The organism is Streptomyces krungchingensis, assembly GCF_054729265.1.
Genome location: NZ_JBPUKY010000001.1, coordinates 5,765,764 through 5,880,613, shown reverse-complemented (window position 1 = coordinate 5,880,613; position 114,850 = coordinate 5,765,764). Strand labels below are relative to the sequence as shown.

General features: G+C 71.6%; 95 protein-coding genes, 2 tRNA genes and 1 pseudogene (2 of these 98 running past the window's edge). 39 read left to right on the top strand and 59 right to left on the bottom strand.

The features are described 5' to 3' along the window. The 3 genes from tilS to dacB form a co-directional block, all read right to left on the bottom strand. Positions 1–599, bottom strand: partial view of a tRNA lysidine(34) synthetase TilS gene (tilS, locus tag ACSYGO_RS25890; RefSeq protein ID WP_095935715.1) — the 5' portion only. 523 nt of this gene lie to the left of the window's left edge; 599 of the gene's 1,122 nt are visible here — the first part of the coding sequence; the start codon lies at positions 597–599; the stop codon falls past the left edge of the window. Between the two features lie 192 nt (positions 600–791). Continuing rightward, positions 792–1,925 carry a zinc-dependent metalloprotease gene (locus ACSYGO_RS25885; RefSeq protein WP_095935714.1) on the bottom strand — a complete coding sequence of 378 codons (1,134 nt, stop codon included), beginning with the start codon at positions 1,923–1,925 and terminating at the stop codon, positions 792–794. A 107-nt stretch (positions 1,926–2,032) separates the two neighbouring features. Beyond that, the gene (gene dacB / locus ACSYGO_RS25880; protein WP_426679896.1) at positions 2,033–3,589 is read right to left on the bottom strand and encodes a D-alanyl-D-alanine carboxypeptidase/D-alanyl-D-alanine endopeptidase; all 1,557 of its coding nucleotides are present in this window, start codon (positions 3,587–3,589) and stop codon (positions 2,033–2,035) included. Positions 3,590–3,668: 79 nt separating this feature from the next. Between dacB and ACSYGO_RS25875 the strand changes: the two genes are divergently transcribed. Continuing rightward, positions 3,669–4,160, top strand: coding sequence for an inorganic diphosphatase (locus ACSYGO_RS25875; protein WP_030599677.1), 492 nt, complete (start codon positions 3,669–3,671; stop codon positions 4,158–4,160). 133 nt (positions 4,161–4,293) lie between these two features. Next, entirely contained in the window at positions 4,294–5,973 is a 1,680-nt protein-coding gene (locus ACSYGO_RS25870; protein WP_460387787.1) for a threonine/serine exporter family protein, read from the top strand. A 175-nt stretch (positions 5,974–6,148) separates the two neighbouring features. Here ACSYGO_RS25870 and ACSYGO_RS25865 read toward each other — a convergent pair whose 3' ends face one another. Further along, a complete protein-coding gene (locus tag ACSYGO_RS25865; RefSeq protein WP_460387785.1) occupies positions 6,149–7,189 on the bottom strand; it encodes a DedA family protein in 1,041 nt (346 codons plus the stop codon). A 140-nt stretch (positions 7,190–7,329) separates the two neighbouring features. On the opposite strand from ACSYGO_RS25865, the gene ACSYGO_RS25860 reads away from it, so the two are divergent. After that, entirely contained in the window at positions 7,330–7,695 is a 366-nt protein-coding gene (locus tag ACSYGO_RS25860) for a YbjQ family protein (protein ID WP_095935710.1), read from the top strand. Positions 7,696–7,738: 43 nt separating this feature from the next. Here ACSYGO_RS25860 and ACSYGO_RS25855 read toward each other — a convergent pair whose 3' ends face one another. Beyond that, a complete protein-coding gene (locus tag ACSYGO_RS25855; RefSeq protein ID WP_426679893.1) occupies positions 7,739–8,506 on the bottom strand; it encodes a MerR family transcriptional regulator in 768 nt (255 codons plus the stop codon). Positions 8,507–8,660: 154 nt separating this feature from the next. Between ACSYGO_RS25855 and ACSYGO_RS25850 the strand changes: the two genes are divergently transcribed. Together ACSYGO_RS25850 and ACSYGO_RS25845 are read left to right on the top strand one after the other, a co-directional pair. After that, the gene (locus tag ACSYGO_RS25850) at positions 8,661–9,947 is read left to right on the top strand and encodes an ion channel protein (RefSeq protein ID WP_426679892.1); all 1,287 of its coding nucleotides are present in this window, start codon (positions 8,661–8,663) and stop codon (positions 9,945–9,947) included. A gap of 8 nt (positions 9,948–9,955) precedes the next feature. Further along, a complete protein-coding gene (locus tag ACSYGO_RS25845; protein ID WP_426679891.1) occupies positions 9,956–11,368 on the top strand; it encodes a glutamate decarboxylase in 1,413 nt (470 codons plus the stop codon). Between the two features lie 128 nt (positions 11,369–11,496). Here ACSYGO_RS25845 and ACSYGO_RS25840 read toward each other — a convergent pair whose 3' ends face one another. The 6 genes from ACSYGO_RS25840 to ACSYGO_RS25815 form a co-directional block, all read right to left on the bottom strand. Next, a complete protein-coding gene (locus ACSYGO_RS25840; RefSeq protein ID WP_432175052.1) occupies positions 11,497–12,258 on the bottom strand; it encodes an ABC transporter permease in 762 nt (253 codons plus the stop codon). Continuing rightward, entirely contained in the window at positions 12,255–13,220 is a 966-nt protein-coding gene (locus ACSYGO_RS25835; RefSeq protein WP_460387782.1) for an ATP-binding cassette domain-containing protein, read from the bottom strand. The genes ACSYGO_RS25840 and ACSYGO_RS25835 overlap by 4 nt, the downstream gene beginning before the upstream one ends. Before the next feature lie 82 nt (positions 13,221–13,302). Further along, entirely contained in the window at positions 13,303–13,944 is a 642-nt protein-coding gene (locus ACSYGO_RS25830) for a PadR family transcriptional regulator (RefSeq protein WP_460387780.1), read from the bottom strand. A gap of 31 nt (positions 13,945–13,975) precedes the next feature. Next, on the bottom strand, positions 13,976–14,527 hold the full coding sequence (locus tag ACSYGO_RS25825) for a DinB family protein (protein WP_460387779.1): 552 nt from the start codon (positions 14,525–14,527) through the stop codon (positions 13,976–13,978). A 182-nt stretch (positions 14,528–14,709) separates the two neighbouring features. Then, positions 14,710–16,170: an aldehyde dehydrogenase family protein gene (locus ACSYGO_RS25820; RefSeq protein WP_426679886.1), complete on the bottom strand. Its 1,461-nt coding sequence runs from the start codon at positions 16,168–16,170 to the stop codon at positions 14,710–14,712. Between the two features lie 162 nt (positions 16,171–16,332). Further along, positions 16,333–17,157 carry a helix-turn-helix domain-containing protein gene (locus tag ACSYGO_RS25815; RefSeq protein ID WP_426679945.1) on the bottom strand — a complete coding sequence of 275 codons (825 nt, stop codon included), beginning with the start codon at positions 17,155–17,157 and terminating at the stop codon, positions 16,333–16,335. Positions 17,158–17,494: 337 nt separating this feature from the next. Between ACSYGO_RS25815 and ACSYGO_RS25810 the strand changes: the two genes are divergently transcribed. Beyond that, positions 17,495–18,013, top strand: a complete 519-nt coding sequence (locus ACSYGO_RS25810) for an ATP-binding protein (RefSeq protein WP_432175051.1) — start codon at positions 17,495–17,497, stop codon at positions 18,011–18,013. 92 nt (positions 18,014–18,105) lie between these two features. Here ACSYGO_RS25810 and ACSYGO_RS25805 read toward each other — a convergent pair whose 3' ends face one another. The 4 genes from ACSYGO_RS25805 to ACSYGO_RS25790 all read right to left on the bottom strand — a co-directional run bounded on the left by ACSYGO_RS25805 (position 18,106) and on the right by ACSYGO_RS25790 (position 19,765). Further along, positions 18,106–18,366, bottom strand: a complete 261-nt coding sequence (locus tag ACSYGO_RS25805) for a DUF397 domain-containing protein (protein ID WP_095935699.1) — start codon at positions 18,364–18,366, stop codon at positions 18,106–18,108. A gap of 193 nt (positions 18,367–18,559) precedes the next feature. Further along, positions 18,560–19,021, bottom strand: coding sequence for an SRPBCC family protein (locus ACSYGO_RS25800; RefSeq protein WP_426679884.1), 462 nt, complete (start codon positions 19,019–19,021; stop codon positions 18,560–18,562). After that, positions 19,018–19,371, bottom strand: a complete 354-nt coding sequence (locus tag ACSYGO_RS25795; protein ID WP_426679883.1) for a metalloregulator ArsR/SmtB family transcription factor — start codon at positions 19,369–19,371, stop codon at positions 19,018–19,020. The genes ACSYGO_RS25800 and ACSYGO_RS25795 overlap by 4 nt, the downstream gene beginning before the upstream one ends. A 7-nt stretch (positions 19,372–19,378) precedes the next feature. Then, the gene (locus ACSYGO_RS25790; protein ID WP_426679882.1) at positions 19,379–19,765 is read right to left on the bottom strand and encodes a VOC family protein; all 387 of its coding nucleotides are present in this window, start codon (positions 19,763–19,765) and stop codon (positions 19,379–19,381) included. A gap of 179 nt (positions 19,766–19,944) precedes the next feature. Here ACSYGO_RS25790 and ACSYGO_RS25785 point away from each other — a divergent pair, with 179 nt between their 5' ends. Continuing rightward, positions 19,945–20,463 (top strand): hypothetical protein, encoded by a 519-nt coding sequence (locus ACSYGO_RS25785; RefSeq protein WP_426679881.1) that lies wholly within the window; start codon positions 19,945–19,947, stop codon positions 20,461–20,463. Positions 20,464–20,806: 343 nt separating this feature from the next. After that, the gene (locus ACSYGO_RS25780; RefSeq protein ID WP_426679880.1) at positions 20,807–21,343 is read left to right on the top strand and encodes a DUF4232 domain-containing protein; all 537 of its coding nucleotides are present in this window, start codon (positions 20,807–20,809) and stop codon (positions 21,341–21,343) included. A 36-nt stretch (positions 21,344–21,379) separates the two neighbouring features. On the opposite strand, the gene ACSYGO_RS25775 is transcribed toward ACSYGO_RS25780, so the two are convergent. Further along, positions 21,380–22,510, bottom strand: a complete 1,131-nt coding sequence (locus tag ACSYGO_RS25775) for a DUF2786 domain-containing protein (RefSeq protein ID WP_460387775.1) — start codon at positions 22,508–22,510, stop codon at positions 21,380–21,382. Between the two features lie 747 nt (positions 22,511–23,257). Here ACSYGO_RS25775 and ACSYGO_RS25770 point away from each other — a divergent pair. The 5 genes from ACSYGO_RS25770 (at position 23,258) to ACSYGO_RS25750 (ending at position 29,640) form a co-directional block, all read left to right on the top strand. After that, a complete protein-coding gene (locus tag ACSYGO_RS25770; RefSeq protein ID WP_432190148.1) occupies positions 23,258–24,010 on the top strand; it encodes an ABC transporter ATP-binding protein in 753 nt (250 codons plus the stop codon). Continuing rightward, complete coding sequence (locus tag ACSYGO_RS25765; RefSeq protein WP_460387774.1) at positions 24,004–26,193, top strand: FtsX-like permease family protein; 2,190 nt, start codon at positions 24,004–24,006, stop codon at positions 26,191–26,193. The genes ACSYGO_RS25770 and ACSYGO_RS25765 overlap by 7 nt, the downstream gene beginning before the upstream one ends. Positions 26,194–26,237: 44 nt before the next feature. Next, on the top strand, positions 26,238–26,864 hold the full coding sequence (locus ACSYGO_RS25760) for a LysE family translocator (RefSeq protein WP_432190150.1): 627 nt from the start codon (positions 26,238–26,240) through the stop codon (positions 26,862–26,864). Positions 26,865–27,082: 218 nt separating this feature from the next. Further along, positions 27,083–27,820 carry a Clp protease N-terminal domain-containing protein gene (locus ACSYGO_RS25755; RefSeq protein ID WP_460387773.1) on the top strand — a complete coding sequence of 246 codons (738 nt, stop codon included), beginning with the start codon at positions 27,083–27,085 and terminating at the stop codon, positions 27,818–27,820. Between the two features lie 119 nt (positions 27,821–27,939). Continuing rightward, positions 27,940–29,640, top strand: coding sequence for a bifunctional 3'-5' exonuclease/DNA polymerase (locus tag ACSYGO_RS25750; RefSeq protein WP_426681878.1), 1,701 nt, complete (start codon positions 27,940–27,942; stop codon positions 29,638–29,640). 28 nt (positions 29,641–29,668) lie between these two features. On the opposite strand, the gene ACSYGO_RS25745 is transcribed toward ACSYGO_RS25750, so the two are convergent. The 3 genes from ACSYGO_RS25745 to ACSYGO_RS25735 form a co-directional block, all read right to left on the bottom strand. Continuing rightward, the gene (locus ACSYGO_RS25745) at positions 29,669–32,707 is read right to left on the bottom strand and encodes an AfsR/SARP family transcriptional regulator (protein WP_432190154.1); all 3,039 of its coding nucleotides are present in this window, start codon (positions 32,705–32,707) and stop codon (positions 29,669–29,671) included. A gap of 522 nt (positions 32,708–33,229) precedes the next feature. Continuing rightward, positions 33,230–34,135 (bottom strand): glycosyltransferase family 2 protein, encoded by a 906-nt coding sequence (locus ACSYGO_RS25740; protein ID WP_426681877.1) that lies wholly within the window; start codon positions 34,133–34,135, stop codon positions 33,230–33,232. 138 nt (positions 34,136–34,273) lie between these two features. Further along, positions 34,274–34,570 carry a hypothetical protein gene (locus tag ACSYGO_RS25735; RefSeq protein ID WP_143658478.1) on the bottom strand — a complete coding sequence of 99 codons (297 nt, stop codon included), beginning with the start codon at positions 34,568–34,570 and terminating at the stop codon, positions 34,274–34,276. 292 nt (positions 34,571–34,862) lie between these two features. Here ACSYGO_RS25735 and ACSYGO_RS25730 point away from each other — a divergent pair, with 292 nt between their 5' ends. Next, positions 34,863–36,425, top strand: a complete 1,563-nt coding sequence (locus ACSYGO_RS25730) for an APC family permease (RefSeq protein ID WP_460387770.1) — start codon at positions 34,863–34,865, stop codon at positions 36,423–36,425. Positions 36,426–36,543: 118 nt separating this feature from the next. Then, a complete protein-coding gene (locus tag ACSYGO_RS25725) occupies positions 36,544–37,242 on the top strand; it encodes an SDR family oxidoreductase (protein ID WP_426681875.1) in 699 nt (232 codons plus the stop codon). Positions 37,243–37,313: 71 nt separating this feature from the next. Here ACSYGO_RS25725 and ACSYGO_RS25720 read toward each other — a convergent pair. From ACSYGO_RS25720 to bldG, 12 genes are all read right to left on the bottom strand, one after another. Beyond that, a tRNA-Thr gene (locus ACSYGO_RS25720) sits at positions 37,314–37,390 on the bottom strand. Between the two features lie 107 nt (positions 37,391–37,497). Beyond that, positions 37,498–39,081: an alpha/beta hydrolase gene (locus ACSYGO_RS25715; RefSeq protein WP_432175036.1), complete on the bottom strand. Its 1,584-nt coding sequence runs from the start codon at positions 39,079–39,081 to the stop codon at positions 37,498–37,500. Between the two features lie 120 nt (positions 39,082–39,201). Beyond that, a complete protein-coding gene (locus ACSYGO_RS25710; protein WP_460387768.1) occupies positions 39,202–40,407 on the bottom strand; it encodes a DNA polymerase III subunit delta' in 1,206 nt (401 codons plus the stop codon). A gap of 441 nt (positions 40,408–40,848) precedes the next feature. Beyond that, positions 40,849–44,166 (bottom strand): dTMP kinase, encoded by a 3,318-nt coding sequence (tmk, locus tag ACSYGO_RS25705; protein WP_460387766.1) that lies wholly within the window; start codon positions 44,164–44,166, stop codon positions 40,849–40,851. A gap of 114 nt (positions 44,167–44,280) precedes the next feature. Further along, complete coding sequence (gene topA, locus ACSYGO_RS25700; RefSeq protein ID WP_432175033.1) at positions 44,281–47,094, bottom strand: type I DNA topoisomerase; 2,814 nt, start codon at positions 47,092–47,094, stop codon at positions 44,281–44,283. A 238-nt stretch (positions 47,095–47,332) separates the two neighbouring features. After that, positions 47,333–47,530 (bottom strand): hypothetical protein, encoded by a 198-nt coding sequence (locus ACSYGO_RS25695; RefSeq protein ID WP_426681870.1) that lies wholly within the window; start codon positions 47,528–47,530, stop codon positions 47,333–47,335. 109 nt (positions 47,531–47,639) lie between these two features. Continuing rightward, positions 47,640–49,970 (bottom strand): serine/threonine-protein kinase, encoded by a 2,331-nt coding sequence (locus ACSYGO_RS25690; protein WP_432175032.1) that lies wholly within the window; start codon positions 49,968–49,970, stop codon positions 47,640–47,642. A gap of 216 nt (positions 49,971–50,186) precedes the next feature. Beyond that, positions 50,187–51,704: a DUF7059 domain-containing protein gene (locus ACSYGO_RS25685; protein WP_435228493.1), complete on the bottom strand. Its 1,518-nt coding sequence runs from the start codon at positions 51,702–51,704 to the stop codon at positions 50,187–50,189. 366 nt (positions 51,705–52,070) lie between these two features. After that, the gene (locus tag ACSYGO_RS25680) at positions 52,071–52,667 is read right to left on the bottom strand and encodes a small secreted protein (protein ID WP_426681867.1); all 597 of its coding nucleotides are present in this window, start codon (positions 52,665–52,667) and stop codon (positions 52,071–52,073) included. Between the two features lie 226 nt (positions 52,668–52,893). After that, positions 52,894–55,299 (bottom strand): sodium-translocating pyrophosphatase, encoded by a 2,406-nt coding sequence (locus ACSYGO_RS25675; RefSeq protein ID WP_460387763.1) that lies wholly within the window; start codon positions 55,297–55,299, stop codon positions 52,894–52,896. Between the two features lie 304 nt (positions 55,300–55,603). Continuing rightward, positions 55,604–56,041 (bottom strand): ATP-binding protein, encoded by a 438-nt coding sequence (locus ACSYGO_RS25670; protein WP_432176081.1) that lies wholly within the window; start codon positions 56,039–56,041, stop codon positions 55,604–55,606. Positions 56,042–56,142: 101 nt separating this feature from the next. Continuing rightward, positions 56,143–56,496: an anti-sigma factor antagonist BldG gene (gene bldG, locus ACSYGO_RS25665; protein WP_028799135.1), complete on the bottom strand. Its 354-nt coding sequence runs from the start codon at positions 56,494–56,496 to the stop codon at positions 56,143–56,145. An 80-nt stretch (positions 56,497–56,576) separates the two neighbouring features. On the opposite strand from bldG, the gene ACSYGO_RS25660 reads away from it, so the two are divergent. Further along, complete coding sequence (locus ACSYGO_RS25660) at positions 56,577–59,030, top strand: DEAD/DEAH box helicase (protein ID WP_432176082.1); 2,454 nt, start codon at positions 56,577–56,579, stop codon at positions 59,028–59,030. Positions 59,031–59,442: 412 nt separating this feature from the next. On the opposite strand, the gene ACSYGO_RS25655 is transcribed toward ACSYGO_RS25660, so the two are convergent. From ACSYGO_RS25655 to ssd, 7 genes are all read right to left on the bottom strand, one after another. Continuing rightward, the gene (locus ACSYGO_RS25655) at positions 59,443–59,805 is read right to left on the bottom strand and encodes an Rv3654c family TadE-like protein (RefSeq protein ID WP_460389764.1); all 363 of its coding nucleotides are present in this window, start codon (positions 59,803–59,805) and stop codon (positions 59,443–59,445) included. Between the two features lie 206 nt (positions 59,806–60,011). Next, positions 60,012–60,350, bottom strand: coding sequence for a TadE family type IV pilus minor pilin (locus tag ACSYGO_RS25650; protein ID WP_426681862.1), 339 nt, complete (start codon positions 60,348–60,350; stop codon positions 60,012–60,014). Positions 60,351–60,627: 277 nt separating this feature from the next. Further along, the gene (locus ACSYGO_RS25645; RefSeq protein WP_028799138.1) at positions 60,628–60,807 is read right to left on the bottom strand and encodes a DUF4244 domain-containing protein; all 180 of its coding nucleotides are present in this window, start codon (positions 60,805–60,807) and stop codon (positions 60,628–60,630) included. Between the two features lie 140 nt (positions 60,808–60,947). Further along, the gene (locus ACSYGO_RS25640; RefSeq protein ID WP_460387760.1) at positions 60,948–61,730 is read right to left on the bottom strand and encodes a type II secretion system F family protein; all 783 of its coding nucleotides are present in this window, start codon (positions 61,728–61,730) and stop codon (positions 60,948–60,950) included. Continuing rightward, a complete protein-coding gene (locus ACSYGO_RS25635) occupies positions 61,727–62,599 on the bottom strand; it encodes a type II secretion system F family protein (RefSeq protein ID WP_460387759.1) in 873 nt (290 codons plus the stop codon). The genes ACSYGO_RS25640 and ACSYGO_RS25635 overlap by 4 nt, the downstream gene beginning before the upstream one ends. Next, positions 62,593–63,789, bottom strand: a complete 1,197-nt coding sequence (locus ACSYGO_RS25630; protein WP_460387757.1) for a TadA family conjugal transfer-associated ATPase — start codon at positions 63,787–63,789, stop codon at positions 62,593–62,595. Before ACSYGO_RS25630 ends, ACSYGO_RS25635 begins: the two co-directional genes overlap by 7 nt. Continuing rightward, positions 63,786–64,880, bottom strand: coding sequence for a septum site-determining protein Ssd (gene ssd, locus ACSYGO_RS25625; RefSeq protein WP_432176086.1), 1,095 nt, complete (start codon positions 64,878–64,880; stop codon positions 63,786–63,788). Before ssd ends, ACSYGO_RS25630 begins: the two co-directional genes overlap by 4 nt. Positions 64,881–65,453: 573 nt before the next feature. Here ssd and ACSYGO_RS25620 point away from each other — a divergent pair. Beyond that, positions 65,454–66,287, top strand: coding sequence for an HAD family hydrolase (locus ACSYGO_RS25620; RefSeq protein WP_426681856.1), 834 nt, complete (start codon positions 65,454–65,456; stop codon positions 66,285–66,287). Between the two features lie 369 nt (positions 66,288–66,656). Here the strand turns inward: ACSYGO_RS25620 and ACSYGO_RS25615 are convergent, their stop codons facing one another. Further along, positions 66,657–67,520 (bottom strand): Fic family protein, encoded by an 864-nt coding sequence (locus tag ACSYGO_RS25615; RefSeq protein WP_426681855.1) that lies wholly within the window; start codon positions 67,518–67,520, stop codon positions 66,657–66,659. Positions 67,521–67,621: 101 nt separating this feature from the next. Between ACSYGO_RS25615 and ACSYGO_RS25610 the strand changes: the two genes are divergently transcribed. Further along, positions 67,622–68,602 (top strand): ATP-binding protein, encoded by a 981-nt coding sequence (locus tag ACSYGO_RS25610; protein ID WP_426681854.1) that lies wholly within the window; start codon positions 67,622–67,624, stop codon positions 68,600–68,602. A 21-nt stretch (positions 68,603–68,623) separates the two neighbouring features. Here ACSYGO_RS25610 and ACSYGO_RS25605 read toward each other — a convergent pair whose 3' ends face one another. Then, positions 68,624–69,895: a polysaccharide deacetylase family protein gene (locus ACSYGO_RS25605; protein ID WP_426681853.1), complete on the bottom strand. Its 1,272-nt coding sequence runs from the start codon at positions 69,893–69,895 to the stop codon at positions 68,624–68,626. A gap of 339 nt (positions 69,896–70,234) precedes the next feature. Here ACSYGO_RS25605 and ACSYGO_RS25600 point away from each other — a divergent pair, with 339 nt between their 5' ends. From ACSYGO_RS25600 to ACSYGO_RS25575, 6 genes are all read left to right on the top strand, one after another. Next, complete coding sequence (locus ACSYGO_RS25600) at positions 70,235–72,604, top strand: bifunctional SulP family inorganic anion transporter/carbonic anhydrase (protein WP_460387755.1); 2,370 nt, start codon at positions 70,235–70,237, stop codon at positions 72,602–72,604. 334 nt (positions 72,605–72,938) lie between these two features. Next, complete coding sequence (gene acs / locus ACSYGO_RS25595; protein WP_426681851.1) at positions 72,939–74,939, top strand: acetate--CoA ligase; 2,001 nt, start codon at positions 72,939–72,941, stop codon at positions 74,937–74,939. Between the two features lie 278 nt (positions 74,940–75,217). After that, positions 75,218–76,615: a Na+/H+ antiporter NhaA gene (gene nhaA, locus ACSYGO_RS25590; RefSeq protein ID WP_426681850.1), complete on the top strand. Its 1,398-nt coding sequence runs from the start codon at positions 75,218–75,220 to the stop codon at positions 76,613–76,615. Between the two features lie 68 nt (positions 76,616–76,683). Next, positions 76,684–77,160, top strand: coding sequence for a phage holin family protein (locus tag ACSYGO_RS25585; protein ID WP_345639668.1), 477 nt, complete (start codon positions 76,684–76,686; stop codon positions 77,158–77,160). Then, positions 77,157–78,107 carry an alpha/beta fold hydrolase gene (locus ACSYGO_RS25580; RefSeq protein WP_345639670.1) on the top strand — a complete coding sequence of 317 codons (951 nt, stop codon included), beginning with the start codon at positions 77,157–77,159 and terminating at the stop codon, positions 78,105–78,107. Before ACSYGO_RS25585 ends, ACSYGO_RS25580 begins: the two co-directional genes overlap by 4 nt. A 287-nt stretch (positions 78,108–78,394) precedes the next feature. Then, positions 78,395–78,574 carry a hypothetical protein gene (locus ACSYGO_RS25575; protein WP_095935660.1) on the top strand — a complete coding sequence of 60 codons (180 nt, stop codon included), beginning with the start codon at positions 78,395–78,397 and terminating at the stop codon, positions 78,572–78,574. 27 nt (positions 78,575–78,601) lie between these two features. On the opposite strand, the gene ACSYGO_RS25570 is transcribed toward ACSYGO_RS25575, so the two are convergent. The 3 genes from ACSYGO_RS25570 to nth all read right to left on the bottom strand — a co-directional run bounded on the left by ACSYGO_RS25570 (position 78,602) and on the right by nth (position 81,713). Further along, positions 78,602–79,801, bottom strand: a complete 1,200-nt coding sequence (locus ACSYGO_RS25570) for a MarP family serine protease (RefSeq protein WP_426681849.1) — start codon at positions 79,799–79,801, stop codon at positions 78,602–78,604. A gap of 96 nt (positions 79,802–79,897) precedes the next feature. Next, complete coding sequence (locus ACSYGO_RS25565) at positions 79,898–80,593, bottom strand: NUDIX hydrolase (protein WP_345639676.1); 696 nt, start codon at positions 80,591–80,593, stop codon at positions 79,898–79,900. A gap of 52 nt (positions 80,594–80,645) precedes the next feature. Beyond that, positions 80,646–81,713, bottom strand: coding sequence for an endonuclease III (gene nth / locus ACSYGO_RS25560; protein WP_460389763.1), 1,068 nt, complete (start codon positions 81,711–81,713; stop codon positions 80,646–80,648). A 533-nt stretch (positions 81,714–82,246) separates the two neighbouring features. On the opposite strand from nth, the gene ACSYGO_RS25555 reads away from it, so the two are divergent. Next, complete coding sequence (locus ACSYGO_RS25555) at positions 82,247–82,921, top strand: Crp/Fnr family transcriptional regulator (RefSeq protein WP_006382668.1); 675 nt, start codon at positions 82,247–82,249, stop codon at positions 82,919–82,921. Positions 82,922–83,057: 136 nt separating this feature from the next. Here ACSYGO_RS25555 and ACSYGO_RS25550 read toward each other — a convergent pair whose 3' ends face one another. The 4 genes from ACSYGO_RS25550 to ACSYGO_RS25535 form a co-directional block, all read right to left on the bottom strand. Next, entirely contained in the window at positions 83,058–83,888 is an 831-nt protein-coding gene (locus tag ACSYGO_RS25550; protein ID WP_426681847.1) for an MBL fold metallo-hydrolase, read from the bottom strand. Continuing rightward, positions 83,885–84,754: an NUDIX hydrolase gene (locus ACSYGO_RS25545; protein WP_095935656.1), complete on the bottom strand. Its 870-nt coding sequence runs from the start codon at positions 84,752–84,754 to the stop codon at positions 83,885–83,887. The genes ACSYGO_RS25550 and ACSYGO_RS25545 overlap by 4 nt, the downstream gene beginning before the upstream one ends. A 710-nt stretch (positions 84,755–85,464) precedes the next feature. Then, on the bottom strand, positions 85,465–85,935 hold the full coding sequence (locus ACSYGO_RS25540; protein WP_095935655.1) for a RidA family protein: 471 nt from the start codon (positions 85,933–85,935) through the stop codon (positions 85,465–85,467). Further along, positions 85,932–86,093 (bottom strand): DUF4177 domain-containing protein, encoded by a 162-nt coding sequence (locus ACSYGO_RS25535; RefSeq protein ID WP_075033571.1) that lies wholly within the window; start codon positions 86,091–86,093, stop codon positions 85,932–85,934. Before ACSYGO_RS25535 ends, ACSYGO_RS25540 begins: the two co-directional genes overlap by 4 nt. Positions 86,094–86,188: 95 nt before the next feature. Between ACSYGO_RS25535 and ACSYGO_RS25530 the strand changes: the two genes are divergently transcribed. Together ACSYGO_RS25530 and ACSYGO_RS25525 are read left to right on the top strand one after the other, a co-directional pair. Then, on the top strand, positions 86,189–87,166 hold the full coding sequence (locus ACSYGO_RS25530; RefSeq protein WP_432176091.1) for an ArsA family ATPase: 978 nt from the start codon (positions 86,189–86,191) through the stop codon (positions 87,164–87,166). Further along, the gene (locus tag ACSYGO_RS25525) at positions 87,163–88,695 is read left to right on the top strand and encodes an ArsA family ATPase (protein ID WP_460387750.1); all 1,533 of its coding nucleotides are present in this window, start codon (positions 87,163–87,165) and stop codon (positions 88,693–88,695) included. Before ACSYGO_RS25530 ends, ACSYGO_RS25525 begins: the two co-directional genes overlap by 4 nt. 30 nt (positions 88,696–88,725) lie before the next feature. On the opposite strand, the gene wblA is transcribed toward ACSYGO_RS25525, so the two are convergent. After that, the gene (gene wblA, locus ACSYGO_RS25520) at positions 88,726–89,064 is read right to left on the bottom strand and encodes a transcriptional regulator WblA (protein ID WP_028799159.1); all 339 of its coding nucleotides are present in this window, start codon (positions 89,062–89,064) and stop codon (positions 88,726–88,728) included. Positions 89,065–89,470: 406 nt separating this feature from the next. Here wblA and ACSYGO_RS25515 point away from each other — a divergent pair, with 406 nt between their 5' ends. The 3 genes from ACSYGO_RS25515 (at position 89,471) to ACSYGO_RS25505 (ending at position 92,912) form a co-directional block, all read left to right on the top strand. Beyond that, complete coding sequence (locus ACSYGO_RS25515; RefSeq protein WP_432176092.1) at positions 89,471–91,744, top strand: transglycosylase domain-containing protein; 2,274 nt, start codon at positions 89,471–89,473, stop codon at positions 91,742–91,744. Positions 91,745–91,920: 176 nt separating this feature from the next. Beyond that, positions 91,921–92,421, top strand: a complete 501-nt coding sequence (locus ACSYGO_RS25510) for a hypothetical protein (RefSeq protein WP_426681842.1) — start codon at positions 91,921–91,923, stop codon at positions 92,419–92,421. 185 nt (positions 92,422–92,606) lie between these two features. After that, positions 92,607–92,912, top strand: coding sequence for a helix-turn-helix domain-containing protein (locus ACSYGO_RS25505; RefSeq protein ID WP_426681841.1), 306 nt, complete (start codon positions 92,607–92,609; stop codon positions 92,910–92,912). A 485-nt stretch (positions 92,913–93,397) separates the two neighbouring features. Here the strand turns inward: ACSYGO_RS25505 and ACSYGO_RS25500 are convergent, their stop codons facing one another. Further along, entirely contained in the window at positions 93,398–93,862 is a 465-nt protein-coding gene (locus ACSYGO_RS25500; RefSeq protein ID WP_095935651.1) for a GatB/YqeY domain-containing protein, read from the bottom strand. Positions 93,863–94,088: 226 nt separating this feature from the next. Between ACSYGO_RS25500 and ACSYGO_RS25495 the strand changes: the two genes are divergently transcribed. From ACSYGO_RS25495 to ACSYGO_RS25485, 3 genes are all read left to right on the top strand, one after another. Continuing rightward, positions 94,089–95,015, top strand: a complete 927-nt coding sequence (locus ACSYGO_RS25495; RefSeq protein ID WP_460387746.1) for a metallophosphoesterase — start codon at positions 94,089–94,091, stop codon at positions 95,013–95,015. 178 nt (positions 95,016–95,193) lie between these two features. Further along, positions 95,194–95,958: a Pr6Pr family membrane protein gene (locus tag ACSYGO_RS25490; protein WP_435225469.1), complete on the top strand. Its 765-nt coding sequence runs from the start codon at positions 95,194–95,196 to the stop codon at positions 95,956–95,958. A gap of 67 nt (positions 95,959–96,025) precedes the next feature. Next, positions 96,026–96,099: transfer RNA gene (locus tag ACSYGO_RS25485), tRNA-Pro, on the top strand. Positions 96,100–96,189: 90 nt separating this feature from the next. Here the strand turns inward: ACSYGO_RS25485 and ACSYGO_RS25480 are convergent. Continuing rightward, positions 96,190–96,373 (bottom strand): annotated as a pseudogene (locus ACSYGO_RS25480) (site-specific integrase); the annotation flags it as partial. 223 nt (positions 96,374–96,596) lie between these two features. Between ACSYGO_RS25480 and ACSYGO_RS25475 the strand changes: the two are divergent. Beyond that, complete coding sequence (locus ACSYGO_RS25475; protein WP_460387744.1) at positions 96,597–98,618, top strand: cell wall-binding repeat-containing protein; 2,022 nt, start codon at positions 96,597–96,599, stop codon at positions 98,616–98,618. 188 nt (positions 98,619–98,806) lie between these two features. Further along, entirely contained in the window at positions 98,807–99,328 is a 522-nt protein-coding gene (locus ACSYGO_RS25470; protein WP_432176094.1) for an allene oxide cyclase barrel-like domain-containing protein, read from the top strand. Positions 99,329–99,737: 409 nt separating this feature from the next. Here ACSYGO_RS25470 and ACSYGO_RS25465 read toward each other — a convergent pair whose 3' ends face one another. Further along, a complete protein-coding gene (locus ACSYGO_RS25465; protein ID WP_426681836.1) occupies positions 99,738–100,703 on the bottom strand; it encodes a CU044_5270 family protein in 966 nt (321 codons plus the stop codon). 2 nt (positions 100,704–100,705) lie between these two features. Further along, a complete protein-coding gene (locus tag ACSYGO_RS25460; protein ID WP_432176096.1) occupies positions 100,706–101,311 on the bottom strand; it encodes an RNA polymerase sigma factor in 606 nt (201 codons plus the stop codon). A 585-nt stretch (positions 101,312–101,896) separates the two neighbouring features. Here ACSYGO_RS25460 and ACSYGO_RS25455 point away from each other — a divergent pair. Together ACSYGO_RS25455 and ACSYGO_RS25450 are read left to right on the top strand one after the other, a co-directional pair. After that, entirely contained in the window at positions 101,897–102,202 is a 306-nt protein-coding gene (locus tag ACSYGO_RS25455; protein WP_426681834.1) for a hypothetical protein, read from the top strand. A gap of 130 nt (positions 102,203–102,332) precedes the next feature. Next, positions 102,333–104,486, top strand: coding sequence for an NAD-binding protein (locus ACSYGO_RS25450; RefSeq protein ID WP_460389762.1), 2,154 nt, complete (start codon positions 102,333–102,335; stop codon positions 104,484–104,486). A gap of 366 nt (positions 104,487–104,852) precedes the next feature. Here ACSYGO_RS25450 and ACSYGO_RS25445 read toward each other — a convergent pair whose 3' ends face one another. Further along, positions 104,853–106,700: a S9 family peptidase gene (locus ACSYGO_RS25445; protein WP_460387743.1), complete on the bottom strand. Its 1,848-nt coding sequence runs from the start codon at positions 106,698–106,700 to the stop codon at positions 104,853–104,855. A 143-nt stretch (positions 106,701–106,843) separates the two neighbouring features. On the opposite strand from ACSYGO_RS25445, the gene ACSYGO_RS25440 reads away from it, so the two are divergent. After that, positions 106,844–107,713: an SURF1 family protein gene (locus tag ACSYGO_RS25440; protein ID WP_426681832.1), complete on the top strand. Its 870-nt coding sequence runs from the start codon at positions 106,844–106,846 to the stop codon at positions 107,711–107,713. 152 nt (positions 107,714–107,865) lie between these two features. On the opposite strand, the gene ACSYGO_RS25435 is transcribed toward ACSYGO_RS25440, so the two are convergent. The 4 genes from ACSYGO_RS25435 to ACSYGO_RS25420 form a co-directional block, all read right to left on the bottom strand. Then, on the bottom strand, positions 107,866–108,900 hold the full coding sequence (locus tag ACSYGO_RS25435) for a hypothetical protein (protein WP_426681831.1): 1,035 nt from the start codon (positions 108,898–108,900) through the stop codon (positions 107,866–107,868). An 83-nt stretch (positions 108,901–108,983) separates the two neighbouring features. After that, a complete protein-coding gene (locus tag ACSYGO_RS25430) occupies positions 108,984–109,652 on the bottom strand; it encodes a SigE family RNA polymerase sigma factor (protein WP_345639749.1) in 669 nt (222 codons plus the stop codon). Between the two features lie 450 nt (positions 109,653–110,102). After that, a complete protein-coding gene (locus ACSYGO_RS25425; protein ID WP_426681830.1) occupies positions 110,103–111,185 on the bottom strand; it encodes an aspartate-semialdehyde dehydrogenase in 1,083 nt (360 codons plus the stop codon). Beyond that, positions 111,185–112,462: an aspartate kinase gene (locus tag ACSYGO_RS25420; RefSeq protein ID WP_095935641.1), complete on the bottom strand. Its 1,278-nt coding sequence runs from the start codon at positions 112,460–112,462 to the stop codon at positions 111,185–111,187. The genes ACSYGO_RS25425 and ACSYGO_RS25420 overlap by 1 nt, the downstream gene beginning before the upstream one ends. Positions 112,463–112,912: 450 nt before the next feature. On the opposite strand from ACSYGO_RS25420, the gene ACSYGO_RS25415 reads away from it, so the two are divergent. Further along, positions 112,913–113,569, top strand: a complete 657-nt coding sequence (locus ACSYGO_RS25415; RefSeq protein WP_426681889.1) for a TSUP family transporter — start codon at positions 112,913–112,915, stop codon at positions 113,567–113,569. A gap of 67 nt (positions 113,570–113,636) precedes the next feature. Here the strand turns inward: ACSYGO_RS25415 and ACSYGO_RS25410 are convergent, their stop codons facing one another. Together ACSYGO_RS25410 and recR are read right to left on the bottom strand one after the other, a co-directional pair. Next, the gene (locus ACSYGO_RS25410; RefSeq protein ID WP_426681829.1) at positions 113,637–114,296 is read right to left on the bottom strand and encodes a DUF5063 domain-containing protein; all 660 of its coding nucleotides are present in this window, start codon (positions 114,294–114,296) and stop codon (positions 113,637–113,639) included. After that, on the bottom strand, positions 114,289–114,850 hold the 3' portion of the coding sequence (gene recR / locus ACSYGO_RS25405; RefSeq protein WP_359492121.1) for a recombination mediator RecR. The gene runs 38 nt beyond the window's last position; only the last 562 of its 600 coding nucleotides appear in the window; the start codon falls outside the window, past its right edge; the stop codon is at positions 114,289–114,291. The genes ACSYGO_RS25410 and recR overlap by 8 nt, the downstream gene beginning before the upstream one ends.

Below are 114,850 nucleotides of genomic sequence, written 5' to 3'. Positions count from 1 at the left end.
ATCCCGGACAGGGAGCGGATGCCGGAGCCGCGGGCCAGACCGAGCAGAACCGTCTCCGCCTGGTCGTCGCGGGTGTGGCCGAGCAGGATCGCGGTGGCGCCGTGGCGCTCGGCGGCGGAGTCCAGGGCGGCGTACCGGGCGTCGCGGGCGGCGGCCTCGGGCCCGCCGTCGCGGCCGACGGTGACGGCGATGCACTCGGCCGGGGCGAGTCCCATCTCCGTGAGGCGCAGCACGACTTCCTCGGCGCGCAGGTCGGAGCCGGTCTGCAGACCGTGGTCGACGGTGATGCCACCGGCGCGGATGCCGAGTTTGGGGGCCTCGAAGGCGAGGGCGGAGGCGAGCGCCATGGAGTCGGCACCGCCGGAGCACGCGACGAGGACGAGCGGCGTCGAGGGCTGCTCGTGGCGGGGTCGCGCGGGCGGGAGGGTGCGCCGTGTACCGGGGGCGGGCACGCGCTCGGCGTCGGGGGGCGAGGGGCGCGTGACACCGTGAGCGGGCGCGCGCCCGGTGTCGGAGGCGGGCGTGTGCTCGGTGATGATGTCGTGGAGTACGCGGCGTACCGCCAGGCGTATCGCCGCGACCGCAGGATGGGGACCCATGTCCGGTTCCCTTCATGAAGTTTTCGGGGGGTGAGCCCGGGGTCGGTCACTCAGAGTGTGTAGATGGTGACAGAACCGGGCCGTTCCCCGAGCATTGCACGCCTACCCATGGCTCACGGTCCCTCGGACGGGTGATTGGAGGGGCGTTTGCCTGCCGTCGGCCGGATTCGTTTCACGACCCACCCGTAGGGTTCACGACTCGGCCTTGCGGTGCACCCGCGCGACCCAGTCCGCCGGTTTGGCGATCTCCGCCTTCGTCGGGAGCGTGTTCGGGGAGGTCCACACGCGGTTGAACCCGTCCATGCCGACCTGGTCGACCACGGCCCGTACGAACCGCTCGCCGTCCCGGTACTGCCTCAGTTTGGCGTCCAGACCGAGCAGCTTGCGCAGGGCGGTGTCCAGGCGGGAGGCGCCCTTCGCACGGCGCTGCTGGAACTTCTCGCGGATCTCGCCCACGGACGGGACGACGGCGGGTCCCACGCCGTCCATCACGAAGTCCGCGTGGCCCTCCAGGAGGGACATCACCGCGGTGAGCCGGCCGAGGATCTCGCGCTGGGCGGGCGTCTGGACGATTTCCACGAGGGAGCGGCCGCCGTCGTCCTCCTCGCCCTCGGGGCGCCCGCCGGCGAGCGACTGGGCGGCCTCCCGGATGCGTTCCAGGACGGTCATGGGGTCGACATCGGTCTCCCCCAAGAAAGACTGGATTTCGCCCTCCAGGTGGTCACGCAGCCAGGGCACGGCCGTGAACTGGGTGCGGTGGGTCTCCTCGTGCAGGCACACCCACAGGCGGAAGTCGTGGGGCTGGACGTCGAGTTCGCGCTCGACGTGCACGATGTTCGGCGCGACCAGCAGCAGCCTGCCGCCGCCGTGTTCGCCGGCGGGGAGCTCGCGCGTGGCCGGGGCGAAGGTCTCGTACTGCCCGAGGACCCGGGAGGACAGGAACGACAGGAGCATGCCCAGTTCGACGCCGGTGACCTTGCCGCCGACGGCTCCGAGGACGGCTCCGCCCGGTGTGTTGCCGCGCCGCTCCTGCATCTTGTCCAGCAGGGGCTTGAGGATCTCGCGGAATCCGGCGACGTTCGCCCGGACCCAGCCGGGGCGGTCGACGACGAGGACGGGGGTGTCGTGCACGCCGTCCTCACCCAGACGGGTAAAGCCCCGGACGTGCTCCTCCGAGGCCTTCGCGTGCCGGCGCAGTTCCGCGACGACGGCACGGGCCTCGTCACGGCTCACCTCGGGGCCCGGCCGCACGAGCCGGGTCGCGGTCGCCACCGCGAGATTCCAGTCGACCATCCCAGTAGATGCGGCACCACCGATGCTCGTCATGCGTCAACCGTACGTGAGCACGTCGCGCTGCGGTGAGGGGTACGTGCTCCGGGCGGGCCCCGAGGCGGGGCCCGCGTTGACCCTGGTGCGCGAGGGGTCCATGGGGATCAGCGGCAGCCGCAGGCCGCCAGTGCCGTCGCCGTGTGGTCCAGGGCCGCGCGGGCCGCGTCCATGTTCGGCGGGTGGGCCTCGTCGGAGGTGAGGAAGGCGAAGGCCAGCAGGCGTCCGTCCGCGTCGACGACGGTGCCGGCGAGCGTGTTCACACCGGTGAGCGTGCCGGTCTTGGCGCGTACGACGCCCGTGGCGCCGGGGTCGTCGGCGTAGCGGGTGCTGAGGGTGCCGGTGAAGCCCGCGACGGGCAGGCCGGTCAGGACCGTGCGCAGTTCGGGGTGGTCGGGATCGCCGGCCTCGGCGAGCAGCGCGGTGAGCAGGCGGGCCGAGATCCGGTCGGCGCGGTCGAGTCCGCTGCCGTCGGCGAACTCCGCGCCGGAGACCGGCAGTCCGAGCTTGTCCAGCCGGCTGTGGATCGCCTTGGCGGCGCCCGCGAAGCTGGCCGGCTCCCCCGAGGCGAGGGCGACCTGGCGGGCGAGAGCCTCCGCGATGTCGTTGTCGCTGTTGGTCAGCATTCGCTCCACCAGGGCGGACAGGGGCGGCGAGGAGACCGAGGCGAGGGCCTGGGAGCGGGCCGTCGCCTTCGACGGGCCGGGGGGCCCGGTCTCGATGCCGCGGTCGTGCAGCAGGCCGGCGAACTTGTCGGCCGCGTCGCGGGCCGGGTCGAGGGCACGGTCGACCGGGCCGGCGACCGAGACGCCGGGGCGGGCCTCGTCGACCATCAGGGCGGTGACCTGGGCGAGGTTGCCGTTCCTGCCGATGGGGTGCTGGGCGGGACCGGTGTAGAGCGACGTGTCGTACGAGAGCGTGACGCGGTCCAGGTGACGGGACTTGAGGGCGTCGGCCGTCCGGTCGGCGAGGGTGCGCAGGTCGGCCCATCCGTCCGCCTTCTTGCGGGCGGTCAGCGTGGGGTCGCCGCCGCCGACCAGGACGACCTCCTTGGTGTCGGGCTCCAGGACCGTGCGCGTCTCGATGCGGTGGTCGGGACCGGGCGCCGTGAGGGCGGCGACGGCGGTGGCGATCTTGGTGGTGGAGGCCGGGGTCTGGGTCTCGTCGGCGCCCTTGGCGTACAGCCGCCTGCCGGTCGCCACGTCGACGACGACGGCGGTGCGCCGGGCGCCCAGGGCGGCGTTGTCGAGCAGCGGGTCGAGGACGTCGGCGAGCGCCTTCTTCGTGGGCACGGGCACGCCGCCCGCGGAGCCGCCGACTCCGGCGAGGACGGAGGCGGCGCTGGGGGCGGGCCGGGGCGAGGTGCGGGACGAAGCGGACGTACGGCCGTGATCTGTGCCACCCTCGCCGTCCCGCGATGCGGCCCAGTCGCGCTCGGCCGTACGCTGACCGGAGGAGTCCCAGGGACCGGCCGCGGCCACCGCCCCGGCCGCGAGCGCCAGGCCCACGGTGGCGGCGACGGCCGTGAACTGTGGGGTCGTGATCCGCACGGAACGTGGCCGCACGGCTCGAGTGACCCGCGCCACATGCGGTTTCACCGTCCGCGCGAACCGCACCACATGCGGTCTCGCGGCCCGCCAAGGCCTCAGCTCTGGCACGACCACCAGCCCCTTTCGCGATCACACACCAGCGTGAGGGACACTTAACCACCAGAACTATGTGTTGATCATGGAGGAGCCACCGGTGGAGTTCGACGTCACGATCGAGATTCCGAAGGGTTCGCGGAACAAGTACGAGGTGGACCACGAGACCGGTCGGATCCGCCTGGACCGTCGACTCTTCACCTCGACCAGCTACCCGGCCGACTACGGCTTCGTCGAGAACACCCTCGGCGAGGACGGCGACCCGCTGGACGCGCTGGTCATCCTGGACGAGCCGACCTTCCCCGGCTGCCTCATCCAGTGCCGCGCGATCGGTATGTTCCGCATGACCGACGAGGCCGGCGGCGACGACAAGCTGCTGTGCGTCCCGGCGCACGACCCGCGGGTGGAGCACCTGCGCGACATCCACCACGTGTCGGAGTTCGACCGCCTGGAGATCCAGCACTTCTTCGAGGTCTACAAGGACCTGGAGCCCGGCAAGTCCGTCGAGGGCGCCGACTGGGTCGGCCGCACCGAGGCCGAGGCCGAGATCGAGCGTTCCTACAAGCGCTTCAAGGACCAGGGCGGTCACTGAGCCCTTGCGCCCGGCGGGCCGTGTGACCTCCAGGGGGTCGCGCGGCCCGTTCGTGTATCCGTACGCATACTGAGGCATACGGAGGTACGTACGAGGCAACGCGAGGTACGTACGAGGCACAGGGGCGCGAAAGGTGAGGCAGAAACTGGTGGCGGAGCCGGAGGCGGAAGACCGCAAGCCGCAGTCGGACGAGGCGAGAAGTGCGTTCATCCCGCCCGCCGGTGTCGCCCCGCCGGACACCGGACCGGTGGACGAGGAGTCGTCGACGACCTCGGAGTTCGCGCTCCCCAAGGGGCTCGACGCGCCGCAGGCGCCCGTGTCCGAGCCGGAGGGCTCGGCGTTCAGCACACCGCGCACCTACAGCTCGCGCGAGGCCCCGCCCGCCTTCACGCCCGCGACGGGCATCCCGGTGGTCAGTCTGACCAAGGACGCACCCTGGCAGGACCGGATGCGCACGATGCTGCGCATGCCGGTGACCGAGCGGCCCGCGCCGGAACCGGTGCACAAGGAGGACGAGTCGGGGCCCGCCGTCCCGCGCGTGCTCGACCTGACGCTGCGTATCGGCGAGTTGCTGCTGGCGGGCGGTGAGGGCGCCGAGGACGTGGAGGCGGCCATGTTCGCCGTCTGCCGCTCCTACGGCCTGGACCGCTGCGAACCGAACGTCACCTTCACCCTGTTGTCCATCTCGCACCAGCCGTCCCTGGTGGACGACCCTGTGACGGCGTCCCGGACCGTCCGCCGCCGGGGCACCGACTACACGCGGCTCGCGGCCGTCTACCACCTCGTCGACGACCTCAGCGACCCGGAGGCGGAGACCGCGATCTCCCTGGAGGACGCCTACCGGCGCCTCGCGGAGATCCGCCGGAACCGCCACCCGTACCCCGGCTGGGCGCTCACCGCCTCCGCCGGACTGCTCGCGGGTGCCGCCGCCGTGCTCGTCGGCGGTGGCGCGCTCGTGTTCGTCGCCGCGGCGCTCGGCGCGATGCTGGGCGACCGGCTGGCGTGGCTGTGCGCGGGGCGCGGGCTGCCCGAGTTCTACCAGTTCACGGTGGCCGCGATGCCGCCCGCCGCGATCGGCGTCGCGCTCACGGTGGCGCACGTCGACGTGAACGGCTCCGCGGTGATCACCGGTGGACTCTTCGCGCTGCTGCCCGGACGGGCCCTGGTCGCGGGCGTGCAGGACGGCCTGACCGGCTTCTACATCACCGCCTCCGCCCGCCTGCTCGAAGTCATGTACTTCTTCGTGGGCATCGTCGTCGGCGTCCTGGTGGTGCTCTACTTCGGCGTGAAGCTCGGCGCTGAGCTCAATCCGGACGCCGCCCTGACCGGCAGCGAGCGGCCGCTGCTCCAGATCGCCGCGTCCATGCTGCTGTCGCTGACGTTCGCGGTGCTGCTCCAGCAGGAACGCTCCACCGTCCTCGCCGTCACCCTGAACGGGGGCGTCGCCTGGTCGGTGTACGGGGCGATGCACTACGCGGGCGGCATCTCCCCGGTCGCCTCCACGGCCGTCGCGGCGGGCCTGGTGGGCCTGTTCGGACAGTTGCTGTCGCGCTACCGGTTCGCGTCCGCGCTGCCGTACACGACGGCGGCGATCGGTCCGCTGCTCCCCGGTTCCGCCACGTACTTCGGCCTGCTGTCGATCGCGCAGAACGACGTCGACAAGGGGCTCGTCTCCCTGTCCAAGGCCGCGGCGCTCGCCATGGCCATCGCGATCGGCGTGAACCTGGGGTCGGAGATCTCCCGGCTGTTCCTGCGGGTGCCGGGCGCCTCCGCCGCGGGCCGCAGGGCCGCCAAGCGGACCCGCGGCTTCTAGGGGGTTTCGTCTGGGTCAGGTCGGATCAGGCCGCGGCGCCTGGTGCGGTGCATCGCAAGGCGGAGCCTCACCCGCGTACTGGGCGTACTCGGGTGAGGCGACAACGCGGCGAGGTGCAGTGCCGGGCGTCGCGGACCCGAGCTGATCCAAACGACACCCCCTATGTCCGCGCGCCCTACGGGGCCCGGTGGCCCTGGTCGTACGGGTACTGCGGCGCCTGCCGGTAGTCCTGCTGCGGGTCGTACGGCTGCTGCTGCGGGTAGGCCCCACCCTGGCCGTAGGGCTGCTGGCCGGGCTGCTGGCCGTAGGGCTGCTGGCCGTAAGGGTGCTGACCGTGTCCCTGGGAGTAGCCCTGGTCCGATCCGTAGGGCGGCTGGTGCTGCTGCGGGTAGGCCTGCGTCTGGTCGCCGTACCCCTGCTGGTCGCCGTACGCGCCGTGGTCGCCGTACCCCTGGTGGCCGCCGTACGCCTGGTCCTGGTGGGCCGGCGGGACGGGGCGCAGCCGGGTCGTGGCGTCGTCCATGACGGGCGGCGCGGACCGGGCGTGCTGCTGGGCGGGCGGGACCGGGCGCTCGGGCTCCTGGGCCGGGTTCTTCCTGGCCTTGGAGCGGGCCCGCAGGAACTCGATGGCGATCGGGACGACCGACACGAGGACGATCAGGATCAGGATCGCCTCGATGTTCTTGTGGACGAAGTCGATGTTGCCCAGCCAGGAGCCGAGCAGGGTGACACCCGCGCCCCACAGGACGCCGCCGATGATGTTGAAGGTGATGAAGGAGCGGTACTTCATGCCGCTGACGCCGGCGATGATCGGCGTGAACGTGCGCACGATGGGCACGAAGCGGGCCAGGACAAGGGACTTGGGCCCGTACTTCTCGAAGAACTCGTGGGCCTTGACCACGTTCTCCTGCTTGAAGAGGCGGGAGTCGGGCCGGTTGAACAGCGAGGGCCCCACCTTCTTGCCGAACACGTAACCCGCCTGGTCGCCGAGGATCGCGGCGAGGCAGATCAGCGCGATCGCGGCCCACAGCGGGAAGTCCAGCGTGCCCGAGGTGATCAGCAGGCCGCAGGTGAACAGCAGCGAGTCGCCCGGCAGGAAGAAGCCGATGAGCAGGCCGGACTCGGCGAAGACGATGAGCAGCAGACCCCAGATGCCGAAGTTGTCCAGGAGCGTGTTCGGATCCAGCCAGCTTGGACCGAGGGCAAGCGTCGTCACGGTTCCGGGCTCCTGAGGGGTGAAGGTGGGTGCGGCGGTCCTGTTCGGCCGACCAAAGCTATCAACGCAATGTGTCCGCGCCAGGTTCCACCAGTGACTCCAGGATGCACTGTGCGTCGACTGGGACAAAGCTGTGAGCCATGGGCATCGATGAATACGGCGGCGGCCAGGGACCCCAGTCCGACGTCCTGGTCGTGACGACGAACGACGTACCCGGTTACCGCGTCGAGCAGGTCATCGGCGAGGTCTTCGGTCTCACCGTGCGCTCCCGTCACCTGGGCAGCCAGATCGGCGCGGGTCTGAAGTCGATGATCGGCGGCGAGCTCAAGGGACTCACCAAGACCCTCGTGGAGACCCGCAACCAGGCCATGGAGCGGCTCGTCGCGCAGGCACGCATGCGGGGCGCCAACGGTGTGCTGATGTTCCGCTTCGACGTCACCGAGGCGGCGGACGCGGGCACGGAGGTGTGCGCCTACGGGACGGCGGTGGTCCTGGCCAAGCGGTAGCGCACACCGGTGGGGGCGTCCGCCCGGGCGGACGCCCCCACCGTCAGGACTCCTCGGGACGGCGTGCGGCGTTCGCCGTGATCGCGTCCCTCAGGTGCTCGGCGAGGCCCGGCCGCATGGCGTCGTAGAACGCCTTGAAGCGCTCGTCGGAGACGTACATCTCGCCGAGGCACCCGTGCATCTCGTACGAGCACGGGTAGAACCAGCGGCAGATGTGCTGCCGGTGCTCCTCGGCCAGGTCCATGGCCGCCTCGCCGGCCGGCGGTTCACCGGCGGCCATCAGGGCGTCGTAGCGCTCGCCCCAGGACGCCACCTCGTCCTGCATGCGCCGCCAGTCGTCCTTGGTGTAGCGGGCGGCCCTGCGCTGCGACTCGGCGTACTGCTCGGTGCCGCCCCAGCGCTGCTCCGCCTCCTCCGCGTACTGCTCCGGATCCTTGTCCCCGAAGACCTCGAACCTCTCCTCGGGCGTGAGGTTGATCCCCATACTGCGTGCCTCCATGGCGTGCTCCACGGCCGCCGCCATCTTCTGCAGCTTCTCGATCCGGGCGGTCAGCAGTTCGTGCTGCCGGCGCAGGTGTGCGCGCGGGTCCGCGTCCGGGTCGTCGAGCAGGGCGGCGACCTCGTCGAGCGGGAAGCCGAGCTCCCGGTAGAACAGGATCTGCTGGAGCCGGTCGAGGTCCTCGTCGCCGTAGCGGCGGTGCCCCGCGTGACTGCGCTCACCGGCCACCAGCAGCCCGATCTCGTCGTAGTGGTGCAGTGTGCGCACGGTGACCCCGGTGAAACCGGCGACCTGGCCCACTGAGTAGCTCACTTCCGCTCCTTTCTCGGTACGCACTTCACGATGAGCCCTCACGTGACGTGAGGTGCAAGTCCGTGGGAGCGCGGGGCCACGGGCCCGGGATTCCGGGGCGACGGCGGCAAACTTTCGGGATGTTATGTCCGTTTGGCCCGCTTAGGGTGATCGCGTGACCCACGAAGCGGCCCCGACGGCACCGGCCACCACCCCGGCGACGCCCGCGCGGACGCTGCTGCCGATGGTCGTCCCGGCCGTGCTCGTCGGCGTGGGCGCGAGCCTCCTCCTGCTGGGCGTGAGCAGCGTCGCCGAACAGCTCCAGGACGTGCTGTGGCAGGACCTTCCGGACGCGCTGGGCATCGGCGGCTACTCCTCGCTCTGGATGATCGTCATGCTCACCGTGACGGGTGTGCTGGTCGGTCTGGTCGTGTGGAAGGCCCCGGGACACGCGGGTCCCGACCCGGCCACCCTGGGACTCACCGCGGTCCCGATGCAGCCGTTCATCCTGCCGGGTCTGCTGGTGGCGACGGCCCTGATGCTGGCGGGCGGCCCGAGCCTGGGCCCGGAGAACCCGATCATCGCCGCCAACGTGGCGCTCGCGGTCTGGCTCGGCCACCGATTCCGGCCCGCGCTGCCCGGGGTCCTGTGGCCGGCGCTGGCGGAGTCGGCGACGCTCGGCGCCCTGTTCGGCACGCCCGTGGCGGCGGCGCTGGTCATCTCCGAGGCGCTGGCCGGACGGCCGATGAGGGGGCGGCTGTGGGACAACCTGTTCGCTCCGCTGGCCGCCGCGGCGGTCGGCGCGGCGACCATCGACCTGATCCACCATCCGGCGTTCGACCTGCAACTGCCCCCGATCGGCTCACCGCACGGGGGCGATCTGCTGGCCGCGCTGGTGATCGCCCCCGCCGCCGCCGTGCTCGGCATGACCGTCGTGTACGCCTTCCCGTACGTCCACCGCGCCTTCGCCCGGCTGCGGCACCCGATGGTGTGCCTCCCGGCCGGCGGACTCGTCCTCGGCCTGCTCGGCGCGCTGGGCGGCCATCTGACGCTGTTCAAGGGCCTGGACGAGGTCGGCGAGCTGGCCCGGGACCCGGACGGCTGGTCGGCGGGTCAGTTCGCCCTGATGACGGTGGTGAAACTGGCCGCGCTGCTCGTCGCGGCGTCCTGCGGGTTCCGCGGCGGACGGATCTTCCCGGCTGTCTTCATCGGTACGGCCTTCGGTCTGTGTGCCCACGCGCTCGTGCCCTCCGTCCACCCCGCGGTGGGCGTGTCGGCGGGAGTGCTGGGCATCCTCCTGGCCATCACCCGGCAGGGCTGGGTGAGCCTGTTCACGGCCGCCGTCCTGGTGGCCTCGCCCACGATCATCACCCTGCTGTGCATCGCCTCCCTTCCCGCCTGGCTGCTGGTGACCGGCCGGCCGCAGATGCAGCTGCACGACGACGGGACCTCGATCCGTTAGGAGATCTCATGCCGCTCCACAAAGGCAGCCGGAAGACCGCCGGGCACCCGAGGTCCGTCAACCCGTTCTACGGAGAGACGAATCCCGTCAGCGGGATGACCGAGGCGCCGCCCACCCACCGGCTCCCGGACAGCCCGCTGCCGCCGACGACGGCGTATCAGCTGGTGCACGACGAACTCATGCTGGACGGGAACTCGCGGCTGAACCTCGCCACCTTCGTGACCACCTGGATGGAACCGCAGGCCGGCATCCTGATGGGCGAGTGCCGGGACAAGAACATGATCGACAAGGACGAGTACCCGCGCACCGCCGAACTGGAGCGGCGCTGCGTGGCGATGCTCGCCGACCTGTGGAACGCCCCGGACCCCTCCGCCGCGGTGGGCTGTTCGACCACCGGGTCCAGCGAGGCGTGCATGCTCGCCGGGATGGCGCTGAAGAGGCGCTGGGCGATGCGCAACGCGGACCGCTACCCCGCGAAGGACGTGCGCCCGAACCTGGTGATGGGCGTCAACGTCCAGGTCTGCTGGGAGAAGTTCTGCAACTTCTGGGAGGTCGAGGCGCGTCAGGTGCCCATGGAGGGCGACCGGTTCCATCTCGACCCGAAGGCGGCGGCCGAGCTGTGCGACGAGAACACCATCGGCGTCGTGGGCATCCTCGGATCGACCTTCGACGGGTCGTACGAGCCGATCGCCGAGCTGTGCGCCGCGCTCGACGAGCTCCAGGAGCGCACGGGCGTGGACGTCCCCGTCCATGTGGACGGCGCGTCCGGGGCGATGATCGCGCCCTTCGTGGACGAGGACCTGGTCTGGGACTTCCGGCTGCCGCGGGTCTCCTCGATCAACACCTCGGGGCACAAGTACGGCCTGGTCTACCCGGGTGTCGGCTGGGCGCTGTGGCGGTCGGCGGCCGAGCTCCCCGAGGAGCTCGTCTTCCGGGTCAACTACCTGGGCGGCGACATGCCGACCTTCGCACTCAACTTCTCCCGCCCCGGGGCCCAGGTCGTGGCCCAGTACTACACGTTCCTGCGCCTGGGCCGGGAGGGATACCGGGCCGTGCAGCAGACGACCCGGGACGTGGCCATGGGCCTCGCCCGGCGCGTCGAGGCACTGGGCGACTTCACCCTCCTCACCCGGGGCGACCAGCTGCCGGTCTTCGCCTTCACGACGGCACCCTCGGTGACCGCGTACGACGTCTTCGACGTGTCCCGGCGCATGCGCGAACACGGCTGGCTGCTGCCCGCGTACACCTTCCCGGAGAACCGCGAGGACCTGTCCGTGCTGCGCGTGGTCTGCCGCAACGGCTTCTCGACCGACCTCGCCGACCTCTTCGTCGAGGACCTGAAGCGTCTGCTGCCCGACCTGCGCCGCCAGCCGTACCCGCTGACCCACGACAAGGACGCGGCGACGAGCTTCCACCACTGACGGCTCCGCGCGACCGGCCGCCGCGACGACGGCGGCCGACCGCGCGGGGCCGTACGGCACCGCTGCCACACCGCACTCGGCGGCCACCCAACGATCAGCCGCGTGAACAACGCTGCGGGCCAATACGCCTAGCGGCTCAGCCGGGCGAACCTCCGTACCGCGAGCGGGAAGAACACCGCCACCAGCGCCAGTGGCCACAGGACCGCGGCCGCGACGTGCCCCGGTTCCCCGCCGGGACCGCCGAACAGATCACGGACCGCCGTCGCCGTCTGGGACATCGGGTTCCACTCGACGGCCGTGCCCAGCCAGGACGGCATCGAGCCGGGCGTGGCGAAGGCGTTGGAGAGGAAGCCGACGGGCCAGACCAGGATCTGCACCGCCTGCACCATCTCCGGCTTCCCGGCCACCATCGCGAGGTGGATGCCGATCCACAGCATGGCGAAGCGGAAGAGCAGCAGCAGGCCGACGGCACCGAGGAAGGCGCCGGGCGTGCCGTGGGCGCGCCAGCCGATGGCGTGACCGACGCCGATCAGCACGGCCAGACCGACCGCCGACTGGAGCATGTCGGCGGTGCAACGGCCCACCAGGACCGCGCCGTTGGCCATCGGCATCGCGCGGAAACGGTCGATGACGCCCTTGTTGAGGTCCTGGGTGACGGCCAGCATCGTGCCCTCCAGGCCGAAGGCCATGGTCAGCGCGAGCATGCCGGGCACCAGGAAGTCGACGTAGCTGCCCTCGACGCCCCGGCCGCCGCCGATCAGGTAGCCGAACATCAGCAGCAGCATGACGGGAAAGACCAGGAGGACGAGGACCTGGACGGGTTGCCGTGCCCAGTGGGCGAGTTCACGGCGGGTCATGGTCCAGCAGTCGCTCAGCACGTACGTGCTCACACGGTCTCCTTCGTCCGGTCGGTGCGGTCGTCGCGTGCCGTGAGGTGCAGGAACACCTCGTCCAGCGTCGGACGGCGCAGGGCGACGTCCGCGGCCTCGATGCCGGAGGCCTCCAGGGCCCGTACGACCCCGGCCAGCGCCGCCATGCGGTCGGCGACCGGGGCGCTCAGGAGACGGCGGTCTGCGTCCACGGTGATGTCCGCGGCCGGCAGCGGCAACAGGGCGACGGCGGCGCCCAGTTGGCCGGCGTCTCGCAGCACGACGTCGATGCGGTCGCCGCCGGTCAGCGTCTTCAGCTCGTCGGCCGTGCCGTCGGCGACGACCCGGCCCTGATCGACGACCGAGATGCGGTCGGCGAGCTGGTCCGCCTCCTCCAGGTACTGCGTGGTGAGCAGGACCGTCGTGCCGCCGCCGACCAGGGAGCGGACGGACGCCCACACCTCGGCGCGGCCGCGCGGGTCGAGGCCGGTGGTCGGCTCGTCGAGGAACAGCACCTCCGGTTCGGTGATCAGGGAGGCGGCGAGGTCGAGGCGGCGCCGCATGCCTCCGCTGTAGGCCCGGACGGAGGTGCGGCCGGTGTCGGTGAGGCCGAAGCGCTCCAGGAGCTCATCGGCGCGCACGCGGGCACGCTTGGCGCCCAGATGGTGAAGGCGGCCGAACATCTCCAGGTTCTGGCGGCCGCTCAGCTCTTCGTCCAGGGCCGCGTGCTGGCCGAGCAGGCCGATGCGGCGGCGGACCTCGCGGGCGTCGGTCACCACGTCGTGCCCGGCGACCTCGATCCGGCCGCCGTCGGGCCGCAGCAGGGTGGACAGGATGCGGACCAGGGTCGTCTTGCCCGCACCGTTGGGACCGAGCACGCCGTGCACCGTGCCGCGGGCGACGCGCAGGTCGAGCCCGTCCAGGGCGGTCCTCTCGCCGTACTTCTTGTGTGCTCCTTCGACGCCGATCGCCGTGTCGGCCACGGGCACTCCCCCATCTCTTCGATTAGTCAAACTTGACTACTTGCTCGAAGGTAACGCGCGCCTCCGCATTGGTCAAACTTGATTAGCGGCCGTCGTCCGGGTGCCGCTCATCCGTCGCGTACGGGTTCTCCTCCCCCTCGGCGAGGACGCCGACGAACGGCTCGCCCTCGCGGGAGAAGGTGTAGGCACCGCGCTCGATGCGCTCGATGAGACCCCGGGTCCACGCCTCGTCCGAGTCGGCCGTGTGGACCCACAGGTTCATGATCTCGCCGATGTGGCCGAGCTGCTCGGGACCGTCCTCGGGGATGTAGTGCTCGGTGACGGCCGCCCGCCACACCTCGATCCGCCGGATCCGCTCCTTCAGCAGGGCCACCGCCTCGTCGCGGGGCAGGTCGACGAGGAACCCGATGGCCGCCGACTGGATGTCCATCTTCTGGTCGTAGGACACCAAGGAGTCCCGCAGCAGCCGGAGGAACTCCTCGGTGCCCGCGTCGGTGATCTCGTACTCCGTGCGCGGCGGCCCGCCGGCGGTGGACGGGGCGATCTCGTGCGCGTGCAGCAGTCCCTGCTTCGCCATCTGCTTGAGCGCGTGGTAGATCGAGCCGGGCTTGGCGTTGGACCACTCGTGCGCGCCCCAGTACTCGAGGTCGTTGCGCACCTGGTAGCCGTGGGCCCGCCCGTGCTGGCGGACCGCGCCGAGCACGAGGAGACGGATCGCTGACATGCGGTCCAGCGTAGGACCCTTGTCACCGGCCTCAGGATGTGCCCTGCCCACCCCGTTCAAGGGCCACCAGCTCGAAGGCGGTCCTGCCGTCCAGGGACTCGCGGATGATGTCGGCGTGGCCGGCGTGCCGGGCCGTCTCCCGGATCAGGTGGAGTGCCAGCCAGCGCATCGAGACCCGGCCCTCCGGCGGGAACCAGGGCTCGTCCGGGAGTGCGAAGGTGTCGTCGAGACTGGGCACCGAACGGAGGCACTCCTCCGTCTGCGCGGCGACCTTCTCCCAGTACGCGAGCTGGGACGCCACGGTCTCGCCGTCGCCGAGCGCGAAACACTCGTGCCAGTTGGACGCGTCGCGCCGGACGGCCGGCTCCTCGCCCCGGGCACGGGCGATCCAGCTCTGCTCGACCTCGGCGACGTGCTTCAGCAGACCGGACAGGGAGAGCTCGCTGGCGCTGGGGCGGGAGGCCGCCTGCTCCTCGGACAGCCCCAGCAGCGCCCGCCGGATACCGCCGCGCTGCTCCTCCAGGAAGGACAGCAGGGCCCCCCGCTCGTCCCCGCGCGTCTCCGCTCCCACGTGAGTCACCATGACCGGCCGCCTTCCATCGGGTCCTCTTGCCTGACACCGATGACGCTACGGACCCTTGCGGACAGTTACGGTCCGCAAGGGCGCGGCGTGCGTGGAAATCCCTCGACGTCGCGAGCGGGAGTCCGGAAGATCCCGCGGGCCACCGGAGGATCCCGGAAGGCCCCGCGGGCTGCCGGAGGGGCTCAGAAGGGGAAGAAGCTCCGTCCGTGCTGCACCGAGATCCACTTCTGCGTGGTGAACGCGTCGACGGTCGTCTCGCCGTTCAGCCGGCCGATGCCGGAGTGCTTCTCGCCGCCGAAGGGGACCAGCGGCTCGTCGTGCACGGTGCCGTCGTTGACGTGGAACATGCCGGTCTCGATCTGCTTGGCGAAGTTCACGCCGCGCTCGACGTCACCGGTGTGGACGGCGCCGCTCAGCCCGTACGGGGTGTCGTTGACGACGCGGATCGCGTCGTCCTCGCCGTCGAAGGGCACGAGGAAGACGACCGGGCCGAAGATCTCCTGCCGCAGCAGGGAGGAGCCGGCGGGGACGTCGGTGAGGACGGACGGCTCGACCAGGTTGTCGGTCGTCGTGCCGTGCACGAGGGCGGTGGCACCCTCCGCTATCGCCTGCTCGACGGCGCCCGATATCGCGTCCGCCTGCGAGGAGTTGATCACCGGGCCGATGATCGTCTGCGGGTCGCTCGGGTCGCCCGTCTTCAGCGACCTGACCTTGGCGACGAACTTCTCGGTGAACTCGGCCTCGATGGAGCGGTCCACGAGGACACGGTTGGCGGCCATGCAGACCTGGCCCTGGTGGACGTACCGGCTGAAGACCGCCGCGTCGACCGCGTAGTCGATGTCGGCGTCGTCGAGCACCACCAGGGCGCTGTTGCCGCCGAGTTCGAGGACGGAGCGCTTGAAGTGCGAGGCGCACACGGTGGCGACGTGCCGGCCGACCTTGTCGGAACCGGTGAAGGAGATGACCTTCGGGACCGGGTGCTCGATGAAGGCGTCGCCGATCTCGGCGATGTCGGTGATGACCACGTTCAGCAGGCCGCCGGGCAGGCCGGCGTCCTCGAAGATCTTGGCGACCAGGGAACCGCCGACGATCGGGGTGTTCTGGTGGGGCTTCAGCACCACGCCGTTGCCCAGCGCCAGCGCCGGGGCGACCGACTTCAGCGAGAGCAGGAAGGGGAAGTTGAAGGGGCTGATGACGCCGACGACGCCGACCGGGACGCGGTAGAGACGATTCTCCTTGCCGTCGATCGGCGAGGGGATGATCTTGCCCTCGGGGCGCAGCGACAGCTGGATCGACTCGCGCAGGAACTCCTTGGCGAGGTGGATCTCGAAGCCGGCCTTGAGGTGGGTGCCGCCGAGCTCCGCGATGATCACCTCGGTGATCTCCGCCTCACGCTCCTCGATGATGCGCAGGGCCTTCTCGAAGACCGCGCGGCGGGCGTAGGCGTTGGTCGTGCCCCATTCCTTCTGGGCGCGCTCGGCCGCGCGGTACGCCTGATCGACCTCGTCCGTGGTGGCTATGGTGATCGACGCCAGCTTCTCGCCGTCGTACGGGTTGAAGTCGATGATGTCCCAGGAGCCGGTGCCCGGCCGCCAGGCGCCGTCGATGTACTGCTGGGCCAGGTCGGTGAAGTAGGACGACATGAGCTCCCTCAATCCCTGCGCTGCCGAGGCAGACATCCGATCAACGCCTGATCGCACGTCATCGTACTTGTGTTTCAAGGGAGTTGGAGAAGACCTGGACAGAGTCCGTGCGGACCCGCCGGACGAGGGCGCGCGGGCGCACCGGCCGCGTCGGCCGGTGCGTCAGGACAGCTGGAGCAGCCCCCGCAGCAGGTCGCGGCTCTCCGCCGGGCCCGGGCTGTCCGTCTGCAGCTGCTTGAGCGCGCCCTCGTACTGGCCGACGTCCTCGCGTTTGTCCAGGTAGAGCGCGCTGGTGAGCTGTTCCAGGTACACGACGTCGGACAGGTCCGACTCCGGGAAGCTGAGGACGGTGAAGGAGCCGCTCTCGCCGGAGTGGCCGCCGAAGCTGAACGGCATGACCTGGAGCCGCACGTTGGGGCGCTCCGAGACGTCGATCAGATGCTGGAGCTGTCCGCGCATCACCTCGCGGTCGCCGTAGGGGCGGCGCAGTGCGGCCTCGTCGAGGACGATGTGGAACTCGGGGGCGTTCTCGGAGACGAGATACTTCTGGCGTTCCAGACGCAGGGCCACGCGCCGGTCGATGTCGGCGGCGGAGGCGCCCTTCATGCCCCGCGCGACGACCGCGTGCGCGTACGCCTCGGTCTGCAACAGGCCGTGCACGAACTGCACTTCGTACGAGCGGATGAGGTGCGCCGCGCCTTCGAGGCCGACGTAGGTCGGGAACCAGCTGGGCAGGACGTCGGAGTAGCTGTGCCACCAGCCGGCGACATTGGCCTCCTTGGCGAGCGACACGAGGGAGGTGCGCTCCATCTCGTCCGTGATGCCGTAGAGCGTCAGCAGGTCCTCGACGTCACGCGTCTTGAAGCTCACCCGTCCCAACTCCATGCGGCTGATCTTCGATTCGGAGGCACGGATCGAATAACCGGCCGCTTCCCTGGTGATTCCACGCGCCTCACGCAGGCGCCGAAGATGTGACCCCAGCAGCATGCGCCGCACCACCGAGCCGCTCGACTCACCAGCGCTCACGTTCGTCCGCCTCCCCAACCGTCTCCAAGGGCCGAAGTCTGCCACTAAAACACTTCAAGCAGTACTCGTTCGGTTACGGAAACGGAAAGTAGCCAAAGGAGCCGCGCAGAAAGGGATCAGCAGAGCGCCAACAAGAGGGAAGAAGGTGGCAGAAGAAATGAGCAACAACTGGTTAATGGAGGTCTAATTCGGGCGCGTGCACGTGCATCTGCCCTTGCATCTGCTGTACGCATTCGGAACCATGGTCCCCGCGCCACCGCTGCATCGCAACGACCGCGAACACCCGGGAGTGCCTCGCATGGGGACGAATGGATCGACCATGCTCGAACCCTTACGGCAGGGACTTCCGCCACTCGACCCCGCGGCCGTGTCCAGCGCCGCCTCCTGCGCCCTGCCCGCCCGCTTCGAAGCGGTGCGCGAGGCACGGCAGTTCACCCGCAGAACGCTCGACCAGTGGGACATAGGCGACCGCTTCGACGACGTCTGCCTGGTGGTCTCCGAGCTCGTCACCAACGCGCTGCGGCATGCGCTGCCCGCGGACACACCGCGCAACGACGAGCAGGGGCCGCCCGTGCGGCTGCACTTGATGCGGTGGACCGCCCGCCTGGTGTGCGCGGTGCGCGACCCCAGTCACGACAGCCCGGTCGCGGGCGACTCGGACGACTTCTCGGCGGAGTCGGGCCGTGGCCTCTTCCTGGTCGACTCCTTCGCCGACAGCTGGGGCTGGCACCCGCTCGCGGGCACCCTCAGCGGCAAGGTCGTGTGGGCACTGTTCCGGCTGCCGCAGCCGGGCGCGGCCGCACCCCCCGCGGAATGACGAACCGCGGCGCTCTTCGGCGCCGCGGTTCTACGCGCGTTACGCACCGTTGAACGGAGCTCGCGCTCGGTGCTCCTGTCGGGCGTCCGGCATCAGCCGGCGATCAGGTGGTCGAACTCGCCGTCCTTGATGCCCAGCAGCATCGCCTCGATCTCGGCGCGGGTGTAGACGAGCGCGGGCCCCTCCGGGAACCGCGAGTTCCGCACGGCCACGTCGCCTCCGGGCAGCCTCGCGAACTCCACGCAGGAGCCCTGCGAGTTGCTGTGCCGGCTCTTCTGCCAGGCCACCCCGTTCAGCTCCGTCGCCGCCATGCCGTTGTACACGTCATCCACGTCGTACACGTCGTGGTCCACAGGTCGCTCCCCGGTCGTGCAGTGGCTGAGGTGGCCATTGATGCAGTCGTCAACTGACCCGGATCATAGCTCTGTTCATGTGCAGATGCATGGGCAGATGCACGTGCACGCGGGGTACTCCTGCGGTTACAGCTTTTACCGGCGCTTGACTACCGGCTGTCGCCCACTTGACTACGGCCTGCGCATTCTCGGGTCACTCCCGGTCCAGCGCCTGCCCCAGAGATCGCAGGACATGCGACCTCCAGCCCCCGTCCATGATCTTCCGCGCCATCATCTGTGCGGGATCGTCCGGATCGAATCCCTCGTGCACTAGGAACAGACGCGTACCGCGGCCTTCCTGTTCCAGTGTCCAAGTAATGGTCCACTCCGCGGAATTGGCCGGATCCCGATCAGCCCACCGGACGCTCAGCATCCGCTCCGACTCGAAGGCGAGAACGCGCACGTCAACCGTGCCGGAGAAGTTCGTGCTGGGGCGCGGCACCGACGTCAGCGCGTACTGGTGACCGACCTCCAGCCGGAAGAACTCCGACCCCTGCATCTGCCACTGCACGAGCAGTTCGGGGTCGGTGAGGGCGCGCCAGACCTTGGCGGGCGGGTGCGGGAAGAACTGGTCGACGCGAATGGTCGTCAGGTCGTCATCGGGAACGGGGTTCATGACTCCGCATCGTCGGGCATGCGGTCCAGCAGAGCGCCGAGGCCCTTGAGCCTGTCGCGCCAGAACCGCTCGTACGGATGGAGCCAGTCCTGCACCTCGGCGAGCGGGGTCGCCTCCAGGCGGTAGATGCGCTGCCGGCCCGCGCGCTCCTCGGACACCAGTCCGGCCTCCCGGAGCACCTTGAGGTGCTCCGAGAGGCTCGGCCGTCGCATGTCGAAATGGTCGGCCAGGGCCTGGACGGGCTGGGGCCCGCCGTCCCGCAGCAGGCGCAGCACCTCACGGCGGGTGGCGTTGGCGAGCGCGGCGAACACGCGGTCCTCGCTCGCCTCGCGAGCCCCGGTCACCGTCATGGCGCGATCAGCTGCCTTCCTTCTCCATGGCCTTCTCCGTGAGAAGCATCAGACCGTTGCCGTCCGGGTCACGGAACGAGGCCATGCGGCCCCAAGGAAGGTCGTCGGGACCCTCCACCGCGACGCCCGCGGCTGCGAGCCGCGCACAGTCGGCGTCGACGTCGGTCGTGACCAACATGATCCCCCGGGCCTCACCGGGGACGAAACCGCCCATGCCCGGGCCCGAGAGCGTGAAGACGGTCTGCGCCCCCTCGGGCGCGACCTGGAGCCAGCGGCCGGGGGGCATCTGCAGGTCGGCGGTGACCTTGAAGCCGAGTACGTCCGTGTAGAAGCGCAGGGCGCGGTCCTGGTCGGCGACGGGGAGGGTGACGAAGGAGGCGTGCGTGATGTTCATGCGGCCACCATAGGTAGGGAATTCCCTACGCGTCAACCGTAGGGAATTCCCTACCCGTCCCTGTGGTCCTCGGCGGAACAAGTCCGTGAGCAAGCCCACGGCGGACGCCTCCCTGAAGCGCACACGTCCGCCTGGTAGCTTGCTGCGGTCTTTCAGGCGACCCGGCATCATCACCACCCTTGGGGGCTCCAGTGATCACGGCGACCTTCCCGCACCGCCCGGCCCGTACCGCGGTCGCGGCCGTCGGAGTGGCGGCCGCGCTCCTGCTCACCGGCTGCAGCAGTGACGGCGACGACTCCGGGGACAAGTCCACCGGCCCGAGCGCGTCCCCGACCGATTCGGCCGCCGCCGGCGGCGGCACCGGCGGCACCTCGGGCTCCAAGACCGACCTCGACGGCAGCTGGCTGACGACCACGAACGGCAAGGCCGTCGTGCTGATGATCAACGGCAAGCAGGCCGGCCTGTTCGCGACCGGCGGCACCGTGTGCAGCGGCACCGCGGCCGACGAGGCGGACATGCAGATGATCCGGCTCAAGTGCACCGACGGCAGCAAGGACCGCGCCGTCGGCATGGTCGACTCCGTCAGCGGCAAGTCGCTCCGGATCACCTGGCAGGGCGGCCTCGGCAAGGAGACGTACACCAAGAGCCAGGGCGGGGAACTGCCGACGGGACTGCCCACCGCGAGCCTCGGGTCCTGAACCCGTGACCGCCGGCCGGACCCGGCCCCGGCCGGCCGGCGAGTCGCCCCGGCACATGCCCCGTCGCGCCCGCACAGCGACCAGCGGTTCGAGCCGCTTCCGCTCTACCGTCAGGCCCGGGCGCGCGGTGCCCTCCGGCGCCCGGAGCCGGCTCATTCCGCTAGCGTAAGAGGCAGATCACGGACATTCCCGGCGCCAGGTCGGATCGGGCGACGGGGGCGCGCGACGCGAGGACGCACGCCTGAGTGATGATCCATGGACAGCGTCACGCACCCCGGGCCCGGCCCTTGCCACCGCCCCGGGCCCCGGGCCCGTCACCGGGCCACGACCCCAGAGGACCCTCATGCGCGCCATCCCCCTCGCCGCCGCCCTCACCGGCATCACCGCAGCACTCGCCCTGACCGCCTGCGGCGGTGGCGACGGTGGTGGCGACACGAACGCCAAGAGCGACGAGAGCGGCAAGAGCTCCGCGTGCTCGCTCCAGCAGGTGGGCGTCGACGTCGGCCCGGCCAACGCGGCCCCGGCCGCGGGCGACACCGGCAACATCCCGGTCACCGTCACCAACACCGGCTCCGGCGCGTGCACGCTGGACGGCTTCCCGGGCGTCGACCTGCGGGCCGGCGGGACCTCCTGGACCCTCGCCCCGGAGGAGGGTGCGAAGACGCAGAAGGTGACCCTCCACCAGGACGAGGCGGCGAGCTTCACCCTCACCTACGTGCGCGGCGAGGCCGGTTCGGGCGCCGCCGTGCGGACCCTGCGGATCAGCCTCCCCGGCCACACCGGGGACAAGGAGTGGAAGTGGACGTACGGCGACGTCGCCGAGAAGTCCGCGGACAAGCTGGACGCCACGGTGAGCACCTTCAGGACGGCGGGCGACTGAGAACGCCGTCGACCACCCGTTGACGGGGCCCGCGGCTCAGGGCAGCCGCCGGCGGTCCTGGACCTGGGCCCGGTCCGCCGCCGCGGCTCCCTCGTGCCAGCCGGCGGCGTCGTCGACCCCGCGCAGCCGGGTGGTCACCGTCCGGGGGAACATCCGGTCCGCGTGGTCCGCGACCGCCACGTCGCGGGCCGCCAGCACCGGCAGCAAGTCCCCTTCCGCGGCCGTCACCTGGCCTTCGGCGGCGGATGCGAGGCGGTCGCCGATCCGGTGCGCGTAGGCGGCGAGGAAGGACTGCCGGAAGGTCTTCGTACGCTTGCGGCCCCCGGCCCGCTGCGCGGCCTCGGCCTTCGTCATCGCCGCCGTCGCCTGCACCAGCAGCGAGGTGTACAGCAGCTCGACCGCCTCCAGGTCGGGTTCGAAGCCGACGACCGTCGAGAAGCAGAAGGCCTCGTTCCACACGGCGCGGCAGCGGTTCGCCCCGGCCACCGCGTCCAGCAGGACCGCCTTGGCCGTCTCGTACGGCGGCTCGACGCCGATACGGCAGGCGCCGGGCGCGTCCTTTGCGTGCGTGCGGGCCGCGAGCAGCGCCTCGTCGATGCTGTGCCGCGCCATCAGCTCCTGCGCCTTGGCGCTCAGCGCCTCGGCCTCCTCCGGGAACCCGGTCGCCTCGGCCTTCGCGAGCAGGGCACGGATGCGGGTGAGCATCCGGGAGTCCCCGGTGCCGGCAGCGGCCGGGCTCTGCCGGGGCACCTCCAGGGGCTCGATGGCGGGCAGACGCAGCAGCAGCCGGTACAGCTCCAGTACGGCGGTGGCGTACGAGAAGCGGTCGGCGCGGGGAGGCCGGGGCTCGGCCTTGAGCTCTTCGAGCTGTACCGTCCAGCGCGCGCCCCGGGGCTCATGGCTCTCGCCGAGGATCAGCGCCGCGGTCAGCTGCACGTGCACGGGAGCCAGCTCGCGGCGTACGACGCGTACGACGTCGGCGGGCTGCCAGCCGCGCCGCCAGGCCGCGGCGACGAACTCCTCGCCGCGGCGGGTGAGTTCGGGGTCGGCCGCCGGGTCCGCCGCGAGCAGCGAGGCGCCGGTGTCGAGGACCGCGTCGGTGTCGGCGTAGAGCGCGGCCTCGAAGGCGCGCTCCACGGTGCCGGGGCGGGGTCCGCTGCTGCTCATGCCCCGATCGTGTCACGCCCTGTCCTCGCCCCCTCCGCCCCTACCCGACCCAAACCCCCAGGGGCTCCGCCCCCGGACCCCCGTTCGGCCTGGACGGCCTCGTCCTCAAACGCCGGACGGGCTGGAAGGTGGCTCTCTGCCCTCAAGGCGGGACGGGGCGGGACGAGACCGGACGGGGGCAGGACGGGGGCGGGACGAGGCCGGACGGGGGCCGGACGAGGCCGGGACGAGGCCGGGACGGGGGCGGGACGGGGGCGGGACGAGGCCGGGACGGGGGCGGGACGAGGCCGGGACGGGGGCGGGACGGGGGCGGGACGGGGGCGGGTGTGAGTGGGTGGGCGGGAGCTACCGGAGGGCGGACCCCAGCCCCACTCACACCCACACTCGCCCCCTCACCGCAGGGGCCGTACCCCGGACGCACCCGCAGTCGCCCTGTCACAGAAGGGGCCGTGCCGGTGCATCACATGCCCGTTGCGGACGGCAACACGACCCCACCGCACTGAACCACCGGACCACACGACGGCTGCAACGGGCGGATCACCGGCACGGACCCGACCCACCCACCGAACCGAAGGCTCACCCCACCCACCGGACCGGCACCGACCCACCGGACCGGAGGCGACCCACCCACCGGACCACAGGCGGCGAAACGGCCCGACAGCCAGCCCCGGAGGTATGCCTGGCACTACCCCCACCACACCCCCTGGTGGTCGTGTCCGCGCGCCTCACGGACGGTTCGCTGGAGGCATGGACACCACAGCCAGGCACACCACCACGGCGGCACCCGTCGTGCGCATCCGTTCGCTGCGCCGCCACTACGGCACCGTCGCCGCCCTCGACGGTGTCGACCTCGACTTCGCCGCCGGGACCTTCACCGCCGTGATGGGGCCCTCCGGCTCCGGCAAGTCGACCCTGTTGCAGTGCGCCGCCGGACTCGACCGTCCGACGTCGGGGACGGTGGCCGTCGACGGGGTCGGGCTCGCCGGACTGAGCGAGCGGCGGCTGACCCTGCTCAGGCGGGAGCGGATCGGGTTCGTGTTCCAGTCCTTCAACCTGCTGCCGTCCCTGACGGCAGCACAGAACGTCGCCCTCCCGCTGCGGCTGGCGGGCCGACGCCCCCCACGCACGGCGGTGCGCGAGGCGCTCGCCCGCGTCGGCCTCGCCGATCGCGCCGGGCACCGGCCGTCCGAGCTGTCCGGCGGCCAGCAGCAGCGGGTCGCCCTCGCGCGGGCGCTGGTCACCCGCCCCGCGGTGCTGTTCGGCGACGAGCCGACCGGCGCCCTGGACACCGTCACCAGCCGCGAGGTGCTGGCGCTGCTACGGGAACTGGTGGACCGGGAGGGCCGGACCACGGTCATGGTCACGCACGACCCGGTGGCCGCCTCGTACGCGGACCGTGTGGTGTTCCTCGTCGACGGGCGGGTGAGCGGGGAGCTGAGGTCGCCCTCGGCCGAGGAGGTGGCCGCGCGGATGGCGGGGCTGGAGAAGGCGCCGTGCTGAACCTCGCCTCGCTGCGTACGCGCTGGTCCTCGGTGCTCGGAGCCTTCGTCGCCGTCGCACTGGGGGTCGCCGTGACGACCGCGACGATGCTGGGTCTGGCCGCCGCGTCGGACCCGCCCGCGCGCCCGCCCGCCCGGTTCGCGTCCGCACCGGTCGTGGTGCTGGGCCAGGACACCCTGACCGTGCCGGTGCGGCGGGGCCCGGCCACCGCTTCCGTGTCGGCGAGGCTCGCGCATCCACACCCTGTGGACAACGAACTGGTGCGCGAGCTGCGGCGGCTCGGCCGGGTGCGTACGGACGGCGCGCCGCGGAGCGCCGCCGGCGTCGGCGCGGTCGGCGTGGACGCACCCGCCGCCGCCGTGCGACGACTCGTCGGCGACCGCGCCACCGTCCTGACCGGTGACGGCCGGCGCCGCGCCGACCCCGCCACCGCCCGCGACGCCGAGGCGCTGGTCGCGGTCGACTCCCTGCTGGGCACAGCGGCGGGGGTGGCGGCCTTCGTCTCGGTCTTCGTGACGGCGTCCACGTTCGCGTTCGTCGTGGCGCTGCGGCGGCGGGAGTTCGGACTGCTGCGGATGGCCGGGGCGACGTCCGGCCACGTGCGCCGGACCGTGCTGGCGGAGGCGGTCGTCGTGGGGCTGGCGGCCTCGGCACTGGGCTGCGCCGTGGGGGGCCGAGGGGCACCGGCACTCGTCCGGGCGCTGGTGGACGGCGGGATGGCACCGCCGTGGTTCACGCTGCGCGGCGGGGCGGCCTGGCCGTACGAAGCCGCCTTCTGCACCGGGGTCCTGGTGGCCGTCGCGGGCGCGTGGGCGGCCGCGCGCCGGGCGGGGCGGACCGGCCCGGCGGAGGCCCTGCGCGAGGCCTCGGTGGACACGGCGGTGATGCCGTTGTCGCGGCGGATCGCCGGAGGCGTCCTCCTCGCGGCGGGCATCGGCCTGTCGGTCTGGACGCTGTACACGGACCCCGCCGCCCTGCTGAAGCGCAAGACCTACGTCACGCAGCCGATGCTGCTCGTCACGGCCGTGGCGGCGCTGGCGCCGGTGCTGGTCCGTCCGGTCGTACGACTGCTCCCGCCGGGGCTGCTGCCCGGCGCGGCGGGCCTCCTCGTCCGCGAGAACGCGTCCGCGTCGGTGCGGCGCACGGCCGCCGTGGCGGCACCCGTACTGGTGACGGTCGCGCTGGCGGGCTCCCTGCTCGGGTCGGCGGCGACGGTGACCGGGGCGAAGGCGACGGAGGCGCGGGAACGGACCCGGGCCCAGTTCGTCGTCACCGGCGAGGACCTGGGCCACCGCCCGACCGCGGTGGAGGCGGCGGCGAAGACCGCCGGGGCGACCGTGTCCGGTTCCGCGCCCACGGCCGTGTACGTGCGGGAGGAGGGCACCGCCCTCGTACGGTCCGAGGCGCGGGCGGTGAGCGACGTGGCCGCGTTCGCCGCGGTGACGCGACCGCCGGTGGTGGCGGGCGACCTGCGCGACCTCGACGACCGCTCCGTCGTGGTGAACGAGGAGTGGGAACGGCACGAGGTGGGCTCCTGGGTGAGCCTCTGGCTCGGCGACGGACGGCCCGCACGCCTGCGGATCGCGGCCGTGCTGGCGCGCGGCACCGGGGACAACGGGGCGTACGTGACGACGGCGAACGCCCCCGGTGCCACCGTCGACCGCCTCGACGTGCGGGTGGCGTCCGGCGTGGACGGGGCGCGCGCCGCGGCGGCGGTGCGGGACGCGGCCGGCGGCGGCACGGTGCGCTCGGCGTCGGCCTGGCTCGCCGCCACCCGGCCGCACGCCGGCCCGCAGACCCGGCTCGGCCTGCTGGTGGTCCTCGGCCTGGCGCTCGCCCACGCCGCGATCGCGCTCGCCGCGACGACGCTCATGGCGACCTCCGCGCGCGGCACGGAACTCCGTTCGCTGCGGCTGGCCGGCGCCACCCGGGCGCAGGTCCTGCGGGCGCTCGCGGGCGAGACGGTGGCCGGGGTGGGCGTGGGCGCCCTGCTCGGTGCCGCCGTCGCCGCCACGAACCTGGGCCTCCTGGCGGCGGCACTGGGCCGGCTGTCGGCACCGGCGGCGGTGCACGTGCCGTGGGGGCTCCTGGCCGGGTGCGCGGGGGTGTGTCTGCTGGTGGCCCTCACGGGGACGGCACTCGCCTGTGCCCGCAGGCCGGACCTCGCCCGTCCCGCGGGGTGAAAATGGTTCGACGCCCGCGCCGAGCCGTGCCGAGCATGGGCCGCATGGTCGACACATCTCTGTACGCAGCGTTCCTCGTCGCGGGTTTCGCCCTCTGCGTCACCCCCGGCCCCGACATGATGTTCATCGTGGCGATGGGCGGCAGAGGAGGGCCCGCCGCGGGTGTGCTCGCCGCGCTGGGTGTGGCCTTCGCGATGCTGGTCCACGCGGTCGCGGCGATGCTGGGTCTGTCGGCGCTGTTCACGACGCTGCCGACGCTGTATCACGTGCTGCGCTGGCTGGGCGCCGCCTATCTGCTGTACCTGGCGGTGAAGGCGTTCCGGGACCGCGCGGTGCCGGACGAGGGACCGGCCGCGGTCGGTCCGGGGCTGCGGCGCGCCTTCTGGCAGGGGGCCCTCACCAACCTCCTCAACCCGAAGGTGATCCTCTTCAACGTCGCCTTCCTGCCCCAGTTCGTGAACCCCGAACTGGGGCACGTGGCCGGACAGTTCATGATCCTGGGCGCCAGCATGACGATCATGGGCTTCGCGGTCGACGGCTCGATCGGGCTGCTCTCGGGCCGGCTGTCGGCACTGCTGCGGCGCAGCCGACGGGTGGCGCGCGGCCTCGACGTCTTCAGCGGGACGGTGTTCGCGGGCCTCGCACTACGGCTGGCCGCGTCGCCCAAGTAGGCCCCGGCCACAGACGGACACACCCTCGCCCGGCCTCCGGACCACAGGCAGACACACCCCTCGCCCACCCCCGCGGGGCACAGGCAGACACACCCCTCGCCCACCCCGCGGGGCACAGGCAGACACACCCCTCGCCCACCCCGCGGGGCACAGACGACCCCACCAACAGGTGTCAACTTCGGGTTGACACCCCCTGAGTGTCAACCTACGGTTGACACATGACGAACTCACGCGGCACGACACCCGTACGTCTCGACGACCTCATCGAAGCGATCAAGAAGACGCACACCGACGCGCTCGACCAGCTCCAGGACGCGGTGATCGCCGCCGACCACCTGGGCGACGTGGCCGACCACCTGATCGGCCACTTCGTCGACCAGGCCCGGCGCTCGGGCGCGTCCTGGACCGACATCGGCAGGAGCATGGGCGTGACCCGGCAGGCCGCCCAGAAACGCTTCGTGCCCAAGGCGGAGAACGACCTCGACCCCAGCCAGGGCTTCGGCCGCTACACCCCGCGCGCCCGCAGCGTCGTCATGGCCGCCCACAACGCGGCCAAGGAAGCGCACAACCCCGAAGGCCTGCCCGAGCACCTGGTCCTCGGCCTGCTGGCCGAACCGGAGGGGCTCGCGGCCAAGGCGCTCACCGCGCTCGGCACCACCCCGGACGCCGTCCGTGCGTCCGCGACCGCGGCGCTGCCGCCGGCGGCGGACGAGGTGCCCGAGATGATCCCCTACGGCCCCGCCGCCAAGAAGGCCCTGGAGCTCACCTTCCGCGAGGCCCTGCGCCTGGGCCACAACTACGTCGGCACCGAGCACATCCTGCTGGCCCTGCTGGAGCTGGAGAACGGCGAGGGCGTGCTGAGCGGACTGGGCATCGGCAAGCAGGCCGTCGAGGCCGAGGTGTCCCGCGCGCTCGCGCAGATCGTGCAGGACCAGGGGCCCGCCGCCCAGGGCTAAGGGCTGTCCCGTGGGGCGTCGTTCGGATCAGCGCGAGTCCGACCTGATCCGAGCGAAACCCCCTGGACCCGAAACGGCAGGTCGGGGCCGCTGTCAGACCCGGCTGCAAGACTCGGGGCATGACCGGGCGCTGGGCTCTCGCACCGGCCGAGGACGGCGGCGCGGAAGTCGTCGCCCTCGGCCCGGACGGGCTGCCCGCGGGCCCGGTGCGCAGGGAGCCGGATCTCGTCGAGGCCGTGCGGTCGCGGCCCGAGGTGACCCGGTGGGTCTGGCGGTCCACGGCCGACGTCTATCCGCGCCTGCTCGCCACGGGGGTGCGAGTGGAGCGGTGCTATGACGTGGAGGCGGCCGAGACGCTGCTGCTCGGCCACGAGGGGCGGCTCGGCGAGCCCCGGTCGGCGGCCGCCGCGCTGGCGAGGCTGCGCGGCGGCCCCGTACCGCCGGACCCGCCCCAGCGCTCGGCCGAGCCCGGATCGCAGTCCTCGCTGTTCGAACCGCGCCCGGTGCACGTCCCCCTCGCCGACCTCCTGGAGGTGTACGGGGATCAGCAGCGCCGCCATGACACCACCACGCACCCGGAGCGGATGCGGCTGCTCACGGCGGCCGAGTCGGCGGGCATGCTGGTGGCCGCGGAGATGAACGCGACAGGACTCCCCTGGAGCGCGGACGTGCACCGCGAGGTGCTCCGCGACCTGCTCGGCGAGCGGTACGCGGGCGGGGGCGAGCCCCGCCGCCTGGCCGAGCTGACGGACGAGGTGTCGGCCGCCTTCGGACGCAGGGTCAGACCGGATCTGCCCGCCGACGTCGTCAAGGCCTTCGCGCAGGCCGGGATCAAGGTCAGATCGACGCGGCGCTGGGAGATCGAGTCCGTCGACCATCCCGCCGTGAAGCCCCTGATCGAGTACAAGAAGCTGTACCGCATCTGGGTCGCGCACGGCTGGTCCTGGCTCCAGGACTGGGTGCGGGACGGGCGGTTCCGGCCCGAGTACCTCCCGGGCGGCACGGTCACCGGCAGATGGGTGACGAACGGCGGCGGAGCCCTCCAGATCCCCAAGGTCATCCGGCGCGCGGTCGTGGCCGACCCCGGCTGGCGGCTCGTCGTCGCCGACGCCGACCAGATGGAGCCCCGCGTCCTCGCGGCCATCTCCCGCGACCCCGGTCTCATGGAGGTGGCCGGCCGCGCCTCCGACCTCTACCAGTCCGTGTCGGACCGCGCCTTCGCGGGCGACCGGGACCAGGCCAAGATCGCCGTGCTCGGCGCGGTGTACGGACAGACGTCCGGCGACGGCCTGAAGAACCTCGCACTGCTGCGCCGCCGCTTCCCCCGGGCCGTCGCGTACGTGGACGACGCGGCGCGCGCCGGCGAGGAAGGACGGCTGGTACGGACCTGGCTGGGCCGGACCAGTCCCCCGGCGGCGGGTTCCGACGACTCCGGCGCGGAGGAGGCGGGCATCCCTCAGGACGCACCCGACGGCGATCCGGCCGCGACCGCCGACCAGGGCTGGGTCCCGGGCTACGCCTCGTCCGACTCCCGCGCCCGGGGCCGCTTCGCCCGCAATTTCGTCGTTCAGGGCAGCGCCGCCGACTGGGCCCTGCTCGTGCTGGCCGGACTCCGCCGCACCTGCGCGGACATGGCGGCCGAGCTGGTGTTCTTCCAGCACGACGAGGTGATCGTGCACTGCCCCGCCGAGGAGGCCGACACCGTCGTCGCCGCGATCCGTGACGCGGCCGACCTCGCGGGACGCCTCACCTTCGGGGAGACACCGGTCCGCTTCCCGTTCACCACCGCGGTGGTGAAGTGCTACGCGGACGCCAAGTGACCGCACGGGGGCGGGCGGTCCGGCCCGGTCACCTCCCGGCCAGCAGCTCCCCGAGCTGCCCGACCACCGGGCTGTCCGTCTTCGCCAGTGCCGCGAGTGCCAGCTCCCACTGCTCGTACGCCGCTTCGGCCTGACCGCGGTCCCGCAGCAGCAGCCCCCGCTGATGCCGGGCCAGCCCTCCGGTGTACCGGTCGGCGCGGCGGTCCGCGCGGCACAGCAGCAGGTCGCACTCCTCCGCCGCCCGCTCCCTGTCGCCCACCCCGCGCAGCGCACGCACCAGCCCGAGCCGGGTCTGCGACTCGCCGTGCCAGTCGCCGTGACCGCCGAGGATGCGCAGGCTCTCCTCGAAGTGCGGCAGGGCCGCGGCCGGTTCGCCGAGGGTGAGGTGGGCGTAGCCGATGTTGCAGTGCGCGGAGTGCCGCAGGATGACGTCCTGGATCGTGTCACCGATCGCCAGGCTGCGCTTGTGGTGCGCGATGGCGGCCCGCGGGTCCGTGTGCTCGTACAGGTTGCCGAGGTGGCTGTAGGTGACGGCCTCCGTGTACGGGTCGCCGAGTCTCCTGGACAGTTCCAGGCTCTGCAGGAGTGCCTCGCTGGACTCGGCGTGCCGGCCGAGCCCTTCGAGGAGCATGCCGCGGTTGTTCAGGCCGCGCCGCACCCAGGACAGGACGCCGAGCCGGCGCCAGATGGCGAGCGCCCGGTCGTTCAGGGCGAGGGCCTCGCCCGCGCGCCCCGTCATGAAGTGCATGCCGGCGAGGTCCCCGAGCGCGTACGCCTCGGCCGCCGCGTCCCCGAGCCGGCGCGCAGCCCCGAGGGCGGCGCGCTGCAGCACCTCCAGCTCGACCACGCGTCCGCTGCGCTGGACGTACGGGTTGATCAGGCGCACCAGCAGCGGGACGTACCGGGAGGTCGGCGCGTGACGGACCACCAGCGCCACCACGTTGTGCAGTTCCAGGTCGCCCCAGGCGAACGCCTCCTCGGAGGAGGGGAACTTGGGGGTGCCGGCGACGTCCTCGGCGTGCCCGGCGGGCTGTGAGCCGGTCGGCCGGCTGCGGTCCTCGCGTTCGAGGCCGGGTTCGACGATCGCCTCCAGGGAGCGGGCGGCGATCGCGGCGTACCAGCGCAGCGCGCGGTCCGCGACGTCGTCCGGGCCCGGCGCGCACGATTCCCCGGCGTCCGGCGCCCCCGCCCGGTCCGTCGCGCCCGCGATCTCGCGCGCGAAGTCCCGTACGAGGTCGTGCGGGGCGTAGCGGCCGTAGGCCGTCTCCTCCAGGAGGGCGACGTCCACGAGCCGGTCGAGGGCCGCGTCGGCACGGCGCTCGTCGATCCCGCACAGCCGGGCGAGCAGGGGTGCGCCGTAGGCGGGCAGGTCGAGCGCGCCGATGCGGCACAGGGCGCGGGCCGCGTCCCGGTCCGCCTCGCGCTCCGAGGCGCGCAGCGCGTCGTGCGCGACGGCCAGCGAGCGGCGCACGCTCAGGTCGTCGTACTCCAGATGGTGCAACCGGCCCTCGGTGGCGGTGAGTTGCCCGGCGAGTGCGTCCGGGGTGAGGGCGCGGCGGGCGGCGAGGCGGGCGGCGACGACGCGGAGGGCGAGCGGCAGCCGGCCGGTGAGTTCGACGAGAGGGTGTGCCCCGCTCAGCCCGTCCCGGCGGCCGGAGACCGCGCGGAGCAGCGCCGCGCTGTCCTCGTCGGACAGCGGCGCGAGCGGGAAGCGGTGTGCGCCGTCCAGGGCGGTGAGCGGTGAACGGCTCGTCACGATCACCGCGCAGCCCGCGCCGGCCGGAAGCAGCGGCCGCACCTGGGCGGCGTTCGCGGCGTCGTCGAGGACCATGAGGGTGCGCGTGGGCGCCAGCGCCGAGCGGAGCAACGCCGCTGCCGCGTCCGGGTGTTCGGGGAGGTGGCGCGGTTCGGCCCCGACGTCGCGGAGCAGCGCGGCCAGCGCCTGACCCGGGGTGAGCGGGGTCATGCCGGGGGTGGCGCCGTGCAGATTCACGTACAGCTGACCGTCAGGGAAACGTTCCCTCAGCCCGTGTGCCACATGCAGCGCGAGCGCGCTCTTGCCGACGCCCGCCATGCCGCTGATCACCGCGACGGCGGGCATTCCGTCCGACGCGACCGCGGGCCGACCGTCGGGGACGGCGCCGTCGCCTCCCGCGGTCCGCCGTTCCGGGTCCAGGGTCAGCCGCACCGCCTCCCGGGTGTCCTCCCGGCCGGTGAAGTGGGCTGGCGGCGGCGGCAGTTGGGCCGGTTGCGGCGGCGTGAGGACGGCCGGCGGCTGGTCCTCGGCGGTCCCCGGCGCGGTCCCCACCCCCTGGCCCCGGAGGATCTCCAGATGCGCCCCGCGCACGGCGGGACCCGGCTCGACGCCGAGTTCCTCGACCAGCCGGGCCCTGAGGTCCCGGTGGACGGCGAGCGCCTCGGCCTGCCGGCCGGTCCGGTGCAGCACGAGCATCAGCAGCCGGTGGAAGGACTCACGCAGCGGGTGCCCGGTGGTGAGCGCGGCCAACTCGGGTGCCAGCCGGTCGAGTCGGTCCGGCGTCGGCGCGAGGTGCAGCTCGGCCTCGTACCGCCACTCCAGGACCAGCAGCCGGGTCTCCTCTAGGCGCTGGCCGAACGCGTGCCCGCCGGTCTCGGGCGGCAGACCGCTGAGCGGGGCGCCGCGCCACAGTGCCAGCGCCGCCGTGGACTCGCCCAGCGCCCGCCCCCAGTCGCGCTCGGCGTGCGCGGCCCGTGCGGCCGCGGTGTGGTGCTCGAAGACGCGGACGTCCAACTCGCCCTCGCCGACCCGCAGGACGTAGCCGGGCGCGACCGCGCGCAGACGCTCGGGGTTGTCGAGCAGACGCCGCAGCCGGGTCACATGGTTGTGGAGCGAGGCCTGCGCGGAAGCGGGCGGCGCTCCGCCCCACAGCGCGTCCTTGAGTGTGTCGACGGAGACGACCCGGCCGGGCTCCAGGAGCAGCGCGACGAGCAGCGCGCGCGTCTTGCCGCTGCCCACCGACCGGACCTCGCCGTCGGCGCCGTAGAGGACCGGCGGCCCCAGCAGCCCGAACCGCAGCCCGTTCCGGATCACGCCGCCCACTGCCTTCCCGCCCGGCCTCTCCGGCCGCGCCCCGGGGCGACTTCGCGCCTTCCTACGGCGACTTCCCGCCGACCGAACTCATGGCTCCCCGTGGAACCGTTGGCCTCATGTTAGCGATCCGTTGGCGTGGCCTGATGTGATCACAACATCGGATCTGGCCCGACGGTGCGCGCGTATGACGCGTAACTCGGGGGAGTGTCGCCGCCGTGGCCGGATCCGGGGACGCGCGAGGCCCCGGTCGGCGGAGGTGAACGACCGGGGCCTCCGTCTGTCTCCCGCCCCTCCCCTCCCGCACGACGTGACGCACACGACAGCGCCGCTGCGCGGGACGCGACGGCGCCACCGTGCGGGACACCTCAGGAACGTCGTACGGGGAGCGCGTCAGGGACGTCGCACGGACTCCCGTCGCCGACGTCGTACGGACCCCCGTCGCCGACGTCGCGCAGGCCACGAGCGTGACGTCGTACCGAGAACGTCAGGCGCGGCATACGCCCCCGGAGGACCCCGGTGTCAGATCACCGGCGGCCGGCCGAGCCGGGTGAGCCGCCACACCGTCCGCCACCGCATCGGCCGCCGTTCCCCGCCGGGCTGCCGCACCCCCTCCGCGAACCCGCCGAACCAGGCACGCAGCCCGCCGACGGACCGGGTCCGCGCGAGAGTGAGCAGCACCCAGATCCCCAGGTGCACGGGGATCAGCGGCAGGGGAAGCCGGCGCCGGGTGAGCCACACGCGGTTGCGCGCGGTCACCCGGTAGTAGATGGCGTGCCGTGCGGGCGAGGTCTTGGGGTGCTGGAGCAGCAGCGCGGGCTCGTAGAGAACGGTCCACCCGGCGTCGATGGCACGCCAGGCCATGTCGGTCTCCTCGTGCGCGAAGAAGAACTCGGCGGGCCAGTCGCCGATCTCGGCGAGCATCGGCAGGGACAGGGCATGCCCGCCGCCGAGGAACCCGGTCACGGGGCCGCCCCGCATCGGGTCCTTGGCACCGACGCGGGGCACGTGCCTGCGCTGCGTCTCCCCGTTCTCGTCGGCGATGCGGAATCCGACGATGCCGAGCCGCGGGTCGCCGGCGTACAGGTCCCGGACACGGCGCAGCACGTCCCCGTCGACCAGCAGCCCGTCGTCGTCGAGCTCCACGACGACGTCGACGTCGCCGAACTCCGCCAGCCGCCGGAGCCCGACGTTGCGGCCCCCGGGGCACCCGAGGTTCTCGTCGACCTCGATGGCCGTCACCTCACCGGGCAGGCCGAGGCGCTCGGCGAACTCGGGCAGCGGACAGCCGTTGCCGATGATCACGATGCGGGCGGGCGCGACGTCCTGCTTGGCCACGGAGGTGAGCAGCGCGTCGACCTCGGCGGGCCGATTCCCCATGGTCACCACGGCAACGGCGATCCGTGGCCCCTCCTCTGCCTGTGACACGACATCCACCCCATCCCGGCCGACAACTGTGCCGCGATGCTAGCCGTTCACCGGAATTACCCCTCACGTACGCCCCGGAGTACGTCCGGACGCACGCCCGCGCACCTGCCGCCGTCCGCCCCCGCACGGACGAATCGGTCAGCCCGCGTACGCGCCCCTGACCTCCAGCTGCTCCACGACCGGCGGACCGGCCAGCCAGTCGTTCAGCCCCGCCTGGAACTCGCGGAACTCCGCGATCGCGGGCAGCGGGTTGTCGACGCCGTCGGCGAGCTCCAGCTGCGCGACATAGGTGACCCCGTCCGGCAGCCGGAACGAGGTGTAGCGCACGCCCTCGGGCCGCTCCCGCTCGATCGCGGTGAACATCTTCCGCCGTGCCTCTTCCAGCGCGTCCACGAACTCGGGCTTCACCGTGGACCGCACCATCACAACCGTCATCTCGTCATCTCCCTCTCACCGGGCCACCGTTTGTGGCGCCATCTCCCTGACGCGCACGAGGACGGAAGTGTGACGGCGCGAGCGTGTGTGTTCGTCGTCACACACGCCGACCACGGACGCCCGACGCCCACCCGGCGCCCCCGGCACCCTGCCGGCGCGCGCCTTTCGCTCTCCTTTCGCTCGCCTATCGCTCGCCTTTCGCTCCGTGACCAGCGGGTTCATGCTGAGACCAGAACAGCGGCCCGGTGCCCTTCCCCGGACGGGAGAGCCCGGCGAGTCCCCGGAGGGCGCCATGAACCTGCCTCCCGTCCCGCCGGTGGCGCCTCCCGCGCCCGGGCCGGAAGTGAAGGACAAGGGCCTCAAGGGCGGCGCACTGGGTCTCTTCTCCAGCACGGTGATCGGCCTGGCCTCGACCGCCCCCGCCTACAGCCTGGCGGCCACCCTCGGCGTCATCGTCACCGTCGTCGGCTACCAGTCGCCGATCGTGATCGTCCTCGCGTTCGTCCCGATGTTCCTGATCGCCTACGGCTACAAGGAGCTCAACCGGGCGCACCCCGACTGCGGCACCGCGTTCGCCTGGGCCTCCCGGGCCTTCGGCCCCCGTACCGGCTGGCTCGGCGGCTGGGGCATCGTCGCGGCCGACATCATCGTGATGGCCAATCTGGCGCAGATCGCCGGATCGTACGGCTTCCAGCTGGTGGGGGCTCAGGGACTGGCGGAGAACACCTTCTGGGTCACGGTGGTCGGCATCACGTGGATCGCCGTGATGACACTGATCTGCTACATCGGCATCGAGGTCTCGGCCAACTTCCAGAAACTGCTCCTGACGGTCGAGGTCGTGGTGCTCCTGCTGCTCGCCGTCACCGCCCTGGTCAAGGTGTACGGGGGCACCGCGCCGAGCGTCTCGTCGGAGGTCTCCTGGTCGTGGTTCGACCCCGCGCGGATCGAGTCGGTCGACGCCCTGACCACCAGCGTGCTCGCCGGCGTCTTCATCTACTGGGGCTGGGACACCGCCGTGTCCGTCAACGAGGAGACCGTCGACCGCGACCGCACCCCGGGCCGGGCCGCCGTCATCTCCACCGTCATCCTGCTGCTGGTCTACCTCATGGTCACGACGTTCGCGCTGGCCTTCGCCGGGACCGGCGACACGGGCATCGGCCTGGCCAACCCCGCGCACGCCGATGACGTCCTGTCCAGCCTGGGCGCCGAGGTCTTCGGCTCCGGCGCCTGGGGCGGGATCGCCACCAGGCTGCTGATCCTCATGGTGCTGACCTCGGCCGCGGCCTCCACCCAGACCACGATCCTGCCGACTGCGCGCACCACGCTCTCCATGGCCGTGCACCAGGCCGTCCCGGACCGCTTCGCGCGCATCCACCCGCGCTTCCTCACCCCGACCTGGTCCACGATCGGCATGGGCCTGGCCTCCATCGCCTTCTACGTGCTGCTGACCCGGGTGAGCAAGAACGTCCTCGCCGACTCCATCGGCTCGGTCGGCCTGATGATCGCCTTCTACTACGGGCTCACCGGATTCGCCTGCGTCTGGTACCACCGCAGGGTCCTCCGCCGCAGCCCGCGTGACCTGTGGACGAAGGGGATCATGCCCGGACTGGGCGGCGTCCTGCTGTTCTACTTCTTCGTCGACGCCTGCGTGGTGTACTCCGCGGCCGACTACGGCAGCACCTCCTGGACCCTCCCGTTCCCGCCGCACTGGCGGCTCGGCGGGGTCTTCGTCACCGGCATCGGCGCGCTCCTGCTCGGCGCCCTCCTGATGCTCGTGTACCGAAGGATCCGCCCCGGCTTCTTCCGTGGGGAGACCCTCCCGGTCTCCGCCGCCGACCCGGACACATCGGGCTGAGCCGCGGGCCCGCCCGCACCGGACGGCACGGGCACGGCCGGCCCGCGAGTGGAGCCGCCGCCGTCCCGGGTCTAGCGTCGTAAGGACGGAGTCCTCCACCCGCGCAGGGAGGGTGATCATGGAGATCAAGGGTTCGGCAGCACTTGTCACCGGGGCCAACCGCGGCATCGGGTCCGCCTTCGCGCGGGCGCTCCTCGCACACGGCGCCGCCAAGGTGTACGCCGGAGTCCGCGATCCGGAGACCGTCCAGGACCCCGCGCTCACCCCGCTGCGGCTGGACGTCACCGACGAGGAGCAGGTCGCCGCTGCCGCACGTGAGGCCGACGACGTCAGCATCGTCATCAACAACGCCGGGATCGCCGCCGGCCCGTCCCTCCTCGAGGGCTCGCTCGACGGGGCCCGGCGCGAGATGGAGGTCAACTACCTGGGCACCTGGGCCGTCTCCCGGGCCTTCGCGCCCGTTCTGGCCGCCCACGGCGGAGGGGCACTCGTCAACATGCTCTCCGTCGCGTCGTGGGTGGCCAACAGACGGCTGCCGAGTTACGCGGCCTCCAAGTCCGCCCAGTGGTCGCTGACGAACGCCTTCCGCCTGGCACTGCGCGAGCAGGGCACGCTCGTGATCGGCGTGCACGCCGGCTATGTGGACACCGACTTGGCGTCCTCCATCGACGCCCCGAAGATCCGTGCGAGCGACGTGGCCGAGCAGACGATGGCCGCACTGCTCGCCGACGAACCCGAAGTGCTGGTCGACGAGGCCACCCGCCAGGTGCGCGCCGCGCTCTCCGGCGAGCTGGACACCCTGTACGCCAACCGCTGACGCCCCGTCCGCCACGGTCGCGTCCCCGCACGAAGAAGCCCGGCTCGGACACTGTCCGAGCCGGGCTTCGATGGAGCCGCCTTCGGGATTCGAACCCGAGACCTACGCATTACGAGTGCGTTGCTCTGGCCATCTGAGCTAAGGCGGCGCGCTGTCCGCACTATGGTGCGATCAGCAACGTCGGTAAGTCTACACAGTTTCCGGGGGTGCTCCGCACACGCCCCCGCGCGCGGTCGACGGGGGCGTCCGGCAGTGCTACGAGCAGCGTTTTCCGTCGGCCGGAGGGGTGCCTTCGAGCAGATAGCGGTTGATCGCGGAGTCGATGCACTGGCTGCCGCGGCCGTACGCGGTGTGGCCGTCGCCGACGTACGTGAGGAGGGTCCCGGAGGAGAGCTGGGAGGCGAGGGACTGGGCCCAGCGGTACGGCGTCGCCGGGTCCCGGGTCGTGCCGACCACCAGGATCGGGGGCGCGCCCTTCGCCTCGATGCGGTGCGGCTCACCGGTGGCCCGCACCGGCCAGTACCCGCAGTTCAGTGCCGCCCAGGCCAGCCCCTCGCCGAACACGGAGGACGCCTTCTCGAACGCGGGCAGGGCCTTCTCCACCTGGTCGGGGCCTTCGAAGGCGGGCGGGAGGTCGAGGCAGTTCACGGCGGCGTTGGCGAACATCAGGTTCGCGTACTTGCCGTTCGCGTCGCGCTCGTAGTAGCTGTCGGCCAGGGCCAGCAGGCCCGCGCCGTCGTCGTCCTTCATCGCCGAGTCGAGCGCCTCGCGCAGCTGTTGCCAAGCCGCCTCGTCGTACATCGCCGCGATCACCCCGGTCGTCGCGAGCGCCTCGCCGAGCTTGCGGCCGTCCGGATCGCCCGTCGGGATGGGCTTCTTGTCGAGCTCCTGGAAGAACGCCTTCAGGTTCTTGGCCATCTGCTCGGGGCTCGTGCCCGCGTCGCCCAGCGGGCAGTCGCTCTGCTGGGAGCAGTCCTTCGCGAACGACCGGAACGCCGTCTCGAACCCGGCCGTCTGGTCCTCGTTCAGCCGGCGGGCGTCGATCGACGGGTCCATCGCGCCGTCCAGCACCATCCGCCCCACCCGGTCCGGGTAGAGGCCCGCGTACGTCGCACCGAGGAACGTCCCGTACGACGCGCCCACGTAGTTCAGCTTCTTGTCGCCCAGGACCGCGCGCAGGATGTCCATGTCACGGGCGGCATCCACCGTCGACACGTGCCGCAGCAGCTCCGGCGAGCGCGCCCCGCACCCCTCGGCGAACTTCTTGAACGCGTCGACGAGCTGCTGGGTCTCCTTCTTGTCGTCCGGGGTGGTGTCCGTCTGCGTGAACGTGTCCATCTGAGGCCCGGTGAGGCACTCGACCGGCTCGCTGCGGGCCACGCCGCGCGGATCCATGGCGACCATGTCGTAGCGGGCGCGGACGTCCGCCGGGTAACCGATGCCGGCGTACGACTGGAGGTAGTCGATGGCCGAACCGCCCGGCCCGCCCGGGTTGACCTGAAGCGAACCGAGCCGTGCGCCCGGCCCGGTGGCCTTCTTGCGGGCGACCGCCAGTCTCACGTCGCCCGCGTCCGGCTTGGCGTAGTCCACCGGTGCCTTCATCGTGGCGCACTCGAAGCCGGGCACACCGCAGCTGCGCCAGCTCAGCTTCTGGTCGTAGTACCTCGACAGCCCGGACGGCGTCGAACTCGGCAACGCGGCGAGCGCCGTCACCTTCGTCGTGGACGCCGCCGACGAGCTCCCGGAGGAGCAGCCGGAGACGAGCAGCGCGGTGGCGGCGAGCAGCGCGCCCCCCGCGAGGAGGGGCCGGGACGACCGATGCGTGCGCCTCATGTACATCTCGCGAGCCTAACCCTGAGCGATCGATTGATCACCTTCAGTGGCGACCGAGCCTCGTACGAGTGACTCCGTCAACTCATCCTGCGCTTCCGACGGCCGGGGCGCACCCGCCGGGCGGCCTCAGCCCGCGCGCAGCGCCATGGTCATCGCCTCCACCGCGAGCAGCGGAGCCACATTGCGGTCGAGGGCCTCCCGGCACGCGGCGATCGCGTCGATGCGGCGCAGCGTGGACTCCGGGGTGCCGGCGCGGGCCAGCCGCTCCAGGGTGTCCTCCACCTCCGTGTTGGCCAGAGCCAGACGGGAGCCGAGCTGGAGCGCCAGTACGTCGCGGTAGAGCCCGGTCAGGTCGGTGAGGGCCAGGTCCAGGCTGTCGCGCTGCGTACGCGTTCTTCGCCGCTTCTGCCGGTCCTCCAGCTCCTTCATGACGCCGGCGGTGCCGCGCGGCATGCGGCCGCCCTGGGCCGCACCGAGGGCGGCCTTCAGCTCCTCCGTCTCCTTCACGTCGACTTCCTCGGCGAGCTGTTTGGCGTCCTCGGAGGCCGTGTCGATCAGCTCCTGGGCCGCCTTGAGGCAGCCGCCGACGTCGCCGACCCGCAGCGGGAGCTTGAGGACGGCGGCCCGTCGCTCCCGCGCGCGCGGGTCGGTGGCGAGACGGCGGGCCCGTCCGATGTGGCCCTGTGTGGCGCGCGCGACGGCGGCCGCCACGTCGGGCTCGATGCCGTCACGGCGCACGAGGATGTCGGCGACCGCGTCCACCGGCGGGGTGCGCAGGGTGAGGAGGCGGCAGCGGGAGCGGATGGTGGGCAGGACGTCCTCGACGGACGGGGCGCACAGGAGCCAGACCGTGCGGGGAGCGGGCTCCTCGACCGCCTTCAGCAGGACATTGCCGGCGCCTTCCGTGAGGCGGTCGGCGTCCTCCAGGACGATGACCTGCCAGCGCCCCCCTGCGGGCGACATCTGGGCGCGGCGGACCAGGTCACGGGTCTCCTTCACGCCGATGGAGAGGAGGTCGGTACGGACGATCTCCACGTCGGCGTGGGTCCCCACCAGGCTCGTGTGGCAGCCGTCGCAGAAGCCGCAGCCGGGGACTCCGCCGAGCGCGCGGTCGGGGCTCACGCACTGGAGCGCCGCCGCGAACGCCCGGGCCGCCGTGGAACGGCCCGAGCCGGGCGGGCCCGTGAACAGCCACGCGTGCGTCATCTTGGACGCCGCGGGAGGCGGAGCGTCCGTGCCGGCCGCCGTGACGAGGGCGTCGGCGTCCCGGGCGGCGGCGGCGAGCTGCTCGCTCACCTTCTCCTGGCCCACCAGGTCGTCCCACACCGGCATGGGGCACCGCCCTTTCGTCGCACTTTGCCTTGCCGCGTCCATTGTGCGGGTCGCCACTGACATTCGGTCCCGCCCGGGGCGGATCGTCCCGGCCTGCCGCCTCGCCTGCCGCCCTCACCCGCGCCGGGATCCGGTCCGCCCGTCCCACAGCCGTCGTCGCGACCCGGCCGGCATCACCCGGCCCGCGGCCGTTCCCTTCCGAACGACACCGCTCCGAACGACAAACGACACCGATCCGGCCGATATGGCCGAGGAGCCGGGCGGGGCCCTGATGAGCGGGCGCCGCCGGGGCCTCACGCCCACCGACCGCACGTCACGCCGACCTCGGCGGGCGTCACACCGACCGGCACTCGCACCACCACCGGTCATCGGCCCAGCACGGGTCGGGGGGCTCCCCCGCCCGCCCCGCGGCGGACGCCGGCCGGTGCCGGACGCCGACCGTCAGCGGCGGCGGCCGCCCCGCCCTTCGTCCCGGTCCTCGTCCTCGCGCGGGCCGAGCAGCTCGTCCGCCAGGGTCGGAAGGTCGTCGAGCGGCGTCTCCTCGGCCCAGTCGGAGCGGGGCCGCCGGCGCGCGGCACCCTCCTCGTCGACCTGGGGCAGCTCACGCGTACGGTCGTCGGCGCCCGCCGCCCGCGGGGCCGGCCGCTCGTCCCGGAAGAATCCCGGCGGCACCCGGTCCGTCGAGTCCCCCGCCCGCGTACCGGCGCGCCCCTCCCGTACGGGAGGCAGGACCGCCGTCTCGTCGGCGGCACCCGGGGCCACCTGCGGAATCACCGCGGTCTCATCGGCCGCTCCGGGAGTGACCGGGGGCAGTACGGCCGTCTCGTCGGCGGCGCCCTGCGGGACCGGCGGCTTCGGCAGCTTGGCCGTCTCCTCGTTGTCCGAGCGGGAACCGGCCCGCCGACGGGAGCCGGACTCGGCGCGCGAACCGGCGGACCGGTCCTCCTCGTCCCGCACCGGCGCCAGCACCGTGGTCTCGTCGTCCCGCGGTCCGTCCGACGCGTTCGGCGGGGTCACCACCGGGGTGGGCACCGTCGTCTCGTTGTCGGAAGCGGCCCCCGGGCGCCTGCCCGACGACGCGGCCGACGTCGACGTCTCCGGGGCGGCGGAGGGAGAGACGGTCGGAGCCACGGACGAGGCCGCCGCCTCCGCGGAAGCGGCCGCCGCCGTCGAGGCGGCCGCGGCCTGCGTCGCCGCCCGCCGGGCATCCTCGGCCCGCAGCAAGGCCTCCTCGGCCTTCCGCTGCTTCTCCAGCCGGCGTGCCTCCGCCTCGGCCCTCAGCCGGGTCTCTTCCTCGGCCTGCCTGCGCAGCCGCTCCTCCTCGGCGGCGCGGGCCTGCTCCTCGGCTAGCTGCCGTGCCCGCTCCTCCTCGGCGCGACGGCGCGCGTCCTCGGCGCGCTGCCGGGCCTCCTCGGCCTGGCGCTCGGCCTCGCGTCGCTGCGCCTCCTCCAGCTCGCGCAGCTTGCGCTCCTCCTCCTCGGCCCGGAGCTTGGCGAGCTGCTCCTGGCGCTCGCGCTCCAGCCGCTCCTCCTCGGCCTTGCGGGCGGCCTCTTCCTCGGCCTTGCGCCGGGCTTCCTCCTCGGCCGCCTTGCGGGCCTCCTCCTGCGCCTTCACCTCGGCCTCGGACAGCGGCAGCATGATGTCGAGCCGGTGCCGGACGACGGTGGTGACGGCCTCGGGCTCCTGTGAGGCGTCGACGACCAGGTAGCGCCCCGGGTCGGCGGCGGCGAGGGTCAGGAAGCCGGACCGCACGCGCGTGTGGAACTCGACGGGCTCCGACTCCAGCCGGTCCGGCGCCTCGGTGAACCGCTCGCGGGCCGCCTCGGGCGACACGTCCAGCAGGACGGTCAGATGCGGAACGAGTCCGTTCGTCGCCCACCGGTTGATGCGGGCGACCTCCGTCGGCGACAGATCGCGGCCGGCGCCCTGGTAGGCGACCGAGGAGTCGATGTACCGGTCGGAGATGACGACGGCACCGCGCGCCAGGGCCGGCCGCACGACGGTGTCGACGTGCTCCGCGCGGTCGGCGGCGTACAGCAGGGCCTCGGCGCGGTGCGAGAGGCCCGCCGACGAGACGTCCAGCAGGATGGACCGCAGCCGCTTGCCGACCGGGGTGGCGCCCGGCTCCCGGGTGACCACGACCTCGTGGCCCTTGGACCTGATCCACTCGGCGAGGGCTTCCGCCTGGGTGGACTTGCCGGCTCCGTCGCCGCCCTCCAGGGCGATGAAGAAGCCGCTCGTGGCGGGCGTCTGTGCCGGGTCGTCGCCGCCGCGCAGCGCGTCGCGCAGGTCGTGCCGCAGCGGCACTCCGGAGCGGTCGTCGACCTTGGCGAGCACCACCACGGCGACGGGCAGCAGCAGGGCGCCGACGAGCATCAGCGTGAAGGCGGCGCCGCCGTGCGCGAACACGAACTTGCCGTTCTCCAGGCGGTGCGGGCCGATCCCGGCGGCCACCAGGGGCGCCATCAGCGCGCCGAGCGCCACGAAGACCCGTACGACGGCGTGCAGGTGCTCGGTGGTGCGGGGGCGCCGGTACTCCTCGGTCTCCTGGTCGAGGAGGGTGTGCCCGGTGTTCGCGGCGATGCCGGCGCCGATGCCCGCGAGGGCGAGGATCAGCAGCACGGTGGTGACGTCGGGGACGAGGCCCGCGGCGAGCAGCGCGACGCCGGTGCAGGCGATGGCCAGCGCGAGCAGCCTGCGCCGGGACAGCGACGGCAGCACGGACGGCGCCGTACGGATGCCGACGACGACGCCTCCGGTGAGGGCCAGTACGAGCAGCCCGTACATCACCGGGCCGCCGCCCAGGTCCTTGGCGTGCAGCACGCAGACGGCGACGGCGGCGGAGATCGCCCCGGCGACCGCGGCGCAGGCGATCACGAGCAGCGGGATCGCCCCGGTGCGGCCCTTGTCGACGCCGGTGCCGGTCTTCGGGCGGCGCAGTCCTTCGAGGGGTGACCGCGCGCGCGGGGTGCGTGCGTCAGGCAGTTCGAGGAAGGTGAGCACCGACAGCGAGGCGGCGAACAGTCCGGCCGCGACGTACGAGGCGAGCGCCGCCTGGTGCTGGTCGAACCAGACGATCCCGGCGCCCAGCAGGTTGTTGACCAGCGACGCGACGACGAGCGTGGCGGCGGCGAGCGGCACCGACAGGAACGCCGTACGCAGCGACAGGCGCCGCAGCGCGTCCATGTGGTCGGGCAGCGGGCGCACCGAGGCGCCCTCCAGCGGCGGCGCGGGCAGCAGGGCGGGGGCCGCACTCTCCCGGCACACCGTCCAGAACCGCTCGGCGGTTCCGGTCACGAACGCGGTGACGAGGAGGACGGCGAGCGCGTCCTTCGGGGTCCAGTCGATCCACAGCGGCGCGATGATGAGCAGCACGGCCCGCAGCGCGTCGGCGCCGACCATGGTCCAGCGCCGGTCGAGCGGACCGTCCGGCGAGGTCAGCGAGGTGAGCGGCCCGAGGAGCACGGCTCCGAAGAGCAGCGTGGCGAGGATGCGGGCGCCGAAGACGGCCGCCACGGCGAGGGCGGCACCGCGATAACCACCGCCGAACGAGCCCTCGCTGATCGCCGCCTGGAGGACCAGGACGACGAGCACCAGCAGGGCCAGCGCGTCCGCGACACCTCCCACCAGGTGCGCGCTCCACAGTCGCTTCAGCTGCGGCTGGCGCAGCAACGCGCGGACGGCGCGCTCGCGGGAGTCCGCGACCAGGGCGTCGTCGGGGGCGGGATGGTGGGCCGTTGGCTGCTCGGCTCGCGTCATCCTGCAAGCCTATCCGGACCCACCGACTCCCCGAAGGGGTGCCCGAACATACGGCCGCCCCCACACCGCATGGTGTAGGGGCGTACGCGTGTCCGGGGCGCGAGCCCCCGGGTCTCAGCCTTCGGAGGCCGCCGTCTTCTTCGCGGCGGTCTTCTTGGCCGGGGCCTTCTTGGCGGCCGTCTTCGAAGCCGTCGTCTTCTTGGCCGCCGTCTTCTTGGCGGGGGCCTTCTTGGCGGGCGCCTTCTTCGCGGCCGTCTTCTTCGCGGTCTTCTTGGCCGGGCCCTTGGCGCGCTTCTCGGCGAGCAGCTCGTAGCCGCGCTCCGGGGTGATGTCCTCGACGCTGTCGCCCGAGCGCAGGGTCGCGTTGGTCTCGCCGTCGGTGACGTAAGGGCCGAAGCGGCCGTCCTTGACGACGACGGGCTTCCCGCTGACCGGGTCCTCGCCGAGCTCCTTCAGCGGCGGCTTGGCGGCCGCGCGGCCACGCTGCTTGGGCTGGGAGTAGATCTCCAGCGCCTCTTCGAGCGTGATCGTGAAGAGCTGGTCCTCGGACTGGAGGGAGCGCGAGTCCGTGCCCTTCTTCAGGTACGGGCCGTAGCGGCCGTTCTGCGCGGTGATCTCCACGCCCTCGGCGTCCGCGCCGACGACGCGCGGCAGGGACATCAGCCGGAGGGCGTCCTCCAGCGTCACCGTGTCGAGGGACATCGACTTGAACAGCGACGCCGTACGCGGCTTGACGGCGTTCTTGCCGGTCTTCGGGGTGCCCTCGGGGAGCACCTCGGTGACGTACGGGCCGTACCGGCCGTCCTTGGCGACGATCTGGTGGCCGCTGACCGGGTCGGCGCCCAGCTCGAAGTCGCCGCTCGGCTTGGCGAGCAGTTCCTCCGCGAGCTCGACGGAGAGCTCGTCCGGGGCGAGGTCCTCGGGGATGTCGGCGCGCTGGTGGTTCTCGGCGTCCTTCTCACCGCGCTCGATGTACGGGCCGTAGCGGCCGACGCGCAGCACGATGTCGTTGCCGACCGGGAAGGACGACACCTCGCGGGCGTCGATGGCGCCCAGGTCGGTGACGAGTTCCTTGAGGCCGCCGAGGTGGTCGCCGTCGCCGTTCCCGGCCTCGGCGGCGCCGGTGGCGTCGCCCTCGCCGAAGTAGAAGCGCTTCAGCCACGGCACGGCCTGGGCCTCGCCGCGCGCGATGCGGTCGAGGTCGTCCTCCATCTTGGCGGTGAAGTCGTAGTCGACGAGCCGCCCGAAGTGCTTCTCCAGGAGGTTGACCACGGCGAAGGAGAGGAAGGACGGCACCAGGGCCGTGCCCTTCTTGAAGACGTAGCCGCGGTCGAGGATGGTGCCGATGATCGACGCGTACGTCGACGGGCGGCCGATCTCGCGCTCTTCGAGCTCCTTGACCAGGCTGGCCTCGGTGTAGCGGGCCGGGGGCTTGGTGGCGTGCCCGTCGACCGTGATCTCCTCGGCGGAGAGCGGGTCGCCCTGGTTGACCTGCGGCAGCCGGCGCTCGCGGTCGTCCAGCTCGGCGTTCGGGTCGTCCGCGCCCTCGACGTACGCCTTCAGGAAGCCGTGGAAGGTGATCGTCTTGCCGGACGCGCTGAACTCGGCGTCGCGGCCGTCGGCGGCCCTGCCGCCGATCTTCACCGTCACGCTGTTCCCGGTGGCGTCCTTCATCTGGGAGGCGACGGTGCGCTTCCAGATCAGTTCGTACAGCTTGAACTGGTCGCCGGTCAGCCCCGTCTCGGCGGGCGTGCGGAAACGATCGCCCGAGGGGCGGATCGCCTCGTGCGCCTCCTGCGCGTTCTTGACCTTCCCGGCGTACACACGCGGCTGCGCCGGCAGGTAGTCGGCGCCGTACAGCTGCGTGACCTGCGCACGGGCGGCTGTGACCGCCGTGTCGGACAGGGTCGTGGAGTCCGTACGCATGTAGGTGATGAAGCCGTTCTCGTACAGCTTCTGCGCCACCTGCATGGTGGCCTTGGCCCCGAAGCCGAGCTTGCGCGAGGCCTCCTGCTGGAGCGTCGTCGTACGGAACGGCGCGTACGGCGAGCGGCGGTACGGCTTGGACTCGACCGAGCGCACCGAGAAGTCGGTGTTCTCCAGGGCGGCGGCGAGCGCGCGGGCGTTCGCCTCGTCGAGGTGAAGCGTGTTCGCGCTCTTGAGCTGCCCCAGCGAGTCGAAGTCGCGGCCCTGGGCGACGCGCTTGCCGTCGACGGTCGCGAGACGGGCGACGAGGGTGGACGGGTCGCTCGGGTCGCCGGCCCGGCCGGTGCCGAAGGTGCCGGTCAGGTCCCAGTACTCGGCGGAGCGGAAGGCGATGCGCTCGCGCTCCCGCTCGACGACGAGCCGGGTCGCCACGGACTGGACGCGGCCCGCCGACAGCCGCGGCATGACCTTCTTCCACAGGACCGGCGAGACCTCGTAGCCGTAGAGGCGGTCGAGGATGCGGCGGGTCTCCTGGGCGTCGACCATGCGCTTGTTCAGGTCGCGCGGGTTGGCGACGGCCTCGCGGATCGCTTCCTTGGTGATCTCGTGGAACACCATGCGCTTGACCGGGACCTTGGGCTTCAGCACCTCGAGGAGGTGCCACGCGATGGCTTCGCCCTCGCGGTCCTCATCGGTGGCGAGGAAGAGTTCGTCGGAGTCCTTCAGCAGGTCCTTGAGCTTCTTGACCTGGGCCTTCTTGTCAGCGTTGACCACGTAGATCGGCTGGAAGTCGTGCTCGACGTCGACGCCGAGGCGGCGCACCTCGCCGGTGTACTTCTCGGGCACCTCCGCGGCGCCGTTGGGAAGGTCACGGATGTGCCCGACGCTCGCTTCGACGACATAGCCGGGGCCGAGGTAGCCCTTGATCGTCTTCGCCTTGGCAGGCGACTCGACGATGACGAGTCGGCGGCCGCCATTTGCGGTGTCGCTGGTCGGGGACAACTTCGCTCTTCTCTCCGGTCGACGCGGGGGGCTCCCCGGGTTCTCGTTCCCCAGGGGGTCGGGTCGTGCTGACGCTGCGGAGTGTGACGGTACATCCCGCCCCCGTGTCAAACGGGAAAAGCCCGCAACGGCCACTCGAACGGTAACCCGACTACCGCCATTCCTGCCGCCCGGAGTGCCGACCAGGTCTTTCCGGCTTATCCGGAGGGTGACCTCCCAGTTACCGGAACCGGTGTGCTCACGCGCGCGTGAAACACCACATCCCGAGTACCAGCGCACCCGTTCCGGCGACGCTCGCGAGGGCCGCCGATGCGACGCGGTTCACACCGTGGGCGACTGGCTCGCCGTGCCGCACCCGGACCGTGGTCCAGGCCAGCAGTCCGCCTCCGAACAGGGCGAACACCGTCCCCACGAAGATCGCCGGTCCGCTTTCCATGTGATCGTCCTTCCGCCCCCGGGTGCTCCGGATCGGGAGGCTGGCACGCCCCGGAAGCGCCCGTGCGAACCCACGGTGAACGCGGGGCGTCCGGCATCCCATGGCCCGCTCAGACGGTGCCGGGCGTCGGTATCTTTCCGCTCGTCTTTTTTTCGTCGGCGCGGCCCACGGTGCACACGATGATCGTGAACCCGTCGTTCCAGTCCTCCTCGTCGCCGAGCCATCCGTAGATCTTGAGCTCCGGACCCGGCGCCCAACTCGACTCGAATTTGTTGCTGCAGAGCTTTCCGCCGTTGTCGATTCCCTTCTTGTACTCCATGTCCTCCGGCGCGGTGACGAATCCGAGGACCTGGTCGGTGTGGGGCCGGGCACAGTCCGTGAGGAGGGACGAGAACTTGTCGTCCTCCTTGTCGACGTACGTCCAGCAGTCGCCCACGGCCATCTGCGCGGCGTACAGGTCCATGTCCTGGTCCCGGAAGCGCGCCAGTTCGCCCCCGATGGGGACATGCCTGCCGAGTACGAGACATGCCGTACCGCCGTCCGCCACGGTGAAGCCCGCCTTCGTCGGCACGAGGGCGTAGGAGCCCGCGTCAGGCAGGGCGGTGGCCACGGGCCGGGTCTGCCGCTCGCAGCGGGTCGCACCGGCGGCGCGGGCGTCGGCGTAGTCGCCGGCCGTGTCGACGGCCACGACCTGGCCGTCCGGCCAGTCCTCGGCGCAGTCCACCACGCCCAGGTTCGGCACCGACTCGAACGGCGTGCCCGACCAGACCGCCTTCACGCAGTCGCCGGCCTGCAACGGGTCGGTGAGGCCCGCCTCTTCGCCGTACGGGTACACCGGCCCCGTCGGCTGCGGCGTCGTCGGCGAGCTCGCCGTGGAGGACGGGCCTTGCTTCGCCACGCCCCCCTTCTTCTCACCGTCGCCGCCGCTCAACGAAACGGCCGCCCAGGCACTTCCGGCGATCACGAGAACGACGGCCACGACGAGGGCGATCACGACGGCCGGCTTCTTGCGGCCGGGTCGGGCGGCGGGCGGCGTGACGGGACCCCCGCCCAGGTAGGGATTGCCGGAACCGCCGTACGCGGACTGCTGGGCCGACAGGTTCCAGGCGGCGTACGGCGACGAGCCGCCGTGGCCGGGGCCCGGCGGACCGCCCGGAGTGGCGGGGCCGCCCGCCGCCGGGGTGTCGGATGCCGGGCCGGCCACAAGGAAGACCGGATCGCCCGACGTCGGCGGGGTGTTCGGCGTCGGCGGCACCCCCGGGGTCTGCGGGGTGTCCGGGGTACGTGGCACGCCCGGGGTGTTCGGCACGCTCGGGGTGTTCGGCGTCGGCCCTCCTGCCGAGGCCCCGTACGGTCCGCTCGCCGAGGCCCCGTACGACCCTCCCGCCGAGGCGCCGTACGGTCCGCTCGCGCGGTCCGCGTACGGGCCGCCCGGCCGGTCCGCGTACGGGCCGGCGGGGTGGCCGGGATACGCGCCGCCGTAGGACCCCGGCGCGGGCCCGAATTCGCCGGGCACCGGCCCCTGTTCGGGCGGCGCTCCCCACCCCGGAGACGCACCGGGCCCCGCGCCGGACGAGCCGCGCAGCACCCGCTCCAACCCTCGCCCGACCGTCTCCGGCGAAGACCTGCGCACGGGGTCCTTGACGAGCAATCCGTTGAGGACGGGGGTCAGTTCGCCGGCCCGGAGCGGCGGGGTGGGCTCCTCCGCGAACAAGGCCGTCAGCGTGGCGTACTCGCCGTGGCGGTCGAAAGGACCCCGGCCCTCGACCGCGGCGTAGAGCGTGGCGCCCAGGGAGAAGAGGTCGGCGGACGGGGTGGGCGGCTCGCCGCGGGCGCGCTCGGGAGCCAGGTATCCGGGTGTGCCGAGGATGCCGGCCGTGGCGGTGAGCCGCGGCTCGCGGGACTCCGGCTGGAGTGCGATCCCGTAGTCGGTGAGCAGCACGCGCGCGTGGGGGTCACCCGAAGCGTCGGGCGCCAGAAGGATGTTGGCCGGTTTCACATCCCTGTGCAGGATGCCGATCCGGTGTCCCGCGGTCAGCGCGTCGAGAACGGCGAGACCGACCCGGGCGGCCTGCGCGGGCGACAGGGGGCCCGCCCGCCGGACGACGGCCTGGAGGTCGACCGCGTCCGGCACGTACTCCATGACGATCCACGGCAGACCCTCGTGCACCACCACGTCGTGCACGGTGGCCACATGGGGATGCCCGCGCAGGCGCGCCGCGTGCCGGGCCTCGCTGCGCGCCCGCGCGATGCGCTGCGCGGGCTCGGCCGCGTCCACCGGGGCGTCCGGCAGCGCGATCTCCTTCATGGAGACCTCGCAGGCCAACTCCTCGTCGTACGCCAGCCATACGCGCCCCATGCCGCCCGCGCCGAGCGTCCGCAGCAGTCGATATCGGCCATTGATGACCCGGCCTGCACCCTGATCCGGCGTATCCCCCATCACGCCTCCCCCGAGACAGCGCGCCTCCCCCGAGGACGCGTGGAATCCGTCTCTTGAAGGTAGCCTCGCACGCGCCACCGACAGGAGCCCTTTTGCGGACCAATCCTGTCCAATCCCGTCAGAACGGGCACATGTGGCTCAGGGGTGCGAATGCGTCTCAGGAGCTACGCCTCCGCAGTCCCCGGCGGCGCGGGCGGCCGCCGGGGTGACGGGCTCTCACACGGCAGGCTCGAGGAATCCCTGCTCCACCAGCAGCCGGATCTGCGCGGGCGTCCGGTCGCGCAGCAACACCGGGTCCTCGCCGACCAATTGCGCGATGGCGTCGAGGATCCGGCCCGCGCTCAGCGTGCCGTCGCAGACGCCCGCGAAGCCCGCGCCGACCGTGTCCACCTTGGTGGCCCGGCGCATTCCCCGGTGCTGACGCAGCACCACGTGCTCCGGGTCCTCCGCGCCCGGCAGGCCGACCTGTTCCTGGACGACCTCCGCGACCAGCCTGAAGTGGCCCGCGAGCAGTGCCGCGTCGTCGTGGGCGCGCAGGAAGTCGACGCGGTCGAAGTGCGCCCGCACGGTCTCGCCGAGCGGCTGCTCGACGGGGTGCGGCCACTCCTCGACCGTGACCGAGGGGTCGGCGACCGACGTCCGGCGCAGCGTGATCCATCCGAATCCGACGGCCTTGACCTTGCGCGCCTCGAACTCGTCCAGCCATGCGTCGTACCGCGCCTGGTACTCGGCGGGATCGCCGCGGTGGTCGCCCGCGTCCCGCAGCCACAACTCGGCGTACTGCGTGACGTCCTGGACCTCGCGCTGCACGATCCACGCGTCGCAGCCGCGCGGCACCCAGGAGCGCAGCCGGTCCTGCCAGTCCTCGCCCTCGACGTGCTGCCAGTTGGCCAGGAACTGGGCGTAGCCCCCTTCGTTCAACCGGTCGCCCACCTGCTGAACGAGCGTGCGGCACAGGTCGTCCCCGCCCATACCGCCGTCCCGGTAGGTGAGCCGGGCGCCGGGGGAGATCACGAAGGGCGGGTTCGAGACGATCAGGTCGTACGTCTCGTCGCCGACCGGTTCGAAGAGGGAGCCCTCCCGCAGATCGGCCGCCGGGGCACCGGACAGCGCGAGCGTGAGCGCAGTGATGTGCAGCGCGCGGGGATTGAGGTCGGTGGCCGTCACACGCGTGGCGTGCTGCGCCGCGTGCAGGGCCTGGATCCCGGAACCGGTGCCGAGGTCGAGCGCGGAGGCGACCGGCATCCGGACGGTGATGCCGGCGAGGGTGGTGGAGGCCCCGCCGACGCCGAGCACGACGCCTTCGTCCCGGCTGCCGATGCCGCCCGCGCCGCCGACGGCGCACCCGAGGTCGGACACGATGAACCAGTCCTCGCCGCCGGGGCCGCCGTACGGGCGGACGTCCACGGTGGCGGCGATCTCGTCGGCGCCCACCCGGGTCAGCCAGCCGCTGTCCAGACACTCCTCGACCGGCAGCACATCCCTCACGCGCGCGTGCGGCACCGGCTGCTGGAGCAGGAAGAGGCGTACGAGCGTCTCCAGCGGCGTGTCCCCGCGGGTCGCCCGGAGCGCGGGGACGGTCTCGCTGCGCGCCAGCGCCGCGTACGCGGGGGCGCCGAGCAGGTCGAGCAGTCCGTCGGCGGTGAAGGAAGCGCCGAGCAGGGCGTCCCGCAACCGCGCGGCGACATCGACGCGGTCGGACGAGGGCAACGGTGACAGGCTGGTGTTACTCACGCCTCCCATTGTGTCCGCTCGCGCCGCCCGGCACGCACTCCTGTGGGCGGCCCCACGCCGACGGCTGTGGACGGTGCGCCGACGGCTGTGGACGGTGCCCGCCGACAGTTGTGCACGGTGCGCGGGCGACGACGGCGGCGGCGTACGGTGCCGACGGTCGCGGGCGGCCTACGGTGCCGAGACCACGGCGCCCTGAGGCGCCGACGACGCGGTCCCCGGCGCCGGCACCCTGGGCAGGGCGCCCCAGGCCTCCCCGACGGCCCCCCGGCCACCGACTCCCGGACCCATGCCGATGGCCCGGCACGCGCGCGTACCGGGCCATCTTTCGGTCAGTCGAACGATCGCCGTCCCGATCGTCGTCCGAGGTCAGCTCTTGGCGGCCGCCGTCGCGCCGCTGGACGCGGACTTGCAGCTCTGCTGCTGGGCCATCGCCTTGCCGACGTCGCCCTCCTCGAGCTTCTTCAGTGCGTCGTTGCCGCTCTGGCTCAGCTTGTTGAGCTGCGTCGCGATGTCCTTGAGGCCCTCGGCGAACTTGCCCTGGTCCTTGGTGTCGAGCTCGCCGACCTGCTTCTTCAGGTCGACGTACGCCGCGGAGAGGTCGTTGAGCTCCTTGACGGCGTTGGTCTGCTTGGTCTTGCCGTCGTCCACGTTCGGCGCGCCGGCCTTGTCGACCGCGTCGCTGATCGCCTTGTAGGCGTCGGCCATGTCCTGGAAGGCCTGCGAGTCCGTCTTCCTGACGTCCGCCGGTGCGCTGTTGTCCGAGGTCTCCTTCTGGATCGCGGCGTTGGCGGCCTCGATCTTCTTGGCCTGCGGCTGCACCGCGCCGCAGACCTGCTTGGCCCAGGCGTTCAGCTCGTCGTTCTCACCGTCGTCGCTGCTGCATCCGGACAGCGCCAGTATCAGTACCGCACCGCCGGACAGCGCGGCCGTGAGCTTCTTGTTCACCGGATTGGTCCCTTCCATGGCCCTCGGCCCCGGAACATACACGCCATACGGCCGCCAACCCCAGTCCGAATGTCCGCCAAGAGGGTAAATGATGGCTTTTGCACCATGCGAGAGAAGGCTCACGACGAGGGCGCGAACACGCACAGGGCGGGCGGGCGGCGCGTACGACGCGCCGCCCGCCCGCCCTGTGACCCGCACCTGACCAGGCACGAGAGCGCATGCCTGTGCGGGTGGGACGCGGGAGCTACGAAACCACCGCGGGATCGGGCGACTTGCTCGACCGTTCCGCGTTGTCTTCGTCACCCACGGCGATTCCGCGCCGCTTGGAGATGTACACCGCGCCCACGATCACGAGGAGCGCGAGGACGGCGATGAGCACCCGTACCCCGACGTTCTTGTCGTCGCCGTACGAGAACTTGATGACCGCCGGGGCGATCAGCAGCGACACCAGGTTCATCACCTTCAGCAGCGGGTTGATCGCGGGGCCGGCAGTGTCCTTGAAGGGGTCGCCGACCGTGTCGCCGATCACTGTCGCGGCGTGGGCCTCGCTGCCCTTGCCGCCGTGGTGACCGTCCTCGACGAGCTTCTTCGCGTTGTCCCACGCTCCGCCGGAGTTGGCGAGGAAGACAGCCATCAGCGTGCCGGTGCCGATGGCGCCCGCGAGGAAGGAGCCGAGCGCGCCGACCCCGAGCGTGAACCCGATCGCGATCGGGGTGAGCACGGCGAGCAGGCCGGGCGTGGCCAGTTCGCGCAGCGCGTCCTTGGTGCAGATGTCGACGACGCGCCCGTACTCGGGCTTCTCTGAGTAGTCCATGATCCCGGGGTGCTCGCGGAACTGCCGCCGCACCTCGTACACCACGGATCCCGCCGACCGCGAGACCGCGTTGATCGCCAGTCCGGAGAAGAGGAAGACGACCGCGGCACCCGCGATGAGGCCCACCAGGTTGTTGGGCTGCGAGATGTCCATCATCAGGTTCATCGGAGCGCCGGCGCCGGAGACCTTCTCGCCCACGTCGTTCGCGGCCGAGACGATCGCGTCCCGGTACGAGCCGAAGAGGGCCGAGGCGGCCAGGACGGCGGTGGCGATGGCGATGCCCTTGGTGATGGCCTTCGTGGTGTTGCCGACGGCGTCCAGGTCGGTGAGGACCTGTGCGCCCGCGCCCTCGACGTCGCCGGACATCTCCGCGATGCCCTGCGCGTTGTCGGACACCGGACCGAAGGTGTCCATCGCGACGATGACACCGACCGTGGTGAGCAGACCGGTGCCGGCCAGGGCCACCGCGAAGAGGGCCAGCATGATCGACGTACCGCCGAGCAGGAAGGCCCCGTAGACGCCGAGGCCGATCAGCAGGGCGGTGTAGACGGCCGATTCGAGACCCACCGAGATACCGGCGAGGACGACGGTGGCCGGGCCGGTCAGCGACGTCTTGCCGATGTCCCGGACCGGGCGGCGGTTGGTCTCCGTGAAGTAGCCGGTCAGCTGCTGGATCAGCGCGGCCAGCACGATGCCGATCGCGACGGCGACGACCGCGAGGATCCGCGGGTCTCCGTCCTTGGCCTTGATCGCCGCGTCGGTGACGCCATCCAGGTCGGCGTACTTCGCCGGGAGGTAGGCGTAGACGGCCACGGCCACCAGTGCCAGCGAGATCACCGCGGAGATGAAGAAGCCGCGGTTGATCGCGGACATGCCGCTGCGGTCGGACCGCCGGGGCGCGACCGCGAAGATGCCGATCATCGCCGTGATCACACCGATGGCGGGCACGATCAGCGGGAACGCGAGCCCGGAGTCGCCGAACGCCACCTTGCCGAGGATCAGCGCGGCGACGAGCGTGACGGCGTACGACTCGAAGAGGTCCGCCGCCATGCCCGCACAGTCTCCGACGTTGTCGCCCACGTTGTCGGCGATGGTCGCGGCATTGCGCGGGTCGTCCTCCGGAATGCCCTGCTCGACCTTGCCGACCAGGTCGGCGCCGACGTCGGCGGCCTTGGTGAAGATGCCGCCCCCGACACGCATGAACATGGCGATCAGCGCGGCGCCGAGACCGAAGCCCTCCAGGACCTTCGGCGCGTCGGCCGCGTACACCAGCACCACGCAGGAGGCGCCCAGCAGACCGAGCCCCACCGTGAACATGCCGACGACGCCGCCCGTGCGGAAAGCGATCTTCATGGCTTTGTGCGAGACGGCGGTGAGATCCTTTTCGGGCTCACCCTCCGCCGGGGTCGCTTCCCTTGCCGCGGCGGCCACGCGGACATTGCTCCGTACGGCGAGCCACATACCGATATAGCCGGTGGTCGCCGAGAACGCCGCGCCGATCAAGAAGAAGATCGATCGGCCGGCGCGCTGATTCCAGTCGTCCGCGGGTAGCAGCATGAGCAGGAAGAACACCATGACGGCGAATGCGCCGAGCGTGCGCATCTGCCGGCCCAGGTAGGCATTCGCGCCTTCCTGCACCGCCGCCGCGATCTCCTTCATGCTGTCGGTGCCCTCGCCCGCCGCGAGCACCTGGCGCACCAGGACTCCGGCGACCACGAGCGCTGCCAGCGCGACGGCGCCGATCACCATGACGATGAGCCGGTTGTCGTCTGTCAGTACTGCGGCTGCGAAGGTTGTGGGGTGGTCAAACTGATGAGGGGTAGAAAGCCCCGCCATTCGTCCTCCTTGACGCTTGGGCTGAGCTCAAGATGTGGACGGATTGTAGGTACCGGAACCTGATCAAAACAGTGCGCGGTAAACGGAATTGGCCTTCACATGCTCATCAGCAAATGATCGACGGGCGTCCATGGGACCCGAAAGAGGTAATGCCCTAAAAGCGTTGACTCTTGATCAAATAATCGCGCACGGGATCGTGAATTCATTCACGAAAAGGCGGGCGCGGGGCGGCGCATGCAAAAGGGCCCTGCTCAGCAGGGCCCTTCGGGGTGTTGCGCGTGCGGTCGAGGAGGTCTGCGCGCGGTCAGGAGGCGAGCGTGGCGGGCGGCGTGGTCGGCCAGCTCATCCTGATCAGTCCGCCGTTCTCCCCGGCGGAAACCTCCACGTCGTCGACGAGGCCGCTGATGACCGCGAGGCCCATCTCGTCCTCCTCGGCGTCCGCGTCGGCGTCGCCGGGGGCTGCGCCGGACGTCGCGACACCGTGCGGCGCATGCGGCGCCTCGTCACCGACCTCGATGGAGAACTGCTTCTCGTCCTCGATCAGCATCACCCGCACCGGCGCCGAGATACCGCTGCTCTGGTGCAGTCCGACGGCACGGGAACAGGCCTCGCCGACGGCGAGCCTGACCTCGTCGAGTACGGCCTCGTCCACCCCGGCCCTGCGCGCCACCGCTGCCGCCACCAGTCGGGCGGTCCTGACGTGCTCGGGCAGCGCGCTGAAGCGGAGTTCAACGGTGGCCATGCATCCCCCTCGGAACTACGGGCGTGCCATCGGGGGGCCGGGCCGCGGGCCCGGACCCCCGCTTCTGCGAACCCGGGCTCGCGACCCGGGGAGACCGGTGGTCAGTCGGTGGCGTTGACCGCCTCCTCCACCGAGGTGTGAATGGGGAACACCTTGGTGAGACCGGTAATACGGAAGATCTTGAGAATGCGCTCCTGGTTGCAGACCAGGCGCAGCGAGCCCTCGTGGGCCCGGACACGCTTCAGGCCGCCCACCAGGACGCCGAGGCCGGTGGAGTCGAGGAAGTCCACGCCCTCCATGTCGACGACGAGGTGGAAACTGCCGTCGTTCACCAGCTCGACCAGCTGCTCGCGCAGCTTGGGCGCGGTATATACATCGATTTCGCCGCCGACCTCGACGACCGTACGGTCGCCGTTAGGGCCGGACACATTGCGAGTCGACAGGGACAGGTCCACGGATCCTCCAGCACCTTGCTATCGAGCGGTCGCCCCATGGGACACCTCGGCAGAGCCCCCGGGACGGTTCGCCAGCCGCGATGGCATTCAATCACTTACCGGCAGGCGTGCACGACGCCTTAGGCCCATTGTCCGTCACGCCAGTGACACACTCGGTGCCGATGGCCAAGAATCACCGATCCGATCGATCCTCGACGGACACCGCTTCCCGCCCCTCGCCGGGCACGGTCCTGGACCGGCTCGCCTCGGGGCCGAGCCGGGCTTCGCGCATCACTCATACGGAGCACTTGCCCCCGCGCGAGGGTCGCCATGCCGTCTGGCCCGACCGGATCCGTTCGGAGGTCGTCGCCGCGGTGCAGTCCGCGGGGATCGAACACCCCTGGGCCCATCAGGCACGGGCCGCCGAGCACGCCCTGGACGGCGAGTCGGTGATCGTCGCCACCGGCACGGCCTCGGGCAAGTCCCTGGCCTACCTCGCGCCCGTCCTGACGGCCCTGCTGGACGGCTCCGAAGCCCCCAACGGCCGTGGCGCCACCGCGCTGTACCTGGCACCGACGAAAGCCCTCGCCGCCGACCAGTGCCGATCCGTGAAGGAACTTTCACAAAGTTTGGGCACTGCCGTACGCCCAGCCGTGTACGACGGGGACACTCCCGTCGAGGAACGCGAGTGGGTGCGCCAGTACGCGAACTACGTCCTGACCAACCCCGACATGCTCCACCGCGGGATATTGCCCTCCCACCCCCGCTGGTCCTCCTTCCTGCGCGCCCTGCGCTACGTCGTCATCGACGAGTGCCACACCTACCGCGGAGTCTTCGGCTCCCACGTCGCCCAGGTGCTGCGCCGTCTGCGCCGCCTGTGCGCCCGCTACGGCGCCTCTCCCGTCTTCCTGCTGGCCTCCGCCACCGCCGCCGAGCCGTCGGTCGCCGCGGGCCGGCTGACGGGCCTGCCCGTCGTCGAGGTCGCGGACGACGCCTCCCCCCGCGGTGAACTGGTCTTCGCCCTGTGGGAGCCCCCGCTCACCGAGCTGCACGGCGAGAAGGGCGCACCGGTCCGCCGGACGGCCACGGCCGAGACCGCCGACCTGCTGACCGACCTGACCGTGCAGGGCGTGCGCTCGGTCGCCTTCGTACGGTCCCGGCGCGGCGCCGAGCTGATCTCGGTGATCGCCCAGGAACGCCTCGCCGAGGTCGACCGCTCCCTCGCCCGGCGTGTCGCGGCCTACCGCGGCGGCTACCTGCCCGAGGAACGCCGCGCCCTCGAACGCGCCCTGCACTCCGGCGAGCTCCTCGGGCTCGCCGCCACCACCGCCCTGGAACTCGGCGTCGACGTCTCCGGTCTCGACGCCGTCGTCATCGCCGGCTACCCCGGCACCCGCGCGTCGCTGTGGCAGCAGGCGGGCCGGGCCGGACGCTCCGGCCAGGGCGCGCTGGCCGTGCTGGTCGCCCGCGACGACCCGCTGGACACGTTCCTCGTCCACCATCCCGAGGCGCTGTTCGACCAGCCGGTGGAATCCACCGTTCTCGATCCGGACAACCCGTACGTCCTCGCCCCGCACCTGTGCGCCGCCGCCGCCGAGATCCCCCTCACGGAGGACGACCTCGACCTGTTCGGGCCCGCCGCGGCGGACCTGCTGCCACAGCTGGAGGCCGCGAAACTGCTCCGCCGGCGCACGAAGGCCTGGCACTGGACCCGAAGGGAGCGGGCCGCGGACCTGACCGACATCCGCGGCGAGGGCGGCAGCCCGGTCCAGATCGTCGAGGCCGGCACGGGACGGCTGCTGGGCACGGTCGACGCCGGCGCCGCCCACACGACGGTCCACGAGGGCGCGGTCCACCTGCACCAGGGCCGTACGTACCTGGTGCGCACGCTGGACCTGGACGACTCCGTGGCCCTGGTCGAGGAGGCCAACCCGCCGTACTCGACAGTCGCCCGCGACACCACCTCCATCTCCGTCCTGGAGACCGACGTCGAAATCCCCTGGGGCGAGGGCCGGTTGTGCTACGGCTCCGTCGAAGTGACCAACCAGGTCGTCTCCTTCCTCAGACGGCGAGTCATCACCGGTGAAGTGCTCGGCGAGTCGAAACTCGACCTCCCTCCCCGCACGCTCCGCACGCGCGCGGTCTGGTGGACGGTCACCGAGGACCAGCTGGACGCGGCCCGCATCAACCCGGAGATCCTCGGCGGCGCCCTGCACGCCGCCGAGCACGCGTCGATCGGCATGCTGCCGCTCTTCGCGACCTGCGACCGCTGGGACATCGGCGGTGTCTCCGTCCCCCTCCACCCGGACACGCTCCTGCCCACGGTCTTCGTGTACGACGGCCATCCCGGCGGCGCGGGATTCGCGGAGCGCGCCTTCCACACGGCCCGCGCCTGGCTCGACGCCACCCGGCAGGCCATCGCGTCCTGCGAGTGCGACGCCGGCTGCCCGTCCTGCATCCAGTCCCCCAAGTGCGGCAACGGCAACGACCCCTTGCACAAGAGAGGTGCCGTACGCCTCCTCACGGAGCTGCTGCGGGCGGCACCGGAGAGCTGATCACCGGCATACGACTGGCGGGCCACTGCGGGCTGGGCGGCCACCGGCCGCCGACGGGCGACGGGCCACCGCAGGCCCGGCGGCCACCGGCCACCGATCGGCGACGGGCCACCGCAGGCCAGGCGGCCACCAACCACCGACCACCGACCACCGACCACCGACCACCGACCACCGACCGGCAACGAGCCACCGCAGGCCAGGCGGCCACCGACCGCCAACCGCCAACGGGCTACCGCCGGTCTGGCGGCCGCCGACATCCGACAGGCCTCGGCCCGCTGAGCAGCCCTCGACAGCCGACAGGTCCCCGCGGGCGGAAAGGCCTCCGCCCGCCGGGCGGCCATCGGCGGCTGAGCGGCCACCGGCAGCGGACGTGCCGCCATCAGCCGACAGGCCCCGCCGGCCGTGCGGCCACCTACGGCTGAGCGGTCGCCGCGGGGGCCGGCCCGGACGACGGACCGGCGGGCGGCCCGGGCGGCTGCCCGAGGTCGGGCGAGGCGGCCGGGCCCGCCCTGGCTCTGACCTCCGCGGCGAACGGCCCCCGGCCCGCCGCCGCCGTCACGTCCGAGACCTCACCCTCGACCCCGCAACGGACCAGTCGGGCGCCCTGCGCCCTCGCCACCCGCTCCGCCAGCGCGCAGGCCCCCGTGCCTCCGTCCATCCAGTGGTCCGCCGCGGCGAGCGCCGCCAGGTCGGCGGCCCCGGCCGCACTGTGGCGGACCACGACGGCCTGCCCCATGGCCAGGACCGCTCCGAACACGACGCACAGCGCGGCGATCGCCCCGACCGTCCAGACCGTCGCCGACCCGGCGTCGGAGGCATCCCCCTCCGCCCGGCCCGAGGAGTCCCACGCCGTCCCGCCCGAGGAGTCCCACGCCCTCCGGCCCGAGGAGCCCCACGCCGTCCGGCCCGAGGAGCTCGACGGACTCCTATGGTGCCGGTGCAGGCGCAGCGCCCTCGCGGCCAAGCCGCGCCCTCGCCTCTTCATCCGTCCGTCACCGGCGTCGTCACCGTCTCCTCGGCCAGTGCCACAGCTTCGTCGCTCAGGTCCACGGAGAGCGTGCCCGGGCCCGGCGTACGGGCGGTCACCGTCACCCGGACCAGGTCGTCCTCGCGGTGCACCACGACTTTCGCGCCGCGTGGCGCCGCCTGTCTGGCCGTCGCCAGCACCGCGTCCGGAGGATCCTGGCGGGCCGCCGCGCGGGCGCCCGCCCTCGCCGCGTCCACGCACTGGATCTGCGCGGACGCGGCCAACAGGGCCCAGACCAGGGCCATCCCGACGAGCACCAGAGAGGGCAGCACCACCGCGGCCTCGGCGGTCACGAACCCCCGATCCCTCCGCGGCCCAGCACCTTCGCACTTGACGCCCACTCGCGGCGGAGCCGGCCCTCGACCCCCCTCGCCCACTCGCCGCGGAGCCGGACCTGCGCGCCCGGCGCCCATGCGGAGCTGGGCCAGACCTCGCCCTCCAGCGCCCACTCGGGCCGGGGCCGACTTCCGCGACTCGTCACCCGCCCCGGGCGGGCCCAGACTCCCGTCCTCGGCAACCGCCCGGCGCGGAGCCGAACCGTCGTCCCCCGCGACCCCACGTGCGGCCACCTCACATCCGGACATCGAGCGCCCGCCCCACGATGCCCTGCAGCTCCTCGCTGACCTGCCCGCTCGTCACCACCTTGTAGAGCACGGCCGCGAAGGCCACGGCGGCGATGATCCCCACCGCGTACTCGGAGGTGACCATTCCCGTGTCCCGGCGCACCAGTCGGAGCATCCACACCCGCATCCGTGCCGGTCCTCGTACCAGACCTCGTACTGTCCTGCGCATCACAACCCCCGTGTCTTCCCGTCTCGTTGTTCGCCTTCCGTGCGCAGCGTCCGCCGCGCACACCTTCCACCGAATCCGCTCGGCGACGGCGTCGCCCCTCACCCACCTCCTCCGTGCAGCAGCCCTCCGGCCAGCCCGATCACCACGGGCAGCACGCCGATGGCGAGGAACGCGGGCAGAAAGCACAGCCCGACGGGTGCGGTGACCATGACGGCCGCCCTTCGTGCCCGGGCCGTCGCCGCGCGCCCCCGCTCGGCGCGGGCCTCCGCGGCCAGCCGTCCCACCGGCGCCGCCGCCGGGGCGCCCGAGTCGCCCGCCCGCTCCAGCAGTCGCGCCAGGCCCGGAGCGCCCGGCATCGACGCCAACCTGGCCCACGCCTGCGCCGGTTCGCCCCCGAGCCGCACTTCTGCCGCCCCCCGTGCGAGACGGTCCCCGACCGGCCCGCCCAGGGCCTCGCCCACGGCACGAGCCGCCACCACGGGGCCGGCGCCGGCCGCGATACAGGCCGCCACCAGGTCCGCTGCCAGCGGGAGTTGCCGGGCGGCACGCACCCTGTCGTACTCCTCCACGGGCTCGGCCCTCCGGCGCCGCAGCCACTGTCGGGCCGCGCATCCGGCGGCCAGCCCGATCGTCGCCCCGGCGAGCCCCCCGATCAGCACCCAGCCGGCGCACCCGGCGCCCACCACGGGCAGCCATCGCCGTCCGCCACGCGGCATCGCCAAGCGCCGTCGGACGGGTGCCGCCCGCGAGTTCGCCAGCGCGATGAGTCTCCGGCGCGCTCTCCTCTCGTGGCGTGCCGCGTGGAGCGCATGGGCAACCCAGCCGAGCGCCAGCGCCCCGCACACCATTGCCCCCAGCCTGTGGACAACGTCCGCGATCATGCGTCCTCCGCCCCTCTCACGATTCTCAGTGCCCACCACAGGCCGACCCCCTCCAGCACTCCGCCGACGAGCAGACAGCCGAGTCCGGGTCCCGTGTGCAGCAGCACGTGCAGCGGGTCGGCACCCAGCGCGGTGCCGAGCAGCAGGCCCAGGACGGGCAGGGCGGCGAGCATCGCGGCCGTGGAGCGCGGTCCGGCCAACTGGGCGCGGAGATCGGCTCTTTGATCGCGTTCCGCGCGCAGTGCTCCCTCCAGCCGGTCGAGCCCCGCCGCGAGCCCCGCGCCCCGGTCCACGGCCACCCGCCAGCAAGCGGCCAGCCCCACCAGTCCCTCCGCGCCGGGCTGTCGCGCCGCCTCGGTGAGCGCGGCGGGGACGTCGCCGCCGAACCGCGCGGCAGCCAGCACGACGGGCTGTGTGTCGCCGAGCCCGCCCGAGTCGCGTGCGGCCCGCAGCAGGGCCTCCCCAGGCTGGCATCCCGCCCTCACCTCACCGGCAAGAGCGCCGCACAACGCGATGACCGCGTCGACGCGCCGGTCCCGCTCCTGCCTCGCCTCGGCGGAGCGCCGCACCCGTCGAAGCAGGGGGACGGCGACCGCCCCGAGGAGCAGCGGCACGACGGACGCGCCCAGCAGAGCGATCACCGATCCGGCGGCCGGCGCCCACACTTCGGCCCGCAGCCGCGCTCGAAGCCGACGCCATCCGGCGGCCGCCTTCGCCCAAGGCGGTGGGCCATGTGCCACCGCACCCCCGCCCGGGCACAGCAGCGACGCCCTGCGCGCCGCCGCGTCCCCGACGCCCGTCAACCAGACCGCCGCCCCGGCACATGCCACGGCCACCACCACCGTCGTCGCACCGATCTCCGTCACCACGACCCGCTCCCCTGCGTCCCGTCGCGGAGCAGCCCCCTCAGCCGCTCCCATCCCCGCTCGTACGCGAAGGCGTCCTCGCCCCACCTCAGCGCCGGCACCGTCACCACCAGCCCGGACACGTCGCGCTCCAGCACATGCACCTCGGCGATGCGCCGCCGCCCGGCACGGTCCCGTACCAGGTGCAGGACGACGGACAGCGCCGCCGCCAACTGGCTGTGCAGGGCTGCCCGGTCGAGTCCGGCGGCCGTGCCCAGCGCCTCCAGCCGGGCCGGGACCTGCGCCGCCGCGTTCGCGTGCACGGTGCCGCAGCCGCCTTCGTGACCGGTGTTGAGCGCGGCCAGCAGGGAGACGACCTCGGGCCCGCGGACCTCACCGACGACCAGCCGGTCCGGTCTCATCCGCAGTGCCTGACGGACCAGGTCCTGAAGCTCGACGAGACCGGCGCCCTCCTGGTTGGCGGGGCGCCCCTCCAGGCGCACCACGTGAGGGTGGTCGGGACGCAGTTCCGACGAGTCCTCGGCGAGCACGATCCGCTCGCCGGGACCGACCAGACCCAGCAGCGCGCTCAGCAAGGTCGTCTTTCCCGAGCCCGTGCCGCCGCTGATGAGGAAGGACAGTCGGGCATCGAGCAGCGCTCTCAGCACCCGGTCCCCGCCGGGCGGCACGGTGCCCGCGGCGACCAGTTCGTCGAGTGTGAACGCGCGCGGCCGGACGACCCGCAGGGACAGGCAGGTGGAGCCCACGGCGACCGGGGGCAGCACCGCGTGCAGGCGGGTCCCGTCCGGCAGCCGCGCGTCCACCCAGGGGCGTGCGTCGTCGAGCCGGCGTCCGGCGACGGCCGCGAGGCGTTGCGCGAGGCGCCGGACGGCCGCCGCGTCCGTGAAGGAGACGCCGGTCAGTTCCAGGCCGCCGCCCCGGTCCACCCACACCCGGTCCGGGGCCGACACCAGTACGTCGGTCACCGAGGGGTCGGCGAGCAGTGGCTCCAGCGGGCCGCTGCCGACCAGTTCGGATCGCAATCGCTCCGCCGCGCCGAGGACTTCGGCGTCCCCGAGCACGCGGCCCTGTTCCCGCAGTGCCTGGGCCACGCGCGCGGGCGTGGGCTCGGAGCCGCTCTCGGCGAGCCATCGGCGAACGCCGTCCAGCAGTCCGGCGCCGCAGTCGGTGCCCACCGTGGGGTCCCAGCTCATACGCCCCCTCCCTCTGCCGGAAGCCGCTGCCACAGGGCGGTGCAGAACCGGGCGAGCGGCCCCCGCGCCGCTCCACCGGGCGGCGCCGCGCCGTCCAACGCCATGGATTCGGCGGGCACTTCTCCCACCAGGGGCAGGCCGAGCAGCCGCGCGACCTCCCGGTCGTCGAGGCCGGGCGCGTAGGGCCCGCGCACCGCGACCCGCAGATCGCGCAGGATCATGCCGACCGCCGCCGCCACCCGCGCGGCCGCCGCGATCCCGCGCAGGTCGGCGGGGACCACCATGAGTCCCAGATCGATCTGGGCGAGGGCCTCGGCGACGCCCTCGTCGACACGTCGCGGCAGGTCGACGACGACGGTGCCGCCGCGCCGTCGGGCGGCGGCCAGAACCGCTCGGACGGCTTGAGGCGGGATGGCGACGGAGTCACCGCGGTCCCAACTCAGGACGCGCAGCGCGTGCACTTCGGGCAGGGACTCCTCCAGAGCGCCGCCGCCGACCCGGCCGTGGGACGCGGCGAACGCCGGCCAGCGCAGGCCTTCGGCCGCCTCTCCTCCGAGGAGTACGTCGAGTCCGCCGCCCAGCGGATCCGCGTCGACGAGCAGGGTGCGCCTGCCCTCCCGCGCCGAGGTGACGGCGAGCGCACACGCCAGCGTGGACGCCCCGGCACCGCCACGACCACCGAGCACGCCGACGGTGAGGGCGGGCGGACCCACTCCCTCGGCCACGTCGGCGATGCGATCGACCAGCCATTGTTCGCCATCCGGCAGCATCAGGACGTGGTCGGCACCGATCTCCACGGCCCGCCGCCAGACCCCGGAGTCGTCCTGATCCCGACCGACCAGCACCACTCCCCGCCGCCGCGCGGCACCGCGCACGCGCCGCGCGGCGTCGTCGCCGACGAGCACGAGAGGCGCCGCCTCCCAGGTGCCCCGTCGCTCCGGAACTCCGTGATGGACCTCCGGTCTGGCGCCTGCCGCCGCGCACAGCCGCAGCAGGTCGTCCAGCAGTTCGGCGTCCTCCGTGACGATCAACGGTCCGCCCTGCCGCCCCTCGGCGGCGGGCGGCCGGTCATGTGTGATGGCTCCCACCACGATCTCCAGCCCCCTTCGCTGCTTGCGCCGCGGGGTCCGCTGCGACCCCGCGATTCCCACTCGTGTGAAGAACCGGCAACCGGCCTCCATATGAACCGCCGATACGAACCGGCCATACGCGCACCACAATCGGAACCGGCCATGAACTCGCCGTGAGCGGAGCGCGTTGGAATCACAGTGGGGCGAGCCCGGAAATCATGTGGATCTTGGTCGAAAACTGTGGACAACTCAGTGGTTGTGAATATCGCGTTCACCCATACCGGTGACCCCTGGACGACTTCCGCAGAGCAGTCCCACAGCTACGCACAGTGACGGATCATGCGCGTGAGAAGAGCACGGCCACAGCGGTGCCGAGGAGGCTCCGAGGCCGTGCGAATGAGGGGGAAAATGCGTCCGGACATGCGACGACCCCCGCCGGGGGGGAGAGCGGGGGTCGTCCCCACGGCCGACTCGGGGGGGGAGGAGTCGGACCGGGTTAGCACGGTCGCGAACGATCCGTGACTTCCATGGTGTACCCGAGAGCCCTCTCAGGCAAACCCACGCGCCTCACCTTACGCCGAATGGTGGGCGCATATGCTCAGGCTCGTGGAAAACCACTCCTTGCCTCGCACAGCAGCCTTCTTTGACCTGGACAAGACGGTCATTGCGAAGTCGAGCACGCTCACGTTCAGCAAGTCCTTCTACCAAGGCGGGCTGATCAACCGCAGGGCCGCGTTGCGTACCGCATATGCCCAGTTCGTGTTCCTCGCCGGCGGCGCCGACCACGACCAGATGGAGCGGATGCGCAAGTACCTGTCCGCGATGTGCCGCGGCTGGAACGTCCAGCAGGTCAAGGAGATCGTCGCCGAGACGCTGCACGACCTCATCGACCCGATCATCTACGACGAGGCCGCGTCCCTCATCGAGGAGCATCACACCGCCGGACGCGACGTGGTGATCGTGTCCACGTCCGGAGCCGAGGTCGTCGAGCCGATCGGCGAGCTGCTCGGCGCGGACCGGGTCGTGGCCACCCGCATGGTCGTCGGGGACGACGGCTGCTTCACCGGCGAGGTGGAGTACTACGCCTACGGACCGACGAAGGCGGAGGCGATAAAGGAGCTGGCCGCCTCCGAGGGATACGACCTGGACCGCTGCTACGCGTACAGCGACTCGGCGACCGACCTGCCGATGCTGGAGTCCGTCGGCCACCCGCACGCGGTGAACCCGGACCGCGCACTGCGCCGCGAGGCGATCGCCCGCTCATGGCCGATCCTCGACTTCCACCGCCCCGTCCTGCTGAAGCAGCGGCTGCCCTCCTTGTCCGTACCGCCGCGGCCCGCACTCGTCGCGGCCGCCGCCATAGGCGCGGCGGCGGCCACCGCGGGGCTCGTCTGGTACGCGAGCCGACGGCGCGCGACGGCCCTGTAGTCCCGTCAAACAGGTGCGTGCACGGCACATTGACGACCGTTTCACACCCGTTTGAACCTAAAAGTAAAGAAGTAGAGCCAGGGGTTTCACTTCCTCGGGACCTGGAGTACAAAGGGGTTAACGGCCCGCGAGACCAAGGACATCCGAGAGGATCACCTTTAAACGCAACCAAGGCCCCACGGACCGAGCATGAACACCAGGCACCCACGCGACGTCGACCCGTCGATTACGGGCCAGCCGCACCAGGTGACGGGCAACAGTTCCCGGCCTGATGGGCAACATATCGAGGACGCTTGGTAACCCGGTGAGCATGCCAGCGGCGGTACGAGATCTCGTACCGCCGCAACCCTGTTCAGGCAGTCCTCCGCCTCACGCCGCCCCGCGCTGGAGCGCCTCGCAGACCGCCGTCGACTCCCTGGCCCCCAGCACGACCGCCTTGCCGCAGTGCGCGATCCAGGCCGCCATGCCGTCAGGGGTGCCGGAGACATATCCGTCCAGGGCCGCCAGATAGGCCGCGCGACCGAGCTCGGCGTGGCCCACCTCCGCCGGGCAGATCGACTTCGGGTCGAGGCCGCTGCCCACCAGGACGATCCGCTCGGCCGTGCGTGCCACCAGGCCGTTGTGGGAGGTGAAAGGGCGCAGTGCGAGCAGTTCGCCGTGGACGACCGCCGCGGTCACCAGCGCGGGGGCCGAACCGCCCGCGACGATCAGCTCGGACAGCCCTTCGAGGCGGCCGGCCACCTCGTCCGCGTCCGGCAGCGGCAGCTCGACCAGGGGCTCGTCGACCGGCTCGCCGTCCTGCCGCGGGCGGCCGATCTCGTCGTCCTTGCCCGCAGCGGCCACCAGGTGCAGCCGGGCCAGCACCCGCAGGGGCGACTGCCGCCAGATGGACAGGAGTTGGCCCGCCTCCGCCGTCAGCCGCAGGGCCGCACCGACCGTACGGTCCTCGTCGCCCGCGCTGAAGTCGGTCCGGCGGCGCACCTCTTCGAGAGCCCAGTCCGCGCCCGACAGCGCCGCGGAGCCGCGCGCGCCGCGCAGCGCCGCCTCGGACGTGATCTCGTTGCTGCGGCGCCGCATGATCCGGTGCCCGTAGACCCGGTCCACCGCTTTGCGGACGGACTCCACGGATTCGGCCACCCCGGGAAGGGACCCCAGGGCAGCAAGCGGGTCCACCCTGCTCGAGCTCGTTCGAGAGCCTGGGGGAGGGTCGGGGTGCGCACCTGTCGTACTCATGAGTACGACACTACGCACCCCGGACCGCCGCCCCACGAAGGAGTGGTCTTCTTCACGTGACCCTGACACGCAGGGCGATCGAGCGACTACGCTTGGTGAACATGAAAATTGCTTTCGTCGGGAAGGGCGGCAGCGGCAAGACGACCCTGTCCTCTTTGTTCATCCGCCACCTCGCGGCCACGGGGGCGCCGGTCGTCGCCATCGACGCCGACATCAACCAGCACCTGGGGGCCGCGCTGGGCCTCGAAGAGGCGACAGCCGCGGCGCTGCCCGCCATGGGCGAGCGACTGCCGATGATCAAGGACTATCTGCGCGGCTCCAACCAGCGCATCGCGTCCGTGGAGACGATGATCAAGACGACCCCGCCCGGCGAGGGTTCGCGCCTGCTGCGGTTGAACGAGAACAATCCGGTCTACGACGCCTGCGCGCGTCCGGTGGAACTGGACGGCGGCCCCATCCGTTTGATGGTCACCGGCCCGTTCACCGAGGCCGACCTGGGAGTGGCCTGCTATCACTCCAAGACCGGTGCAGTGGAGCTCTGCCTGAATCATCTCGTCGACGGCCGCAGCGAGTACGCCGTCGTCGACATGACAGCGGGCTCGGACTCCTTCGCGTCCGGCTTGTTCACCCGCTTCGACATCACCTTCCTGGTCGCCGAACCGACCAGGAAGGGAGTCTCCGTCTACCGCCAGTACAAGGAATACGCACGCGACTTCGGCGTGGTCCTGAAGGTCGTGGGCAACAAGGTGCAGGGCCAGGACGACATCGACTTCCTGCGCGCCGAGGTCGGCGACGACCTCCTGGTCACGGTCGGGCACTCGGACTGGGTGCGCGCCATGGAGAAGGGCCGCCCGCCCCGGTTCGCGTTCCTGGAGGAGCCCAACCGCCGCGCGCTGCGCACGCTGCAGACCGCCGCGGACGCCACGTACGAGCTGCGCGACTGGGAGCGCTACACGCACCAGATGGTGCACTTCCACCTGAAGAACGCCGGGAGTTGGGGCAACGCGAAGACCGGGGCCGACCTGGCCGCGCAGGTCGACCCCGGGTTCGTCCTGGGCGAGGGCCTGGTGGCCACCGCGTGAGCCGCGGCCACCAGGCCGCCGTCACGGCTTGACGGCCGGCGCCCCCGGGACGCCCTTCGGGGCCGGGGCGGGGCGGCCCGAGAGGAAGGACGCCCAGCCCTGCTTCGGGGCCTCGCCGACCTTGAGTCCGCGGAGCTTGTCGAGCGTGGCGGGGTCCTGGGCGTCGAGCCAGTCGGCGAGCTGCCGGAAGGAGACGCAGCGCACCTCGGACTTGGTGCAGACTTTCTCGACGACCTGGTCGATGGCCCGCATGTAGGTGCCGCCGTTCCAGGACTCGAAGTGGTTGCCGATGACCAGCGGCGCGCGGTTGCCGTCATAGGCGCGCTGGAAGCCCTTGAGCAGCCCGTCGCGCATCTGGTCGCCCCAGTACTCCTGCTTGTCGGGGTCGCCCTGGGTCTCGGTTCCCGACTGGCTGACCATGAAGTTGTAGTCCATGGTCAGCTGCTCGTAGTTGTGGCCGGGGAAGGGCACCAGCTGCATCGACAGGTCCCACAGGCCGTCCTTCTTCTTGGGCCAGACCTGGTTGTCGATGCCACTGGTGTCATAACGGAAGCCCAGCTGACCGGCCGCCTTCCGGAAGTTCTCCTTGCCTTCCAGGCACGGCGTCCGGGCGCCGATGAGCTCCTTGTCGTAGTCGAACGGCAGCGGTGACGCCTTCGTCATGCCGGTGTTGGTCTTCCAGGACTTCACGAACGACTTCGCCTGGGAGATCTCGCTCTTCCAGTCCGCGACCGACCACTCGCCGACCCCGCCGTCGGTCCCGCAGAAGTGTCCGTTGAAGTGCGTGCCGATCTCATTGCCCTCCAGCCACGCCCCGCGCAGCTGCGTCACGGTGTCCTTGATGCCCTGCTCGTCGTTGAAGCCGATCTCCGAGCTGCCGGGCGAGTGCTGCGGCGGCCTGTACAGGTCGCGCTTGTCCTCCGGCAGCAGGTACAAGCCGCTCAGGAAGTACGTCATCGTCGCGTTGTTGGCCTTGGAGATCTTGCGGAAGTGCGAGAAGAGCTTCTGGCTGTCCTCGCCGGCACCGTCCCACGAGAACACCACGAACTGCGGAGGCTTCTCACCCGGCTTCAGCTTCTTCGGCGTCGGCAGATGCGGCTGCGCACCGGTGAACGCGGTCGACCCGTCGCCGATCAGACGGATCGCGCTCTTGGGCGCCGGAGCTCCCGCGCCCTCCTTGGTGCCGTGCGTGCCTTCCTTCGAACCGGCGGCGCCCGTCCCGCAACCTGCGAGCGCCGATGCGCAGGCCGCGGCGACTGCCACGCCCGCGGCGATCCTCTGAGTGGCGGCCATCTTCCGCCCTCCTTCTTCCTTCGGTCGGGGCAACGCCGATCAGGGCGTTCTGTGGTGATGTGCAGTGATCTGCCGACAGCGCCGCCAAGGTCGCACGGGACCGAGAAAGGAATAAATATGACAAGCCGATGAAATGCCCACTTCACCCGTGTGGGTGAATTAATGCCCCATTTGCTGCGATTTCCGGCAAGAATCCTTTACTCTGCATTACGATCCGTTTACCGAGCGTTGAAAATCCCGCCGCTGCACGCCGTGACCCACGGCCGCGATCCACCCCCGTCACCTCGGACGGGGGACCACTCGTTCCGCGACCGCGCTGCCCCGGAGGAGACGGGAACCATGTCCGCCTGCGTCCCCACCCGCGCCGCCGACCCGACTCGGCCCGCCCACACCCACCAGCCCCACAGCCCCCCACCGACCCCGCCCCGCCGATTCCATGTCGCCGGGCCCGACCTGTCGGCCTCGATCGCCGTCTTCCTGATCGCCCTGCCCCTGTCCCTCGGCATCGCCCTCGCCACCGGCGCCCCGCTCCAGGCCGGCCTCGTCGCCGCGGCCGTAGGAGGAATCGTCGCCGGACGGCTCGGCGGCTCACCGCTCCAGGTGAGCGGGCCCGCCGCCGGACTCACCGTCGTCACCGCCGAGCTCATCCACCGCTACGGATGGCGGACGACCTGCGGCATCACCGTCCTCGCCGGAGTCGCCCAACTGGGCCTGGGCTGCCTGCGCGTAGCCCGCACCGCGCTCGCCGTCAGCCCCGCGATCGTGCACGGCATGCTCGCCGGCATCGGCGTGACCATCGCCGTCGCCCAGCTGCACATCGTGCTGGGCGGCACCCCGCAGAGCTCCGTCCTCGACAACGTCCGCGCGCTGCCCGACCAGCTGGCGCACGTACACCCCGCCGCGGTGACGATGAGCGCGCTGACCCTCGCGCTCCTCTTCGCCTGGCCCCGCATTCCCGGCCAGGCCGGGAAGCTCCTGCGCGCCATCCCCACCGCGCTCGTCGCCGTCGCCGGGGCCACCGCCGCGGCCACGCTCGCGGGACTGACCCTGCCCAAGGTCGACCTGCCGTCCTGGAGCAGCCACGCCCTGGCCGGACTGCCCGAAGGGCCGGTGCTCGGGGTCGCCGCCGCCGTGCTCACCACCACGCTGGTGTGCAGCGTGCAGTCGCTGCTCGGCGCCGTCGCCGTGGACAAGCTCATTGCGGGCCGGCCCGCACAGCAGACCCGGGTGGGCCGCTCCGACCTGAACCGCGAACTGCTCGGTCAGGGCGCCGCCAACATCGCCTCCGGCGCGCTCGGCGGACTGCCGGTCGCCGGCGTGGCCGTACGAAGTTCCGCGAACGTGAACGCCGGCGCCGTGAGCCGGAACTCCACGATGCTGCACGGCGTTCTCGTAGTGATCGCCGCGCTGCTGATGGTCCCGATCCTCGAGCTGATCCCCCTCGCGTCGCTCGCCGCCCTGGTGATGGCCGTCGGCATCCAGATGGTGTCCCTGAACCACATTCGCACGGTGACCCGCCACCGCGAGGTCCCGGTCTACGCCGTCACCACCCTCGGCGTCGTCCTCCTGGGAGTCCTCGAAGGCGTGGCGCTGGGGGTCTCCGTGGCCGTCGGCGTCGCCCTGCACCGCCTCGCCCGCACCCGCATCACGCACGAGGAGAGGGCAGATGTCCATCACGTACGCGTGCGAGGGCAGCTGACGTTCCTCGCGGTGCCGCGGCTCAGCCGGGCCCTCCACCTCATCCCCCAAGGAGCGCACACCGTGGTCGAGTTGGACGGTTCCTTCATGGACCACGCGGCATACGAGTCACTGCAGGACTGGCAGACCTCGCACGTCGCGCGGGGCGGCGCGGTCGAGTTCACGGGCCGGGCCGGGACCAGGATCGCCGAGCCCGCGGGCTCCGCGCACTGCCGCTGCAGGCCCTGGACCCCCTGGCGCAACCACCACTGCGAGACGTCCGCCGCCCCGCAGGCCACGCCCGCCTGCGAACCGTCCGCCGCCCCGGACGAGGAGGGCTGCAGCCCCGGGCCGAGCGGCCATCAACTGGCGCGCGGCATCAGCGCGTTCCAGCGCAACACCGCACCCCTGGTGCGGGGCGAGCTGGCCCGGCTGGCCCGGGAGGGGCAGCGGCCGTCCCAGCTGTTCCTCACCTGCGCCGACTCCCGGCTCGTCACGTCGATGATCACCTCCAGCGGCCCGGGCGACCTCTTCGTCGTACGGAACGTGGGCAATCTCGTGCCGCCGCCCGGGGACGAGAGCGGCGACGACTCGGTCGCCGCCGCGATCGAGTACGCGGTGGACGTGCTGAAGGTGCGGTCCATCACGGTGTGCGGGCACTCCGGGTGCGGGGCGATGCAGGCCCTGCTGGCCTCGGAGCCCGGAGGGGCGCCGACCCCGCTCAAGCGCTGGCTGCGGCACGGGAGCCCGAGCCTGGAGCGGCTGGCCGCCGAGGACCGCCCGGGAGCACGGTTCGCCGCACGGGAGCCCGCCGACGCGGTGGAACAGCTCTGCCTGACCAACGTGGTGCAGCAGCTGGAGCACCTGCGGACCCACGAATCCGTGGCACGAGCCCTGCGGGAGGGTGCGCTCGAACTGCACGGGATGTACTTCCACGTCGGGGAGGCGCAGGCGTACCTGCTGGACGATCGTGACGGGGCCGAGCTGTTCGAACACGTCGGGGCGACGGAGGATCTGCGCCACCCGGCATGACCACACCACGCCACCCGGCGTGACCGGCTGACAGTGCACGGCCCTGCCGGAAGGGGCCGCGCAGCACACACGCACCACACGGGTGCCTCCCGCGCGTCGGGGGGCACTTCGTGCGTTCCGGGGGCCGCAGCGGGGAAGCTGGGCCGGTGAACCCGACGGCCGGACCGTACGTGCCCCAGAGTGCGGCCCTCCTCGTCCCGCACGAGGGATGTGCGGGACGTGCCCGAGGGCCGGGACGCACAGCGAGAGCCGGCTGCCTGGACCAGCACCATTCAACAGGTCTAAACCAATTTGGGATCGGCCCTTGTCATCGAGGCCCCCGGTCTGATGAGCTGTGGCCTGGGACACAACGGACACCCTGGGAAAGGGAGATGTCGTGAGCAACGAAAGCCTGGCCAACCTGCTGAAGGAAGAGCGCAGGTTCGCGCCGCCCGCCGACCTGGCCGCGAACGCCAATGTCACCGCGGAGGCGTATGAGCAGGCCAAGGCTGACAGGCTCGGCTTCTGGGCCGAGCAGGCCCGCCGGCTGACCTGGGCCACCGAGCCGACCGAGACGCTGGACTGGTCGAACCCGCCGTTCGCCAAGTGGTTCAAGGACGGCACGCTCAACGTCGCGTACAACTGCGTGGACCGGCACGTCGAGGCCGGACACGGCGACCGCGTGGCCATCCACTTCGAGGGCGAGCCGGGCGACGGCCGCGCCATCACCTACGCCGAGCTCAAGGACGAGGTCTCCAAGGCCGCGAACGCCCTGACCGAGCTGGGAGTCGGCAAGGGCGACCGGGTCGCCGTCTACCTGCCGATGATCCCCGAGGCCGTCGTCGCGATGCTGGCCTGCGCCCGCATCGGTGCCGCGCACTCCGTCGTCTTCGGCGGATTCTCCGCGGACGCCATCGCCACCCGCATCAAGGACGCCGACGCCAAGCTGGTCATCACCTCCGACGGCGGCTACCGGCGCGGCAAGCCGTCCGCGCTCAAGCCCGCCGTCGACGAGGCCGTGAGCCGCGTCGACGGGGTCGACAAGGTCCTGGTCGTCCGGCGTACGGGCCAGGAGGTCGACTGGACCGAGGGCCGCGACGTGTGGTGGCACGAGATCGTCGAGCGGCAGTCGGCCGAGCACACCCCGGAGGCGTTCGAGGCCGAGCACCCGCTGTTCATCCTCTACACGTCCGGGACGACGGGGAAGCCGAAGGGCATCCTGCACACCTCCGGCGGCTACCTCACCCAGGCGTCGTACACCCACCACGCCGTCTTCGACCTCAAGCCCGAGACCGACGTGTACTGGTGCACGGCCGACATCGGCTGGGTCACCGGACACTCGTACATCACGTACGGCCCGCTCTCGAACGGCGCGACGCAGGTCATGTACGAGGGCACGCCCGACACCCCGCACCAGGGGCGCTTCTGGGAGATCATCCAGAAGTACGGCGTCACGATCCTGTACACGGCGCCCACCGCCATCCGCACGTTCATGAAGTGGGGCGACGACATCCCCGCGAAGTTCGACCTGTCGTCGCTGCGGGTGCTGGGGTCGGTCGGCGAGCCGATCAACCCCGAGGCCTGGGTCTGGTACCGCAAGCACATCGGCGGCGACCGCACCCCGATCGTGGACACCTGGTGGCAGACGGAGACCGGCGCGATGATGATCTCGCCGCTGCCCGGGGTCACCGAGACCAAGCCGGGCTCCGCGCAGCGCCCGCTGCCGGGCATCGCGGCGACGGTCGTCGACGACGAGGCCCACGAAGTACCGAACGGCGGCGGCGGTTACCTCGTCCTGACCGAGCCGTGGCCGTCGATGCTGCGCACCATCTGGGGCGACGACCAGCGGTTCATCGACACCTACTGGTCGCGCTTCGAGGGCAAGTACTTCGCCGGGGACGGCGCCAAGAAGGACGAGGACGGAGACATCTGGCTGCTCGGCCGGGTCGACGACGTCATGCTCGTGTCCGGGCACAACATCTCGACGACCGAGGTCGAATCGGCTCTCGTCTCGCACCCGTCGGTCGCCGAGGCGGCGGTCGTCGGCGCCGCGGACGAGACGACCGGGCAGGCGATCGTGGCCTTCGTGATCCTGCGGGGCACGGCCTCCGCGGACGACGAGGGGCTCGTCGCCGACCTGCGCAACCACGTGGGCTCCACGCTCGGGCCGATCGCCAAGCCCAAGCGGGTCCTTCCGGTGGCGGAGCTGCCGAAGACGCGGTCCGGCAAGATCATGCGCCGGCTGCTGCGCGACGTGGCCGAGAACCGCGAGCTCGGTGACGTCACCACGCTCACGGACTCCACGGTGATGGACCTCATCCAGTCCAAGCTCCCGGCGGCGCCGAGCGAGGACTGACGACGAGGACTCACCACGAGGACTCGCGAAGCGGCCGGACCAAGGACTCACGACGAGCCCTGACGACCCGGCACCGTCCGTTCGGGGGCACTCGGCGCGGCTCTCCCCCAGCCGCGCCGAGTGCCCCCTTTCGCGGTTCATGTGAGGATCGTCGTACAGCAACGGCCACCGGTTAGGTAACCTAAAGAAAGCGTCAAAGGCGCGACAAGATCGTCATGGTGTGCCGGGAAGTCTGGTCGGCAGGTACTCAGCCCTGCCCACCGACCGGAGGTCTCACCGTGACCGCGCTCCGCACCCCCGCCCGCAAGTTCCTCGGCCGGCTGTCCCTGCCCGAGAGGACCTTCGTCGCGGACGCGCTGCGCACCGAGACCGTCGGCGGCGTCCTGCTGCTCCTCGCCACGATCGCCGCACTGATCTGGGCGAACACGCCACTGCGGGACAGCTACGCGAGCGTCGCCCACTTCCACCTCGGCCCCGCCGCGCTCGGGCTCGACCTGTCCGTCGAGCACTGGGCGGCCGACGGCCTGCTCGCCGTGTTCTTCTTCGTCGCCGGCATCGAGCTGAAACGCGAGCTGGTGGCCGGTGACCTGCGCGACCCGAAGGCCGCGCTGCTGCCCGTCGTCGCCGCGGTCTGCGGCATGGCCGTGCCCGCACTCGTCTACGCCCTCACCAACGCGCTCGGCGGCGGTTCGCTCGACGGATGGGCCGTCCCGACCGCCACCGACATCGCCTTCGCGCTCGCCGTCCTCGCCGTCATCGGAACATCGCTGCCGTCCGCCCTGCGGGCCTTCCTGCTGACCCTCGCCGTCGTCGACGACCTGTTCGCCATCCTGATCATCGCCGTCTTCTTCACCGAGGACATCGACCTCGCCGCGCTCGGCGGCGCGGTCATCGGTCTCGCCGTGTTCTGGCTGCTGCTGCGCAAGGGCATACGCGGCTGGTACGTGTACGTGCCGCTCGCCCTCGTCATCTGGGGGCTGATGTACAACAGCGGCGTCCACGCCACGATCGCCGGCGTCGCGATGGGCCTGATGCTGCGCTGCCACCGCCACGAGGGCGAGGAACACTCCCCCGGCGAGCACATCGAACACCTCGTGCGGCCCCTGTCCGCCGGGCTCGCGGTGCCGCTGTTCGCCCTGTTCAGCGCGGGCGTGGCGGTGTCCGGCAGCGCGCTGGGCGACGTGTTCACCCGCCCGGAGACGCTGGGTGTCGTCCTCGGACTCGTCGTCGGCAAGGCGGTCGGCGTCTTCGGCGGGACCTGGCTGACGGCGCGCTTCACCCGGGCGACCCTCAGCGAGGACCTGGCCTGGGCCGACGTCGCCGCCGTCGCCACCCTGGCCGGCATCGGCTTCACCGTCTCGCTGCTGATCGGCGAACTCGCCTTCCAGGGCGACGAGGCCCTCACCGACGAGATCAAGGCCGCCGTACTGGTCGGCTCGGTCATCGCCGCCGCCCTCGCCACCGCACTGCTGAAGATCCGCAACGCCAAGTACCGCGCGCTGTGCGAGGTCGAGGAGCGCGACGACGACCGCGACGGCATCCCCGACATCTACGAGGAGGACAACCCGGCGTACCACCTGCGGATGGCCGAGATCTACGAGCGGAAGGCCGCTGAGCACCGCAGGCTTGCCGAAGTGAAGGGCGGGGCAGGCACGGGAGACGACGGTCCGGCATGATCTGACCAGACGGTACAAACAGAAGCAGAAGCCGGACCGCACAGACTCAGCAGAAAAGGGAGAACGCGATGAGCGCACCCGACGGCAGCCCGGTCGGCGCCGAACGCAGCATCGGCCAGCTGTTCGCCTCGGCGACGACCGAGATGTCCGCCCTGGTGCACGACGAGATCGCGCTGGCGAAGGCGCAGCTCAAGCGGGACGTCAAGCGCGGCGCGACCAGCGGCGGCGCGTTCTCGGTGGCCGCGGCGGTGCTGATCTTCTCCCTGCCGATGCTGAACTTCGCCCTGGCCTACGGCATCCGGACCTGGAGCAACTGGAACCTGGCGATCTGCTTCCTGCTGTCGTTCGCCGCGAACGTGCTGGTCGCCGCCGTACTGGCGCTGATCGGTGTCGTCTTCGCCAAGAAGGCCAAGAAGAGCCAGGGCCCCCAGAAGGTCGCCGCCTCGATGAAGGAATCGGCGAGCGTCCTGCAGAACGCCAAGCCGCACCCCCGCGCGGAGCGGGTCGATGACGCGGTCGAGGCTGTGGCACGCTCATCCTCATGACCGACCCCGCCACACCTTCGGCGCAACCCGCCTCCGCCGTACGCATCGACCTGCCCGGCGGACGCGAGGTGACCCACCGTGACGTCGCGGCGAACGGCGCCCGCTTCCACATCGCCGAACTGGGGGACGGTCCGCTCGTCCTGCTGCTGCACGGTTTCCCCCAGTTCTGGTGGGCGTGGCGGCACCAGATGACCGCGCTCGCCGACGCCGGGTTCCGGGCCGTGGCCATGGACCTGCGGGGTGTCGGGGGCAGCGACCGTACGCCCCGCGGTTACGACCCCGCGAACCTCGCGCTCGACATCACCGGCGTCGTACGGTCCCTCGGCGAGCCCGACGCCGCGCTCGTCGGGCACGACCTGGGCGGGTACCTGGCGTGGACGGCGGCCGTCATGCGGCCCAAGCTGGTCCGCCGGCTCGCCGTGTCGTCCATGCCGCACCCGCGGCGCTGGCGCTCCGCGATGCTGTCCGACGTCAAGCAGACGGCGGCCGGCTCCTACATCTGGGGATTCCAGCGCCCCTGGATCCCGGAACGTCAACTCGTCGCGGACGACGGCGCCCTGGTGGGCCGTCTGGTACGGGACTGGTCCGGGCCGCGGCAGCCGGACGACGAGGCCGTGGAGACGTACCGCCGTGCCATGTGCATCCCGTCCACGGCGCACTGCTCGATCGAGCCGTACAGGTGGATGGTGCGGTCCATGGCACGCCCGGACGGCATCCAGTTCAACCGGCGCATGAAGCGGCCCGTGCGGGTGCCGACGCTGCACCTGCACGGCTCGCTCGACCCGGTGATGCGGACACGGAGCGCGGCGGGGTCCGGGGAGTACGTCGAAGCGCCCTACCGCTGGCGGCTGTTCGACGGGCTCGGGCACTTCCCGCACGAGGAGGACCCGGTGGCGTTCTCCACCGAACTGGTCAACTGGCTCAAGGACCCCGAACCGGACAGGTGACCGGACAGGTGACCGGACGGGGGCGGACGCCCGGGGCAGACCGACGGCCCGTCAGCAGACGTCCGACGCCCTGTCAGGGGCCGCCCGGGCCCCGCGTGCGGAAGCCCCGTCACGCACCCGCGGGGACGGCCGTCACGCCCGCACGGACAGCCGGGAGTGACCGCGCGGACGCGCCCGGTATGCGGACGGGAACATCTGTGCTTCGAACGGCCAATTGCCTGGCGCATAGGCCAATTGAGGGCCTCGGGCGCGGTTATGGACCTTGGGGCGGGGGCAGACGTCGGGGTATGGGCTGGACGCACGACTACAGTGACGCAGCACGCAATCGCCGCTCGGCCACGGGCCTGAGCTCCCATCGCAGGGGTACCCCGCAGATGCCGGGCGCGGACCCCCGCGTGGGGATTCCGCACATCCTGCGCCGCCGGGCCCGCTGGGTCTCGGTACGACTGCGCCACCCGCGCGGCTGAGCGACGGCCCGCCCCCGCGGGGCGGGCTCAGAGCGCGCAGCTGTCGCTGTCCACCTGCTGGTTGGCGGTACGCCCCTTGGCGACGTCCTCCGCGACCTCGTCCGCGGTGAGCGCGTATCCGGTGTTGGCGTCGTCGAGCGACTTCGCGAAGACCACGCCGTACACCTTGCCTTCGGGTGTGAGCAGCGGTCCGCCGGAGTTGCCCTGGCGGACGGTCGCGTAGAGCGAGTAGACGTCCCGGCGCACCGTCTTGCGGTGGTAGATGTCCGGGCCGTTGGCCGTGATGCGACCGCGTACGCGCGCGGGCTGGACGTTGTACGCGCCGTTCTGCGGGAAGCCGGCGACGATGGCGTTGCTGCCGCTTGTCGCGTCCTGCCGGCTGAACTGCAGCACGGGTGCGTGGAGGTTGGGCACGTCGAGTACGGCGATGTCGCGCTCCCAGTCGTACAGGACGACCGTGGCGTCGTACTTCTTGCCCTCGCCGCCGATCTGCACGGTGGGTTCGTCGACCCCGCCGACGACATGCGCGTTGGTCATCACACGCCGGTCGCTGAAGACGAAGCCGGTGCCTTCGAGCACCTTGCCGCAACTCTGCGCGGTACCCATCACCTTGACGATGGACCTCTGGGCGCGGGTGGCGACGGCGCTGCGGGCGAGCGCCGGGTCGGGCGGCTGCACCTCGGTGATGGGCTCGTTGGCGAAGGGGCTGAAGACCTGCGGGAAGCCGTTCTGCGCGAGCACCGAGGAGAAGTCGGCGAACCAGGTGTTCGCCTGGGTGGGCAGCGCGCGGGACACCCCGAGCAGCACCTTGGAGTTGCGGACCTCCTTGCCGAGCGTCGGCAGCGTCGTACCGGCGAGGGCGGAGCCGATCAGCCAGGCCACGAGGAGCATCGCCACCACGTTCACCAGGGCGCCGCCCGTCGCGTCCAGGGCGCGGGCCGGGGACCAGGTGATGTACCGGCGCAGTTTGTTGCCCAGATGGGTGGTCAGGGCCTGTCCGACCGAGGCGCACACGATGACGACGATCACGGCGACCACGGCGGCGGTCGTGCTCACCTCGGTGTCGTCGGTGGCCCAGCCCCAGATCAGCGGGAGCAGGTAGACGGCGACGAGGCCGCCGCCCAGGAAGCCGATCACCGACAGGATGCCTACGACGAAGCCCTGGCGATAGCCGACGATCGCGAACCACACGGCGGCGACCAGCAACAGGATGTCCAGCACGTTCACTGCTTCAAGCCTCGCCTCATCACTTTCCGGTCGCGATCGTCCGGCCGGGGGTCCAGGGGTCGCCCCCCGGAAAAACACAGCACGTGGGCCACCCTGTCATGAGCGCCAGTCGAGCGGGACCTGCTTCGCGCGGTCCCAGGGACGCTCCCAGCCGGAGTAATGCAGGATCTTGTCGATCACACCGGCCGTGAAACCCCAGACGAGGGCCGATTCGACCAGAAATGCCGGACCTCTGTGGCCGCTGGGGTGCACGGTGGTGGCGCGGTTGGCGGGATCCGTGAGATCCGCCACGGGGACCGTGAAGACTCTCGCCGTCTCGGCGGGGTCGACGACGCCGACCGGTGTCGGACGGCGCCACCAGCCAAGGACCGGGGTCACCACGAAGCTGCTCACCGGGATGTACAGCTTGGGCAGCACACCGAAGAGCTGGACGCCGCTCGGGTCGAGCCCGGTCTCCTCCTCGGCCTCGCGCAGGGCCGCCCGCAGCGGCCCGTCCCCCTTCGGGTCGCCGTCCTCGGGGTCGAGGGCGCCACCGGGGAAGGAGGGCTGGCCGGCGTGCGATCTGAGGGAGCTGGCGCGCTCCATCAACAGCAGCTCGGGACCGCGCTCCCCCTCGCCGAAGAGGATGAGGACGGCCGACTGGCGGCCCGCCCCGTCCGCCGGCGGCAGGAAGCGGCTCAGCTGGAGCGGCTCCACCGTCTCGGCGGCATGCACGACCGGGGCCAGCCAGTCGGGCAGACCGTCCTTGCTGAGCGTCACCGGCCCGCCCTGCGTGTCACTCGCGTGCGTCATCGCCACCCCCGTTCTGCTGTTCCCAACGCCTGTCGGTGCCGTGTTCGTTCCGTCATCCGGCACCCAGTGGGGGTGCGGGGATGCCACCGGCGTCCAGATACGACTGCGGGGGCTTGAGCCGCTGGCCGGGGAAGCCGCCCTTCTCGTACTTCAGGAGCTTCTTCGCCTTCTCCGGATCGGTCTCGCCCTCGCCGTACGCCGGGCAGAGCGGCGCGATGGGGCAGGCACCGCAGGCGGGCTTCCTGGCGTGGCAGATACGGCGGCCGTGGAAGATCACGTGGTGGGACAGCATCGTCCAGTCGCTCTTCGGGAAGAGCGCGCCGACGGCCGCCTCGATCTTGTCCGGGTCGGTCTCGTCGGTCCACTGCCAACGGCGCACGAGCCGCTGGAAGTGGGTGTCCACAGTGATCCCGGGCCGCCCGAAGGCATTGCCGAGGACGACGAACGCGGTCTTGCGCCCCACGCCCGGCAGCTTGACGAGGTCTTCGAGCCGGCCGGGCACCTCGCCGCCGAACTCGTCCCGCAGGGCCTTGGACAGCCCTATCACCGACTTGGTCTTGGCCCGGAAGAACCCGGTCGGGCGCAGGATCTCCTCGACCTCCTCAGGGTTGGCCGCGGCCAGGTCCTCCGGGGTCGGGTACTTGGCGAAGAGCGCCGGGGTCGTCTGGTTCACCCGCAGGTCGGTGGTCTGCGCGGACAGCACCGTGGCGACGATGAGCTGGAAGGGGTTCTCGAAGTCCAGCTCCGGGTGGGCGTACGGGTAGACCTCGGCGAGCTCGCGGTCGACACGGCGGGCGCGGCGCACGAGGGCGGTGCGCGACTCGTTCCTCGGGGGCTTCGCGACGGCCGCGACGGTCTTCTTCGCGGCGGCGGGCTTCTTCGCGGGAGCGGCAGCGCTCTTCGCCGCGGACTTCTTCGCGGGAGCGGCCTTCTTCGCGGACGCGGCGGCGGTCTTCGTGGCGGCGGCCTTCTTGGCGGCCGTGGCGGCCTTCTTCGCCGGAGCCTTCTTCGCCGGAGCCTTCTTCGCCGGAGCCTTCTTCGCCGGCGTCACCTTCTCGGCCGTACCACCGGCTCTCTTCGCGGGCGCGGCGGCGGCCTTCTGCCCGGCCCCCGCGGTCACCCGCCCGGCGGACTTCCCAACTGCCGTCCCGGCGGTCTTCTTGGCGGTCTTCTTGGCGGTCTTCTTCGCTGCCGTCGTGTCGGCTGCTGCTGTGTCGGCTGCCGTCTTTCCGGCTGCCGTCCTGGCGGTCTTCTTCGCTGCCGGCGTCACGCCGTCGTCCCTTCCCCGCCGTCCGGCGGCAGAGTCGCCCCCGTCACCGGCAGGAGTTTTGCCTCTTTTGTCGGCTTCTTGAATCCGTCGAGAGCTTGTTCGCCCACAGCGGAATCGCGACGTACAACCACCCGCCCAGCCCCCTTGGCCTGTGCTCTCACCGGCGATTTGGACACCCGGCCAGCCTAAAGCCCGGCACCGACATCCGCCCTGGACCCGGAAGATCGGCGCCCAATTGGCCCCCTGCCGCACTCCCTGGGACGCCAGTGCGGCAGACTTGTGACTGATCACACTGTTTGGACGGTCCGGCAAGATGGGGAACACGGTCCCCTGGTACCAAGGGGGAGCAAGATCCCCTGAGCAGGTCGACAAGGAGAGAACTCGTGGACGACGTTCTGCGGCGCGCCCCGCTCTTCGCGGCGCTCGATGACGAGCAGGCCGCGGAGCTCCGCGCCTCCATGAGTGAGGTGACCCTCGCGCGAGGTGACGCTCTCTTCCACGAGGGCGATCCCGGAGACCGCCTCTATGTGGTGACCGAGGGCAAGGTGAAGCTCCACCGCACCTCCCCGGACGGCCGCGAGAACATGCTCGCGGTCCTCGGCCCCGGCGAGCTGATCGGCGAACTGTCGCTGTTCGACCCGGGCCCGCGCACGGCGACCGCCACCGCGCTCACCGAGGTCAAGCTGCTCGGCCTCGGCCACGGCGACCTCCAGCCCTGGCTGAACGCACGGCCCGAGGTGGCCGCCGCGCTGCTGCGCGCCGTCGCCCGCCGTCTGCGCAAGACCAACGACCAGATGTCCGACCTGGTCTTCTCCGACGTCCCGGGCCGTGTCGCCCGCGCGCTCCTGGACCTGTCGCGCCGCTTCGGCGTGCAGTCCGAGGAGGGCATCCACGTCGTGCACGACCTCACGCAGGAGGAACTCGCCCAGCTGGTGGGCGCGTCGCGTGAGACCGTCAACAAGGCACTCGCCGACTTCGCCGGCCGCGGCTGGCTGCGCCTGGAGGCGCGCGCGGTGATCCTGCTGGACGTGGAGCGCCTCGCGAAGCGCTCACGCTGACGCGTACTTCGTACGAGGAGGGGCCCCGCCGCACGGCGGGGCCCCTCCTCGTTTCGGCCACCCGGCGCGGCCGCACGCCCCGTTCACCACCGCGGCCCGCTCTCCCGCGGCCGACCGGGAGCCGGACCCGGAGCTCTCAGATCAGGCCGTGCTCGCGCAGATAGTCCATCTGGGCGCGCACCGACAGCTCCGCCGCGGGCCACAGGGAACGGTCGACATCCGCGTACACGTGGGCGACGACCTCGGCGGGCGACCGGTAGCCGTTCTCCACGGCCGTCTCCACCTGGGCCAGCCGGTGGGCGCGGTGCGCCAGGTAGAACTCGACGGCGCCCTGGGCGTCTTCGAGGACGGGACCGTGGCCCGGCAGGACGGTGTGGACGCCGTCGTCGACCGTCAGGGAGCGCAGCCGGCGCAGGGAGTCGAGATAGTCGCCCAGACGGCCGTCGGGGTGGGCCACGACGGTCGTGCCGCGCCCGAGGATGGTGTCGCCGGTGAGCACCGCCCGATCGGCGGGGATGTGGAAGCACAGCGAGTCGGCGGTGTGGCCGGGCGTCGACACGACCCGCAGTTCGAGGCCGCCGACGCTGATGACGTCGCCCTGTCCGAGCCCCTCGGCGCCGAGCCGCAGCGCGGGGTCGAGCGCCCGCACGTCGGTGCCCGTCAGCTCGGCGAACCGCGATGCGCCCTCGGCGTGGTCCGGGTGCCCGTGGGTGAGCAGGGTGAGTGCGATCCGCTTGCCGGCCTTCTCCGCCGTGTCCACGACGTTCCGCAGGTGTACGTCGTCCAGGGGGCCGGGATCGACCACGACCGCCGACGCGGAGTCGGGCTCGGAGAGGATCCAGGTGTTGGTGCCGTCCAGGGTCATGGCGGACGCGTTCGGGGCCAGGACGTTGACGGCGCGCGCGGTGGCGGGACCGGACTCGACCCCGCCGCGGGGCTGGCCGGGGAGGGCGGTTGCGTCGGTCATGCGGAGGCTCCACCGGTCGGGATGTGCTTGGTGAACTCGTCGTGGCCGGGCCAGGCGAGGATCAGTTCGCCGTTCTCCAGGCGGGCCTTGGCCAGGACGGGCGTCAGATCGCGTTCGGGTGCGGCGGCGAGGGCGTCGGCGGCGGTGCCGTACGGGACGAGCTGGCGCAGGGTCGCGATGGTCGGCGGCATCATGGTCAGCTCGCCCTTGTCGTACGAGGCTGCCGCGTCCGCCGGGTGGATCCACACGGTGCGGTCGGCCTCCGTGGAGGCGTTCCGGGTGCGCTGGCCCTCCGGGAGGGCGGCCACGAAGAACCAGGTGTCGTAGCGGCGGGACTCGAACTCCGGGGTGATCCAGCGGGTCCAGGCGCCCAGCAGGTCGGAGCGGAGCACCAGGCCGCGGCGGTCGAGGAACTCGGCGAAGGACAGGTCGCGGGCTACCAGGGCGGCGCGGTCCGCCTCCCACTCGTCGCCCGTCGTGTCGCCGACCACGGTGTCCGGGGTGGGCCCGGCGAGCAGGACGCCTGCCTCCTCGTACGTCTCCCGCACGGCCGCGCAGACCACGGCCTGGGCGGAGGTCTCGTCCACGCCCAGCCTGTTCGCCCACCACGCGCGCGTGGGGCCCGCCCAGCGGATCTGGTGCTCGTCGTCGCGGGGGTCCACTCCGCCGCCCGGGTAGGCGTACGCGCCGGCGGCGAAGGCCATCGAGGCGCGTCTGCGGAGCATGTGCACGACGGGCGTGGTGTCGGTGTCCTTGAGCAGCATGACCGTGGCCGCGCGTCTGGGGGGCACCGGTGTGAGGGTGCCCTCCGCGAGCGCGCGGATCCGCTCTGGCCACTCCGGTGGATACCACTGCCCATTCGCCATGGCCGGAGGCTATCCCGAGCCGGGCGGATGTTCGAGTGCCTCTCGCCCCGGCGGGCGCCCACCAGGTCTTTCGCCCCCTCCGCCCCTACCCGACCCGAACCCCCGGGGGCTCCGCCCCCGGACCCCCGTTCGGCCTGGACGGCCTCGTCCTCAAGCGCCGGACGGGCTGAGGCACTGCCCCCAGCCCTGACAGCGACGACCCCGGGGCCAGGGGAAATCGGCCTGGACGGCCTCGTCCTCAAACGCCGGACGGGCTGAAAGGTGGCTCTCTGCCCTCAAGGCGGGACGGGACGGGCGCTGGCGCCGGGGAACTGCCGCCGGAGACCGGACGGAAGCTGCCGCCGGGCCCGAGGGAAACTGCTGCTGGACCGGACGGAAGCTGCCGCCGGACCGGAGGGGAACTGCCGCCGGACGGGACGGGAACTGCTGCTGGGCGGGACGGGAACTGCGGCCGGACGGGCCAACGGCCAGACCTCAGCCCCACTCGCACCCGCAGTCGCCCTCTCTCTGCAGGGGCCGTACCCCGGACGCACCTGCAGTCGCCCTGTCACAGAAGGGGCCGTGCCGGTGCATCACATGCCCGTTGCGGACGGTGACACGACCCCACCGCACTGAACCACCGGACCACACGACGGCTGCAACGGGCGGATCACCGGCACGGACCCGACCCACCCACCGAACCGGAGCGCGCACGCTGCCGCCGGGCACGGCTACGGCGCCGTCAGCTCCACCTGGATCTCGACCTCCACAGGAGCGTCCAGCGGCAGAACCGCCACACCGACCGCGCTGCGCGCGTGCACGCCCTTGTCGCCCAGCACCGCGCCCAGCAGCTCGCTCGCGCCGTTCAGAACCCCCGGCTGCCCGGTGAAGTCCGCGGCGGACGCCACGAAGCCCACGACCTTCACGACCCGCGCGATGCGGTCCAGGTCGCCGGCGACCGACTTGACCGCCGCCAGCGCGTTCAGCGCGCACGTGCGGGCCAGCTCCTTGGCCTCCTCGGCCGTGACCTCGGCCCCCACCTTCCCGGTCACGGGAAGCTTGCCGTCCACCATCGGCAGCTGCCCTGCGGTGTACACGTACACCCCGGACTGCACGGCCGGCTGATACGCGGCCAGCGGCGGGACGACGTCCGGCAGGCTCAGCCCGAGTTCCGCGAGCTTCGACTCGACGGTCCCGCTCATGCCGACTTCTCCCGCTTCAGGTAGGCCACCAGCTGCTCGGGGTTGTTCGGTCCGGGCACGACCTGGACGAGCTCCCAGCCGTCCTCGCCCCAGGTGTCCAGAATCTGCTTCGTGGCATGGACGAGCAGCGGCACGGTTGCGTATTCCCACTTGGTCATGTGGCCGACTGTAGCCCCTGCCGCCCCGCCCCTCGCGCACACGTTGTCCACAGCCTCCTGCGTAGTCCGGCGGCGGACTGGTTAGGCTCGAATACGTGAGCAGGCTCCAGGTCGTCAGCGGCAAGGGCGGTACCGGCAAGACCACGGTGGCCGCGGCCCTCGCGCTCGCCCTCGCGACCGAGGGCAAGCGCACCCTCCTCGTCGAGGTCGAGGGCAGACAGGGCATCGCGCAGCTCTTCGAGACAGAAGCGCTGCCCTACGAGGAGCGGAAGATCGCCGTCGCTCCCGGCGGCGGGGAGGTGTTCGCCCTCGCCATAGACCCGGAACTGGCGCTCCTGGACTACCTCCAGATGTTCTACAAACTGGGCGGCGCGGGCCGCGCCCTGAAGAAACTCGGCGCCATCGACTTCGCGACCACCATCGCGCCGGGTCTGCGCGACGTGCTCCTGACCGGCAAGGCGTGCGAGGCCGTACGGCGCAAGGACAAGAGCGGACGGTTCACGTACGACTACGTGGTCATGGACGCCCCGCCCACGGGCCGCATCACCCGCTTCCTGAACGTGAACGACGAGGTCGCGGGCCTCGCCAAGATCGGCCCGATACACAATCAGGCACAGGCCGTGATGCGCGTCCTCAAGTCCCCGGAGACGGCGGTCCACTTGGTGACGCTCCTGGAGGAGATGCCCGTCCAGGAGACCGCGGACGGCATCGCGGAGCTGCGCGCCGCGAACCTGCCGGTGGGCAGGATCATCGTGAACATGGTGCGGCCCCAGGTCCTCGACGCGACCGACCTGGAGCTCACCCGCGCGGCCCCGCACACGGCGATCGCCCGGTCCCTGTCCGCGGCCGGTCTGGGCGGAGCACGCCGCGGCGGGAACGCCGAGCGGCTCGTCGACCCGCTGCTGGAGCAGGCCGAGGAGTACGCCGAGCGGTACGCCCTGGAGCACGAGCAGCGCGGGGTCCTGGCCGAGCTGGGCCTGCCGCTGCACGAACTGCCCCTGCTCGCCGAGGGAATGGATCTGGCGGGCCTGTACGAATTGGCCGCACAGCTGCGGAAGCAAGGGATGTCATGAGTCTGGACCCCGCCCGCGTCCTCGACGTCGATCCGCTGCTCGACGACCCGCAGACCCGCATCGTGGTGTGCTGCGGCTCGGGCGGCGTCGGCAAGACGACCACGGCGGCGGCCCTGGGGCTGCGCGCCGCGGAGCGCGGCCGCAAGGTCGTCGTGCTCACCATCGACCCGGCGCGCCGGCTCGCCCAGTCGATGGGCATCGACTCACTGGACAACACTCCACGCCGGGTGAAGGGCATCGAGGGCGACGGCGAGCTGCACGCCATGATGCTCGACATGAAGCGCACGTTCGACGAGATCGTCGAGGCGCACGCGGACCCGGAGCGGGCCGCGGTCATCCTGAACAACCCCTTCTACCAGTCGCTCTCCGCGGGCTTCGCGGGCACGCAGGAGTACATGGCGATGGAGAAGCTGGGGCAGCTGCGGGCGCGCGACGAGTGGGACCTCATCGTCGTCGACACACCGCCGTCGCGTTCGGCGCTGGACTTCCTGGACGCCCCGAAGCGGCTGGGTTCGTTCCTCGACGGGCGGCTGATCCGGCTGCTGACGGCACCGGCGAAGCTGGGCGGCCGGGCGGGCATGAAGTTCCTGAACGTCGGGATGTCGATGATGACGGGCACCCTGGGGAAGCTGCTCGGCGGACAGCTCCTCAAGGACGTGCAGACGTTCGTGGCCGCGATGGACACCACGTTCGGCGGTTTCCGTACGCGGGCGGACGCCACGTACAAGCTGCTCCAGGCGCCCGGCACCGCGTTCCTGGTGGTGGCGGCCCCGGAGCGGGACGCACTGCGCGAGGCCGCGTACTTCGTGGAGCGGCTGGCCGCGGAGGACATGCCGTTCGCGGGTCTGGTGCTCAACCGGGTGCACGGCAGCGGCGCCACCCGGCTGTCCGCGGAGCGGGCGCTCGCCGCAGCGGAAGATCTTGATTCCGAGGCTGCAGAAAATCTTGACGACGCCCGCATTGTGGATCAGGGGGACGGGAAAGCTGGACTTCGTAACTCTCCCGACACGTACGACAGTTCAGAACCCCCCGCTTCCGCGGCACCGGCTTCCGAGGAAGGCTCCCCCGCCGCCACGGACACACCCGCCCCGGGCCGGACCGCCGCCACGGACGGGACCACCACGGACCACACCGCCGCCACGGACAGCACCTCCCGGGACCGGACGGACGCACGGGACACACCGGACGCGCCCGACACGGCCGGCGCACACGGCACGGCCGACCCGCAGGACGAGACCGGCACGGCCGACGCGCAGGATCCGACCACCACGGCGGGCGAGACCCGCTCCGACGCGGAGGACACGGCCCGAACCGTCGACCAGCTCACCGCAGGCCTGCTGAGGCTGCACGCCGAGCGCATGCAGCTGCTCTCCCGCGAGCAGCGCACGCGTGACCGGTTCACCGCGCTCCACCCCGAGGTGGCGGTGGCCGAAGTGGCGGCGCTTCCGGGCGACGTGCACGACCTCGCCGGGCTGCGGAACATCGGGGACCGACTCGCGGCCAATCGGCCGGAGCTGCCCGAAAGCTGAGTATCCGGGGCGACCCGAGGGGAAGGCCCCTCAGCCCACCGCGGCGTAGCGCTCGTACACCTCTTCCTCGTCGAGGGGCAGCAGGCCCGCGCCGCGCTCGTACTCCGTACGCGCGGTCTCCAGCAGGCGACGCCACGAGGTGACGGTCGGCCGGCGGCGCAGCAGCGCGCGGCGCTCCCGCTCCGTCATGCCACCCCACACGCCGAATTCGACGCGGTTGTCGAGCGCATCGGCGAGGCACTCCGTGCGTACCGGACACCCGGTGCACACTGCCTTGGCCCTGTTCTGCGCTGCTCCTTGAACGAACAGTTCATCCGGATCGGTAGTGCGGCAGGCCGCCTGCGCACTCCAGTCGGTTACCCAGCCCATACCGGCGCCGTCCTCTCCCGAATCGAGGCTCCCCCACGGCGGCAGCGGCATATTCACCGCCGCCAGTTGAGGACGTTACGGAAGGTGGGCACAGCGCAACACCCCCTTCGGGCCCAATCTTGAATGGCCCGAACGGACTATGCGTAAGCGGCAGATCACCCGGGGGAGTGAGCTGGGGACATGCGGGACAATCCCAGCAAACCGGGACACTTCAGTTGAGTCACAACGGACGCCAGGTGACACACAAGGCGGATTCGGACACGCGCCCCACAGAAATCGGGGAACCTCCGGAACGATTCGGGGTCGCCGGACGTATTGATACGTGGCCGCACTGCTGTGACAGTTGAGAGCAGCTTAGGCCAAGGCATATACGTGTGTCCGGCGAATGAGAACGTAGGCTGCCCTCATGCCAAAGAAGCGCTCGGGCGGTGGTCTGTCCCCTACGCAGCAGGCCGCCAAGTTCCTCGGTGTCAGCGTGCTCGCGGGTGCCGTCATGGCCGGAATCGCACTGCCCGCCGCGGGCGCACTCGGTCTCGCGGCCAAGGGCTCCGTCAAAGGGTTCGACGAGATCCCCGACAACCTGAAGAGTCCCGCGCTGAGTCAGCGGACCACGATCCTGGACAACAAGGGCGGCCAGATCGCAACGGTCTACTCGCGCGACCGCACGGTGGTCGACCTCAAGGACATCTCGCCGTACATGCAGAAGGCGATCGTCGCGATCGAGGACTCCCGCTTCTACCAGCACGGCGCGGTGGACCTGAAGGGCATCCTGCGCGCCGTGAACCAGAACGCGCAGAACGGCGGGGTCGCCCAGGGCGCCTCCACCCTCACGCAGCAGCTGGTGAAGAACTACTTCGTGGAGGAGGCCGGCGACGACCCGACGAAGGTCGCCCAGGCCACCCAGCAGACCCTCGGCCGCAAGATCCGCGAGCTCAAGTACGCGATCCAGCTGGAGGAGAAGCTCGGCAAGAAGAAGATCCTCGAGAACTACCTGAACATCACGTTCTTCGGCGAGCAGGCCTACGGCATCGAGGCCGCCGCCCAGCGCTACTTCTCCAAGCCCGCCAAGGAGCTGAACCTCCAGGAGTCGGCGCTGCTCGCGGGCATCGTCCAGTCGCCCAGCCGGTACGACCCGGTCAACGACGAGGCGGAGGCCGTCAAGCGGCGCAACACCGTGCTCCAGCGCATGGCCGAGGTGCACGACATCTCGCAGCAGGAGGCCGACGCGGCCAAGGCGAAGAAGATCGAGCTGCACGTGAGCAAGCCGAAGAACGGCTGCATCACGGCGGTCAAGGGCTCCAGCTTCTTCTGTAAGTACGTGGAGCACGTCTTCCTGACCGACCCGGTCTTCGGCAAGACCAAGGAGGAGCGGGCGAAGATCTGGAACCAGGGCGGTCTGACGATCCGCACGACCCTCGACCCGCAGTCGCAGGAGTCCGTCCAGACGTCGCTTAAGGACCACGTCTACAAGTCGGACAAGGTCGCCGCGGCGGCCACCCTGGTCGAGCCGGGCACCGGGAAGATCCTCGGCATGGGCCAGTCGAAGCCGTACGGCTACGGGAAGAACGAGACCGAGTACAACTACTCGGTCGACTACAGCATGGGCGGCTCCAACTACGGCTTCCCGACCGGTTCGACGTTCAAGCCGTTCGTGGCCGCCGCCGCGATCGAGCAGGGCCGGCCGCCGACGCAGGAGTACTCGTCGCCGAACAAGATGCCGTACCCCAGCCCGGTGCAGACGTGCAGCAGCAAGCCGTGGACCAACCAGGCGAACGAGCAGGTGCCGAACGAGGACGCCTCGGAGGTCGGTCCGTACCGGCTGAAGGAGGCGATGGCCAAGTCGGTCAACACCTACTTCGTGCAGATGATCTCCGACATCGGTCTGTGCCCGGTGATGAAGCAGATCGACAAGCTCGGCGTCGTCCAGGGCAACGGCGACAAGCTCCCCGAGGTCCCCTCCATCGCCCTCGGCGCCAAGGGCATCTCCCCGCTGACGATGGCCACGGCGTACGCGGCCTTCGCCTCCCGCGGCATGTACTGCACGCCGATCGCCGTCGAGTCGATCACGCAGAAGGTCGGCAACACGCAGAAGTCCCTGGAGGTACCGAAGTCGACCTGCTCGCGGGCGATGTCCGAGAAGACGGCGGACACCATCAACACCCTGCTGAGCGGTGTGGTCGACTCCGGTACGGGTCAGCAGGCGGGTCTGACCGACCGGGCCAACGCCGGTAAGACCGGTACGACGGACCAGCGCAAGAACGCCTGGTTCGTCGGCTACACGCCGAACCTGTCCGGCGCGGTCTGGGTCGGCAGCGCCACCCAGAAGGTCCAGATGCGGGGCATCCGCATCGGCGGCGTCTACCGCGACAAGGTCTACGGCGGGCAGGTTCCCGGCCCGATCTGGCGGGACCTGATGACCGGCGCCCTGGTGGGCAAGGACTCGCCGTCCTTCAACCTGGTCGACATTCCCGACGAGGACAAGGACAAGGACAAGGACAAGGACCGGGACCACGACGGGAACGACGACGACAACGGTCACGGAAACGGAAACGGCGGGAATGGAGACCCCCTCGGCGGCCTGACCAACGGCGGATCGCTCCCCACGCCTTCCTTCTCCATTCCCGAGGGATGGATTCAGGGCACCACCGGCAGGGGTAACGGAAACGGCGGTCAGCGCTGATGACCCATATCCGCCGATCCACCCCGCATCCCCCGGCTGACCTGCGGCTGAAGCGTCCGGCGTAATTACGTCAGCTTCCCGGTAAGGGCACCCTCTCGGCGGAGGCCGTGACATATTCACCTCCGGCCCCGCCTCGAGGGTGCCCTTGCTGTTTTTCCAGCCCGTCCGGAGGGGACATGAAACTCAGATCGCGGCTCAGTGTCACGTTCAGCGCGTTGCTCGGCGCCCTGACCCTCGCCCTCGCCGTACCGAATTCGGCGGCGGCCGCCGCCTGCGACAACTTCGGCTGCGACGGTCACGACCCGAACGTCCAGACCTGGCAGACCGGTCCGGTCAGCCCCTACGGCCCGTACGACCTCGGCGGGTCGTTCATGTACGAGCTGCGCTGGGGGAAGACGGACGGCGACCAGTACAGCTGGGGCCGCCTGTGGTACATCAGCGGCTCGGACGAGCAGAAGTACACCGTGTACGTGCAGCGCTGCACGAAGAGCCACTCCACCTGTTACTGGCGCCTGGGCGAGAAGAAGGGCGGCGCTTCGGGCTGGACCGCGAAGGTCCCCGAGGGCACGAACTACTACTACACACGCACGCCGATGTACTACAACCCGTCGGGTTACGAAATGCGGGCCTGCGTGGAGGACCCGTCGGGCGACGAGTCGTGCACGCCGTGGTACTGAGCAGGCCCGGCTCTCCGACGTACGGATGAAGCCAATGCGAGCGGGGATGGCGCAAATACGTCATCCCGCTCGCCCCGTTAACAGTCTTTGGTGAGATTTATTCAGCTGTTCGCGCTCACAAGCGGTTCCTAGACTTGTCCCACCAGATGCAGTGATCCACTGCTGCTACTTGGGGGGAAGGCGAATTGACCGTTACGCCAGAACTTGACGTCAATAAACCGAGAATAGAAGCCAACGACCAGAAGATTCTGAACCTGCTGTATGCGGGGCTGAACGACGCATCGATCGCCCGGCATTTAGGAGTGGGTCACCGCACGATACAGCGCAAAGTGCACCGGCTCATGGAACTTCTCGAAGCCAATGGCCGTGTGGCCCTGGGCGCTCGGGCGCAGGAACTCGGCCTGCTGGTGGGCGCGTCCCGCCGGCCGCCACGGCCGAGGGAACTGACCGCCCGGGTGACGGACGGCGCCCTGCGGGCGGGGGTCGGCTGACCCCGCGACGGGCAGTGCCGCCGGCTCATTCACGGACGCGCACGACGGGAGCGTGCGCTGCGGAGAACGCCGAGCGAGACAACGACGTCCGGCCGGGACAACGACGTCCGAGCCGCATGCCGACGCCGGAACAGGACTCCGGCGTCACGAGCCGCCGCCGACGCAGGACCGGGACAACGACGTGACGACGTCCGGCCAGGACAACGACGTCCGGCCGGACCGATGACGTCCGGCAGGGGCAACGACGCCCGAGCCGCGTGCCGACACCGGAGCGGGACACCACACCGGGAACGTCGGTCCTCTTAGGCCCCGCAGGGAAACCTCTTCACCCCGTGGGACATCGTCCTGCCGAAGGGGTGGTGACCGCCGCACCGCGGAGGCCACCACCCCCCGTTCCGCTGTTGCCCCGCAGGGGCGTTCCGGCCTTCCGCCGGAGTGCGGGCAGCGGGTGAACTCGACACCCGTACGCCCGTCCTGGCGGGCCCTCAGCCCGCGAGCAGCTTCTTCACGACGGCGGCGACACGGCCGCCCTCGGCCTGACCGGCCACCTTCGGGTTCACGATCTTCATGACCTGGCCCATGGCGCGCGGCCCCTCGGCGCCGGCCGCCTTGGCCTCCTCGACCGCCTGGGCGACGATCTGCTGGAGCTCGTCGTCGGACAACTGCTTGGGCAGGTACGCGGCGAGAACCTCGCCCTCCGCCTTCTCCCGCTCGGCCGACTCGGCGCGCCCGCCCTGAGCGAAGGCGTCGGCGGCCTCACGACGCTTCTTCGCCTCGCGGGTGATCACCTTCTGCACCTCGTCGTCGGAGAGTTCGCGCTTGGTCTTGCCCGCGACCTCCTCCTTGGTGATCGCGGCGAGGGTCAGCCGGAGCGTCGAGGAGCGGAGCTCGTCGCGCTCCTTGATCGCGGCGTTGAGGTCTTCCTGCAGCTTCGACTTGAGCGTGGTCATGCCGTCGATTGTCGCAGGTGCGGTGTGCGGGTCGCCTGCTGATTTCGGAGCGGACGTCCTGTGCCCGCGGGAGGGCGCGTCCCGTGCCCCGGTGCGAACGCGTCCCCGGCCCTCGCGAGGAGCGCGCGTCTGACGGGGACTCGCCCGGCGCGCCCCCGTGCCCGGCGGTGACGCGCCCCGAGCCCTGCGGGCACGAAGGCCCGCAGGGGTCTGACACGATGGACGTATGCGCGCGCGATACGGAGTACCCCTGGCAATCACGGCGGTGGGCGCCGCCGGTCTGTTGTACTCGGCCGGTTTCGAGGCCCGGTCCTTCCGCCTTCGGCGGGTGACGGTGCCGGTCCTGCCGGCGGGGATGCGGCCCTTGCGCATCCTCCAGGTCTCCGACATCCACATGGTGAGCGGCCAGCGCAAGAAGCAGCGCTGGCTGCGGTCCCTGGCCGGGCTGCGCCCCGACTTCGTCATCAACACCGGGGACAACCTGTCCGACCCCGAAGGCGTGCCCGAGGTCCTGGACGCCCTCGGCCCCCTGATGGAGTTCCCCGGCGCGTACGTCTTCGGCTCGAACGACTACTACGGCCCCACACTCCGCAACCCCGCCCGCTACCTGCTCGAGAAGACCCAGGGCCGCCACGGCCTGAACGGCAACAAGCCCGTCGTGGGCGCCGTCCACAACCCGTGGGAGGACCTGCGCGACGGCTTCGACACGGCGGGCTGGCTGAACCTGACGAACACCCGCGGGTCGCTGAAGGTCGAGGGCGCCGAGATCCAACTGACCGGCCTGGACGACCCGCACATCAAGCGGGACCGCTACGCGCGCGTGGCCGGTGGGCCGTCGGAGTCGGCCGACTTCTCGATGGGCGTGGTGCACGCCCCGTACCTGCGCGCCCTCGACGCCTTCACCGCCGACGGCTACCCGCTGATACTCGCCGGCCACACCCACGGCGGCCAGCTCTGCCTCCCCTTCTACGGCGCCTTCGTCACCAACTGCGACCTGGACACGGACCGCGTGAAGGGCCTGTCCACGCACACGGCGGACGGCCGCACGTCGTACATGCACGTCTCGGCGGGCTGCGGCACGAGCCGGTACACGCCGGTGCGTTTCGCATGCCCCCCGGAGGCGTCGCTGCTGACGCTGGTGGAGCGCAGGTAGCGGTCGTCGCGGGGCGCCCCGGGAGCGGAACGCCCCGCGGCTCGGGGTGACTCCCCCTCGACGATCCGGACACGGGCGAAGGGGTGCGGGCCGGGACCGGCCCCGCCTCCTCGCCCGCGTGTAACCCACCCGGACGACCCATATCGCCCGATTCGTCCGGGCTCCTTAGCGTGGGGCCATGACCGCCCCCATACCCAGGGACATACCCGACCTCCCCGCGATACCGGGTATCGCTCCGCCGATCACCTCGTCCTTCGTCCCCGCGACGGCGGTGGTGGCACCCACCCGCCATCCGCGGGCGACCGCCTTCCGTATCTTCGTGGCCCTTGTCGCGGCGGCGGGCGTGGCGATCGACCTGCTCGCCGGCAGCGCACTCCACGTCCTGGCGTACTTCACCATCCAGGCCAACATCCTGGTGGCCGTGACCTTCGCGGTCTCGGCCCGGCGGGCCTGGGCGGCCCGCCGCCCCGTGTCGGGTGCGGTGACGGGCGCCACACTCCTCTACATCGTGATCACGGGCCTCGTGTACCACCTGATCCTCGCGGACCGACCCGGCGGCTTCTCCATGACCGGCGAGGCCGGCGCACCCACCGGATGGCCCTGGGTGGCCGACCAGCTCCTCCACACGGTGACGCCGATCGTCGTGATCGCCGACTGGCTGCTGCTGACCCACCCCGGCCGGATGGCGCTGCGCCACGCGGCCACCTGGGTGCTCTACCCGCTCTTCTACCTGGTGTTTTCCCTGATCCGCGGCGCGATGCTCGCCCCCGGCACGCCCGACCGCTACCTCTATCCCTTCGTCGACGTGGACCGGCACGGCTACGTCGGCATCCTCGGCAACACGGCCATCCTCGGCCTCGGCTTCTACGCCCTGGCCCTCGTCACCATCGCCGTGGACCACCTGCGCCCCGACCCGGTCCGCCCCCGCGCGCGACGCCCGTAAAACCGGATTTCGTCTCAGGCCACCGGTGGGCTAAAGTAAACGTCGTCGCCGCGACAAGCAGTGACATCGGGGTGTAGCGCAGCTTGGCAGCGCGCTTCGTTCGGGACGAAGAGGTCGTGGGTTCAAATCCCGCCACCCCGACAGTGAAACACCAGGTGAGGCACCTACCGAATTCGGTAGGTGCCTCACCTGTTTCGTGTGCGTGTCCATCTGCGTGACTACCGCTCCGGGTCCAGCTTCCCGCTTGAAGATCCCGTCCATGCCCACGGCGCCGGTCTGGATCACGGGGGCGGATCTGCTCGCGGTAGACCTCCTCGGTCACGGCCGTGCCGGAGTGCCCGACGAGCCGAGAGATCTCCTCCAGCGGGACACCCCGGTCGGACAGCAGCGGCACGCTCAGGTCCCGCAGCTTCCGGGCACGGCGAAAGGCGCCAAGGGCCCGACGCGAACCGCGGGGCCCTTCAGCATCGTTTCCCGCAACTTGTCCGCGGGCGCGTCGACACCGGGCGCCCCTGCCTCCACAGATGCCGTGGTACAGCGCTAAAGTTTCGCCGCTGCCGTACGGACGACGAACACGATGCCGTCCGTTCGCCTCGGGGGAGGGGCAACGCAGCCATCCATTCATCTGTGGGGGCACATTGAACATCTCTGCGCGTCGCGGATTCGCGGCGCTCACGACCGTCGCCGCACTCGCGGCCGGTCTCGTCGCCGGGCTCCCGGGCCAGGCGACCGCCGACACCGCCGGCTGGCCGGCCACGGACGGCAGGCTGCTGTACAACGAACTCGGCTCGCTGCGCTACATCAACCCCGACGGGACCAAGAGCGCCCAGTTCTACGAGACCGCGAATCAGGCCGCCTGGTCCGCCGACGGCAGCCAGATCGCCTACGTCAGCGCCTACGACGACCGTCTCCGCACGAAGACGTACGCCCAGGAGTCGATATCGGGCGACGACATCGTCATGCCGGCGGGCAGTGGCTGGCATCCGACCGATCCGACGTTCTGGTACGGCGGAGGCGACATCGTCTTCACCGCCGGAGGCCGACTGCGGGTGGCCGTGGCCAACAGCGCCCGCGCTCCTCAGGCCCTGTTCGGCACCGACGTCGACGGCTGCGACTCCAAGGCCAGCGGCGCCGTCAACGGCAAACTGGCCTTCGTGCGCACCGGCACGAGCTGCTCCACCACCGGCACTCCGGCCGTCTGGGTCTACAACGGCCCCACCAAGGCGTTCACCAAGGTGGCCGCCAACGCGGACGAGCCGAGCATGTCCCCGGACGGGCAGTCGCTGGTCTTCACCCGCAGCGTCGCCGGACACAAGCAGCTCTTCACGGTCAAGGCCGACGGCACCGGGCTGACCCAGGTCACCACGGACCCCGTCGACCACAACCGTCCGGCCTGGTCGCCCAAGGGCGACCGGATCGCGTACGACACCTACTTCACCGGCAGCGCGGACACCGCCAGTGGTTCGCAGATATGGATCCGCGACCTCGCCGCGGGCACGGAGACACGTGTGCCCATGGCCGACGGCACGGACGTGGCCTGGCAGCCGCTCCGGAAGAACGCGATCTCCCGGGTCTACGGCGCCGACACCTACGGCACCAACATCGCGTCGTCCAAGTGGACCTGGAACACCCTCGGCAAGAGTGTGCCCGGCCTGATGAACGCGAGCTCGGCCGTCCTGATCAGCAAGTCGGACTCCGCGTATGCCACCACCGCGACCTCGCTGGCCGGCAAGAAGCACGGACCGGTGCTGATGACCTCCCGCACGGGCCTGGACTCCTCCGTCCAGACCGAGCTGAAGCGCATGCTGCCCAAGGGCAAGACCGTCTACCTGGTCGGCGGAACCAGCATCCTCAACAGCTCGGTGGCGTCCAAGGTGACCTCGCTCGGGTACGTCGCCAAGCGACTGTCCGACGTCTCGCGCTACTCCACCTCGGTGGCCGTGGCCAAGACGATCACCAGTGCGCCGAAGTACGTGTTCCTGGCGACCGGCACCGACTACCACAACGCCCTCGCGGCCAGCTCCGCCGCCGGCGGCATGGGCACCTCGGGCACCGCGGTCGTACTGCTGACCCAGGGCTCGACCATGACCGCGTCCGTGTACGGCTACCTGAACAAGTACAGCCCGAGCACGACGAAGATCATCACGGTGGGGGTCGACGCCGAGTCGGCGCTGTCCAAGGCGTACAACGCCGGCAAGCTGCCGCACTGGCCCAGCAAGTACAGCTACTACCGCTTCGGCGGCAGTCCGGCGCCGGTCGCCGCGAGGCTCGCCGAGTTCTGGTGGTCGTCGCCGTCGGACGCCGCGGTGGCCTCGGTGAACAGTTGGACCGGTGGCGTCTCCGCGTCGTCGGCGATGACCACGTTCGGCCCGCTGCTGTGGACCGACGTCACCTCGCTGACGTACGACACCAAGTGGTACATGATGCGCACGTCGGCGAGCCTGAACCACGTGGCCGTGTTCGGCGGCAACGGCTCCGTCGACGCGAAGGTGGTCCCGTTGATCGGCAGGGCCATCGGCGTGGACAGCACCTACGCGTACACCTCGTACTACAAGGGTGACATCCCGCAGAGCCCGGCCTCCCAGCCGTTGTCCGCGAGCACCGGCAAGCCGGTTCCGAGCCCGAATCTGGCCCCGCTCAAGGTGACAGTCTCGAAGTGACCCCCGGTCCGGGCCGCCTTCCTCCCAGAGGGCGGCCCGGACCATTCCAGAACCGCTCTCGTCCCGGGTTGGTCCGACTGGTCGGATCTTCCGGTGGGTCGCGCCGGGACGTTCTGGGCGGCGGCAGAGCCGAGGTTATGAATGCGTCACCGGACCATCCATGAGCATCGAACCTCAGGAGCCACACGATGCGCCCCATCAGAGCAGCCCGTCTCGGCACGGCCACTGCGCTGGTCGCCCTTCTCGCCTGCGCCCCGGCCGCGTCCGCCGGGACGGACACCGATTCCGCCCACGCCAAGGGCGGAGACCGGGTCATCACACTCATCGGCCACCTCGTGCAGCAGACGCGCCTGCCCGTCAACCCCGGCGGCAGCCCCGCCCAGGGCGACCGGACCGTCTTCCGCTCGCTCCTCTTCGACAAGGACGACAAGAACCAGGTCGGCGAGACCGACGGCACCTGCACCACCACCACGGTCGAGAACGGCGGATCGGAGGTGTGCATCGTGACCTACAACCTCCCGGGCGGCCAGCTCTCCGTACAGGGGATGGTCTTCGGCATCCTCACCGATGGCCGTCCGACGATCCCTCCGCCTTCGTTCGACAACGGGATCACCGGCGGCACCGGGGATTTCCGCCAGGCTCGCGGCCAGGTCCACGCCGACACGATCGGTACGGGCAAGAGGCGCTTCACGATCTACCTCGACCGCTGACCGCTCTGCCTCGCCCGGTGAGAAGGGTGATGGACAGCGCCGGCGTCGAACGGGCAGGCCAGCGCCCGGCAGATCAAGGTCACGACGTGCCCGACCGCGTTCGGGACGAAGAGGTCGTGTGTTCACATCCCGCCACCCCGACACAGGTCAGAGGCCCATTCGCTTGATCGCGAATGGGCCTCTGTCGTGCGTGCAGCAGCGGAGTACCGCAACCGCCACGCCCCTTGCCGACCGTCCTCGGCCGACGGACCCTCCGCCTTTTCCTGCTGCTCGCGCTTCCCTCTCTTTTCTTTTCCTTCTTCTGCCTGCTGCCGCCGCCCAGCTCCTTGCCGGGCTCGCGGAGCGCCCGCGGGTCTCGGCGGAGGGGTGGCCCACCCCCGTGGTGCGGGCCGCCCTGAATCGTGGTCGGTCAGCTGGTCTCGCCCGCCTTGTCCACGACGGCCGTCGTGATGAGCGAGTTGCCGCCGATGACCTCGCCGCCCGAGACGATCCGCATGCCGACGAGCCGGTAGGTCTGCGGGTCGATCAGCCACTGATCATGCATCGATTCACCGGTCCTGGGGTTGTTCTCCCCCCGGCTGTAGTCCAGGGCGATCACCCGGCGTCCGGCGGCGGTCTCGACCAGGTGGCCGGTGACCTTTCCGCCCGGCAGGAGTGCGAGGGCGCGGTAGAGAGAAGCCAGACCCTTGGCCGGCATCACGCGGGCGGACAGCAGGACGCTGATCTCGACGTAGTCGTTGCGCGCCTGTGAGAGTTCCTTGGAGTCGGCGATGGCGTCCTGCTCGCGCAGCGACTTCAGCGTCCCCCTGCCGTCGGCCGGCAGGGCGATGAGGACCCGGTACATCTCGCGCGGCGAGCGGTCATCACCCTCGCCGCCGTTCTCCAGGTGCATCTTGGTGATGTCGAGCGGCTCGTCCCGCATCCGGGAGGCACCGGCGGAGCCGTCGTAGCGGATCCAGTCCTCCGGATCGCCCAAACGGCGGTGGGCCTTGTCCAAAGGCTCCTGTACCGACTTGGTGTAGATCCACTGCTTCGCCGTCGGAACGGTGCCGGCCGGCTGTGCCTGGACCGCGTCGGCGGCCTGCCGCAGGAACTCGGCCGCGCTGACCCCCTTGAAGCGCACACCCGGCGTGGCCGCGGGCCGCACCGTGCCTCCCGTGCCCTTCCCGCCCACCAGCAGGGTGGCGGTGACGGCCACGGCGGTCACCGCGGCCACGACCGCGACGATCGCGAACTCCCGCCGTCGCCACAGCGCGCGGCGCGACCGCCCGGCCCGCGCGGCGTCGGTGAGCCGCGCCCGTCCCGGTGCGAGCCGGGCCCGGTCGGGCACCGGCACGTGGGCGCGCAGCTCGCGCACTTCGGTCATCTCGTCCATGGCTACGCCACCTCTACCGCGTCGGTCACGAATGCAGGATCGGCACCCAGCGACGTACGTACCTTGCGTCGCGCCCGGTTGAGCCGCGAACGAACCGTGCCGACCGGTACGTCCAGCGCCTCTGCGACCTCCTGGTAGGTGAGTTCGGCCCAGGCGACGAGCAGCAGGACGTGCCGGTCCGGCGCCGACAGTCCTGCGAGGGCGCCGGCCAGCGGGCCCTGCGCCGCGATCCGGCTGTCGGTGTCCTCGAGCCAGAACTCGCCCCTGGACGCGGCGAGCGGGTCATGGCCGGTGCGGGCGAGCGCCCTGAGCGCCCGCACCTCGGCGCGGCGCTGCTTGCCGATGAGGTTTCCGGCGATGCCGTACAGCCAGGGGCGCGCATTGGCGCGCGTGCGGTCGTAGCGGGACCGGATCCGGAAAGCGACCAGGAAGGTGTCGGCAGTGATGTCGTCGGCGGCAGCGTCACCCAGGCGGCGGGCCGCGTAGCGGTGGATGTCGGGGGCGTAGCGGTCGTAGAGCAGGGCGAACAGCTCCGACTTCTCCAACGACTGCACGACGATCTCCGCGTCGTCCTCCGTCCGTTCCACAGACGGCGGTGGTCCGCTCACAATGCTTCCCCTGACTCATCGGTGAGTGCGTGTCACCTGCTGTTCCCCGATGGGCTCCGAAGAGTTCACGGTTTCGCGAAAGTCGTCGCACCACCGGCGAACACGCGCGCTCAGGGAATCACCCGCTTCAGCGCCTCCCGCACGGAGGGGCCCGACGTCCGAGACTCGCGGTGGCTCGCGGTGGCTCGCACCGAGGCGTGCGGGGCTGCCCGCGGGCCACGGATCTGCGGACCAGGCCATACGCCGGCTGCCGCACCGTACGCAGTGAGCGTGTGCGGTGCCCGGGAGACATCTTGGAGATGATCTGTGCTGGAACGTCTGAGGCCCGCTCTCGGACGCCGGCCCGCGGGATTTTGCCGGAGGGCAATCCAAACGGGCGCCTTCGTCGTACCCATAAGGAGAGCCGCAGCCCCGGGGTACGTCCCGGTCCGCCCGTTCGCGTGCGGCGGGGATCCTGTCTGTGAGACGCACTCCTCGTCCGTGCGGGGCGACGTCCGCCACCACGCCGATCGGGCCCTGCGGCTGCGGCTGTCGATCTCGTGCGGCCGGAGCCGCGCGAGACGATGGAGGGAAGGTGCATCCATCATGCGAGCACAACGCGCGAGGCGTCTCGCCGCGGTGGCCGCGGTCGGTCTTCTGACGGTCGGCGGCGCCGCGGTCGGCACGACGGGGACGGCCATGGCGGCAACCCCCGCCGTCCACACCCAGGTGACCAACTGGTGCGGCAACGGATGGGGCGGCTGGGGCGGAGGCTGGGGCGGAGGCTGCTTCGATCACCGCTTCGACCACCGCTTCGATCACCACGGGTTCCGCTTCGACCACCGATTCGATCACCGCTTCGACCACCACAACTTCTTCCACCAGGGAAGTTTCGTGATCGTCGTGCTGTAGCGCTCCCCCACGGGCCCGGTCCGGGGCGCCGGTCCCGTGGCGGTGCTCTGGAACCGGCTGTCCCGGTACGGCAGTCTTCTCCTTCGTGAATCTTCCGTCTCAGAGTGCGTCGGTCGACGGCGTCGCGCCCATGGTCGTGGCCGGGGACGACGCCCTCGCCCACCGGCTGGCCGCCGAGTTGCGCGGGGTGTACGGCGAGCCGGTGACGCTCGTCGTGCCGAGCACGCAGCGCAGCGTGCGCCCGCCCGTGGTCGGGCGGGCGCGGGCCACCGCGCTCCTCGACCGGGTGACCGCCGCTGTGAACCGGGCCTCCGGCAACGGGGAGGGCAACGGGACCCGGAGCACCGAACCGGCGGGCTCAGGGAGGCTGTTGGAGGCCGCCGAGGTCTCCGAGGCCGTACTCACCGAGGCGGGCGTCGAGCGGGCCGCCGCGCTCGCGCTCGTCTACGACGACGACGAGACCAACATCCGGGCCGCGCTCACCGCCCGGCGGCTCAACCCGCGTATCCGGCTGGTGCTGCGCCTCTACAACCGGCGCCTCGGCCAGCACATCGAGGCCCTCCTCGACCAGGCGTCGGCGCTGGCCGCCGCGGGGGCCGACGCGGACGCCGGGGCCGACGGCGCGGGCGAGACCCTGGACGCGACCACCTCCGTCACCGTGCTGTCCGACGCGGACACCGCCGCGCCCGCGCTGGCCGCGACCGCCCTCGCCGGGACCAGCAAGGTCGTCCAGACCGACGGGTTGATGCTGCGCGCGGTCGAACGGCCGCCCCCGGGGCCCGGACAGGTCGCCGACCCCGGGCTGTGCACGCTGGCCCTCCTGTCCGCGACCGCCAACGACCCGGCCGGCGCCGACGGTTCCGAGGGCAGCGGCGCACACGGCCCCCAACTCCTGCCCGACGAGCGGGCGGTGGCCGCCGCGACCGGGCGCGCCACCGTCGTGCTGGAGAACGTGTCCTACTCCGGTCCCCCGCTGCCCGCGGGGCGCAGTGTCGTGCCCTTCGGCTCACTGCTGTCCCGTCGGCTGCGGTGGTCGTTCGCCGGACTCGTCGCCTGTGTCGTCGGCCTCGCCGTCGCGTCGATGGTGGTCACCGGCGAGCATCCGCTGCGGGCCACCTACCTGACCCTGCTCGATCTCTTCGCCATCAACGACCCCGCCGTCGGGCAACCGGTGGGGCGGCAGATCCTCCAGCTCTTCTCCGGGCTCGTCGGGTTGCTGCTGCTGCCCGTGCTGCTGGCCGCCGTGCTGGAGGCGCTCGGTACGTTCCGCAGCGGGTCGGCGCTGCGACGGCCGCCGCGCGGGCTGTCCGGGCACGTGGTGCTGCTCGGCGTCGGCAAGATCGGCACGCGCGTGCTGGCGCGACTGCGGGAGCTGCACATCCCCGTGGTGTGCGTGGAGGCCGACCCCGAGGCGCGCGGGCTCGCTCTGGCACGGCGGCTGCGGGTGCCCGTGGTGCTCGGCGACGTCACCCAGGAGGGTGTGCTGGAGGCCGCCAAGATTCACCGCGCCGATGCGCTGCTCGCGCTCACCAGCGTGGACACCATGAACCTGGAGGCCGCGTTGTACGCGCGGACCGTGCGGCCGGATCTGCGGGTGGTGCTGCGGCTGTACGACGACGACTTCGCGACCGCCGTGTACCGCACGCTGCGGGCCGCGCATCCCGGCGCCCTCACCCGGAGCCGGAGCGTCTCCCATCTGGCGGCGCCCGCGTTCGCCGGGGCGATGATGGGGCGGCAGATCCTCGGGGCGATTCCTGTCGAGCGGCGGGTGCTGCTCTTCGCCGCCGTGGATGTGGGCGGGCATCCGCAGTTGGAGGGGCGGACCGTGGGGGAGGCGTTTCGGGCGGGGGCTTGGCGGGTGCTTGCGCTGGATACCGGGGTGAGGGACCGGCGGGCGGGGGCTTCGGGGGCCGGGGGTGCCGGGAATGCGGGGTCCGGGGGTTCTGGGGGGTCCGGGGGTTCTGGGGGGTCCGGCGGCTCCGGGGGGTCCGGAAGCGGTGGAACGTCTGGGGGGTCTGGTGGCTCCGGGTCCGGGTCCGGGTCCAGGTCCGGGTCCGGCTCCAGGTCCGGGTCCGGCTCCAGGTCCGGGTCCGGCTCCGGCTCCGGCTCCGGGGGGTCCGGGGTGGCCTCGTCCGGGCGGGGGGCCGGGGTGGGGTCCGGGCTCGTGTGGGACCTTCCTGCCGATTACGTGCTCCGGGGTGAGGACCGGGTGGTGCTTGCCGCTACGCGGCGGGGGCTGGCCGAGTTGTTGGGGCGGCGGGGGCGGGAGCGGGCCTCCACGTAGGCCCTTCGGGCTGAGGGGGGGCCGCGGGCCCTCGCGGGCTTCCCGGGGTGCCGTGTGGCTGGCGCCGGTCCGGGGTTTTCGCCCCCTCCGCCCCTACCCGTCCCGTTGTCCTGGGGGCTGCCGCCCCCAGACCCCCGCTTCGGCCTGGACGGCCTCGTCCTCAAACGCCGGACGGGCTGGAGCGTGCCCCCTGGCTCCCATGAAGGGGAGACCTGGGCCAGGGGAATCGGCCTGGACGGCCTCGTCCTCAAGCGCCGGACGGGCTGAAACCTGCCGTCCCGGCCTCAAGGCGACGAGCCCGGACGCCTCAGTCCTCAAGGAGGCTGGCCGGGCGCCCTGGGCCGACGCCGGGGCGGGGCGGTGTCGTCAGTCCGTCAGGTGGCGCTGGGCGAAGTCCAGTTCCAGGCGGACCTGCTTGATGCGTTCGTCGACGACCAGGGAGCCGTGGCCTGCGTCGTAGCGGTAGACCTCGTGGACGGCGTCCCGGGCGGCGAGGCGGGTGACGTAGTTGTCGATCTGGCGGATGGGGCAGCGGGGGTCGTTGACGCCCGCGGAGATGTAGACGGGGGCCTTGACCGCGTCGACGTAGGTGAGGGGGGAGGACGCCTCGAAGCGTTCGGGGACCTCCTCCGGGGTGCCGCCGAGGAGGGTGCGGTCCATGGCCTTCAGGGCTTCCATCTCGTCGTGGTACGCCGTGACGTAGTCGGCGACGGGGACGGCGGCGATCCCGAGGGTCCAGGCGTCGGGCTGGGTGCCGAGGCCGAGGAGGGTGAGATAGCCGCCCCAGGAGCCGCCGGTGAGGATCAGACGGTCGGGGTCCGCGAGGCCCGAGGTGACCGCCCATTCGCGGACGGCGGCGATGTCCTCCAGCTCGATGAGGCCGACGCGGTGCTTGAGGGCGTCGGTCCACGCGCGGCCGTAGCCCGTGGAGCCGCGGTAGTTGACCCGGACGACCGCGTACCCGTGGTCGCCCCAGGCTGCCGGGCCCGCCGCGAAGGAGTCGCTGTCGTGCCAGGTCGGGCCGCCGTGGATGTCGAAGACCGTGGGCAGCGGGCCGGTGGCGCCGGCCGGCTTCTGGACCAGGGCGTGGATGCGTCCGCCGGGGCCCTCCACCCAGACGTCCTCCACGGGCACCGATCCCGGGGACTTCAGGCCGGGCGGGTCCAGCACGACCTCGCCGGTCGTGGAACGGACCACGGACGGCTCCGCGGCCGACGACCACAGATACTCCACGGTGCCGTCCGGGCGGGCCGTCGCGCCGGACACGGTGCCGGGCGGGGTGGGCACCGGGGTCAGCTCGCGGGACGTGAGGTCGTACCGCCACAGGTCGCTGCGTGCCTCGAAGCTGTGGGCGACGAGGAGGGCGGAACCGTCCGGATACCACTCGGCGGCCACGTCTCCGGGCAGGTCGAGGCCGAGGTCCGTCTCCTCGCCGGTGGTCACGTCCCACACGAGCGGCTCCCAGCGGCCGCGCCGCTGGTGCCCGATGAGGAGCCGGCCGTCCCCGTCGACCGGGGCGAAGCCGAGCACCTCCAGGCCCAGCTCGACCGTGCCGCCCTTGGTGTCGTCGAGCTCCGCGACCGTCGATCCGTCCGGGCGCAGGACGCGCAGCGCCGAGTGCATCGCGTCGCCGTGCTCGGTGTGCTCGATCGCGACGAGCGAGCCGTCGTGCGAGAGGTCGCCGACGCCGGCCGACTCCCGGTGCCGGTAGATCTCCACGGGGGTCTCGCCGGTGCGCGCCACGTGGATGGTGGAGCCGTCCTCGTCCGTGGAGCGGCCCACGACGGCGGTGCGCCCGTCGCGGGCGATGGCCAGTCCGGCCGGGTACGAGGGGTCGAGACCCGGCACCGCCGGCTCGTCGGGCCGCGCCTGCGGGTCGCCGCCGGCGCTCTCGGGGGCTCCGGCGGTGAAGGGGCGGCGGCGCCAGATGCCGAACTCGTCGCCGTCCTTGTCGTCGAACCACCAGATCCACTCGCCGTCCGGCGAGAGCACTCCGTCCGTCGTGCCGTTCGCCCGCGAGGTGACCTGGCGCTGCTCTCCCGTGGCGCGGTCCCAGGCGTACAGCTCGTACGTCCCTGTCGCGTTCGAGACGAACAGGGAGCGGTGCGGGGCGTCCTCCGCCCAGTCCGGCAGCGACACCCGCGGCGCCCTGAAGCGCTTCTCCCAGTCGGGCATGGCGGCCTGCTGCTCGTTGGACCTGCTGCTCTCAGTCATGGCCCCATAGTGCCTGGCCGGGCGGGGTCTTCGCCGACGCGGTCCCCAGCCTGTGGACAAACCCCGTTCGCCGGAGCCCGGCGGGACCGGTGGCGGTGACCCCGCGGCCCGGCCGTGCGCACGGGCCCCGTACCGTGGAAGGCGTGTACCGGTTCCTGCTGACGCCCCGCTGGTGGGGGATCAACGTCTTCGTGCTGTTGGCCATCCCCTTCTGCGTCTTCATGGGGTCATGGCAGCTGGGACGGTTCGAGGACCGGGTCGCGGACCATCGGACGGCGAGCGACCTGGCCGCGGAGGCCGAGACCTCGTCGCCCCGCCCGCTGGCCGAACTGCTGCCCGTGGACAAGGCCACGTCCGGCAAGCAGGCCACCGCGACCGGGCGGTACGGCAGGCAACTGCTCGTGCCCGGCCGTGAGCTGGACGGCGAGCGCGGGTACTACGTCCTGACCATGCTGCGGACCGACGGCGGTGCGCTGCCCGTCGTACGGGGCTGGCTGCCCGGTGACGCGGACCCGGCGAAGGCGCCCGCCGCGCCGACCGGCGAGGTCACCGTGACGGGCGCGCTCCAGGCGTCCGAGAGCCCCGGGTCCAACGGCGTCAGCTCGGCCGGTGGTCTTCCCGCCGGGCAGACCGGCGCGATCAGCTCCGCGTCGCTGGTGAACCTGGTGCCGTACAAGAAGGTCTACGAGGCGTGGATCACCCTCGACAAGGCCGACAGCGGTATGAAGGCGGTGCCGGCGGCGGCTCCGCAGAACACCGGCCTGGACCTGAAGGCGTTCCAGAACCTCGGCTACACCGGCGAGTGGTTCGTCTTCGCGGGCTTCGTCGTCTTCATGTGGTTCCGGCTGCTGCGCCGCGAGGTCGAGTTCGCCCGGGACGCCGAGCTGGGCATCGTCCCCGAAGGGGCCGGCAGCGGGTCGGAGTCCGGGGCCGGATCCGAGTCCGGGATCGACGGGGAGAGCGGGGTCCCTGCCGGGGGCGGCGCTCCGGCCTCGTCGTCGACGACCGCCTAAAGCCCTTCGGACGACCGTCCGAGCCTTCCGGCCGCCCGGCGCCGCAGCGCCGGCTCCGGGACGGCCCGGCATCACCAGGGACCGAGCCGCACGGCACGGGACGGCTCGTGGCAGGACCGGGAGACGACCGCGCGAGGCGCCGTCCGTGTCGCTCAGGACGTCAGGACGCCCGTGTGGTAGACGGTGCCCGCGCACGCGTTGGAGACGGTCGTCGAGGCCGTCGCCCCGCCCGTCGTCGCCGTGTTGGACACGGCGACGCTGCCGTCGGCCACCCCGTCCTCCGTGACGAGCTGCGGCGCGACGCCGCCGCCCTCGGTCGTACCGGTGCTGCCGGTGTCACCGGCGCCCTCGGTGGGCGTCGGGTCCGGTGAGGGCTCCGAGGTGGTGGGACAGGTCTCCGAGGGCACCCAGGCGAACTTCACCACGTACGACGCGCCCGGCTGGAGGACCAGGGAGGCGACCTCCGTGGACGGGTCCGGCAGCCCGGTGGCCGCGTCGCCCGCCACATGGGTCGACACACCGACCTTGGCGGGGTCCGCGGCGCCCGCGGCGGCCGCGTTCACCGTGCCCGCTCCGGTGACCGTGCAGCCGGCGGCGGAGATGTTCGAGAAGGTGAAGGAGCCGTAGACCGCGCCGGTGGAGTCCGGGACGCCGACGGCGCTGGTGGCCCCGCCGATCTGCTCGGTCGTGCAGGCGGGCGTGGTCGCGGCCGAGGCCGTCGGGTCGGCGCCGCCCGTGGTGGCGCCGCCGCCGGTGCTCTTGCCCGTGCCGGGCGTGCTCTTGCCGCCCTCCTTGCCCTTGTCCTTCGAGGTGCCGGAGGAGCCGCTCGTCGCCTTCTCGTGGCCGTCCGCGTCCTTGTCCTGGCCCGTGCCGCCCTGTGCCTGCGAGGCGTTGCCCGCCATGGACGGGTCGGCCTTCGACCCGGCGGAGTTCGAGACGTGGACGAAGGCGGGGATGGCCGTGCCGATGAAGAGCGCGGCCGCGGCCATGCCGACGACGGCCTGCCGCTTGCGGGCCCGCCTGGCCGGAACGGCACGGCGCAGATGGTCGAGGGTGCCGTCGGTGGGCTCGATCTCCTGGACGGCCTGGTGGAGCAGACGGCGCAGTGCCAGTTCGTCGGAGCCGAGCCCGTCGGGTCCCTGTCCGCCCGTCTGTTCGTCGGACTGTCCGTCGGGGCCGTGGTTCACAGTTCCGTTCCCAGCGTGCGATTGCTTGTGCTCGTGCTCGTGGCGCCGACCTCCGTCGGGGCTCCACCGCTCGTCGTGCCCACTCATGCCGGGGCCTCCATGGCGATGCGGAGCGCGGCGATGCCGCGGGAGCCGTACGCCTTGACCGAGCCCAGCGATATGCCGAGCGTGTCGGCGACCTGGGCCTCGGTCATGTCCGCGAAGTAGCGCAGGACCAGGACCTCGCGCTGACGGCGCTGGAGCCCCTTCATGGCCTTGATCAGCGCGTCGCGCTCCAACTGGTCGTAGGCGCCTTCCTCGGCGCTCGCCATGTCGGGCATCGGCTTCGACAGGAGCTTGAGGCCGAGGATGCGCCGACGCAGCGCGGAGCGCGACAGGTTGACGACGGTCTGCCGCAGATAGGCGAGCGTCTTCTCCGGGTCGCGGACGCGTTTGCGCGCCGAGTGCACCCGGATGAAGGCCTCCTGGACGACGTCCTCGCAGGAGGCGGTGTCGTCGAGCAGGAGCGCCGCGAGGCCCAGGAGCGACCGGTAGTGGGCGCGGTAGGTCTCTGTCAGATGGTCGACGGTGGTACCGGCGGCCATGCTGTCGTCGGAGCCGTCACGCTGATTCGGTATGCGGGCGGGCCGCGCTGCGGGCATGGGCGCGATCACCGGCATGCCGCCGGGCGCGCCGGGGCTGCGGAGTCGGCGGGGTGGACGCAGGGCTGTGCCCCTCGTCTGGACCGCGGTGAAGTCGAGTACCTCTGCCACGCCTGTTTGACACGCGTCCCCCCGGCAGGGTTGTACGCGACAGGCGTCACATTCGCGTCGGCCGGCACAGTGGCCGGAAGCAGACCCTCCGGAGCACCCCCTGGTACGCCTGCGGGACCGCCGGCCGGGACGCTTCTCAGCGCGCCTGACACTGCACTAAATGCCCTCATGCGTACCAGCTCTTCCCCTATGCCCCATGTGCCGTGCCGCCCCCGGACGCCCCTGAATGGCGACCGCAAAGACGCTCCCCGCCCTCCGCGCGGTTGCGGAGAACGGGGAGGAAAATCTTCGGACGCCGACAGGGGCGGATTCAAGTGGTCGGACCACAGTCCGCTCACCGAACACACACAGATCCTACAAATGAATCCCCTGACGGCCACCGAGATTCCGGCTGCCGGACGTCCAGAACGCAGAACCTTGCGGAGCCCGCGCACACCCAGAAGGCAGAACCTACGCCCCGATGATCTCCGCCGCCACCAGCTCGGCGATCTGAGCGGTGTTCAATGCGGCACCCTTGCGCAAGTTGTCCCCGCACACAAACAGTTCGAGTGCGGTCGAATCGTCCAGAGCCCGGCGGACTCGGCCGACCCAGGTCGGATCCGTGCCCACCACGTCGGCGGGGGTGGGGAACTCCCCGGCGGCCGGGTCGTCGAACAGCACGACCCCCGGCGCTGTGGCGAGAATCTCCCGCGCCTTGGCGACGGTGACCTCGCCCTGGAAGCGGGCGTGGACGGTCAGTGAGTGCGTGGTGACGACGGGTACGCGGACACAGGTGACGGCCACCTTCAGCGCCGGCAGTCCGAGGATCTTGCGGGACTCGTTGCGGACCTTCATCTCCTCCGAGGACCAGCCGTCCTCGGCGAGCGACCCGGACCACGGCACCACGTTCAGCGCGACGGGCTCCGGGAAGGGCCCGGTGTTGTCGCCCACGGCCCGCCGTACGTCACCGGGGCTGGTGCCCAGTTCCGTACCGGCGACGAGCGACAGCTGCTGGCGCAGGGTCTCGACCCCGGCCCGGCCGGCGCCGCTGACCGCCTGATAGCTGGAGACGACCAGTTCGCGCAGCCCGAACTCGGCGTGCAGCGCACCCAGGGCCACGATCATCGAGAGCGTGGTGCAGTTCGGGTTGGAGATGATCCCGCGCGGACGCACGCGCGCGGCGTGCGGATTGACCTCGGGGACGACGAGGGGCACGTCCGGGTCCATCCGGAAGGCTCCGGAGTTGTCGACGACGACCGCGCCCTTGGCGGCGGCGATCGGCGCCCACTGGGCGGCCACCTCGTCCGGTACGTCGAACATGGCGACGTCGACCCCGTCGAAGGCCTCCTCCGACAGCGCCACGACCTCGACCTCCTCGCCGCGCACGGCCAGCTTGCGGCCGGCCGAGCGCGGGGAGGCGATCAAGCGGATCTCGCCCCAGATGTCCGCGTGCTGGGACAGGATCTGGAGCATGACCGTGCCGACCGCTCCGGTCGCTCCCACGACCGCGAGCGTCGGCGCCAAGGACCCCTTGGGTCCCACGGACCCGGCCATCAGCGGCCGGTGCCTCCGTAGACGACGGCCTCGTCGCTGTCGGAATCGAGTCCGAAAGCGGTGTGGACGGCGCGGACGGCCTCCGGGACGTCGTCGGCACGCGTGACGACGGAGATGCGGATCTCGGAGGTGGAGATCAGCTCGATGTTCACGCCCGCGTCGGACAGCGCCTCGAAGAAGCCGGCCGTGACACCCGGGTTCGTCTTCATGCCGGCGCCGACGAGGGAGATCTTGCCGATCTGGTCGTCGTACCGCAGGGAGTCGAAGCCGATCGCGGTCTTCGCCTTCTCCAGGGCGTCGATGGCCTTGCGGCCCTCGGTCTTGGGGAGGGTGAAGGAGATGTCCGTCAGACCGGTGGAGGCCGCGGACACGTTCTGCACGACCATGTCGATGTTGATCTCGGCGTCGGCGATGGCGCGGAAGATCGAGGCGGCCTCGCCCGGCTTGTCCGGAACGCCGACCACCGTGATCTTGGCCTCGGAGGTGTCGTGCGCGACACCGGAGATGATGGCCTGCTCCACCTTGCGGTCCCCTTGCTGAATCGGCTCGTTGCTGACCCAGGTGCCCTGGAGTCCGGAGAAGGACGAGCGCACGTGGATCGGGATGTTGTAGCGGCGGGCGTACTCCACGCAGCGGTGGAGCAGCACCTTGGAGCCGGAGGCCGCCAGCTCCAGCATGTCCTCGAAGGCGATCCAGTCGATCTTCCGGGCCTTCTTCACCACGCGCGGGTCGGCGGTGAACACGCCGTCCACGTCGGTGTAGATCTCGCAGACCTCGGCGTCGAGGGCCGCCGCCAGCGCGACGGCGGTCGTGTCGGAGCCGCCGCGGCCGAGGGTGGTGATGTCCTTCTTGTCCTGCGAGACGCCCTGGAAGCCGGCGACGATGGCGATGTTGCCCTCGTCGAGGGCCGTACGGATACGACCCGGCGTGACGTCGATGATCCGCGCTTTGTTGTGGACCGAGTCGGTGATGACACCTGCCTGGCTGCCGGTGAAGCTCTGGGCGCTGTGGCCCAGGTTTTTGATCGCCATCGCCAGCAGGGCCATGGAGATCCGCTCCCCGGCGGTCAGCAGCATGTCGAACTCTCGTCCGCTGGGCATCGGAGATACCTGCTCGGCGAGATCGATCAGCTCGTCCGTCGTGTCGCCCATCGCGGAAACTACGACGACCACCTGGTGGCCGTTCTTCTTCGCTTCCACGATCCGCTTGGCGACGCGCTTGATGCCTTCGGCATCGGCTACGGAGGAGCCTCCGTACTTCTGCACGACAAGGCCCACGTGCGCTCCTCGCTCAATCCGTCTCTGCACCGCACAACTGCGGTCGGCTCAGTTTAACGAGCGGCCGGATTTCCCCTCCGAGATATCGCATCGTGAGATGTCCCGCTCACGACGTGATCACTCGGACCAACGGACCGACGGAGTCGTCAGGGCTCCTCGGGCGGGGCAGCTCCGGCCGCTCCGACACGGCACCTGCCCGCAGGTCGGCCGCGCCACTCCGGAAAGTGCCCCGTGTCACACGGGAGGGCGGCGATCCGGCCGTCCATGGGGGCCCGTCCGCCTCTCCCGAGCGATGTCCGGGCCTCGCGGGCGACATACGGCCTGCACGGGTGTTGATCGCGCGGTGCCCGCGGGAAGACGCTGTCGGGCGTGACGGGTGGTGGTTGGGCGGACAGTCTCCTGCTGGGCGGGATCGTGCTGCTGGGGTCGGGCGTGCAGTGGCTCACCGGCATGGGCTTCGCCCTGGTGGCCGTGCCCGCGCTGGTGCTGCTGCTCGGGCCCGCGGAGGGCGTCGTCCTCGCGAACTGCGCGGCGGGCGTGATCAGCGTGGTCGGACTCGCGGGCGGCTGGCGGCGGGTGCGGCTCGGCGCGATGGTGCCGCTGTGCGCGGCGGCGGCGTGCACCGTCCCGGCCGGGACCTGGCTGGCCCGGCGGCTCCCCGAGCCCGCGCTGCTCGCCTGCATGGGAGCGCTGGTGACGGTGGCGGTGGCCCTCGTGATGCGGGGCGCCCAGGTGCCCGCCCTGCGCGGCGGCGGGGGCGCGGTGGCCGCGGGGGCCCTGGGCGGTTTCATGAACTCGGCGGCCGGGGTGGGCGGCCCTCCGGTGTCCCTGTACGCCGTCAACGCGGGCTGGACGGTACGGGAGTTCGTGCCGAACGCGCAGTTCTACGGGGTGCTGGTGAACGCGTTCTCGGTGGCCGCGAACGGGGTGCCGCGGCTCGGCCCGCCGGTGTGGGCGCTCGCGGTCGCGGGGATGGTCGCGGGGTCCCTGGCCGGGCGGGCCCTCGGGCGGTGGCTGCCCGAGAGACGGGCCCGGCTCCTGGTCCTGGGGCTCGCGCTGGCCGGCGGGGTCACGACGCTGGGCAAGGGGCTGTGGGAGCTGCGGTGACGACGCCGACGGCGGCCCGCACCGGCGGGCCGCCGTCGTGGCCTGCCGCCGTCACGGGCGGCTGTCGCTACTTGACCGGGCGCAGGCCCAGCGGGCCCGCGATCTCCTCCACCATGACCTTGCCGGCCTCCTCGGCGAGCGCGTCGTCGCCGAGGTCCTGGTCGGTGTCCAGGCCGTTCAGGTCATCCAGGGGCTGGTTCAGGCGCACGTGCGCCACCACGGACTGGAGGGCGCGCAGCGAGGCCGAGGCCGTGGAACCCCAGTTGGAGAAGTACGAGAACTGCCACCACCACAGGGCCTCCGTGGTGCGGCCGGCGCGGTAGTGGGCCATGCCATGGCGGAGGTCGGTGATGACGTCGGCGAGGTCGTCGGAGATCCGGCAGGCGACCGGCGCCTTGCGGGGCTCGTACGGGTCGAAGACCTCCGAGTACACGTCGATCGGGTCCAGCATCACCGCGAGGCGCTCGCGCAGCTCGTCGACGTCCGGCTCGGGGCCCAGATCGGGCTCGTAGCGCTCCTCGGGGACGATGTCCTCGTGTGCGCCGAGACGGCCGCCGGCCAGGAGGAGCTGGGAGACCTCCAGGAGGAGGAAGGGCACGGCCGAGTCCGGCTCGTCGCCCTTGGCCACCTCGGTGACGGCGACCAGGAAGCTCTCTACCTGGTCCGCGATCTGGACCACGAAGTCGTCGGGGTCCTGACTGGTCGCGTGCAGCGTGGCGTCAGACATCTAGGAGTCGTCTCCCCTCGAAGGCGCGGCCGAGCGTGACCTCGTCCGCGTATTCCAGGTCGCCACCCACCGGGAGGCCGCTGGCCAGGCGGGTGACCTTGAGGCCCATGGGCTTGATCATGCGGGCGAGGTACGTGGCCGTGGCCTCGCCCTCCAGGTTCGGGTCGGTGGCGAGGATGAGTTCCGTGACCGTGCCGTCGGCGAGACGGGCCAGCAGTTCCCTTATCCGCAGGTCGTCGGGGCCGACGCCCTCGATGGGGCTGATCGCGCCGCCCAGCACGTGGTACTTGCCGCGGAACTCGCGTGTCCGCTCGATCGCGACGACGTCCTTGGGCTCCTCGACCACACAGATCACCGAGACGTCCCGGCGCGGGTCGCGGCAGATGTTGCACAGCTCTTCCTGCGCCACGTTGCCGCAGGTCGCGCAGAAGCGGACCTTCGCCTTGACCTCCATGAGGGCCTGCGCGAGGCGCCGCACGTCCGTCGGCTCGGCCTGCAGGATGTGGAAGGCGATCCGCTGCGCGCTCTTGGGACCGACGCCGGGGAGCCGCCCC

Excerpts from the sequence above, each read along its gene's own strand:
- ACSYGO_RS25885 (WP_095935714.1), bottom strand. The coding sequence starts at position 1,925 with ATGACGAGCATCGGTGGTGCCGCATCTACTGGGATGGTCGACTGGAAT.
- ACSYGO_RS25860 (WP_095935710.1), top strand. The coding sequence starts at position 7,330 with ATGGGCATCGATGAATACGGCGGCGGCCAGGGACCCCAGTCCGACGTC.
- ACSYGO_RS25845 (WP_426679891.1), top strand. The coding sequence starts at position 9,956 with ATGCCGCTCCACAAAGGCAGCCGGAAGACCGCCGGGCACCCGAGGTCC.
- ACSYGO_RS25830 (WP_460387780.1), bottom strand. The coding sequence starts at position 13,944 with ATGTCAGCGATCCGTCTCCTCGTGCTCGGCGCGGTCCGCCAGCACGGG.
- ACSYGO_RS25825 (WP_460387779.1), bottom strand. The coding sequence starts at position 14,527 with ATGGTGACTCACGTGGGAGCGGAGACGCGCGGGGACGAGCGGGGGGCC.
- ACSYGO_RS25820 (WP_426679886.1), bottom strand. The coding sequence starts at position 16,170 with ATGTCGTCCTACTTCACCGACCTGGCCCAGCAGTACATCGACGGCGCC.
- ACSYGO_RS25815 (WP_426679945.1), bottom strand. The coding sequence starts at position 17,157 with ATGCTGCTGGGGTCACATCTTCGGCGCCTGCGTGAGGCGCGTGGAATC.
- ACSYGO_RS25810 (WP_432175051.1), top strand. The coding sequence starts at position 17,495 with ATGGGGACGAATGGATCGACCATGCTCGAACCCTTACGGCAGGGACTT.
- ACSYGO_RS25800 (WP_426679884.1), bottom strand. The coding sequence starts at position 19,021 with ATGAACCCCGTTCCCGATGACGACCTGACGACCATTCGCGTCGACCAG.
- ACSYGO_RS25795 (WP_426679883.1), bottom strand. The coding sequence starts at position 19,371 with ATGACGGTGACCGGGGCTCGCGAGGCGAGCGAGGACCGCGTGTTCGCC.
- ACSYGO_RS25790 (WP_426679882.1), bottom strand. The coding sequence starts at position 19,765 with ATGAACATCACGCACGCCTCCTTCGTCACCCTCCCCGTCGCCGACCAG.
- ACSYGO_RS25780 (WP_426679880.1), top strand. The coding sequence starts at position 20,807 with ATGCGCGCCATCCCCCTCGCCGCCGCCCTCACCGGCATCACCGCAGCA.
- ACSYGO_RS25775 (WP_460387775.1), bottom strand. The coding sequence starts at position 22,510 with ATGAGCAGCAGCGGACCCCGCCCCGGCACCGTGGAGCGCGCCTTCGAG.
- ACSYGO_RS25770 (WP_432190148.1), top strand. The coding sequence starts at position 23,258 with ATGGACACCACAGCCAGGCACACCACCACGGCGGCACCCGTCGTGCGC.
- ACSYGO_RS25760 (WP_432190150.1), top strand. The coding sequence starts at position 26,238 with ATGGTCGACACATCTCTGTACGCAGCGTTCCTCGTCGCGGGTTTCGCC.
- ACSYGO_RS25755 (WP_460387773.1), top strand. The coding sequence starts at position 27,083 with ATGACGAACTCACGCGGCACGACACCCGTACGTCTCGACGACCTCATC.
- ACSYGO_RS25750 (WP_426681878.1), top strand. The coding sequence starts at position 27,940 with ATGACCGGGCGCTGGGCTCTCGCACCGGCCGAGGACGGCGGCGCGGAA.
- ACSYGO_RS25735 (WP_143658478.1), bottom strand. The coding sequence starts at position 34,570 with ATGACGGTTGTGATGGTGCGGTCCACGGTGAAGCCCGAGTTCGTGGAC.
- ACSYGO_RS25730 (WP_460387770.1), top strand. The coding sequence starts at position 34,863 with ATGAACCTGCCTCCCGTCCCGCCGGTGGCGCCTCCCGCGCCCGGGCCG.
- ACSYGO_RS25725 (WP_426681875.1), top strand. The coding sequence starts at position 36,544 with ATGGAGATCAAGGGTTCGGCAGCACTTGTCACCGGGGCCAACCGCGGC.
- ACSYGO_RS25715 (WP_432175036.1), bottom strand. The coding sequence starts at position 39,081 with ATGTACATGAGGCGCACGCATCGGTCGTCCCGGCCCCTCCTCGCGGGG.
- ACSYGO_RS25710 (WP_460387768.1), bottom strand. The coding sequence starts at position 40,407 with ATGCCGGTGTGGGACGACCTGGTGGGCCAGGAGAAGGTGAGCGAGCAG.
- tmk (WP_460387766.1), bottom strand. The coding sequence starts at position 44,166 with ATGACGCGAGCCGAGCAGCCAACGGCCCACCATCCCGCCCCCGACGAC.
- ACSYGO_RS25695 (WP_426681870.1), bottom strand. The coding sequence starts at position 47,530 with ATGGAAAGCGGACCGGCGATCTTCGTGGGGACGGTGTTCGCCCTGTTC.
- ACSYGO_RS25690 (WP_432175032.1), bottom strand. The coding sequence starts at position 49,970 with ATGGGGGATACGCCGGATCAGGGTGCAGGCCGGGTCATCAATGGCCGA.
- ACSYGO_RS25680 (WP_426681867.1), bottom strand. The coding sequence starts at position 52,667 with ATGGAAGGGACCAATCCGGTGAACAAGAAGCTCACGGCCGCGCTGTCC.
- ACSYGO_RS25675 (WP_460387763.1), bottom strand. The coding sequence starts at position 55,299 with ATGGCGGGGCTTTCTACCCCTCATCAGTTTGACCACCCCACAACCTTC.
- ACSYGO_RS25670 (WP_432176081.1), bottom strand. The coding sequence starts at position 56,041 with ATGGCCACCGTTGAACTCCGCTTCAGCGCGCTGCCCGAGCACGTCAGG.
- ACSYGO_RS25660 (WP_432176082.1), top strand. The coding sequence starts at position 56,577 with ATGGCATTCAATCACTTACCGGCAGGCGTGCACGACGCCTTAGGCCCA.
- ACSYGO_RS25645 (WP_028799138.1), bottom strand. The coding sequence starts at position 60,807 with ATGCGGGTGTGGATGCTCCGACTGGTGCGCCGGGACACGGGAATGGTC.
- ACSYGO_RS25640 (WP_460387760.1), bottom strand. The coding sequence starts at position 61,730 with ATGATCGCGGACGTTGTCCACAGGCTGGGGGCAATGGTGTGCGGGGCG.
- ACSYGO_RS25630 (WP_460387757.1), bottom strand. The coding sequence starts at position 63,789 with ATGAGCTGGGACCCCACGGTGGGCACCGACTGCGGCGCCGGACTGCTG.
- ACSYGO_RS25620 (WP_426681856.1), top strand. The coding sequence starts at position 65,454 with ATGCTCAGGCTCGTGGAAAACCACTCCTTGCCTCGCACAGCAGCCTTC.
- ACSYGO_RS25615 (WP_426681855.1), bottom strand. The coding sequence starts at position 67,520 with ATGAGTACGACAGGTGCGCACCCCGACCCTCCCCCAGGCTCTCGAACG.
- ACSYGO_RS25610 (WP_426681854.1), top strand. The coding sequence starts at position 67,622 with ATGAAAATTGCTTTCGTCGGGAAGGGCGGCAGCGGCAAGACGACCCTG.
- ACSYGO_RS25605 (WP_426681853.1), bottom strand. The coding sequence starts at position 69,895 with ATGGCCGCCACTCAGAGGATCGCCGCGGGCGTGGCAGTCGCCGCGGCC.
- ACSYGO_RS25600 (WP_460387755.1), top strand. The coding sequence starts at position 70,235 with ATGTCCGCCTGCGTCCCCACCCGCGCCGCCGACCCGACTCGGCCCGCC.
- ACSYGO_RS25585 (WP_345639668.1), top strand. The coding sequence starts at position 76,684 with ATGAGCGCACCCGACGGCAGCCCGGTCGGCGCCGAACGCAGCATCGGC.
- ACSYGO_RS25580 (WP_345639670.1), top strand. The coding sequence starts at position 77,157 with ATGACCGACCCCGCCACACCTTCGGCGCAACCCGCCTCCGCCGTACGC.
- ACSYGO_RS25575 (WP_095935660.1), top strand. The coding sequence starts at position 78,395 with ATGGGCTGGACGCACGACTACAGTGACGCAGCACGCAATCGCCGCTCG.
- ACSYGO_RS25565 (WP_345639676.1), bottom strand. The coding sequence starts at position 80,593 with ATGACGCACGCGAGTGACACGCAGGGCGGGCCGGTGACGCTCAGCAAG.
- ACSYGO_RS25550 (WP_426681847.1), bottom strand. The coding sequence starts at position 83,888 with ATGACCGACGCAACCGCCCTCCCCGGCCAGCCCCGCGGCGGGGTCGAG.
- ACSYGO_RS25545 (WP_095935656.1), bottom strand. The coding sequence starts at position 84,754 with ATGGCGAATGGGCAGTGGTATCCACCGGAGTGGCCAGAGCGGATCCGC.
- ACSYGO_RS25540 (WP_095935655.1), bottom strand. The coding sequence starts at position 85,935 with ATGAGCGGGACCGTCGAGTCGAAGCTCGCGGAACTCGGGCTGAGCCTG.
- ACSYGO_RS25535 (WP_075033571.1), bottom strand. The coding sequence starts at position 86,093 with ATGACCAAGTGGGAATACGCAACCGTGCCGCTGCTCGTCCATGCCACG.
- ACSYGO_RS25525 (WP_460387750.1), top strand. The coding sequence starts at position 87,163 with ATGAGTCTGGACCCCGCCCGCGTCCTCGACGTCGATCCGCTGCTCGAC.
- wblA (WP_028799159.1), bottom strand. The coding sequence starts at position 89,064 with ATGGGCTGGGTAACCGACTGGAGTGCGCAGGCGGCCTGCCGCACTACC.
- ACSYGO_RS25515 (WP_432176092.1), top strand. The coding sequence starts at position 89,471 with ATGCCAAAGAAGCGCTCGGGCGGTGGTCTGTCCCCTACGCAGCAGGCC.
- ACSYGO_RS25510 (WP_426681842.1), top strand. The coding sequence starts at position 91,921 with ATGAAACTCAGATCGCGGCTCAGTGTCACGTTCAGCGCGTTGCTCGGC.
- ACSYGO_RS25500 (WP_095935651.1), bottom strand. The coding sequence starts at position 93,862 with ATGACCACGCTCAAGTCGAAGCTGCAGGAAGACCTCAACGCCGCGATC.
- ACSYGO_RS25495 (WP_460387746.1), top strand. The coding sequence starts at position 94,089 with ATGCGCGCGCGATACGGAGTACCCCTGGCAATCACGGCGGTGGGCGCC.
- ACSYGO_RS25490 (WP_435225469.1), top strand. The coding sequence starts at position 95,194 with ATGACCGCCCCCATACCCAGGGACATACCCGACCTCCCCGCGATACCG.
- ACSYGO_RS25470 (WP_432176094.1), top strand. The coding sequence starts at position 98,807 with ATGCGCCCCATCAGAGCAGCCCGTCTCGGCACGGCCACTGCGCTGGTC.
- ACSYGO_RS25465 (WP_426681836.1), bottom strand. The coding sequence starts at position 100,703 with ATGGACGAGATGACCGAAGTGCGCGAGCTGCGCGCCCACGTGCCGGTG.
- ACSYGO_RS25455 (WP_426681834.1), top strand. The coding sequence starts at position 101,897 with ATGCGAGCACAACGCGCGAGGCGTCTCGCCGCGGTGGCCGCGGTCGGT.
- ACSYGO_RS25450 (WP_460389762.1), top strand. The coding sequence starts at position 102,333 with ATGGTCGTGGCCGGGGACGACGCCCTCGCCCACCGGCTGGCCGCCGAG.
- ACSYGO_RS25445 (WP_460387743.1), bottom strand. The coding sequence starts at position 106,700 with ATGACTGAGAGCAGCAGGTCCAACGAGCAGCAGGCCGCCATGCCCGAC.
- ACSYGO_RS25425 (WP_426681830.1), bottom strand. The coding sequence starts at position 111,185 with ATGGCCGGGTCCGTGGGACCCAAGGGGTCCTTGGCGCCGACGCTCGCG.
- ACSYGO_RS25415 (WP_426681889.1), top strand. The coding sequence starts at position 112,913 with ATGGGCTTCGCCCTGGTGGCCGTGCCCGCGCTGGTGCTGCTGCTCGGG.
- ACSYGO_RS25410 (WP_426681829.1), bottom strand. The coding sequence starts at position 114,296 with ATGTCTGACGCCACGCTGCACGCGACCAGTCAGGACCCCGACGACTTC.